Origin of the sequence: Lactobacillus sp. W8172 (genome assembly GCF_016102055.1) — a bacterium.
In the GTDB taxonomy this organism is placed as follows: Bacteria; Bacillota; Bacilli; order Lactobacillales; family Lactobacillaceae; genus Lactobacillus; species Lactobacillus apis_A.
The window spans coordinates 57672-173014 of the sequence record NZ_JACFPG010000003.1 but is presented as its reverse complement, the minus strand read 5'-3'; the positions used below and the strand labels follow the sequence as shown (position 1 = coordinate 173014).

The window sequence follows — 115343 nt, the reverse complement described above, 5'->3', positions numbered from 1 at the left end:
AACTATTAGCACTAATTACCATGAACGTTGAATTTCAAATCAAAGCCCATGCTCGTGGAAGCCTAAAGGCCGGTAACAGCGAAAGTGAACTAATTTGGTCAGTAATTCAATTGCTACCATATATCGGCTTTCCATTTGTAATTAATAGTGTGCAAGTAATTCATCAAGAAGCACAGACATTAAAAGAATAATTGATAAAAAGCCATACAGCTCTTCAGTTGTATGGCTTTTTTATGCCAATATTTAGCTAAATTTGTTTTGACTGTCCATCGGCTAAACTGTAGTTTTTAGCAAAAGCTTAAAAATGCTGTAATCTGTTAACCGAATAGCAAAAGCAATAAAAATAGTTAGCAGCACTTTTGTACCGCTAACCATTTTGGCAATATATTTATAATAGTCTTCTCTAGCTGCCCGTACTCTGATATTTTTTTAGAAATACGCGCCAGAGTTGATAAATCAACACAAAGAACAGCATGCAGACAACTGGAATTATCAATAGCCATATCCATTCGTGCTTAACGGCAATTCTTTCCTGTGGAATTGATGCAACCCAACCAATTGGCAGTATAAAAGTCATAATTATTTTAAATCCCATCGAATAAATAGCCATGGGATATTTGCTCATATCAAAAAAGTCAAAGGTTGTTTCAGCCAAATTAGCTAAACCGTTAGATAAAAGTGAAACAATATTACCTAAGATTGCTAATGCCAAAAAAATTAAGGACGTAAACAGTGAAATAAAGATAAACATAATCGTGATATACCAAGGATTATGTAATTGCACATCAACCACAATTAGCAGAAGCAAGGCAACTAATAAATCGCCCCAAGAGTCTTCATCTACACGTTCATTAACTAGTTGAAATAGCGGATTGACGGGTTTAATCAAAATCGTATCCAATGAACCATTATGGATGTAATCCGAAATATTTAAGGCATTAATGAAAAAGCAGCGGAATATTGAAAAGGATAACGTTGCTAATGCATACGTTAGTAGCAACTGGCTGAAACTGTAGCCACTAATTCGCGGCACAATGTTAAAAATGAACCTTAATGCAACAATGTTTAGGACATTTTGGACTATCATGCCAATAATCGCAAAATAAAAATCGAGATCGTAAACGGCTAATGATTTTAAATTTACTTTGAAATACGTAAATAATAATTTTAAATATCGCATCATTAACCTCCTTGAATAACTGTAGCGTTAACTGAATGCTTAAAAAGAATTTTAAACAATAAGTTAAAGGCAACGATGTAAATTAACTGAATTACGACGATTTTAATAAATAAATTCCAGGTGGGATGCTGGGCCAATGTCCCTATTGCACCATATGAATATTGAAAGGGCAAATATTGAGCAATCTTTTTAAGCAAGCTGGGATAAAAATTAGCTGGAAAGGCATTTCCTGCTAGTACAAGCAAAATAGCTTCTTTAAAAGTAGTAATCCCCCAGATGCTGTAGGTATAAAAAGAAAAAGTTCCGAGTACCAGTTCAAGTTCAAAGTATAAAAAATAACCTAAAATAGCCGTGACGAGAACCATTAATATGGTGCTAAATGCAATTTTAAAATCCAAGAACCAGAAAAAGATTAACATATCAACGACACCAATTATGGCAAATTTGACTAGTGAATAACCTATTCCTTCCCATAGTAATTGCGTTGAAATAGATAGTGGCTTAAGAAGATCGATTGCAATATCTCCGGAACGTACTTTATCGTTAAGTTCATAGCTAGTCTTAGGAAACAAAACTGTTAAAATTTGCATTAACACTAAATAACTAATTGTTTCTTGAAATTCACGATTTGGTTTACCAACCAGAACTGCTTTCCATAAAAAATACTGGACAGTGGTGGATATTAGTACGGAAAAAAGCCAAAACAAGAGAGCATATTTCGATGCTAACCCTTTTTTGATACCAATTTTTACTAACATGAATCTGTGCTTCATTAGCGCACCTCCTGTTTGGTTAGATGTGCTAGCAAGTACTCTAGCTTGTTATTTTTAACCTCAATGCTATCGACTTCGACACTAGCCGTAATCATAGACAAAGTGGACTTAAGCTCTTCTTGCATTATGCCTGTAAGTTGATACGATCCGTTTCCTAATTGGTTAATCGTAGGCCATTTTGCAGTAATTGCTTCATTTAAAGAATTTTTGCTAGTAAATGTCACGGTTGAAGGCACGTCAAGTTTGGCCAACTCTTTGCTACTTTTATCTAATACCAGCTGGCCATGACTTAAAATTAGCGTTCTTGAACAAACCTTTTCGACCTCTTCAAGATCATGTGAAGTAAAAATAATTGTTTTATTGGTCAATTTTTGTAAAAACTGTGTGATACTATTTTTCGATAAAACATCAAGTCCAATTGTTGGCTCATCTAAAATAATTAAATCTGGATCATGAATAAGGGCCGCAATAAATTCAGCCTTCATCCGTTGTCCCAGACTAAGCGTGCGCACTGGTTGCAATAAAAAATCAGTCGCATCTAGCATTTCAGCTAGATTTTTCACTCGTTCAGCAAAAATATCTTCCGGCACTTGATAAATCTCACGATTTAACTTGAATGTGTCCATTGCCGGTAAATCCCAACGGAGCTGGCTTCTTTGGCCGAAAACAACTCCGATTTTTTGTGCATTTTTTTGTCTATTAGTTAGTGGATCCATGTCAAAAGTTCTGACACTTCCACTACTTGGCTGTAAAATGCCTAAAATCAGCTTAATTAGGGTCGATTTACCAGACCCATTCAAACCAACTAAGCCAAGGTGTTCGCCCTGCTTGAGTTGAAAATTAATATTTTGAAGTGCAACAAAATCACGATACTCTTTATGAAATAATTTTGTTGCTTTCACTTTTTTATATCGTTTTACCAAATTTTTGGTTTCTATTATCATTATGTCTCCGCTCTTAATATCAGCGATAGCATTTCCCCAAATAAACTATCAGTATCTATCTTTGAGCCAGTCATAAAAAGTCATAGTTAATTATATACTTTTTTAATAATTAAAGCATTTTTTAATCTGTTGTATAAAAATAGGTTTGGTGTCAGCCAATAGGTGCCCTTTTTACTTTGAAAATAATGCCAAAACAAAGATAAGGACTATCACCAAGATGTCTGCAAACTTCATCTTCTCTTTTAGGAAAATGTCGCCAAAAAACACGCTGTAAAGAGAAGTCATGTTTAAAAAGATCCAGGCAATGCTTGAGTTAGGTGAAGAGGTTGCCAAGGTGTAGGTTACTTGCGCAAGAAGGGTTAAGACGGCGCGACTACTATAAATAAGGAACACTCTACCTGTTAAGTTTTCACCATTAATTTTGAGGGAATGGTTTTTATAGATAAAAGTAATTAAGGAAATTACGCAGCGAACATAGATTGTCATAATCGTAAAAAAGACCAAATCAATTGGCTTAATTAATCCTTTAGTCAAAAAAGGCGAAAATGCTGCTTGCGCAAGCAGCAGTGGGGCAATAACTGCAAATGTCTTCGCCAAGTTTTTCAAATCCAAATTATCTTTGCGCTGCTCAAAGGCAATATAAATGACAACTATGATAGTTGAAATGATCGAGACTATGTAAGACGATTTACTGAAGTAGCCCATTGTCAGCAAAATTGCCAACGGAATAAACAAATCAGTAATTTTACTTAGGATAACCGATTGCATGATAGTTACTTTTTTAAGACAATTTGGTACATATTATGTACCAAGAGAACTGCTGTTATATCAGCGTTTTTAGCAGTTTGCTACTTTTAGTGGTACATTTCGCGTACCATGTGGTACACATTATGTACCACTAAAAAGGTTGATATAATAGGATTGTTCTCAAAAAATATTTAAGTACAATGTGTACTTTTTTAAAAAACTGCATAGATAAGGAACTAAAATTTTTAGGTTTTAGGTTTTTATCTGGTAACAGTAAATGATATTATTGACTAAATAGTGTCCCCTATTTAAAACTATTTTAGATTACTTATCAATAATAAAACTATCAATAAGATTATAGTATTATTCATCTTTAACACCTTCTTTTTAACTCATATATATTATTTATAGCAGATTAAAATGTAAAAATCAGAATAATTCTAGGTTTTAAAGAAATTAATTCAAAAAGATAGTTCTGCAGTAATTGGTCTAATTGTGAAATTAGATTAGAACAAAAAAAAGAAGCCCGCTGTTACGGGCTTCTTTTTTGCTATACGACTTTAATTTCACAAGTAATTATTTGCTGCAATTTTAAACCTTGTGGCTCTAAGCTTTGTAGCAACTTCGCTTAATCTACATTATGTAAAATAGCAGGCGGTATAGCTAGTTTTGCTTTAAATATTGCTCATATAAATAATTATCTTTGCTAATAAAGTCTAAAGTGAGAATTGATTTTATGGCTATAGGTTTATTGGTTTTTACTTCAAAATCAGCTCCCCAATCTTTATAGTATGAAACTTGATCTAATGTTACATATTCGCTATCTAAATCGATAACTTTTCCAGCCCTTGTTTTGTTATCGTATTCATCACTATTAATCATTACGATTTTATTATTTTTATAACAATACGTAAGAATAGTATTAATTGTAGTTTTGTCTATAGATTTATATCTTGCGCTCAAATTGAAAGGATCATATGCATTATTTCTCTTTTGTTGACTAACATATGAATTAGTTATTGCTTCATAGTTTGTATTTGTAACACCTTTAGCTATGTCTGATTTGGCATACAAAGTGTAACCGGCAAGAGAGCCATCTAATTCTATACCTTCAAAAATAAAATAATATTCTATATCACCTATTAGATATCCTTGTAAAAAAGTATCATTACTAGAAACTGATTTAGAATAAATTTCCAGTAACTTAGTAGAGCCTAGATATTTATGGAGTTTTTGAGGTAATATGTTTATTTTCTTGAATGCCATTTTTTACTTCCTTTTTTCTTTTCACTACTACGACCGGGTCTTGGCTTAGTGTGTTTGTCACGTGTACTATGTCTTGCATTGCTTCTATGTGGTGAAAATTTTTGTATACATTTATTGTATAACCATGAACCTGCAGCTATGGTTGCCCCACCAATAATGATGGCTCCACCAACTGTAAGTGCGGCTTCACCAATACCAGGTATAAAAGCAGTTGCTGCAATTGCTGGCGCAAACCTTGTAGAGATTGCTGAAGCGTCAGCTGGTTTCTTTTTTAAAATCTGGTTAACTTGTTTTTTGCTTACATGATAAACAACTTTAGCATGTTTAAGTTTTCGTGTAAATGCTGCCCTAGATATTTTTTTGCCATTAATTGTAATAGTTTTATTTTTACTGGTTTTGGCAGCGTAAATATTAGTAGGTGGTACTGTAGGAGCAGTTATAGATCCTAATAAACTGATAGATATTAAGCTAAGTCCTAATTTTTTAATAGTACTTTTCATAATAGTACACCTCTCTTATTTTAACATTTTTAATCAACAACAATATTAATATTAAATAATATTAATATTAAATAATAAAGTAATATTAGTATTTGTCAACAAAAAAATAAAAATAACCGCTAAAATTGTTAATTAATATTTCATAATATTAATTAACAATTTTAGTTATTAAGGAAATAACTACATGAGTACATATCCAAGAATTGCTTGGGCCACAGCAATAACACCAAGCAGTACAGAACACTACCAAAACCTTTTAAAGCATAAAGTAAAAGACGTAGTTATCTGTCTCCATTTAAGCGGCTTTAAAAGATATGAAACTGGTGAAGTACATACTAGAGTTGCATGAGAATACATGCAGGACTAATTACCAACTTAGCTAACCCGTTAGAAGACACAAAATGCTTCTATCGTGCATACAATTAAATTATACGACCGACGCTAAAGTTTCAATTTTCTGCTTAAAAACTTACGTGGTAACAAACAGAGAAAAAAGACTACAAGAGTTATTACGCTACCTATCCTGCTTTATTGACAGAGATAACATTGATGTAGCTTTCAGCAAAGCAGACCTTACTCACCACTTCAATCAAGATACAGTCAAAGACTTTAATCTGACCGTATTTAATCCTGGCGGCCTTAACGCTACAGCCGGCTACGCCGTCTTCCGTTTCGTTTTGAATAGTTAAGCTTTACAAACGGACACTTCTTTTAATTTTCATTTTCTAATAAAACATTACATTTAATCAAAATGTTTAGTTATTCTTTGCCACAACGAAGCTTGTGTAACCTTCTCAACCTTTTTCTCCAATTTTGAACTATTTTGAGTTGCCTCTACTAACTTCTCTTGGGAATTTTTGAGTTCTTTTGCCTGTTCTATAATTCGTGCTTGCAACTGCTGTTGCTGATTATTGAGTTGCAGCTGTTTATCATTAAGTTCTTTGAAGTCGTCTGCATATTTTTCTATTTTTGAATTTAATCTTCGATTTTCTTCATTCAGTCTTTCATTTTCTTTTTTAAACAAATCGGACTGGGCCCTCCATTTTTTACTAATTCATTCAAATTATCAAGTTCTTCACTTTTATTCGAATTATCTTCATTTTTCTTTTTCAAAACTTCAATGATTTTATTAGCGTCAATATCAGAAACAACAAACCTGTTCTTAACCTTCTTTGTCTCAATATGCTGCCTTTTTATTTCGTCACGTACTCTCTGTTTTTCTCTTACTAGTTCTTTTTTATCTTTATTTAAAGCTAAAGCAATCTCTTTAACTGTCTTACTCATAATGCACTATACGCTCCAAAAATATTCGAATGAATAAACTTCGAATTAAATCAAATATAATCGAATTTTCTTTACTTTAAATAATAAACTAAAAATCTATAACTTTATACACAAATTAACTTAAAAAAAGCACCAAATGGGAGCAAGCTTTTTTGAGCCAGAACGAGTTTAGAGGAGTTTACGCCCTTTGACAGAGCGTAAAAATTAAAAACAACTTTAGACAAGCTTTTCGTCGCCGTCACTTCGTCCGTCGTCGTTTCCTTCGTTGAGAAGGCACATATTACGCCTATACAGCCCTGCAACCTTATATAAGTCTATACATAAGGAATGTGATGCCCCGCATATAGCTGTTCCTACTGGCTGTCAGCTACATACGGGTGTATGACCACCCCTACCTTTTACGCTTTATCTATTGATCGGTTACGTTGGTTGTAATACGAGGGCTGGGGTAATTATGCAATATAACCAGCAACATAAAAGTTACCAAAACTGAACTGCAAATATTATTTAAAAAGTTAACATCAATTGAGCTTTGTTTGCGATAACCCATTTGGTAACGGTCAATCACGGAAATTATCCCGCGTGAAAAAGATGAAATAGTAGCAAAAATAATTAACCATAGATTGCTGACAAGCATAAGTACCTCCATGTCACCATGTAAGAAATACAGTTTTTATTTATATTATAGTCCACTATTAAAAACAGAAAATATTTATAATTTAAAAAACTAATAAACCATGTTTTGCTTACACTGATTTATTAGTTTTTTAGCCTGAATTATATTACTTATGCTTTACTATATGCCAGCCCTCGTTTTAACCTCTTCCAAAAGCTGGTATCTTCGGTTTGTAAAATTACGCCTTGATAGATTTTACTAATGTATACTGTTAAACCAACAATACTTACTATTAAAATTACCAGCGACAAAATAACTTCTATATTACCAACATGACCATTAATTATACGAATTGGCATCATGAATGAGGAAAAGAATGGCACGTAAGATAATACTTGCGGCAGAATTTGCTCTGGGTTAGAAATAAATGCAAACGACAGGAAAAATGCAATCAAAGAAAGCATCGCAGTACTTTGCGCGGCCTTTGAAGAATCTTCAGGTTTAGCTACTAAAGCTCCTGAAAAAGCTGCTAATATCGTATAAATAATTACACCAAGAATCAGGAAAATGAGATTGACATTTACCAAATTCCCCAAAATTTTATTTATTACTACCTGATTGTTATGCATGAAAGAAGCCGTAATTTTTGCATGCAATGCCCAGCGGTAAGTTGCCCAGCCGCCAACAATATAGATTAAGAGTTGAGTAATAATTACGGCGAAAATACCCAAAATTTTGCCTAAAAAGTATTTTGCAGCAGTTGTACTGGAAAAAATGATTTCCATAATCTTCGTGCCCTTTTCAGAAGCTATTTCTTGAGCTGTAATGCTACTGTAGGAAGCCAAAATCATGTAAACGACCATAATCACAATGATTAAAGACAACATTTTTACCGATTTATCTCCCTGATGATTTTTCTGGAGTACTTCGCGATATTTTGGCTGCTGCTGTAAGGCTTTAAATTGACGGGGCGCCAATTGCGCTTGCTGCAAATTAAGCTGACTCTGCAAGACTTGTAAATAGCTTTTTACTTTGGGTTTCAATTCATCATCAATAGGTGACGCTCCGTGATAAACTGCCTTAACCTGATTTTTTTGCATTTCAAATATCAAGTAGCCATCAACCTTTTCTTTTTTGACGGCCTCTTTAGCAGATTCAACGGTTTTAATTTTAGCATCAACGTATTTATCATTATTTTTAATAAAGTTTTGGCGAACTTGCTCATTGGAACTGATAACTGCAATCTGACTGTCTGGATCAGAATTAGCACCGATAGCTCCTCCTAAAGCACCACATCCAATTATGAAAAATGGGCCCAGAATCAAAAGCAGAAAAGACCAAGACTTAACTTGATGCCAATAAGTTTGCAGCGTTATAGTCCACAATTTATTCATGTTGTTCACCAGCTTCCATTCTGAATATTTCGTCAAGTGTTGGCGGCTGCTGCCGGAACTCTTCAACATATTCACCATTTGTCAATGCGTCAAAGACTTCCGGGCCACTATTTTCATGGTCAATCCGTAAAAGATATTGACCATGTGCTTTCTTTTCCACTTTTTCAACATGAGGGAGCTGCTGCAATTCTGCCAGCGACTTGGTAGTTTTGCAATAAATCTCCGTTTTACCAAATGAATCACGAACGGCATCAACTGTACCACTTAAAACAACTTGCCCTTTTTTCAACATAATTAAACTATCGCAAATTTCTTCAACATTTGACATATCGTGACTAGAGAAGATAATTGCTGCATTTTTCTTTTTTGCTTCTAAGATTGCGTTTTTGAGCAAATCTGCATTTACCGGATCCAAACCACTAAAAGGCTCATCTAAAATAATTAATTGGGGCTGATGAATCAAAGTACAAATTAACTGCACCTTCTGCTGATTACCTTTCGAAAGTGTTTTTATTTTGTCGCTTTTCTTGCCCTGAACATCAAAGCGTTTCAACCAATCATCGATTTGCGGTTTTATCTCTTTTGCCGGGCGGCTTTTTAGCTCCGCCAAATAAACAATTTGTTGCTCAATAGTCATTTTAGGTAGTAAACTGCGTTCTTCCGGCAAGTAGCCTACCATATCAAAAGTTTTTTCAGTAATGGGCTGATCTTCCCAGGAAATTTTTCCGTCGTAATGAAGAAAATTTAAAATGCTGTGAAAAGTGGTGGTTTTCCCTGCACCATTTTGACCAATCAAACCCATAATTTCACCAGGCTGAATGGTAAAGTTAACATCTTGAAGCGCTGGAAAAGTATCAAAGCTTTTTACTTAAATGTTCTACTTTTAACATAGCTCCCTCCTTTGTTTTAATAATAATATAATCAAACTTTACTATATTGATTCGTGTAAAAGCAATAATTTTCTAATTTAATCAGACTAAAAGTAACAATGTTGGTTATAATCTGTCATTTAACTAAGTTTTAACTCAAAATAAAAGGCTAATAAATCATGTTAGCTAGACATTAATTTATTAGCCTATTAAAATCTGTAATCAAAATATTTTTATTGGAAGTTTGAAATTGCCTGTGCAATAGGTACTGCTCCGTTGGCCAAGTCAAAGTCTTTTCGATGCAGCTTATCTTTCTCGATAATTTCTGCAATTACTTCTGCTACATCTGCTCGGGTAATTGTTATTGCAGAAGTGGGCGCTGTTATGTGTTGTGCTATTTTGACTTTTCCAGTTGCTGCAGTGTTGAGTAACCTAGCTGGCCGCAAAACTGTATAATCTAATGAACTGTGGTAAAGCCATTGGTCGGCATAGTATTTAGCAGCATAATAATAGCTTTGTGGCTCTACTGCTGGAGCATGATCTGACCAAAAGCTACGGTCATCTGACTTAATCGAACTAACCATAATAAAGCGCTGAATGTTTGTTTTTTCAGCTGCATTAATTGCCTTAACTGCTCCATCAAGGTCAATCATCATAGTTGCATCAGCACCAGTTTTGCCACCTGATCCGGCAGAAAAAACCACAATGTCAACCGTTTGCATCACTTGTTCTAGTTGCTTTTGCGGTTTTGTTAAATCAACAAAAGCAGTTGCAATTCCTTGTTCTTGGTAAGCTTTCTCCTGTTCAACTGACCGCAAGCCTGCAATAACTTCACAGCTTTGGCTCTTTTGTAAAATATGAACTAATTGTTGCCCAATTTGTCCGTGTGCACCTATTACTAGTACTTTCATCCTCAATCACTCCAATTTTGCTAGTTTTACAATTAATTATCGCAATTTTTAGTCTAAACAACTAGCTGAAATTTAAAAAGCTTCTAACTAATATAGTTAGAAACTTTTTTATCCTTAAAATAGCAAAATTCAGCGATTATAAATCTGCCAAAGTCTTCTTTTTTGGAGCATTCTTAGGGCTATTAGCATCGTTTTCCTTATAACCAAAGAAGTAAGTTAAAGCAAAGGCAGCAATAATAGTCACAATTGATGCAATCCAGAAGTTTAACAAGTTATTAGGATTGCCCTGTCCAGCCTTAGGAACAAATGATGGGAAACCGATTAAACTACCGGTAAAACCGTACATATCAACTTTGAGCAAACCATTAACTAAACCACCAATAGCTGCACCGATACTTGAGGTCATAAATACACGACCGTATTTCAAGTTAACACCATACATTGCAGGTTCAGTGATACCAACTGCTGCAGAGATAGCCGCACTCATCGATAATCCCTTTAGCTCAGGATTATGCTTAGTCTTAAACCAAACTGCAAGTGCACCAGCACCTTGAGCAACCATTGTAATTGAGATAATTCCGTTTAAAACACTGTGCCCTGTTGCAGCAATGTCGTTAGCAATTAACGGAATTACTGCCCAGTGCAGGCCGAAAATAACCAGTATTTGATATAGTCCACCAATAATCAAACCAGATAATGCAGTGTTAACTGTGAGCAGCCATTGCAGTACTCCAGCAATTCCTTCTGAAATAAAGGAAATAACTGGACCAACGATAATTAAGACAGTCATTCCGACTAAAAAGATTTCTACTAATGGTGTAAAAATTTGTCTCAATGTAACTGGCATCCATTTTTTAATCCAAGGTTCAATTTTCGCTGCCATCCAAGCTGCAAAAATCATTGGAAAAATAGAATAAGTATATTGTGGAATGTGAATTGGAATACCAAAGAAATTAGCGTTGATACCAACACCTGCTAGGAAATAGCTAAACTTCCCGCTGGCATATATTTTTACCAAGTCAGGATAAATCAAAAAGCCACCGATTAATGAAACAATGACAGGATTTGATCCCAGCTTTTGAGCTGCAGTAAAACCAACAATTATTGGTAAGAAATAAAAGGCTGCATCCCCCATTGAATTAATAATCGTGTAAGTTGGTGACGCCGTTGACATATGGCAAAAGTTAGTCAAGATATTGAGAATACCCTTTAACATTCCGCTCGCTGCCAAGAGTCCAATTACGGGCATCATTGAGCCTGTGATAACACCAATTAATTGGAAAAAGGCATTTTTAATTTTGCCACCAAAACTTAAATCTTGGTTATCATGTTCGCTATTGTTGCTATCAGCTGCTTCTTGGCCTTGTCCTGCATATTGCGGGCCTAAAATCTTAATGACCTCATCATAAACATCATCAACAGTTTGTCCGATTACTACCTGATATTGATTATTGGCACGAGCAACGTCCAGAACTCCGCTAATTTGGTTAACCTGATCATCATTAGGAATGCTGTCATCTTTCAAAGAAAAACGTAATCGCGTAAAGCAGTGAATTACGCTTTTTATATTATCGCTTCCACCAATAGCTTCAACTACCTCTCGCGCAGTTACCTGATACTTATTTTCTTTAGCGTTAGCAGTTGGTTTGGTCTTAGTGTCCTCTTTTAAAGTGACTTCTGCTGCCACTTGACCAGCATCAATTTTGCCTAGTTGGACGTCAATACTACTCAGAATTTCTGCAGTATTAGTTACTGCAACTACTACTACATCATCTTTTCCAGCGGTTTTGATTGCAGCAAGGTCCATTATTCCAATTTTTTGACCTGCTTCAACCTCATCTCCAGCTGCTACCTCAATTGAAAATGGTTTGCCTTCTAACTCAACCGTATCAATTCCCAAGTGAATTAGTACTTCCATACCAGTAGCTGTTTTAAAGCCAATCGCATGCTTTGTCTCAGCAACCATCATAATTTTGCCCGTTACCGGTGAAACAAGCTGTGTTTTCTCTGGCTTAACTGCAAATCCTTCACCCAATGTTTTTTGAGCAAAAACTGGATCATCAACTCCGCTGAGATTAATGACTTCACCACTTGTGGGAGCCAATAAGTTCTCTTTTTTCATAATTTAAACTCCTTCAATAACTTTGTATCCTTTTGAAATCGCTTTCCAAGGAATTATATTACTTGTATAGACAAGTGTCAAATTTTTGTTTATTATTTGTTTAATTATTAGTCTTACTTTGAACTAATAATTTGTCTAGATAGGTTAAAATAGTAAAGAAGGTGCTATGATTAAGTATAAAAAAACGAGGATTACTGATAATGACAGCCAAATATTTGCAAATTGCTGCGGACTTAACTAATAAAATTAAACATGGTCAATACAAGGCTGGCGAACTCTTACCAAGTGAACCAGTTCTCTCAGAATTATATGGAGTTTCACGTGAAACTACTAGAAAGGCACTTGCCGAGTTAATGTCTGCGGGCCTAATTCAAAAGCTTAGAGGTAAGGGATCGGTTGTACTTGACCGTGCAAGATTTGCATTCCCAGTTTCAAACATTGAAACTTTTGACGAACTCAATAAGCAAGAACAAATGCATGCAACTACAGAAATTTTGCAATTTAGCGACACTAAAATGCCATCATCTATTACCAATCAGCTAGATATAACTGAGCCTGCAGCAACTTTTGTTGAGCGGTTGCGTTCAATAAATCATGAACCAATTGTTATTGATCAGGACTATATTTTAAAAAAGTATGTTCCGCACCTTACAATTGAGCAAGCGCAAAAATCTCTCTACTCCTATTTCGAGCGCGACTTAGGACTAGAAATTGATTACGCAACTAAGACAATTACAGTTGAACCAGCTGATAAAAAAGTAATCCAAAGTTTGCAGTTAGAAGACACCAATCTGGTTGTAGTTGTACGCAGTTTAACCTATCTAAAAGACACATCATTTTTTCAATACACAGTTTCTCTGCATCGTCCCGATAAATTTAAGTTTGTCGACTTTGCACGTAGAAAGGCACAACACGGGAGAATTATTTTATGAGTTTTGAGGACAAAGTTATTTATCAGATTTATCCAAAATCTTTTTATGATAGTAACGGCGACGGTTTAGGGGATTTAAGAGGTATCATCCAAAAGATTCCATACCTGAAAAGACTAAATATTGACATGATATGGTTTAGTCCTTTTTTTGTTTCCCCCCAAAACGATAATGGCTATGATATCGCCGACTATTATGCAATTGATCCTAGATTTGGAACAATGGATGACTTCGATGAATTGGTTAAAAAGCTAGCAGAAAACCATATCGATGTGATGCTTGATATGGTCCTAAACCACTGTTCAACAGAGCACCCTTGGTTTAAAAAAGCACTATCAGGCGACGAATACTATCAAAAGTTTTTCTATCTCCGCGATCCAAAGCCTGATGGTAGCTTACCTAATAACTGGACTTCAAAGTTCGGTGGCCCAGCTTGGGCACCATTCGGAAACACGGGCAAATACTACCTTCATTTATATGATCAAACACAAGCAGACCTAGACTGGCATAACCCTGAAGTCAGAAAAGAATTATTTAAGGTGGTTAACTTCTGGCGTGATAAGGGTGTCAAAGGCTTTCGCTTCGACGTAATTAACGTTATTGGCAAAGACAAAGACCTAAAAGACGCACCAGAAAATGTTGCAAGTAAGTTAATGTACACTGACAAGCCAATTGTTCACAAGTACCTGAAAGAATTAAATCAAAGTACCTTTGGACAAATGCCTGGTTCAATTACGGTTGGCGAAATGTCTTCTACTTCCATCCCTAATTCTGTAGCTTATACAAATAAGGATAATCACGAACTATCAATGGTCTTTACCTTCCATCACTTAAAGGTAGATTACAAGAATGGACAAAAGTGGACTAAGGCTCCTTTTGATTTTGCTGCTCTCAAGAAATTACTCAATGACTGGCAATTAGGAATGAGTCAAGGCGGCGGGTGGAATGCCCTCTTCTGGAATAATCATGATCAACCTTGGGCTTTGAGCCGCTTCGGTGATCCCATTCACTACCGCGAAAAATCTGCAGAAATGCTAGCAACCGTGATGCACTTATTACGCGGAACGCCATATATTTATCAAGGCGAAGAAATTGGAATGATTGATCCTAATTATGAGCAAATATCGGATTATGTTGATGTTGAAACACATAATGCATATCACGAATTGAAAAAGCATGGCGTAAGTGAACAAGATGCACTGGCAATTATTCAAGCCAAGTCGCGCGATAACAGTAGAACTCCAATGCATTGGGATAGCGGTCCTAATGCCGGGTTTACTACTGGTACACCTTGGCTAAAGCCTAAAGACCAGGAGCGAATAAATGTCGCAGCAGAACTAGACCACGGAGAAATTTTTTCCTATTATCAAAAATTGATTTACTTGCGTAAGCAGCTGCCAATTATTGCTAAAGGTAGCTACCAATCCGTTGATTTAGATCATCCGCAAGTTTTCTTTTATCGCCGCGATTATAATGGCCAAACATTATTAGTTATTAGCAATTTTTACGGTCAACCTGTTACCTATCAATTGCCTGAAGCTTTCCAAGGACAAAAGGCAGAAACACTGATTACTAATTATGAGCAAAATATTACCGAAGTACCTAATGCGCTCAATTTACAACCATATGAAGCAATGGCGTTGCTAATTTAGCTGTAGAACTTAAAAAGTGCCCATAGTCTTGTTATAATAGCGTTGGAGGCAACGGCCTATCTTATAAGGATAGGAGGTGGTTCCAATGGATCTAGCTAAATTATTTATACAATTTTTCCTTGATTTAACTAGAGAACTAATAGTTTTCTTAGCTAAAAAACGCTGGCTAAACGGAAAGAGGAAAAAGAAGTAAGTTGCCTTCCTTCTTTAATAATTAGCACGCAAAAAAGCTCTATTATCGGGATAGAGCTTTTTGTGTGATTCCATTGGAATCGCTAAATTATTTATACACACTTATTCTAGCATGGATTCGTACAAAAAGTTTCGAAATCGAAACAAAAAGTTTCGAAATCAAAACCAAAGTAGTGAAGCAATCACCCAGAAATTGCTCTGCCAAGGCTGCTATCATGGTCTTCATTTCACTTCTCAATTAACCCAAAAGACGTCATGCCTTGGGTTGCTTTTATGTATATTATTTAGTCACATTTTCATCTTCTAGCGACTTAACACCATTTTTATAAACACGCTTTTCATTGATCTTCATTTTAGCAACTATATCTGTCCCCAAGTCACTACCTAGCATCTCAGAAATACCTAATAAGAAAATTGCCACATCTGCCAGTTCTTCATCAATATTATCTTTATCATGCTTCAAATAAGCTTGAAAAAGTTCATTAACTTCACCATATAAACACAATAATTCAAATTTGATATCAGTCGTATTAAAACCATGATTTTCTTTATTTTCAATAACTTTTTTCTGCAGTTCTTTTGTATCAATAATCATCTTGGCACCTTTTCTTTTAACCTAGTTTTTACTGCTTGATGCATCGGTATTTAGCCAATACATTCTGCCATCATCGGTTCGATTTAAAAGATGATTTTCGACTAAATCTCGTCTCCTAGTGACGTAATCAGAAATATATTTCATCAAAATTAGGTTTACTTCTTGTTCAGAATACTTTTTGGTAGGTTCAAGTTTTGTCGCTAAATACTGCAGAATTAGGAAACGATTTTTAGCTTTGGCAGGCCACGCCTTAACAACTCCATTGTCGTCAAGATAACGTGCTATTATTTCTTTATTTTCCATCATTTGATTTCCCATTATTTAATTTAAACGGCAATTTTTATTAGTTTATTATCTCATACATCAGATATACATGAAAATAAAATTAAAAAAGACTCTATTTAGAAATAGAGTCTTTTCTTTGCTATTTTATTAAGTTCTAAACTATTTTATTGTCTTTATCACTAGGTATAATTGCTTGATTATTATTAATCGGAACTAAATTCAATTTATCCTTATACACTGCAAGTATTTCATCATCTGCTTCCGCAAATGGTTCCTCTTTATAGTGCGGTAAAGTATAGAACTTAGTCTGGCCTAGAGCGCTATAGTCAGTCAAGTCTTCTGCCAGAGTTGCATCGTCCATAATACCGCAGTATTCGATGTCCGGTGCCATAATGATTGCACCAGCAGACTCTCCTATATATGGAGTTCCAGAATCAATTTTTTCATTAATCAGTGGCAGCAATTCCTTTTTCTTTAGTTCTTGTAACAGATAAAATGTATTACCACCAGTTATAAAAAACATCTCGGCATCTTTTACTTTATTAGTGGCTATATCTACTGATTCGTTTGTAACATCGAATTTATCAATTATATAGCCTAACTCTTCCAGAAGCTGTTTTTCTTCGTCAACATATTCTGTATATTCTTCTACATCACTAGCAGTTGGAATAAAAAGGATTCTCTTAGTTTTGATTTCATTATGTTGAACAAATGTCTTAAATTGTTCGGCCACGTTTGCAAAGTAAGAGGCTAAAAATATTTTTTTCATGCTTTCTCCTAGTCAATATTCTAACTATCCCTATATTTAATCGCTTTTAATTATAAAGTTTATTAAATAGATCCTCAAGATTAATCCGTTCAGTCGAATACTAAATAGCTGTCCTCATTTTTCGCTGATGCTTAGTTTTTTATACAAGTGCGTTTCATTAGTAGTTACTATATTAACCGTGCTAGACTCAAGGTGTATAAACAGTACGTTATTTTTTACTAACTATATGAGGTTAAGAATAATGAATAAAAATAAGGAGAAATTATTATTAGGTGGTGTTTTGACCACCATTGGTCTATTAAGCGCTAGCCCACAGATTGCAAAAGCTGATCAGCTTGCAGCTTCTCACTTAGCGGCCAGCAATGTAACTAAGTCACCAAAAGCTGCTGAATCTGCAGCTAATCAACAACCAAGTACATCTGATGACAGCAGTTCATCGATGCCGTCACTTCCACCTGCTAGCAATTCATCAATTACTGATAACAATAAACCCACTAGTAATGCAAATCAGTCTAACGTACCTCCTGCAATTACTCATGGTGAAAATGAACAGCAAAAGATAGCTACAAAAGCCAACTTAATATCATCTGACATTAATGGCGCCCATCTTACATACGATCCTGATCAAGGAGTTGCTACTATTTCCGGTAGCGTATTGGATAATAGTAATGGTACAGGTTCATTTAACCTATTCTTAAAAAGTAATAACCCTAAAAAGATTGTTATAACTGGCCCTTTAGCTATCAAGGGATCTGCTACTGATCTCTTTGGGGGGTTGAATAATTTAGAAGAGTTTGAAGGTTTGTCTAACATTGACACAAGCCAAGTCACAAGCATGAAGGGTATGTTTTCTGGTGATACTAAGTTAAAAAGTTTGGATTTAAGTAGTTTTAACACAAGTAACGTAACTGATATGTCTAAGCTTTTTAAGTCTTGTTCTGCCTTAACAAATCTTGACGTTAGCTCGTTTAATACAGCAAAGGTTAAAGACATGAGCACCATGTTCAATCTTTGCACAAGTTTAACCAACTTAAATCTAAATAATTTTGATACTAAAAATGTTGAAAACATGAATTCTATGTTTTATGCCTGTCGAAACTTGTCGTCACTAAACGTTGGTAGCTTCAATACATCAAAAGTAATAGACTTTACTGTTATGTTTGGCGATTGTCGTAACTTATCAAACTTAAATGTTACAAACTTTGATACAAGTAATGCTAACATTACCTTGGGCATGTTCTTTAACTGCAAAAACTTAAACCGATTGGATGTAAGCCACTTCAACACTAGTAACAATACCAGCATGAACGGAATGTTCGCTGAATGCACCAATTTAACAAAAATAGACGTTAGTCACTTTAACACGGACAAGGTAACTGACATGATGGAAATGTTTTTAGGAGATAGCAGCTTAACCAGTCTTGATATCAGTAATTTCAATATGAACTCTGTTACCAGTAGCGATAATATGCTAAATGGACTGACAGGCTTAAATTACTTAAAACTAGGTGCTAAAAATTCTCTATCAAATACTGGCTTAGATACGCCTGGAATCTGGGTTAACGTTGGTAATGGAACGAATGGAACGGCAGAGCATCCTCAAGCACTTAAAGATAAGCGTTGGACATCTCCACAACTTTTAACTAACTATAATCCTGCTAAAGACGCCGATGCCTATGTTAGATACAATGCGGCTGTTATTACACATTATCAAGATCAAGACGGTAATCAACTAGCACCTAATGATGTGCAAACCGGTGGATTAAACACTCCATACACCACAAAGCCGAAAGATATTACTGGCTACACTTTAGCAGAAACTCCTGCTAATGCCAGCGGTAGCTTTGCAGATAACACTATAACTGATGTTGTTTATCTCTACAAAAAAGCTCCTACTCCTACCAAGCCACCAGTAAATCCTGTTGTCCCAAGTAAAGCTGCTAATGTAATTGTTCACTATCAAGATGAAAGTGGTAATTCTCTTACTTCCGACATTGTTTTAAGTGGTAACGTTGGTGATGGGTATACTACCGATACAAAAGAATTTAATGGGTATCACCTAAAAAGTCGACCTACTAATGCCACCGGCTTCTTTAGTACACAGGCTCAAGATGTCACCTATATTTACGCAAAAGATAGTAATACTCCAGCCGAAAATGTGCCTATCAACAATAACCATCAGGATAAAAACCCTACTAAACCGCAAACAACTAATCATCTACGGCCTCAAGCACCTCAAAGCCCTTCAAAACAGCATTTAACTAATAATCATGTTGCCATACCAAGGACAACTGCTGACAATATAGCAAGCAGCAAATTACCACAAACGGGCAAAAACCAAACGGAAAATCTGTTGATTGTTCTTGCTGGTCTTCTGTCCGCAACATTTGCAGCTGTATCTGGTTGGTTCATTCACAAACATAAAGAAAACTAATTAAACACTCTATGAAAAAGCTGAGAAACTTAGTTTCTCAGCTTTTTTGCGTTCAATATCAGTAAAAGCTGCTACCGCCTTCTATGTATGCCTTAGATTATTACCTGGGGAATAGTAACAGTCCATATCAGATAGAATCAGAATGGGAATGTAAAATAATATTGTGATGCTTCTCTTTGTTATCTCTATATATCTTGAAAAACTGGATCTTCACTATCGCGCATTGCTTGCACATTTTGCTGTTTAAAATAGATACGATTGGCATTGTTGTACATAACATCTTCAAGTTCTGATTCAGTAAAGATGTCCGTTTCTTCTAACCAAGTAGCTAAATTGTGGTACGAATTAAATGTTGATGACCATGGTGAATCAGTGCCCCAAAAGATACGCTTAGCACCAAGAACCTTTTTAGCTAATGCAACGTCCTTTTGGCAACGTGGAAATGGGAAAGTCGTTTCCTTTTCAATATCTTGAATTGCTGAAATTTCGGTGGCGATGTTTTCATATGGCTCCCACTGTTCCAAAGCATTTTCCAAACGATTCAAGTGGTCTGCATTAGGGAATGATAAATGGCAAACAACAAAGTCTAATTTAGGATAGCGACGAGCCAAGTTAATAATTGCTTCAGGTTCGTAGCTGAATTGAGTGTAATCACCGTAGTCAACTGTGATGACGAAGCCTGGATAGTCAGCAAAGAAATGGAAAAGCCTACCTAATTCTGGTGAAGTATCTAGACGGAATGGATGATGATATCCGTGTAAACCTCCACCTTGGCTAATTTCTAATTTAATTGCTCTAAAGCCTAAGTCTTCTACGTGACGTCTAACAATTTCCATCGCGTCATCAGCAAATGGGTCAACAGAAAAAGCTGCAATAAATTTATCAGGATATTTCTTTGCTGCTTGATAAGAGTAATAGTTCTGGAAGCCATATAGACTGCCCTGAAGCAAAACTGCTTTTTCAACTTCATTATCTTTCATAACCTTTAGAGCTGATTCTGCAGTGAAATCATGGTCGCCCCAGCCTTCAGGTATTAGATTAAGAAACATTCCGTTGTCCCAAATCGCTTTACCATTGCCTAAAGGTGTCATTCGGCCCTTAGCAGATAATCCTGCAAGTGAACGTACTAAATGTAAATGCCCGTCTATTTTTTTCATTCTATTTCCTCCTTGTAATTAGTATTCATATAAAAAGGAATTATACTTCATCTATATTTAGCAATCAAAAATACCTAGCAATGTTCAATTCACGCTAGGTATTTTAATATCCTATTTAAGATGTTCTGGAGTATGAAGCTACTAAAAGCAATTGGTTTATAGAGCTTGTAGCTACTCCCTCAAGTGTAATTACCAGACTTGTACCCGCTTATCCGGATCAAGCCACATACCGTCACCTTCTTTAACATTGAAAGCTTGATAAAACTCATCTTGACATTGGGCCTGCACATTTGCTCGAGCTTGGGAAAGAGCATGAACATCAGAAGCGGCGATTAATTTCCAAAATTCAGGCTTAGCGTTTGTTGCCCAAATTCGCGCATAGTTTTCAAACAAGGTTTTAGCGTCTCCACCTTCTTGCTTATTAGCCGCAACGGCCACTGTTAGACCACCCTGATCACCAATATTTTCTGAAACTGTTAATTTACCATTGATTTTGCTTGTACCAACTTCAACGCCATCAAACAGCTTAATTTCAGCTTTGATTCTTTTATTAAATTCAGCCTGGTCTTCGTCAGTCCACCAGTTTTTCATATTACCCAACTCATCAAACTGCGAGCCGTTGTTGTCAAACGCATGCGAAATTTCATGTCCTACAACTGTACCAAAACCACCATAATTAGCTGCACGATCCTGATGTAGGTCATAAAAAGGCTTTTGGAGTAAAAGTGCTGGGAAAGTAATGTCATTACTTTGCGGATTATAGCAAGCATTTGGTTCTACCGCCGACATCATCCAAAGTGATTGATCAACCGGTCTGTTGATATCCGCAAAGTTATCCTTAAGTTTAATTTGACTATTTGCTTTAACATTACTATATAAACTGCCGCCTTCTGTAGCTGGCATTACTTTGAACTCGTCATAAAATCTTTGAACATGCTCTGGATAACCGATTTTTAAGACTAAAGTGTCAAGCTTCTTTAGCGCCTTTTTCTTAGTAGTATCTGACAACCAAGAATTCTTTTTTAAATGATCTTGGTAAACCGCAATCATATTTTTAACGATTTTAGTAGCATCGGCTTTGGCTTCAGCACCTAAGTATTTTTCGCCATAGTATTGGCCAATGACATCACCAAATAATCTGACCGTCTCATCATAAGCAAAGCGCTCATCTGCATCTAAAGAATCTACTCCGTACATTGCTTTTCTTAGTGGTAATTGGGCCTTTCTAAATTCACGTGACAAATATCCAGCTGCTTGATTAATAAAATACCCGATTAGCCAGCCTTTTAATTCATCAAAATGTTCTTCATTAAACAATTCATCAAATTTATCTAAATAGCCTGGTTCAGTAACATTAACTTTCTTAGCGTCTTCAAGTCCGGTTTCTTTCAGCAAGGCAGCTAGATGAATATTTTTACTCTGGCTTTCAAATTCTGTCACACTCATTGGATGATATATGTTTTCAATCTCAGAATTATATTCTGCTGATTGATAGACCTGGGCCAAACGCTGATCCAGCGTAACTGCTCCTGCGGCGTATTGCTCAGCTTTATCCTGCTGAACACCACTCATTACCAGCAAATTAACGGTTTGCTTTTGCCAAACATCAAGCAAGTTAGCGGTTTTTTCATTACCATAATAGCTGGTATCGGACAAAATCAAATTTTGCCGGTAAAAAGTGACAATATTTAGTTGTGCATCCTTAAAATCTGGTTCCACTTCAAATTTAAATGGCAAGTTGTCGGCTAGCAACAAGTTCATCAAGTTCTTATTGATATCTGCTAAATTGTCGAGTCCGGTTAAAAAGGTCAAGTCTTCCTTAATTGGAGCGGCACCGTCAGCGGCTCTTTTTTCTTCATCCTCAGCTACACGGTAAAATTCAACTGCTTTGTTAAAGTTCTTAACTTGAGGAATTGGTTTTTTACCGGCAACAAAAGCAGAAAAGTCTCTTAAAAGGTGATTGCGTGTTTGCTGTTCTGCCATGTCAAAGCCATTAAGCCACGGCTGACCTGCAGGAACAGGGTTCTCTTGTAACCATTTTGAATTTACAGCCAAGTAAAGGTTATCTTGCTCACGGATATTTACATCAGGTTTAGTAGAATCACCAAAACCACCACGAATATTAAAGTTAATCATTTGTTCTTCTCCTATAATTTAATCTTTTTCTTATACAGATAATACCTTCAAGGAGTGAGACAAGTTAAAAAGTGTCACATTCGACTTTTTTATTTTTTCGTATGGTGTTTTTTTAAACTTTATAACGATTTACCGAAGACACTAAAAAGCGTATTTGAATTCTAAATATCAAATACACTTTTTTAATTTCTTCCATATTTATCAAAAAAACCTTTCACATCTTTACTATACTCCGGCATGCCCAACGAACTAATGTGATCAATTGCCCTTCGAGCCTTATTTAAATACTCATCCTTTCTTTCATAGTGATAATTCACTATATTTTTAAGTATAAAAATGCAGTTTTTATAAAAAAACAAGTTCGGCTTAGTACTAATTTGATCGGCTGCTTGAATAAAAAATTCTGTTTCTTTATATCTATTTTCCTCAATACACATAAATAAAATGTTAATCACTATTGCTAATATTGTTTCTTGAACATTCGAATTCCCCGAATAGCGAAATTGTGTAATTACTCGCCGACTTATTAACAAATTGTTATCAAGATCATAAAGTGTCATAAAGTTACAATATAGAGCCAATTTACTTTCGTCAAAATCAGAAATATTAAAAATCTTTTCTTTCAACTCAATTTTATCTTTTTCATCAAGATTTTCTACGTTATGATTACCAACTAAGGCTATAACTGCATTTATAAATAACAACTGATCTTCTTTATCAGCTATTTCACTATTTGCAATGACATTTTTAATATCCTTAAGCTGATCCTTATCATTATGATAAAACGCTTCATTCATTGCCTCGCCAATATCTCTGTTTTCGTCATATCTTACTTTATCTTCTTGACTAAGCTTGCCAAAAAATTCCCACAATTTAATGTTATTAGCACGCAATAATGCAATCAAATCCTCAGCTGTAATTCTATGCTGATCTTTTTCAACTTTTGAATAATATGATGTACTAATCGTATTACCAGCCCATTCTTTTTGTGTTTTCGAGCTCTCAATTCGATATTGCTTTAGCAATTGTCCTATTGTCATTAGTGCTCCTCCTTAATTTCATTCAAATTTGGCGTTTAACATTCAAATGTGACATTTTTGATAATCCTTATTATAACCAGGTTATAACTTAATATATATAAAATTTTATTTAGGAGTTATAAATTATGGACATTTTTATAAAGAATAAGGATTATAGAAAATTTACAATCGCCAGTTTTTTATCTGGTGCAGGCAATATTTTGTTTTACTTAGCACTTATTACTTATGCAAGTAAATTAAGAAATTACGCCTTGGCTATTTCATTGATTTCAATTTCAGAATCAGTACCTCAAATTTTTCAAGTTCTTAGTGGATATTTAGCTGACCGTACAAAAAACAAATTCAAGTTAATGGTTTGGTTAGCCGTTATACGCTTTGGACTCTATCTAATCGTCGGCTTACTTTTCGCTAGTGGTTTTGCTGGCTGGAACCTAGTTTTAGCTGTTATTGGCATTAACTTAGTATCAGATATTGCCGGTTCATACTCTGGTGGCCTTCAAATGCCTCTAATTGTTAACATTGTTGGAAATGATGAAGTTGCTGAAGCTGAAGGATTTGTTAGTGGGATCAACGGTATTATCAATATGATTGCACAATTCATTGGCTCTGGTTTATTACTTTTCATGTCTTATTCAAGCCTAGCAATCTTCAATGCCTTAACATTTCTAGCAGCAGGTGTCCTTTTTGCCAGCGTCGGTCGCAATTATTACAAGACTCGTCCTCAAGAAGAAGCTACTTCAGTTAATGAAGAGGGCTTCTTTAAAACAATTGCTTTATCATTCAAACAAGTAAAAAAAGCAAAGGGATTATTGTCGGTCGTTCTAGTAATTGCCTTACTAAATGGAGTCTTAGGAACAATTGAGCCTTTAATTTCAATCGTAATCGCTGGTAATAAGTCTTCTATGGTCATTGGAACTTACAGTTTCACGATTGCCCTAATAGGAGGTGTAATGACTGCTGGTATGGCACTTGGTAGTATTGTAGGCACAAAATTATTCAAGAAAATGTCATTATTCACTATCGCAATTATTTCAACAGTTTTAAGTATCGCAGTTATTGGTACAATGATTATTAAAAATATTTTTATTTGCCTACCTATCATGGCAAGCCTTGCAGTATTTATTGGTACAGCTAGCCCTAAATTAACACAGTGGCTTGTTGAAGCCGTTGATCAAAATATTTTGTCATCAACTATGGGAATGCTTAACACTATTTTAGTTGTGACTGTACCAGTTGTGACAACTATTTTTACTACAATTACTGCTTCGCTCGGTATTACTATCGCATTAACACTATTATGTGTAACTTGTTTAATTGTTTTGGTAACAATAGTAAAGGTAGTTTATTCTACTAATAAAAAAGAAGCTGTTAATGCGGCATAACTAGAAATAACTTCATTTTACAATTTACCCATTATTATTTATTCTTAAAAAACAAAAATAGCCACAAAATTGAGAATATAAACTAAATAAATTTGTGGATCACCTAAAACTTCCCGATTTTGCAAACTGAAAATACAGCCTTCCTGGGAGTTTAAATTGTCATAAGTTTCTTTCTTGTTTGCGTAATAGACTGCTGTCAAAATAACTAATATTAATCTCAAGAAAATCATAGTATGATCGCCACTAGCGGTAGTTATCCCCCCAAATTTTGAGCTTCAACAACTAGCACAAAGGGAATCATGAATAGAACCAAGTGCCCATTAACAAAATGCTTTTCTTTGCTTTGCGTGTAATAGTAAAATTTGCTTTAAAACAAGCTCGACACAATGCATCAACGCTAACTGGGATTAAAAAAATAGATAAATTTTGCCTTTAATTTTTATCGTAAATAAAAAACCGATAAATTATCGTTTTGAAACGTAATTTATTGGTTTTTGTCTTTTTATAACTATTTATTTAAGTGTCAGCAAATAATTATATCCCTTAGCAAAAGCTATATTGTTTGCCAAGCGGTTTCCTGTATTACCATAGCCAGTAAACTTAAAAGCCAAATATTTTGCTTTTTTGACCAGCGCTTGTCTACTTGCCATTCAACTGGCAAAACTTGAAGCGACTGCAAATGTGCAACATCAGTTATTTCTTTGGTAGCCACTGCCTTTTTAGATGCATTCAGTAATACCAATTCTGCTTTATTAATTAAAACAGGAGCATCCATGCCATAATTAGTTAAATTAACTTGATAGTCAATACTCTTCTCATCTGCTTGATAGCTAATATCTTTAACTGCTAATCGGTAACCCAGATAATCCCTAATATATTCATACCGAGAACGGCTTATTTCATTATCACTAGTGTCTTTAAACCATGATTTTTGATACGGTAATTTATATTGGTCTAAAAGAGCTGGGGTTACTAATTGCCGTTTCCAAGAACTCAAAGAATAGTCCTTGCCATCTTCTTTGTAATTATGAGCTATACTCAATGAAGTAAAATGGTCAACTGCAAGGCGTTGAGCAATCAGTGGTGCAGAAATTAACTGACCGTTATTGTCTGATGCATTGGCAGAACCAGTTTTATATCGTTATAAATATTTAGGCCTTACTAATTTCTAAGTTCATTAGTAATACCTATAATCATTTCAATTAATAATAATAAGTTCCATAAGACACTTAAAGTAGCGGCAATGGTTATCAATATTATGACCAGTGTCGTAAACCCTTGAGCTTTATACATGAACGCCGCCCCAGTTAGAAAGACCAGGCTCAGAATATAAATTAACCAGTTAGCTATTTTATACATTTGGTGATTAGTTTTCACTGCAATAAATTCATCACGCTCATCTTCATCATCTTTATCTGTCCCCACAGTTTTGGCTTTATAATAAAGATAAGCAGCAAAACTAATAGCAAAAACTGCATAAATAATATTTTTCGGTATATCGATTTGCCTGCGGTGCTGCAGAATTTCTAAACCGATCAGCGCCAACTCAAGAAGTGCTGATAATGTAAAAAAGCATGCTGAGAAATAATATTTGAGCTTTCTTTTCTTATTCTTTTTCATTTTCTAAGTACTCCTCTAAACAAAACAAGGTTTCAATATCAGTTCTAAAAACTTGCGCCAGTTTATACGCCAAGACGAGTGAGGGCTTGTATTTACCGTTTTCTACCGAGATAATCGTTCTTTCAGTGACACCCACTTTAGCGGCAAGTTCACGCTGCGTTAAGTGCAGCTTTTTTCTATTTTCTTTAACCAAATTTGTGATAATCTCACCTTCTTAGTAATATGAAACACACTTCATGTAGTTAGCTTCATATTATATCACGATAAAGAAAAAAGCCAAGTTATTACTTGGCTTTTTTTCATGATCTTGTTTATTCATTAACTTGATTCAAAGCTTTGTGGTCACACAAATAAGAAATAAGATTTCTAGATGCTTCTTTAGCTGTTTCCGTTCTAGCCTCTAAAGTTCCAGTACCTGCATGAGGAGCTAAAATCACGTTGTCTAATTCACATAAAGCTTGCGGAACATGTGGTTCAGTTTCATAAACATCTAGTCCGGCTCCAGCTATCTCTCCATTTTTTAGCGCTGATATCAAATCATCTTGGTTAATTAATTGTCCACGCGCAGCATTAATAATATAAGCAGTCTTTTTCATTTGCTTAAACACTTTCGAATTAAAGACGCCAGTTGTTGAAGGTAAAGCTGGCGCATGGAGTGTAATAACATCTGATGTTTTAACTAGCGTATCAAAGTCGACGTAGCTAACATGCTCCGCTTTTTCAACCTCAGACGCTAATTGATGTCTGTTATGATAAATAACTTTCATCCCAAATACCTGAGCATATTTAGCAACTTCAGAACCAATTCGCCCCATACCATAAATACCAAGTGTTTTTCCTTGAAGTCCTGTTCCCATATTTTCTGGTTTAGAAACATTGACCCATTTTCCTTGACGAATATTTTTATCATAAAAATGCAATCGCCTTACAGTTGCTAATAATAGGGCAAACGTCATTTCAGCAGTTGGAACCAGAACACTCTTAGGGCAATTCGCAACAACAATTCCCTTTTGCTTAGCATAATCAATATCAATGTGGTCATATCCTACACCACTAGCTGTAATGATTTTTAGGTTAGTTCCCGCATCTATTAGCCCTCGGTCGCCTTTCATCCCAATGAGTATTAAGCCTTCGTATTCAGATAAGTGTGCTAAAACCCATTTTCTGGTCTCATGTTCAGGCGCATGAATCACTTCAAAATTTTCTTTTAATTCTGTTAATCCTGCTTCTGGAATAATGCCAGTCACTAAAATTTTTGCTTTATTCATCTTTATTATCCCTTTTAATAGCTAAAAATTATTAATAACTATTATTATAGCAATTGCTATGTTTTGTGAAGCAATAGATCTTGCTATAGCCGATTTTAGCCTTACCCAACTTGGCATATAACCTTTATGTATTGTGATGACACCTCTTGGCCAAAATATAGCTAAAAGTAGTTAAGAACTGGAAAAATGCAAAAGGACCAATTCCTGCAATAAGGCTGGAATTAGTCCTGCAATAAAATTTGTTACTTATCAACCCGCAGTGCACGCGACAATCGTTCAAGTAGATAAACAACTGGAACTTGTGATGTTAAGTTGATTGTTTCACCGATTATTTTGAATTCTAAGTGATACGCAAAGTTCAAATCCGATAAGCCTGCAATGGTATTATCTTCATTATTAGTGATGCTGACAATTGTTGCACCTTCTTGCTTAAAACTTTTTACTTGGTCAATTGTTGGTTGACCCTCACCGCTGACTGATAAAACTATTACAGTCTTGTTTTTAAAACGATCTCGGCTTAATTCAACCGGGTAGTATGGATCATCAATCGAAAATGCGTTACGCCCATTATTAACAAATTGACGCGCACCATAATCACATAAGTCACCAGAAGAACCAATTCCAAAAAAGACGAAATCTGTCGTTTTTCTAGCAATTTCTTGAAAAGTAACAATTTTTTTATCGTAATCTGCTAAAAAAGCTTGCGAAAAGTAATATTGTGCCTGGTAAGTGATATCATCAACCACTTTATTTCTGTTCAGCTCTTCTTTAATTTCGTTTTGCAAATCATAGTAATGCTGATAGCCCAGTGCTTCTAACGTACGGACAACAGAAGCCGGTGAAACACCTAATATACTTGCTAACTCACGCAGAGTTATCTCTGTTATTTGTTTTTTATTCGCAACAATATAATTATATATTTTTAGCTGCGTTGCTGTTAGCTTCTGCCTTGTCTGCACTTCTACTCCTACCTAATACTATTGCTTTGCTGTTTCTTGCTCTTCTTTTAATTTAGCACGATCCATGCTTCTGAAGAAACCATAGTAAATTAATGTATCCATAACAATATTAAATAATTGCATTATACCACCTGAGATGTGCCCCGTGGATAGAATACCGGATAAAATTGCTGGTGTTGTCCAAGGAGGATAGATTCCGATTGTTTTAGCAACCCAGCCTAGCTTCATTGCAGTGTATGTTGCAATAATGTTGGCAATTGGAGCTAGAATAAATGGAATAATAATCCGATAGTTTAATACAATAGGTGTTCCAAAGACAATTGGCTCATTGATATTAAAAATTGACGGACCAATAGCAAGTTTACCTAGTGCCTTCATTTCTTTGTCTTTAGCAAAGAAGGTCATCAAGATAACAAAGCCTAATGTAGCACCACAGCCTCCAATTCTAACAAAGTTATCAAAGAAAGTTTTGGTAACAATGTTTGGAATAGCCTGATGAGCTTTAAGTGCTGAAGCATTAGCAGCCAGCGCTGCATACATAATCGGATCGATAATACCAGAAATTGCATTGGCACCATGAATGCCGAAGAACCAAAGCGTACATACCACTAGCTCAATAACAATTGCACCACCTAAACTATTGGTTACCTTGCTCATTGGGTCCTGTAGGAAGAAAGTAATTACGTTTGGGATGCTCTTCATTGGCGTTGCTTCAACACCAATTCTAATTAGCCAAACTACAAATAAAGAAATTGCACCCGGAACCAGTGCCGCAAATGAATTGCTTACAGCTGGTGGAACTGTATCTGGCATCTTGAAAACCAAATTCTTGTGCATTAACCAAACATACAAATCAGTCACAAACAAACCAACCAGTAGGGCTGTGAAAAGACCAGATGAGTCAAACTGTTTTAACGGAATTAATAGTCCGCCGTCTTTTCCAATTTGCATTGGAATCGTTAAAATAAATGCACCTATTGCAACGATCATTGCTGAAAATGCATCAATGCTTTGGTAGCTTTTCGCTAAACTATAGGAAATACCAGCTACGGCTATTAAACCCATAATATTAAACGAGGCATTTGTCACATATTGCACAACAGTTGACCAATTAGGGCCAAAAATATGGGCCATAAAGTCTAAATAGCCCTTTACTGGAAACTGACCAATAATCATAAAGATTGAACCAATGATGATCATTGGTACAGCTGCAGTCATTCCGTCTCTTAATGCGACCATGTGCCTAGCACTTGATATTTTATTAAAAAGTGGAATTAGCTTCTCGTTGAGAAAGTTATTCTCTTTTTTCTCCGACATTTTATTCACTCCTACTATTTATTTATAATTGCACCAATCTGCAATCGCTTACAAATAAATATTAGCATTTTGTTTCAAAAAGTCAATATTTTTATGAAACGCGTTTCATTTTTAATATAAAAAACTGCCAGCTTACATCAAGGTACAAAACTGATAGACATAATAATATTATGTTTTGCAAAATGAAAAATTATTGGATTACTCATCTAAAAGCTAAATATCGCTGAGTTCATAGTTAACTTTATTTTACTTGTAAGAACCATAACTTATATCTTTGTGTTAAATTGACTAGCAGAGTACATTTAATATATCATTATATTAATGGCTTATGTTAAGTTTTTACATCGATTGAGGCGGTTTATATGCACCATATAGAAGACGTGATTTATAAATATTCTATCCAAAGTTACTTTATTTTAGACTCAAATGGTCCCGAATATGATCAAAAAGATGAAGACTATGTACGTTATACTTATAATGTAAAACGTAATAATAAACTTAAAGAAAATACTATATTCCTCTATAGAAAGCCCCAACGCATTTCAGATGATAAAAAATTCGAATTATATGGTGGTGGAATAATAGATCAGATTTCGGAAGCAGATGAACATGGAGATAAAGTTGCAGGTATTGTAAGTGGTTTTGAAATAGTTCAACCAATTAAACAAGGTGATTCTTCTATTGAAGAGATGACTTGGGAAAAGAAAGAAAGAAGAACAGACCGTACTGGCAAAAAAAGCTAGAAAAATTTTTGGAATCAATATGGTATAAACGAAATTACCCAAAACGATTTTTACCAATTAATTAAAGATAAGGAATGTAAATTCTTCAAAAATGAAAGCGAGACTGTTGCTTTAAATGACAATATATTTAATACACCGTTTAAGATAACCACAGTTGCGGATGGTAAGAAAGCAGCAAAGAGACCTAAATCAACAAGGGTAGTTAAAAATGTGGATTTTAAAAAAGCTCAAAGAAATAAAGCAAAATGTGGTCAACTTGGGGAATTAATAGTTTTAAGTCTTTTAACAGAAAAAGCTGGAAAAGATAAAACAAACTTACCCCAGCATGTGTCCAAAACAATTGGCGATGGCTTGGGATATGATATTATCGCTTACAATAAGCAGAATGAAAAAGAACTGATAGAGGTTAAAACCACAACGGGCCCGAATGTTGATGGTTTTTATATGTCTTATAACGAAAAATTAGTAGCAAAAAATAATCCTATTAACTACAAAATTTACCGTGTATTTGACTTAGATGTACATAATTTAACTGCAAAAATCAAAATTTTAGATGGGCCATTTGATGACACTAATTACGATTTTCTCCCAGAGACATATAAAGTTATTACAAAATCCTAGTTCTAGTCTGTTTATTTATTGACACCTAAATCTTACGCATGTCCATATCTTCTTAGTAATTCTTATTCTCAATTAACATGAAAAATAGCCAAATACAAACAAATTATAATTCAGAAGTAATCTGTTAACTGCTCTCTTTTTCTCATAGAATTATCTTTAAAAAATTATTCAAGCACACGAAAAAGTTGTTACAAATCCCATTATATCAACCCCAAGGTCTGCTTAAGAATTTTTGTACGAAACAGGGGCAAAAATGTATTTTCGTAGCGTGTACATTATCCTGTTTTACGCAAAAAAATTAACCTTAACTTATCTGCTTAAAATGCTGATAAATCAAGGCTAATTACTTTAAATGATTCTTCTGAATGCTGACTAGAGGATTCGAACCTCCGACCTCATCATTACTAGTGACGTGCTCTGCCAACTGAGCTAAGTCAGCATTGTCAACTCGACAACGATATTTATTAAAACATATTAGCTTGGTTTGCGCAAGTACTTTTTACGATTTTCTATACCTTACCACATTCTTTTTGCTCAGTAGTAACAGAATGTAAGATATCATGCAAAATTTTGGCAAGAAAAAAGCGCAAAAAGCAAAAAGCGCTTGTTGCAATAGTTGCTTCTGCACTAATTAATCTTAAGAATGAGTTTGGCGCTCAATGATTCGCCTAATACACCTTCATGACTAGTGCTATGCCAATCCCTATAAAAACTAAAGCTAAAACCACTCCGCTCCATAGAGCCAATGGTAGAAAGGTAGAAGTATTTTTATTTCCTCGCTGCTTAGTATCCTTAAAAGCCTTATAAACAGCATATATTTCCCAAATCCCAAGCAAGATTCCTACAACACCTGTAAGTTGTTCCATCATCTTATTTTCTCCGTTATGTTTATTAGTAACTGACAATCTCAATCCAACTATAGGATTAAATTCTTTATACTTTCAGTATTACTAAATGTTGCTAATAGTTATAGCACATAAAAAGTAAAAGTAAATATTTTTTAATAAATATCTCAAACTTAATTTTCTATACTTTACCAAAAAACACCTCTCATTTAACACTTTTTAAGTGTATAATATTAACTATTGTTTTTTTCAAAGGAGTGAGATGATGGTAGATATATCACCGATTAGCGCTCAACTGCCTTGGATATTACGCCTAGTAATAGCTTCCTTATGTGGTGCTTTAATCGGCTACGAACGAGCAATCCAAAGAAAAAGTGCAGGAGTCAGAACCCACATTGTAGTAGCTTTTTCTTCTGCGTTATTTATGATTCTTTCTAAATATGGGTTTGCTGACTTGATGAAAATTTCCGGGATGGAATATGATGCTTCTCGTATAGCTGCACAAATAGTTTCCGGTATTTCATTTATTGGGGCAGGAACTATTTTAGTTAAGAAAAGTCAGATTTCCGGTTTGACAACGGCTGCAGGTGTTTGGGCAACAGCCGCAATTGGCATGGCGATTGGCTCTGGGTTATACTTTTTGGGCATTATTGCTACCGCGATTCTCTTCATAGTTCAAATGATTTTCCATGATGACACTATAATTAATAAAATCATCATGCATATTCGCTTCAACATTCAAATCGAAGCGGTCAACAAACATGGCATTTTGAAGACAATCGAAAAAGAATTATCGGCCAATCATGTTGAAAATGTGTCAGTTAAAATTTTATACGTTAGCGACGAAAAAATAATTTTCTTCGTTGATGGCATTATCAACAATAATATTGATGAAAATAACATTATTATGGCATTACGCAAATATCCTGACATTAAACGTATTAGCTACACTAGCTTAGGCAAGTAATGTCTTAAAAAATAAGTAGTAGCGGCTTGCTGGCTGCTTATTTTTTTGTACTAAAAAACTAAATCAACTACAATAATACTTAATTACAAATTTCAAGTTCTAGAAAGGGGTATTTTCATGTCTGGATCTCTTGATTACTTACGCTGGCGTGGTGACCTCAGTTATAAAGAACGCCGCTTTAATAGTATCGATGCTGCACTGCTGGCATCCATAGTTTACCTTCCCGCAGACGCTTCTGCTGTCGGGCATACATTATCTGATGTGGCAACAAAACTGCGTGCGCTGCCCTCTTTTCAACATCAGATGCACTCCGAAACTGCAGCTGAAATTATTCTCCTGCCTGATAGTCCACGAATTGGTGGAATGAAAATTCTGGATTGGACAGATAGATTAGAAAAAGCACCTTATCCGTTACAATTTAATGCTGCCACATTTCTCATTGATGATACTTCAGTTGCTATTGCCTTTCGTGGAACCGACGGTTCAATGATTGGCTGGAACGAAGATATGCGCATGAACTACTTATCCGAGATTTACGGTCAAGGAGTTGCAGCCAAATATCTTGAAGAAATTGCCGAAAAGTTTCCAGATAAACAGATTTATCTTATTGGTCACTCAAAAGGAGGCAATTTTGCCCAGTATGCACTAAGTGCCGTTACTCCAGAAATTCAAGATCGTGTAATTTCGGCATTTAGCTTTGACGGTCCTGGCTTTTTCCGCAAGGTTTATACCACTCCAGGTTTTGTACGTGCAATGCCTAAGATGAAAACTTACATCCCCCAAGGATCGATTTTTGGGGCAATGCTAGATCATCCAGAGCGAACTCTCGTCGTAAAAAGTACTGCAGCAATGCGTAATCAACATGATCCAAGACGTTGGTCAGTCGGCCGCGATAGTTTTACTCTCGCTGATGGCTTAACAGCTAGCAGCCGCGTCATCCGCCATGCCTTAATTAACTTCAACAATTCAATTCCAGACGAAAAGCGCAACGAAACCTTTTCCGATCTGTTTGAAGCATTTGAGAACTCAGATATTGAGGAATTACACCAATTAACCAATAACAAATTGGTTGGAACTTATCGCCTTAGCCGCGTTTTCATGACTTTAGAACCAGAAGAGCGTAAACTAATTACCCAAATTTTTACTAATATTTGGAATTCATTTAAAGATAGTGTTAATCTGCCACTTTTAACTAGTAATTATGAACTTTATCCTAAAAGTAATGATTCAAGTAAAGCACCTGTATTCTACGAGTTTTATGACTCAGATGAGCCCAATTTAGAATTACCAGATGAAATAAAAAAGAAACTGCGTTAGCAAATTGTTTCATGTGTAACGCAAAAAGATGGCTGGAAGTTAATAACTTCCAGTCATCTTTTTTATTCAGTTATTTTTTCATATTTTCTTTAACGTCATCAACTTTATCCTTGACGTTGTCAGTTGCTTCTTGTGCCTTATCCTTAACGTCGCCTGCTGCTTGTTGCATCTTGCCCTTAAGTTCTTTAGCTTTACCAGCAACTTTATCTTTTAAACCTTTGTCAGCCATAATTATCGATCCTTTCACAAAAAATTATTGCTAATTAACTATTTACACCTTCATAGTACAAGCTTCGCTGTTTAAAGTCACACAATAAGCTTTATTTTTTGCTAACAAAAAAGCCATGAACTATTGATGAATAGTTCATGGCTTATATTATTCAATACTATCCCGGTTGATCATGACTATAATCCAAGTTGGAAAAGCGATTATAAGGCTTGGAGAACATCAATTTAATCGTGCCACGACTACCTGACCGGTTTTTCTCAATGATTACTTCAACTTCACCATTGTCATCCTCGGCTCCGACTTCTTCATGATCTTCACTACTGCCTTCCTCATTTTCTTCTCGGTAATAATCATCCCGGTATAAAAATGAAACAATATCGGCATCCTGCTCAATAGATCCAGATTCACGAATATCTGATAAAACAGGCCTTTTATCCTGACGCTGTTCAACAGAACGTGATAATTGCGATAGTGCAATTACAGGAACGTGCAATTCTTTAGCCAATTTTTTCAATTGACGTGAAATTGCAGAAACTTCTTGTTGACGCGATTCACTACGCGGTCCTTCAATTAACTGTAAGTAGTCAATTACAATTAAGCCAAGATTTCCTTTTTCTTTGGCAAGACGGCGTGCTTGTGCCCTAATTTCACTCATCTTAATTCCGGGTGTATCGTCAATGTAGATGCTGGCATTAGCCAGTGAACCAGAAGCAACAATTAACTTGCGCCATTCTTCTTCATCAAGCTGCCCCGTTCTCAGGTGCTGCGAATTAATCAATCCTTCTGAAGCAAGCATTCTCTGTACCAGCTGTTCGCCGCTCATTTCTAGTGAAAAGACGGCAACCGTTTTATCAGTATGAAGGCCGACGTATTGTGCCACGTTCATTGCAAAAGCAGTTTTACCAACACCCGGCCGAGCGGCAAGAATAATTAGCTCATCAGCGTGAAAACCTGTTGTCATTTTATCTAGCTCAATAAAGCCTGTGGGCAAGCCCGTAACCATCGACCCATCTTCAGGAATATTATTAATTTCCTCAATTGCAGCATTAACAATGTCCTTGATTTCCCGAAAACCATTTGCGTTGTTTTCGGAAGAGACATTCATAATCTCGCTTTCAGCGTCATCTAAAATATCAGTGACATCATCCGAATCCTGCATTGCGTTAGAAATAATCTTTTGACTGGCAGAAATCAAGCGCCGCAAGAGGGCCTTTCGATGCACAATTTTGGCATAGTAGCTAACGTGTGCTGCTGTTGGGGTTGCAATTGCTAGTTCTGAAACATAAGCAATCCCACCAATATCATCTAGTTGATTTTTCTTTGTTAATTCATCCTGCAAGGTTAACGGATCAATTGCATCACCGCGATCCGAAAGATCCAGCATTGCCTGAAAGATTAGCTGATTTGCTTTTTTATAAAAATCATTCGGCTGAACTTCAGAGCTTGCATCCGCAATTGCATCAGGATCAATAAAAATTGCACCTAAAACAGCTTTTTCAGCTTCATCATCATGCGGTATTTGTTGTGAGACAATATTATCCATTAATCATGACCACTTCTTTAATTAATTTAACGAGTGCTTTAGTCTTGTTCTGTGATGTGAACGCGAATTTTGCCTTCTACGCCTTTAAAAAGTTTAACGGGTACATTTGTGTAGCCTAAAGTTTTAATCGGCTCAGGAAGGACTAATTTGCGTTTGTCGACCTTAACACCAAATTGTTGTTCTAAGCCTTCAACAATTTTCTTGCTAGAAATTGAACCGAATAAACGTGAATCAGCACCAGCTTTTGACTTAAAATTAACGACAGTTTCGTCTTTATCAAGAACAGCCTTAACCTTTTCAGCTTCAGCCTTTTCACTTTCGTAAGCAGCTTTTTCATTGGCTTCAACGCGTTCTAAAGTATGCATATTGGCTTTATTAGCTGCCTTAGCTAAGCCGCGCTTTAATAAAAAGTTTTGAGCATAGCCATCTGGAACATCTTTAACTTCTCCGCGTTTTCCACGGCCTTTGACGTCTTTAGTAAAAATAACTTTCATTTTTCTGCTCTCCTTTATTCATTTTCTTTCTCATAAGTATCAACTGCACCGAGTAACTTTTCAAGTGCTTCTTGTACAGTGACATTTTTAATTTGTGTTGCCGCATTGGACAAGTGTCCCCCGCCACCTAATTTTTCCATGATTACTTGTACATTAATGTCGCCCATTGAACGTGCAGAAATACCAATCATGTCTTTGGCACGGCGAGTTATCGCAAAACTAGCTTCAACATTTTCTAAGTCTAATGCAGTATCAGCTGCTTGTGCCGTAATGATTGGATCAACAATTTTGTTATCATCCCCGCACAAAACAGCCATTTTTGGTCCAATCATTTTTAGACTGCTGACTAGCCGTGTCCGCTGCAAGAAACTATCAATGTCTTCTTTCAATAATTCACTTACACCAACTGAACTAGCTCCAATTGAGCGTAAATAACTCGCAGCATCAAAGGTTCTTGTACCTGTACGTAGCGAAAATTCACGTGAATCAACCGTAATTCCCGCAAGCATTGCAGTTGCTTCAATATCAGTCAATACTCGCTGGCCGGAATTAGGCTGTTGGTATTCTACCATTTCAGTGACCAGTTCACAGGCAGATGAAGCATACGGCTCAACATAAGTTAACATTGGATTTTCAGGAAATTCTTCGCCGCGACGGTGGTGATCAATAACAATAATCCGGTTCCTTAAGCGATCATATAGCTCTTTTGAATATGTAATTGAGTATTTTGAGTGATCAACCATAACTAGCATAGATTTGTCGGTCAGGCTTTCTAAGGCTGTTTCTGGTGAAATAAACATTTCTTGATCATCTTGGGTTTGTTGCATTTTGGCAACTAGCCGACCCACATCATAATTAGTTTTATTAACATCTAGAACAAAATTAGCTTTGACATCATGTAGACGCGCAATTTTAACAACGCCGATTCCACTACCAACAGAGTCCATATCTGGGTTAGCATGTCCCACAACGAAAACCCGATCAGCCTCCTTGAAAAGCTCACTAATTGCCTGGGAAACCATCCGTGCTCTGACCCTAGTCCGCTTCTCCATTGGATTTGACTTGCCACCATAGAATTTAGCGGCACTACCTGGCTGACTCAAAACTACCTGGTCACCACCACGGCCAAGAGCTAAATCAAGGTTTGACTGTGCCTGATCGGCTAGCTCGGTTATTAAGCTACTACCATAAGCAATCCCGATTGATAAGGTCAACGGGGTATTGTTACGACTAGTTTCTAAGCGCAATTTGTCAAGAACTGAAAACTTGTCTTGTTCCATTTGCGTCAAATCCTGCGTATGTAGTAAAAGCAAGAAATGATCTTCATCAATTCGCTTGAGGTAGGCATGATATTTTTTAGCATAATCACTTAGTGTATTTTGCACATAAGAGCTTGTGGTTGTCAGCTCTTGATCATGCATCGTTTCACTTAATTCATCGTAGTTATCAATAAAAATCTGTCCAACTGCCAGCAATTCGTTATTATATTTTTGCTCAATTTTGGCGTAGCGTGTTATGTCTAATAAATAAATAACCCCAAGATTGTCTTGAACAACCATTTCAAATTGGTGATTATCCCAATTAACAACTTGGTTTTCTGCAGTTTTGGCTTTTAAAGAATCATCGATTAATTTGTCTAAATCTGGATCAACCGACTTAATCGTATGTCCAATTAAGTCATCATCTTTTAAATAAAGCTGTAAATAGGGATTTACCCACTGAATCTGCCTGTCTTTGTCATAAAGCAAAATTCCAAGCGGCATTTTAATCATTGCCTCTTGTTCACTACGCTTAATTCGATAGGACAAACTGACAGCAAAGTTATTAGCATTACCAGCAAGGATATAAGCGCCATAAACGATGCAGACAACAGTTAGGATAAAAATCACTACCATCGCCAGTCCAAACAGCGGATTCATGATCATTGCCACGATACTGCCCAAAAAAGACAAGGCGAGGATAATCACAACCGCGGCCGTTAAGCGCGAATCTTTAATAAAAGCAGGAAATTCAAGCTTACGTAAAAAATCTTTCATGTAAGATCCTTCCTAAATTAATGTATAGTACATCAGTATTATTATACCTTGGTTTTACTTAATAAGAAACCTTTGCCTCATTCTTCTAGATGATTGCATATAGCAAAATATTAGGAAAGGTAGCTAATTTTTCACAAACATAAATAAAAAAGTCCCAAAAGCATCCATGCTCTTGGGACTTTTCACTTTTTAATTAAAACTCATCATCTGAAGAATTTTCATACTTTGCTTCAACAAACTTTATACCTTCTTTAGCATCTTGAGTAAGATTAGGTGTAGTTGAAACAAGCTCTCCATTAACATAACTAATTATCATTGGTAAATTCATTCCAGTGTAAAGTGCAAATTTATTTTTTGCAGAAAGCAGTGATTTATAAGCAACATTATATGGAGTTCCCCCAAGAATATCAGTAAATACAACAAAACTTTCTAGACTACTAACTAAATTTAAAAAACGTTTTTGAAAATGTTCGGGACTCTCACCCTCTTTTAGGTCAATTGTATGTATATTTTTTTGTGGGCCAAGAATCATCTCAGCACTTTCTTTAATACCCTTACAAAATGAACCATGACTAAGTAAAACTAAATCCGTCAAATACAACCTCCCAATTTCATTTATGCTGATAAAATATGTAACCATGTACCAAAGATACTGAAAGCAACTATAGCAACTAAAATCCAGGAAACCTTCCATTTCTTTCTAATCATCCATAAAACTATCAAAGTAGCCACTAAAGGCAGCATTGATGGCACAATTTGGTTTAACGTACTGACTAAAGAAACTGCTGATTTTCCTGTACCAATTTTTATTGGTGAATTAACAACCACATAGCTTGGAATCATTGCACCTACAACCATCATTCCCAAAATAGCTGCTTTATTAGAAATATTTTGAATTATATTTGAATCACTCACTCGTTGAATAAATTTGGTGCCTTGTTCATAACCAATTTTCAAACCAAACCATCTTACAGCAATAGTTACGATGTTATATGAGGCCATAAATAAAATAGGTCCCAAAATATTTCCTGCTTGACACAGAGCCAAAGCAATACCCATACAAATGACTCTCCATGTTGTTAAAAACATTGAGTCTCCAATTGCCGATAAAGGCCCCATGAGACTTACCTTAACGTTGTTAATAATATCAGGATCAAAATCAGGATTTGCTTTATTCTCTTCCTCCATAGCAATAGATGTTCCAAGAACTAACGGTAACAAGACATTAGTAATATTAAAAAATTGCATATGTCTTTGTAGAGCTTGTGCTTTACCATTTTTATCGTCTTTATAAATTACCCGTAGCGACGGAACCATACTAAAAGCATATCCAGTAGCTTCTTGACGTGTTAATTCCCAAGGAGCATTAGCTGCAAATGATCGCCAAAATGTTGACCATAGAGCCTTACGCATCTCTTTATTAGAAGTTTTCATCATCTTCCACTACTCCCTTCTTAACTAATTCCATTTGTTGGTTTATATTCTTTTCGTTATAGTACAAAACCATAACGATGACTAAGCCAAAAATTGCAATTCCGATAATCGGAATTTTCAAATAAGCAGTTAAAGCAAATCCAAGAATCATGTATGGAACAATATCTTTACGGAGCATCTGTTGAATTAGTAGGGCAAATCCAAAAGCAGGTAACAATCCACTAGCAACAACCAAACCTTCTTGAACAAATTCGGGAATAATACTAATTATCTCCTTAGAAAATCCTGTTCCAAAGTAATAGGCCAACATAATAAACAGAACTGATGGCAGAAAGTTAACAGCAGTACCACCCCAAAAGGCCATTAAACTTAATTTTCGATCTTCAGCTTTTTCAGCATATTCATCCATTTTGTTAACATACATCGGTGCTACAAAAATATACATAACATTTTGTACAATCAACACTAACATAGATAATGGTAATCCAAACGTTAGAGCTGCTGAGATTCCTTTTCCTGTAGATAATGCAAAAGTCGTCCCTAAAACAGAAGCAGACACCATATCTTGCGGGGTAGAAATACCAACTTCAACAACACCAATATATGCTAGTTCCATTGCTGCGCCAATTTTAATTGCCTCTGGCACATTACCTAAAACTACACCTACTAATGGTGCTAAAGCAATTGGCCGAAATATCATGGATGCTCCAGTTAGAAAGTATTCACTATAACCAATCAAAGCTACTAATCCAATTAAAAGTGTTTTTACAAGCATTTTTTCTCCCTCTATTCCGTAGAAAGATCATTTTCTTTAACTACTTTTATAGGCGAAGTCGACACTTGTTGCACTTCAACTTTAACGCCTTGCATAATAAGTTTATTTAATTGTTTTTCATCTTCTGCACTTACATTAATAGATGGAGCTAAAATCCTAGTTTTACTGGTTTCTTTTGTGCCTCCCAAATTAAGAGTTTCAGGTTTATGATTCATTTTACTTATGATTCTAAATGCATCATTAATGCTTTCAACTATAATCATTAATTTGTATTTATCTGTTATTCCACTATTCAAAGATTCAATACTACGCTCAATACTTTGCATTACCAACTTACTACCAGAAGGTTTTGCCATTTTAATCGATGCTTTTCTAATAGGGTCTTTGGGAACATCATCATTAGCAATTAAGATACAATCTGCACTCACTGCTCCATACCAAGAAACTGCAACCTGTCCATGAAGTAGTCGATGATCCACTCGAAAAAGTTTTATCATAATTTTCAGTTACTCCTTTCGTATCGGTAACTTCCATATTTACAGCGATCGCTAAATCTTATTCTTATTTGCTAATTTGACATTTCAAAATACTAGATACATAACACAAACCAATCATTAATTGCTCAATTTATAATGGTTCTAAAGCGATCGTTTTATTTTTTTAATATTCAACCTTACCCATATATCTTCTTACATCTAAGGAATGATTGCGGAGATCAGCAAGTTTTGCACGATACTCACACAAAACTGAATAGAATAAAATAGGGTTGAAGTATTCAGCAACACTACTATCAATAAGATCTAAACCTAATTCTTTTGCATCGACTATCTCTATCTTATTACCATACTTCTTCAAGAATTTGATTGCTCTTTCGTCTAATGGACGAGTTCTTCCTATACTTTCCATTACAATATAAGGCTTATCCTTATCTGTCACTTCAAAAGGTCCATGGAAGTATTCACCAGAATGAATTGGAGAAGCATCAAGCCATTGCATTTCCATTAAACTGCAAATGGCAAAGCCATATGTATGACCAAATGAAGCCCCACTGCCTAAAATGTAAAACATTGGTTCATTTTGATATTTCTTTGCAAATTCTTTTGTGCGATCTTGTACCTGAGCCAACGCATTTGTAACTATTGTATCTATTCTCTTAAATCCATCTGCAAATTCAGACAATTTACCATAGCCTTCTAATTCAGCTAGAGTTTGAGAAGTGATATCAAGCATTATAGCCATTGGATTATTTACAACTTCATCTTCATTTCCCCATTCATAAATTATCTTTTCATCTGAATACTTCAATAATTCGGCTTTTGGGTTAAAAGTTAATCCAATTGTAAATGCACCCTTTTCTTGCGCAATTTTAGCTGCTTCAACAGCTTCAGGAGTGTTCCCACTATGTGAACAAACAAAAACAATCGAGTGTGGGCCTATCTTTTTTGGTGTAACATGAACGAACTCATTTGCTGTATACCAGCCTGTAGATACCTTTTCTGCTTCAGATTGTAGGAAATAGTATGAAGGATACATATCTACCAACGAACCACCGCAAGCTGTAAAGTAAATGTTGCTAATTTTTCCATTGTTGTGCTTCATGATATTTTTTACAATTGCTTTATTTTCCATTTTTTCTCCAATCATCAACTTATAACATCATATGTTGTTATATTTTTTACATTTTGATTGTACACGCTTTCATAAATAAATGTCAACGCTTTTTTGTTATAACTTTATAGATTAATTATTTATATCTAGAAAAACCTATTAAAAAAGCAGATAGGAATTCTACTCCTATCTGCTTTTTTTATCCTAGACTAATCGACTAAATAATCTTAAACCATAAATTCATAACGATCAGTAGCTATGTACTCTGTACCCACTTGAACTACCTGTTTGTTTTTATCAAAAACTTGGTTTCGTAAATAGAATAATGGAAATCCTACGGATCGTTGTAGTAGCCTAGCTTGCTCTTTATTAGCCAACACAACACGTAAAATACTTTCTGAATCTTCTAGATTATCTATTTCATAATGATCTTTAAAAGTCTTATATAAAGATTCACTTAAATCATAATTTGTTAGCCCCTCAAATCGTGGAAGCGGGTAATAGTTACTTTCTATAACTGTTGGATCATTATCTAAATAACAAATCCGAACTGAATGAATAGCGTACTCGTTATCACATTTTAAGCTCTTACGTAGTTCTGCATCAGTTTTTACTTTTTCAAGTTTCAAAACTTTCATTTTAGGCTTGAAACCATTTTTTACTGCAGTTTTTGAAAAACTTTCAATGGAATTACTTTTTAGTAGACGTTTAACATGATGTAATTCTCTAACAAAGCTTCCTTTTCCTTGAACTTTTTCCACGATTCCATCAGCAACTAATCCATTGACTGCTTCTCTAATAGTAATTCTACTTACACCATATATCTCTTTTAGTTGCTCTTCACTAGGCAATTTTGTATCAACTGGATATATACCTGTAAGTATCTTTTCGCGTAAGTCTAGCATTACCTTTTGGTACTTAGTTCTTGCTTTATCTTTTGTCATAATACAAACTCTCAATCTAAAAACAGTAAACTTATAAATACTTAATAATTTACATGTTCATTAGTAAATTGGTAATAGTAAATAAAAGCTAAGAATAATCAAGTATTGTAGCTTCTCTATCACTTTTACCAATTATATCATTTATATTTTGCTGTTAAGTAACTAATAACTCTTACCTATGTATGTTCAGACCCTATGCGAATTTTCCTTATTAAGCACTGATTTTACTTTTAGAAACGATAGAAATATCGCACTAGTTTTCACATAATCATAAACTTAGCAATCCTAAACATAAAAAAACCTCTAGCCAAAACTTAATCCGGCTAAAGGGTTCAAAACTATTTGTTTTAGTCTTCAGTAACGAATGGCAACAAGCCCATAATGCGAGCTCTTTCGATTGCCTTAGCTACCTTACGTTGGTTCTTAGCGCTGGTGCCAGTGACACGACGTGGTAAGATTTTACCTCTTTCAGAGATAAAACGTTTCAACAGATCAACGTCCTTGTAGTCAACGTAATCAATGTGGTTGGCTGCGATAAAGTCAACCTTACGACGACGGTGGCCGCCACCTCTTCTTTGTTGAGCCATATCCTCGGTCCTTTCTTAGAAATTAGAATGGAAGATCATCATCAGAGATATCAATTGTATCACCCGAGCCAGCAAACGGATCCTGCATAGAATCTGGTTGATTACCTACTGGGTTGTTCTGATTAGATGTTCCCATATTTTGCGGATTATTGGTATTTGGATTACCAAAGTTTCCGTTGTCAGTTGGTGCAAATCCACCATTTTGACCACGGGCTTCACGATCTTTGCGTGATTCAAGCAATGCAAAGTTGTCTACGACAACTTCTGTTACATATACTCTTTGCCCATCTTTATTATCGTAACTTCTGGTTTGAATTCGGCCATCAATACCAACAAGTGAACCTTTAGATGTAAAATTACAGAAGTTTTCTGCTGATTTTCTCCAAATGACACAGCTGATAAAATCCGCACCTCTCTCACCTTGAGCGTTAGTATATTGACGATCAACGGCAAGAGTAAACGTAGCAACCGAGATTCCACTCCCAGTAGTACGTAATTCAGGATCACGTGTTAAACGGCCAACAAGTACAACTCGATTAATCATACTTCAGGTCCTTCCTTTCCTAAATCACGAAAACGATAAAGTTTTTGTTTTATTATCCAACTTTAACAGTCATTGAACGTAAAACAGCAGAGTCAATCTTAGACAAACGGTCAAACTCATTAACTGCGTCAGCGTTTTCTGCAGTGAAAGTCATAATGTGATAGATTCCCTCACGATATTTATTGATTTCATATGCGAAATGACGCTTTTCCCAGTCTTTTGACTCAACCATCGTACCACCGTTATCGGCAATAACCTTATCATAGTTTTCAACTAAAGCTTTCTTTGATTCTTCATCAATATCAGGCTTGATAATGTAAGTTATTTCATACTTAGTAGTTGTCATTACTAGTGCACCTCCTTTTGGACTAAATGGTTCTTGCTAAAAATCAAGAACAAGGAGTAATTCTTTTTTATTACTCGCAATCTCTAATTTTAGCACAAAAACAAAAAATTACCAAACTATCTTCACGTGATCCTCTGAGAATTTTCTATTCTCATAACAGTAAATACGTAAAACAGTCTGATAATTTTTATTTGTTTTTATTAATCATTTTCTTCAGTTGGTGTTTCAGTTTCTTCTGCATCGCCAACTTCTTGATCTGCTTCGGCTGGAACAACAGCAAGACTAGCTACTTTACTGTCATCGCCAACCTTAATTAAGCGAACACCAATTGTGCTACGACCAGTTTGAGAAACATTATCAACCTTGAAACGAATCATGATTCCATCATCCGTAATGACCATGATATCTTGTGTTCCATCGATTACAGTTACACCAGATAGTGGTCCATTCTTTTCCGTAACGTTAGCGGTCTTAATTCCTTTACCACCACGCCCTTTAGTTGGATATTCACTAGCTGAGGTGCGTTTACCATAACCTTTTTCAGAAATAACAAGAACTTCATCGCTATCCTTAACAACACCAGAACCAACAACATAATCATTTTCACGTAAGTTAATTCCGCGTACACCAGCAGCAGTTCGGCCCATTGAACGAACTGCTGACTCGTTGAAGCGAACAGCATAGCCTAGATGAGTTCCAATCAAGACATCTTGTTTGCCATCAGTTGTCAAAACATTGCTCAATTCATCCCCATCACGCAAGGTTAACGCAATTAAACCGCTATTTCTAATATTAGCAAATTCACTAACACTAGTGCGCTTTACTGTTCCCATCTTGGTAATGAAGAAGAGGTATTGATCATTGGCATCTTCTTCAACGTTGATAATGGTCTGAATCTTCTCACCCTTTTCAAGTTGAAGTAAGTTAACGATTGGTAAGCCCTTCGCTGTTCGACCAAATTCAGGAATTTCGTAGGCTTTCTTCGAGTAGACCTTTCCCTTATTGGTAAAGAATAAAAGCATATCGTGAGTACTTGAGTAGATCAGCTTTTCAATAAAGTCGCCGTCCTTAACACCCATTCCTTTAATGCCTTTACCACCACGGTTTTGTGTCTTAAATTCGTTAATTAACATCCGTTTGATGTAGCCGCTGTGTGTCAAAGTTAATAAAACGTCTTGTTTTTCAATTAGATCTTCATCTTCAATTGAAATAACTTCACCTTCACCAATCTTGGTCCGGCGCTCATCACCAAACCGCTTTTCAATATCAAGCAGTTCTTCATAGATGATTTCGTTAATTCGCTCTGGCTTAGCTAAGATATCCTTGTAATCGTCAATCTTAACCTTTAATTCGTTGTATTCAGCTTCAACTTTGTCACGTTCTAATCCAGTCAAACGAACCAGACGCATGTCCAAAATAGCTTGTGATTGCTTGTCATCTAAGCCGAAACGACTAATTAAGGCAGCCTTAGCAATATCACTTGATTCACTTTGACGAATAATATGAACAATTTCATCAATATGGTCAAGAGCAATCTTCAAACCTTCTAGAATATGTGCTCTTGCTTCAGCCTTAGCTAAGTCAAACTTAGTTCTGCGTGTAACAACGTCTTCTTGATGCTTCAAGTAGTATTGCAGCATCTCTTTAAGACTAAGGAAATGTGGCGCACCATCAACGATTGCTACCATGTTCATTCCGAAGTTAGCCTGCATTTGAGTCAGCTTAAATAAGTTATTCAAAATAACACTTGCACTAGCATCACGACGAACGTCGATTGTGATTCTCATCCCAGACTGGTCGGACTCATCACGAACACCGGTAATCCCGTCTATTGTCTTAGAGCGAGCTAGATCAGCAATTTTCTTAACCAATTCAGCCTTATTTACCAAGTAAGGAATTTCGGTTACAACAATTCGTTCACGACCACTTTTTTCAGTTTCAATTGTTGTATTTGCTCGAACAACAATGTTGCCGCGTCCTGTTTCATAGGCCCGGTAAATTCCACCACGGCCCATAATTGTCCCACCAGTTGGGAAATCCGGACCTGGAATTGCCTTCATCAGTTCCTTAGTTGACACATCTGGATTATCCATCAGCATATGAATGCCTTGAATAACTTCGGCAAGATTATGTGGCGGAATGTTTGTCGTCATTCCGACAGCAATTCCGCTAGTTCCGTTGACTAAAAGGTTAGGAATTCTGGCTGGTAAAACAACCGGCTCGTTTTCTTCATCATCATAGTTACGTTGCCAATCAATCGTATTTTTGTTGATATCGCGCAACATTTCAACGGCAATTTTACTCATCCGCGCCTCGGTATAACGCATTGCGGCTGGTTCATCACCGTCGACAGAACCAAAGTTGCCATGGCCATCAACCAACATATACCGGTAACTGAAGTCCTGTGCCATATGTGCCATAGCCAAGTAAATTGAGGAGTCTCCGTGCGGGTGGAACTTACCCATAACTTCTCCAACAATTCTGGCAGATTTCTTAAATGGTTTATCTGGTGTAACGCCCAGTTCGCTAATTCCATAAAGAATACGACGTTGAACTGGCTTCAAGCCATCGCGCACATCAGGCAAGGCCCGAGCCACAATAACTGACATCGCATAGTCCAAAAACGAACTGTTCATCACATTGGTCAAATCGACATTTCTAATTCTGTGATCTTGACTTTGATTGTCGTTATCCATTTAAACCTCCTAAGCATCCAAATTTTCAACATATTTAGCATTATTTTCAATAAAGCTTCGTCTTGGTGCAACTTCATTACCCATCAAAAGTTCAAAAACTTCATCAACGTTTTTGGCATATTCTGGGCTAACACGATCAAGGCGTCTATTTTCAGGATTCATTGTTGTATCCCACAACTGGTCAGCATCCATTTCGCCCAATCCTTTGTATCGTTGAACGTTCGGTTTTGGACTAGGTTGCAAACTACCTAAGTAATCGTGTAGCTCTTCATCGGTATCAAGGTACTTAATCACCTTACCCTGACGAACTTGATATAGAGGTGGACGTGCAATATAAACATAGCCTTTATCAATCATTGGACGCATGTAGTTGTAAATCAGCGTTAACAATAAAGTTCTAATATGCGCGCCATCAACATCGGCATCCGTCATGATGATTAATTTGTGATAACGAGACTTTGAAACGTCAAAATCAGCACCAAAACCTGTTCCCAAAGCAGTAAACAGTGAACGAATTTCTTCGTTAGCCAAAATCCGATCCATTGAAGCTTTTTCAACGTTTAATATTTTTCCACGAATTGGCAAGATAGCTTGCGTCAAACGAGAACGTCCCTGCTTTGCAGAACCACCAGCTGAATTACCCTCAACGATAAATAATTCTGAAATTGTTGGATCATTACTGGTGTTATCTGCTAACTTACCTGGTAAATTGGCAATTTCCAGTCCGGATTTTTTTCTTGTAACTTCACGTGCCCTTTTGGCAGCAGTTCTGGCTCTTTCAGCTAATTGCGCTTTTTCAACGATCTTGCGTCCTACCTGCGGATTTTCCATCAAAAACGAGGTGAATGTTTCTGAAAAAGCACGGTCTACAGCTGTTCTAGCATCAGAATTACCAAGCTTGGTCTTGGTTTGCCCCTCAAATTGCGGATTCGGGTGCTTAACTGAAACAATCGCTGTCATCCCTTCACGAATGTCCTCACCTGACAAGTTATCATCATTATCTTTTAACAACTTAGTCTTGTGCGCGTAGTCATTAACTACACGTGTTAAAGCGGTCTTAAAGCCCGCTTCATGCATCCCACCTTCATAGGTGTGAATATTGTTAGCAAAGGTCATTAAGGTTGTTTTATAGCCTTGTGTATATTGCAACGAAACTTCGACGTTAATGTCATTAAAGTCACCTTCAACATATATCGGTTTATCAAACAAAACCTCTGTGTCGCGATTCAAAAATGAAACATATTCTTGAATACCACCTTCATAGTGATAAACATCTGTTTCTGCACTGTCCTTACGTTTATCCGTAAAGGTTAATTTTAGACCCTTGTTTAAAAAGGCAAGTTCACGAATTCTATTCTTTAAGATTTGATCATCAAAAGACGTGGTTTCGGTGAAAATATCAGGATCTGGATAAAAATGAACAATTGTACCATGCTCTGAAAGTGGGACCGAACCAGTCATTTTCATTTCATGGTCTACGCGTCCATGATTAAAGTCGATATAGTACTTTTTGCCATCACGCATTGTTGTAACATCAAGCTTTGTAGATAAAGCGTTAACTACTGAAGCACCAACACCATGCAAACCACCAGAAACCTTATATCCGCCACCGCCGAATTTACCACCGGCATGAAGAACTGTAAAAACAGTTTCAAGCGCAGGACGACCAGTCTTCTTTTCAATATCGACTGGAATACCACGTCCATCATCTTGAACGGTAACACTACCATCTTCGTTGATGGTAACTTCGATTTTTGTCGCAAAACCTGCTAAACTTTCATCGATTCCGTTATCAATTATTTCCCAAACTAAGTGATGAAGGCCTTGAGAGCTAGTCGAGCCAATATACATACCGGGCCGTTTACGAACAGCTTCAAGTCCACCTAAGACTTGAATCTGACTGGCATCATACTTATCGGCTTCTTTTTCATATTTTTCTATTTGATTGAGGTCTTCGTTACTCTTGTCTGCCATTCATTTTCCCCTCTTCTAAATAAATCTTCCCAGATTTAATTCGGTATACCTTCGGCTTCTTGATTATTTCCCAGGAAATACCCTCAAGATCTGTTGTTGTAATAAAAGTTTGTGTCTTACCATGGATATAGTTAAGTAAGGCACTTTGGCGGCTATGATCGAGTTCGCTCATTACATCGTCAAGTAAAAGTAATGGATATTCACTAGTCAGATGGTGAACCAGTTGGATCTCAGCGAGTTTAACACTCAGAGCAATCGTACGCTGCTGCCCTTGAGACCCATATAAATGGGCATCCTTACCATCCAATTTAAATTCGATGTCATCCCGATGTGGCCCACTTAAAGTTGTCTTTTTAAGCAGTTCCATTTGCTTGTTTTTCTGAAAACTAGCAAGCAATTTTTGATAAACAGTTTCAACATCATCGTCTTCTGTTATGTCTTTAACTGAAGGTCGATAACTAATTTTAAGTTTTTCATTGCTAGAACTAATGCTCGTATAAGCGTTTTGAGCATAATTATCTAAGAAATGCAGAAATTTGAATCTGCGTACAATCACTTCTGCTGCAACACCTGCAAGTTGATCTGACAAAACATCCAAAAACAAGGTGTCATGTGCAGCCCCACTTGCTAACTGCTTCAAGTAATTGTTTTTTTGCTGTAAGACTTGCTTATATTTACCAGCAAAATACAAATATTCCGCATTAATCTGACCGAATTCTTGATCCATAAATCGGCGCCTTAACGAAGGCGCACCTTTGATTAAATCAAGATCTTCTGGTGAAAACAAAATGGCGTTTAGTTGTCCGACATATTTGGATAACTTAGCCTGTTCCACTCGATTAATCCAGACTTTTTTACCTTTTTTGCTTAGTAAAACACGCAACGAGACATCAACCTGGCTCTTGTATACATGACCAGAAATATTTGCAAAATCTTTGCCAAAAGCAATCAACTCTTTATCACTACTCGTCCTATGGGATCGTGTTAATGCTAAAAAATAGATTGCTTCAAGTAGATTAGTTTTTCCTTGTGCATTTTGCCCAATAAAAATATTGACATTAGGATCAAAATCAACATCGAGCTGTTCTAAATTGCGATAATTTTGCGCAATAAAATGCTTGAGATACATTAAAATTACCGAAACTGATATGTTTCGTGGTCAACCTCAATCTGATCGCCGGGTCTAATTTTTTTACCACGTCGATTTTCTTTTGCCCCGTTAAATAACACAGGATTATCTTGCAGATACCATTTGGCCTGACCACCAGAGGAAATAATGCTTTCCTCCTTCAAAAATTGACTAAGAGTTACATACTCACCCTTTACCTTAAATTCCTTGATAATATCCACCTTCATCACTTTAATTACTATAGTTAGTATAGGCTTTTGGGACCCAAAACACAACTTTAAACGCAATATAACGCCCTAGAAACGTTTTTTTTCAAATAAACACATCACGGCAGTTGACACCAAAAATAAAAGAACAGCCTTTTTGGCTTGTTTTTGAAAAAATGGGCAAAGAAAAAGCCATCGACCGATGACTTTTTCTTTTTATTTAGTCTAAATAATTTCTTAGAAAGTTCTAACTGGTGTAATCAGTTGGACAAAATCAATTTCGTCCTTATCTGGGTTAACAGTAAACGGACGTAATGGTTGGGTGAAGTCCATTACTACTGCATCAGTGACAGATGCACGCAAAGCGTCACGTAAATAGTCTGGGTTGAAGGAGATCTTTAAGTTATTACCTTCAAGCTTTTTGAAGCTAACATCTTCTTCAACGTTACCAATTTCAGCGGACTCACCTGACAATTTAGCAGTTTGGTTTTCAGTGTCTAGGGTTAAATCAACAACGTTATTCCGACCAGCATGTGTCAGCAAACTTGCTCGATCAAGCGCACTGGATAATTCAGACAAATCAAATTCAACTGTTGTTGTACTCTCGGTTGGAATTAAGCGTTCAGTGTCAGGGTAGCTGCCCTCAAGTAAGCGTGAATAGAATAAAATGTTGCCAATTTCAAACAGTACTTGATTTTCACCAGGACAAACTTTAATTTCTGGATCTGTTTCGCCAATAATACGAGCTAGTTCTAGCAAACTTTTTCCTGGGATAATCAAATCTGTCTTAACTTGCGGACCGTTTTCCAAAGTTAAGGCACGACTCGAGAGACGGTGCGAATCAGTTGCAACAGCATGAATTTTATCAGAACTAAAATTGAAATGAACTCCAGTTAAGACGAGGCGACTTTCTTGAGTAGCAACAGCAAACTGAGTTTCATTAATAATTTCGCGGAATGTTTTTCCAGAAATGACAAAAGAGGACTCGTCAGCAATTTCCGGTAATCTTGGATAGTTGTTTGCATCAAGACCGTTAATTATGAATTCACTATTTTCAGAAATAATTTGGGTTTGGAAACTCTCTTTTACTTCTAAAGAAAATTCCTTACCAGGTAAACGTCTAATAATTTCGCTGAAGAAACGGGCAGGTAAAACCACTGATCCAGTAGATTCGACTGTTAAGTCTTCACTGACAGGAATATGAATTTCAATTGAAATTTCAGTATCACTACCAGTTAGGATTAATTCATCTTCAGTTAGGTTAAGTTTAATTCCGCTTAATATTGGAATTGTTGCACGTGAAGAAATAGCATGCATTACATTGTTTAGATTGTCGACAAAGAGATTGCGATTTACGGTAAATTTCATTTGTTACCTCCTGAGTTTGTGTCTGTTTTATTTATATTAATTATATATATAATTAAGTAGTATTAGTAGGTCCTGTGTTTTCTGTTGAAAAACATTAACATCCCTAAAATAACGTAATCGTGACGGTTAAGAAAATGTGTACAAGAGCAAAAGTTTTCCACATTTCACTATTGAATTAGTGGTCAAGCATTTGCTTCAAATCGAACACTGCAGTCTTAATATCAGAATCAGTTTTAATTTCGCGACTGATCTTTTCGCAGGCATGCATCACAGTCGTATGATCTTTACCACCAAATTCTTGACCTATTTTAGGTAGACTTGAATCGGTTAGCTCTCGCGAAAGGTACATTGCAATTTGGCGCGGTACCACTATTTGGCGGACCCGCTTTTTTCCTTTCAACTCATAAGTTGAGGTTTGAAAATAATTGGCAACAACTTCCTGAATTTTAGAAATTTGCAATCCCTGATTCTTTTGAACTAACTTCAAATCGGCTAAAGCTTCTCGTGCTAAGTTTACATTGATGTCTTCATGTTCAATCGTTGCGTGTGCCTGGACTTTAACTAGAGATCCTTCGAGTTCTCTAATGTTGGTGTCAACCTGAGAGGCAATATAGTCAAGTGTACTGTCATCGATTGTCAGATTTTCGGCTTCAGCTTTTTTGCGTAAAATTGCAATTCGCGTCTCCAGATCAGGTGGCGTAATTTCAACTTGTAAGCCCCAGGTAAACCGTGAAACCAGCCTTTCTGATAAATCAGGAATTTCGGTTGGTAACCGGTCACTAGTCATGACAATTTGCTTTTGATCATTATATAAGGTTTCGAATGTATGGAAGAATTCTTCCTGAATACCTTCTTTTTTAGCAAAAAACTGAATATCATCAACTAGCAATAAGTCGCAGGTTCGATATTTCTCACGAAATTGATCTTGCGACTTATTTTTGATCGAATTAATGAAATCGTTGACGAAGGTTTCACTTTGAATATAAACGACTTTCGCATTTGGCCGCTCAGCTAACATTTGATGACCAATCGCTTGCATCAAGTGCGTTTTACCAAGACCAACGCCACCAAAGATAAATAACGGATTGTAAAAACTACCTGGACTATCGGCAACTGCTAAGGCAGCACCGGCAGCCAACTTGTTTCCTTCACCTTGAACAAAATTATCAAAAGTATATTTGTCGTTTAGCTTAAGGTTACGGACAAATGTATTATCGCTTGAGGGTTGAATTCTATCTTGCGTAATTTGTGCTTGAGGCTTAGGGGTTACTATCCGTTCACTACTAGTGTCGCCTTCAATTTGAAAAACAGGAATTACCTCAATATTAGCGTACCCGTATGCAGATTGAATTAACTCTGATGCTAGATTCTTTTCCCAATAACCCTTTGTTACCGGATTTTGGACGGCAATTTTTAATTCATGAGTATTTTTGTCATAAGAAATAGGCTTAGTATTTTTAAACCAAGCATTGTATGCGACCTCGTTAAAGCGTGCACGCATTTCTTCATTAAAATGTTGCCAAAATTTATTGATGTCAAACAAAATAAGTCCCTCCGATAACGTTAAGCAAAACCTATTTTACCATCTAATAAAAATGTTTTCCACAAGTGAATAATAATAATCCAAAAGTCACAAGCTGTGGATTATTTTTTAATTAAAATACACAAATTTTAGATGATGGATGCAAAAATTTTAGTAATATACAACAAATTATGTGGATATTTTTTATTGTAGTAGCAGATAATCAAGCGATTTTAGTGGCGAAATATCCACATGCTGTGAATAAGTTTTTAAACAGGTTGGGGACTGTGCATAAAGCTGTGTAAAGTTCTGTGATTGCCTTTCTGTGGATAAAAAACACAACAAAATTTTAAACAGGTAAAGTTCGTGTTATGAGAAAACTTTACCTCTGAGCAGTGAAACATTTTCGCTTTTGTCATGACATATTATTTGCAGCAAAAAGTGCGTATAAAAAGAGCATCCCAAATGAGAGTGAATTGACTTAGGATGCCGCGAAAATATAATTTTGGTCACGTGTACTGACACGAACATAACTCGAAACAAAACTATATGGTTTTAGAAAAAGTAGATTTTCACTTTTAGTGAGTTTTTCAAACTTTAATTGTTAGGTACCTTTTCAGAATTGAAATTAATATCCAAATTAAGTAGCAGACTACTTGATATTCCTAGAACCTCTTGTATTTTTACTGCAGTTTTCTCATCAACAAAAGCTTTACGATTTAAAATTTGAGAAACTTTTTCTGGATTAATGCCAAGTCGCTTTGCTAAATCATCTTCAGTAATCTTAAAGTCAGCCATAGTTTCTTTTAATAGGTCAGCGGCTGAAGATGTGTGATATGCCTGTATTTTATTATTACGATTTAACATACAATTTTCTCCTAATCTTTTGGAATTTTCTTTTATTTTACATATATTACTTAAAGGAGCTAAAGTATTATATAAAAATTTGCTAATTATTATAGGTAACTAGCATATATTGGAGTCTAGGTTATAGAAGAGGTACCAGATAAAGTTTAGGAAATGATTTAATCACGAAGCATCAATATCGTAATACCAATATTGTTCTTTCTATTCTTTTTATCTTGTTTGCGGCAATAATTTGGTTTCGAAAGACTGATGGATCAGGATTTGCTCAAACAACAAGCTTGCGTTGGGTAGCTTTAGCAGTTTTCGCAAGTTTCTTTGCATTCGTGTTAATTATCGAGATGATTATTTTTGCTATAGCGCGTAGATCAAGAAAATAAGATTTTTAATTTGAATAAATAAAAAACTTGAGCTATTTATAAGAGATTTGCCGCTAACAGCTGAAACTAAGTAGCAAATTATCCCTAAATTGGTAATTTACGACATCTTTTTTAGTTTTTCCTTGGTTTTTTACTTTAATCATGATATTCTAGATACTAAATTGTGCAGTTAGCATATTAAAAATGGAGGTGTAGTTTAATGACAACTAAAAGAACTTACCAACCTAAAAAGCGTCACCGTTCACGCGTTCATGGCTTTATGAAGCGTATGAGCACATCAAACGGCCGTAAGGTTTTGGCTAGACGCCGTGCAAAGGGTAGAAAAGTCTTATCTGCTTAAACCACTGAAATCCCAGTGGTTTTTTTAATATCAAAGAGTGGAATGAAGCGTTTTGAGAAAGTCTTATCGAGTTAAAACAGAAAATGATTTTCAACGAGTTTTTAAATCTGGTAATTCAGTAGCAAATCGGGCCTTTGTTATCTATAAAATAGAGAAGCCAGAAAATGCCCACTTTCGCGTAGGTATTTCTGTCGGTAAAAAGGTCGGTCATACGGCTGTAGTCCGGAATCGACTCAAGCGTTATATTCGCGCAGTGCTTACTGAAAACAAAGCAAGAATTGAACCGCAAATCGATTTTTTGGTGATTGCACGCCCGTATGTCCGTGATTTTAGTATGACTGAAATTCGGAAGAACCTGTTTCATGCACTCATTTTGGCTAATGTCATAGAAGAGATACCAGATAAAGTTGAGGAAGATTAGAGTGAAAGACATTTTAACTAAAAAGAATGTCAAGCGAATACTTATTGTACTTACAGTAATGATGGTCGCTGTCGTCTTAACAGGCTGTGCGACAAGTAGCAAGCCTGCACCTGTTTCGCATACTAGTGGCAATTGGTGGAATCGTTGGGTCATTTACTACATGTCAACGTTTTTACTATGGCTTGCTAAGATTATTGGCAATAATTATGGTTGGGCAATTATTATCTTTACTATTATTGTACGTATAATTGTGTACCCACTAAGTGCTATTTCAATTAAGAGTACAACTAAGATGCAAGGTATTCAGCCAGAAATTGATGCATTGCGCAAAAAATATCCTGGTAACGATACTGAATCGAGAACTTTGCTTTCACAAGAAACCAACAAGCTTTATAAAGAAGCAGGAATTAATCCTTATGCTGGTTGCTTGCCACTACTAATTCAAATGCCGGTTATGCTTGCATTGTATGGTGCGATTGCGCAAACGCCACAATTGATGACTGGTCACTTTATGTGGATGGACTTAGGTAAACCGGATCAGTACTTTATTATGCCGATTTTATCGATGGTTCTAACTTTCTTGTCGACATATATCAGTCAATTATCAACTCCGAAGGAGTCACAAAACTTCTCGTCGAAGATTATGACTTATGGTATGGCAATTATGGTTGGTGTGATGGGAATCTACTTCCAATCAGCAATTGTTTTATACTGGGTAGTTTCTAACCTCTTCCAAGTAGTACAAACGTTTATTTTACAAAACCCAATTAAATATCGTCGTGAGCAGGAAGCAAAAGCTGAAGCTGAACGCGAGCGTAAGCGTAAACTGCGTAAGACATATAAACGGTTAAAGCGTAATAAAAAGTAAATATTCAATCTAAAGTGATTTAGATAAAGTAGTCAAAGTGCTTTATACATCATGGTTTATTCATGGTGTTATAATGCGCTTTTTTTATTGAAAAGGGGAAAATATCATGGCGCAAACTTTAACAGAATTTGATACGATTGCAGCGATTTCAACTCCAATTGGTGAGGGTGGAATTTCGATTGTTAGAATGTCTGGTGAAGATGCTGTAAAAATTGCCAATCAAGTATTTAAGGGCGGCAATTTGACTAAGGCGGCAAGTCATACCATTCATTATGGACACATCATTGATCCCACAAATAAAGAAGTTATTGATGAAGTAATGGTTTCAGTTATGCTCGCACCTAAAACTTTTACACGTGAAAACATAGTTGAGATCAACTGTCATGGAGGTATTGTCGTTACCAATCGGATTTTGCAGTTACTATTAAAAACTGGTGCACGAATGGCTGATCCTGGTGAATTTACCAAGCGTGCATTTGTTAATGGACGAATTGATTTAACCCAAGCTGAAAGTGTCATGGATGTTGTCAGAGCTAAGACAGACCGAGCACGCCAAGTTGCGGAAAAACAGCTTGAAGGTGGATTGTTAGAAAAAATCCAGGGGATGCGCCAAGAAATTTTAAACGTCTTAGCAAACGTTGAGGTTAACATTGATTACCCTGAATATGATGCCGATACTGTAACGGCTAAGCAAATGATTGCGACGTCAAAGACTGTAATATCAGAAATAGATGACCTGCTTAAAACTGCTGCAGAAGGAACGGCGTTACGTAACGGCTTAGCAACTGCAATTATTGGTCAGCCTAATGTTGGTAAGTCTTCTTTGCTCAATTATCTAACTAAGAGCGATACAGCCATTGTAACGGATGTGGCGGGAACGACTCGTGATACTCTAGAAGAATATGTTTCAGTGGAAGGGGTACCACTGAAATTAATCGATACAGCTGGTATTCGCGATACCGATAATAAAGTTGAAAAAATTGGTGTTGAACGTTCCAGAAAAGCACTAACTAAGGCAGATGTGGTATTACTATTATTCGATTCAAGTAAGCCTCTAACTGCTGAAGATCATGCTTTGATTGCTGCAACTAATGATAAGAAGCGAATTGTCCTTTTGAATAAAACCGATTTAGGCCAAAAGGTAACGGTAGATGAAATCAAGCAATTGACTGGTAGTAAAGTAATTGCGATTTCAGTTCTACAGCAAGAGAATCTGGATCAATTGAAGCAAGCAATTAAAGAGCTCTTTTTCAATGGAATTGAAAATTCAAATGACCAAGTATTGGTTACTAATCAGCGTCAGTCAGGATTACTGGAAAAAGCCAAAACGCAACTCAATGAAGTAATTAAGGCACTAGAAATTGATGTTCCAATTGATATTGCACAAATAGATTTTAATGGTGCTTGGGATACTTTAGGTGAAATTACTGGAGAGAGCAGCCCTGATGAGCTGGTAAACCAGTTATTTAGTCAATTTTGTTTAGGAAAATAGGTGTAAAAATGATTAAAAGCTATGATTCGAATGCTTACGATGTAATTGTTGTTGGTGCAGGTCATGCCGGCTGCGAGGCTGCATTGGCAAGTGCTAGAATGGGCCAAAAAACATTACTATTAACAATCAGCTTAGATATGGTGGCTTTTATGCCATGTAATCCATCTGTTGGTGGCCCTGCAAAAGGAACCGTTGTGCGTGAAGTTGACGCACTTGGCGGCCAAATGGGGAAAAATATCGATGCTACTTATATTCAGATGAGAATGTTAAATACGGGTAAGGGACCTGCAGTTCAGGCTTTACGTGCACAAGCTGACAAGTGGCAATATCATGAACAAATGAAGCGTGTGATTGAAGAAACACCTAATTTAACTTTGCGTCAGACAACAGTTGATGAGTTATTGGTTGAAGATGGTGTCTGCCAAGGGGTAGTAACAAATACTGGTGCTAGATATCATGCTAAAAGTGTGGTTCTAACAACTGGAACATCAGCACGTGGACGAATTTATATTGGTGAATTAAATTATTCTTCTGGTCCTAACAACACCATTCCAGCGATTAAATTATCTGAAAATTTGGAAAAATTAGGCTTTAAGTTACGCCGTTTTAAGACTGGTACTCCTCCTAGAGTAAATAGTAATACAATTGATTATTCTAAGACCGAAGAAGAGCCAGGAGATCAGGTTCCGCGTCATTTTTCATATGAAAGTAGGGATGAAGATTACCTCAAAGATCAGGTATCCTGCTGGATGACTTATACCAACCGCTACACGCACAAAATTATTAATGATAATCTGACTCGATCGCCAATGTTTACAGGCGAAATCAAGGGTGTGGGACCACGTTACTGTCCTTCGATTGAAACTAAAGTGGTTCGCTTTGCGGATAAGCAGCGTCATCAAATCTTTTTGGAGCCAGAGGGAAAGAACACCGAAGAAGTCTATGTTGGTGACTTTTCAACTTCAATGCCAGAAGAAGTTCAGCTTGAGATGTTACACACTGTAGCTGGACTTGAAGATGCTGAAATGATGCGCCCAGGCTATGCAATTGAATATGATGTAATTGACCCATGGCAACTGAAGCACACACTAGAAACTAAAAATATTAAAAATCTCTTTACAGCTGGACAAATGAACGGTACCTCTGGCTATGAAGAAGCAGCTGGTCAGGGACTTATTGCTGGAATCAATGCTGCTTTACGAGCATCTGGCCAGTCTGGCTTTACCTTAGGCAGGGATGAAGCATATATTGGTGTTTTAATCGATGATTTAGTTACAAAAGGGACCGAGGAGCCATACAGGCTATTAACTTCTCGAGCTGAATATCGCTTAATTTTGCGTCATGATAACGCCGATTTGCGCCTAACCGATTACGGTTACCAATTAGGACTAATTTCTGAAGAACGATACTCCAAGTTTTTAGCTAAAAAAGAGCAGATTATTCAAGCGGAGCACGCAGTTAAATCAATAACCGTTCATCCAAATGAAGAAGTGCAAAATTATCTTGCAAGTATTGGCGAGGAGAAGCTAAAGGCTGGGGTCAAAGCTGATGTCTTTTTGCGTAGACCAAAAGTCAAGATTGACGACATTGAAAAATTAACCCATGAGCACATTTCTAATGAGCGCTATGTCAAGGAACAAATTGAAATTAACGTTAAATACGAAGGCTACATTAAAAAGGAACAGCAACAAATTAATCGGTTACACCGGCAAGAAGCTAAGAAGATTCCGGTTGATATTGACTACCAAGCAATTGAAGGTTTAGCAACGGAAGCAAGAGAAAAATTTGAGAAAATTCGACCAGAGACTCTCGCACAAGCTGAGCGAATTTCAGGTGTAAACCCAGCTGATCTTGCCATTTTAAGCGTTTACGTGCAAAATGGTCGCTATTCAAAAATTAAAAATTAAATTTTGTAAAAAAATTCAAAAAGCAAAAATATTTTTTCGAAAGAGAATAAATCAAAAAAATTCACAAAAAATGGTCGAATGATCAAAGAATCACAAATTTAATTATTGCTGTTATCCAAAAATGACATTTTACAGTTGCATCTTTGTGAAATTGATATTTTTGCATAGCGCTTACATCTCAATTACCACGTTGGTTTTCCTCACTTGAAATTGTGAAATTATATGTTTTAATACAATATGTAAGTAAATGTATTTAAGGAGATGCACTTTAAAAATGGCAAAAATTAATGGCGCAAATGCTATGCTCCAAGTTTTATTGGACTGGCATATTGATCATATCTATGGTTTCCCGGGTGGTTCATTCGACTCAACTATGAATGCTATTCACGACTTTAAGGGAAAATTAAAGTATATTGAAGTACGGCACGAAGAAGCTGGCGCTTTAGCTGCTGCAGCTGAATATAAATTCACTGGTCAAGCTGGTGTATGTTTTGGTTCAGCTGGCCCAGGTGCCGTTCACTTAATGAACGGTTTATACGACGCTAAGTACGACAAGGTTCCAATGGTAGCCATCATTGCTAACGTTCCCACCAGTCGTCAAGACATGGATTTCTTCCAAGCTTTCGATGAAAAGCCTTGGTTTGATCCCGTTGCAGTTTGGAATCACCAAATAAAGCGCGCAGATCAAATTCCATCAATGATGGATGAAGCTCTTCGTCAAGCTTATGCTAAGAAGGGTCCAGCTGTATTAATCCTTCCTAAAGACTTTGGTTGGGAAAAGATTAACGATAACTTCCGTGTAACTTACAATTCATTGCAAGCTATTCCTAACTACGCAGCTCCTAAGAAAGAAGAAATTGACGCAGCTGTTAAGATTCTTGAAGAAGCTAAGAACCCAGTTGTTTACTTCGGTTTAGGTATGAAGGGTCACGGTGATGTTTTAGAGAAGTTCGCTGAAAAATTCAAGACTCCTTTGATGTCTTCAGTTATGGCTAAGGGTGTTGTTGAAGACAGATGTCCAGCATACATGGGTTCAATTGGTCGTGTTGCTCCTAAGCCAAGTGACGATATTCAAACGCACGCAGATGCGGTTATTTGGGTAGGTAACGACTCGCCATTCTCAGTATTTTTCTTTGATCCAAAGGCTAAGGTTGTTCAAATTGATGTTGACCCAGAAAAATTGGGTAAGCGTCATGCAGTAGATGTTCCAGTTTTGGCTGACGGTGCTAAGACTTTGCAAGCTATGATTGATGCTGGTGAAGCTCGTGAAGAATCACCACTTTACAAGGCTGCAATTGCTGACCGCAAGAACTGGGAAGACTGGGAGCACAGCTTTGATGACTCAGACGAAATGCCAATTCGTCGTGAGCCAATCTTTGACATCATCAACAAATATGCTGACGACAACGCACAATTTGCTATTGATGTTGGTAACATCAACATTGACTTCCAACGTTTGGTAAACTTGCACGATGAACAAACTTGGGCAACCTCAGGTTTGTACGCAACTATGGGCTTTGGCTCTCCAGCTGCAATCGCTGCTGCAACTGTTCACCCAGAACGTGAAGTTTGGAACTTAGGCGGTGACGGTGGTTTTGCAATGATGAGTCAAGAGTTATTGACTGAAGCTCGTTACAACATGCATATCTTAAACGTTGTCTTCACTAATGACACTTTAGGATACATCGAAGCTGAACAAGTTGATGAATCACACCAACCATTATCAGGTGTTATCTTACCAAACAACGAATGGGCACAAGTTGCTGAAGGTATGAACGTTAAGGGTGTAACTGTACGTACTAAGAAGGAATTCGAAGACGCAGTTAAGGAATTCAAGCAAATGGATGGACCAATGTTAATTGACATTAAGTTCACTCATGACATGCCTTACTCAACTGAATTGAACACACTTGACGATCCTGAATTCGTTAAGAAGTATCAAGCAGAAGCATTGAAACCATTTAGTTACTTTGCTGATAAGTATGGTTTGGTTGAAGATGCTGCTTCAGGCGCTTCCGAAGCTGAAGAGGAAGAACCTGAACCAGAAGAAGAACCTGATACAACTTCAGGTGCTTCAGCACACTAATATTTAATATTAGAACTCAAAAAAGCGAGACTCTTGAAAGTTTCGCTTTTTTGCTTTCATACAAGTATAATAATAGAGTATGAACTTGAACGATGGAGGAATATATATGCAACAGTTCGGGATTATTGGTTTATCCGTCATGGGTAAAAACCTAGCTTTAAATGTTAGAAATAGTGGCTTCTCCGTTTCAGGCTTTAGTATCGATAAAAAAGAAGTTGATGCTTTTGCAGAATATCAGGATGATAAGCTAAAACCAACTTATTCTTGGGAAGAATTTGTTAATTCACTTGAAAAACCACGCAAAATTTTGATTCAAATTATGGCTGGTAAGCCAGTAGATGAAACCTTGCACAAGCTGTTACCTTTGCTTGATAAAGGTGACATTTTACTTGATGGTGGTAATTCAAACTTCCACGATACTAATCGTCGTTTCCATGAAATGGAAGAACATGGGATTCACTTTATTGGAATGGGTGTTTCCGGTGGTGAAGAAGGTGCTCTAAATGGCCCTGCTTTAATGCCTGGTGGCGATGAAAAAGCATACAAGGAAGTTGCACCAATCTTAGAAGCAATCGCTGCTAAGAACGATGATGGTCATCCTTGTGTTAGTTTTATTGGACCTGAGGGTAGTGGACACTATGTCAAAATGGTTCATAACGGTATCGAATATGGAATTATGCAAGAATTTTCCGAAGTCTATGATATCTTGCGTAAGGTTGCCGGAAAAACTAACGATGAAATGTCAGAAATTTTTGCCGATTGGAATCAGGGTCTGGTTCAAGCCTATCTGAGTGAAATCACCTCAGAAGTTTTGAAGCAAGAAGACGATTTGACTCCAGATCATGTCATTGATCATATCTTGAACGTAGCTTCCTACAAGGGTACAGGTAACTGGATGCTTGAAGACGGTGTACACTTGGGTGTACCAATTAGTGTGATTGCAGAAGCTGTTATCAGTAGATTTATGTCTAAGGCAACAACGCGTGAAGGCAAGGAAATTAAGTGGGAAGGCGAAGTTCCTGAAGACTTAATTGATAATCTTGGAAAAGCTTTGCAACTAAGTCAGGCCGTTGCCTATGCTCAAGGTTTCCAGCAATTAAAGATGGCAGCTGATGCGTATAATTGGGAGTTGCGTTATCCAGCTATTGCCCAATCTTGGGAAGCTGGCTGTATCATTCGTTCATCTATGCTAAAGGATATTGAAAAAGCTTTTGCCGAAGGTAGACAACTTGATAATATGTTCCAAGATCCTTACTTTAAAGATTTAATGGAGAAAAATTTACCTGCATTGCGTAAGGTACTTGAATTAGCAACTAAGGCTGGTATTCCTACTCCAACGTTAAGTGCATCTCTTAATTATTTGGAATCCATTTTTAACCCAAGTCTTCCAGCTAACCTGATTCAAGGACAGCGAGATTACTTTGGTGCTCACACTTACTTCAGAAATGACCGCGACGGTGTATATCACACTGAATGGTATGAAGAAAAATAAGCTGTGTTACACGTGTAACAAAAAAGACCAGTTAAGTTTCGACTTTGACTGGTCTTTTTGCTAGGAAAAATATATAATAATCATCTTTTATAAATTCTAGAATACCGTAAAGAAAAAAGCCACTTCATTATGAAGTGGCTTTTTGGCTAGTCTAATTGAGCTACATGTTTGTAATCAAGAAAAAGATGACAAATACTACTAACAGCACGTACATCATCGGTGAGACCTTTTTAGCTTGCTTAGAGGCAATCATGGTGATTGGGTATGCAATCATTCCAAGTGCTAAACCGTCTGAAATGCTGTAGGTAAGTGGCATGCCAATAACTGTTAAAAATGCAGGAAAAGCAATTTCAAACTTATCCCAGTTAATTTTCTTAAGGTTACCAGCCATTAAAACACCTACGATTATTAAGGCGGGTGCAGTAACAGTAGTTGGAATAACTGCTAATAAAGGACTAAAAATCATTGAGATTAAGAAGAAAATACCAACAAAAACTGCGGTTAATCCTGTTCGTCCACCCATTGCAATACCGGCACTGGATTCGACTGATGTACCAAGAGGGGCAGTTCCCAAAACAGCCCCTTCAACCATTGCTAGGGAGTCAGAAACGAAGGCTTTACCAATACGTGGAATTTTGCCATCTTGATCGACCATTCCAGCTTGTTCAGTCATACCGATCAAGGTACCTGCAGTATCAAAGAAAGTAACTAGTAAAAATGTTAGGACGACCATGAACAGCTGAGGTGTATTAATATCTTTTAGATGAAAAACAGCTTGGCCAAAGGTTGGGGCAATGCTTGGAGCAGTTGAAATGATTGCTTTTGGCACTTCGACTTGACCAATAAGAATACCAAAGATAGCCGTCACAACCATCCCGATAAAAATTGAACCTGGAACATTCATTGTCATTAAAATGACAGTTAAGGTTAACCCAAAAAGTGTAATCCAAACAGCTGGTGAGTTAAACTTACCCAAAGTTACTAAGCTAGAATCGCTGTTAACGATGAGTTTGCCGTTTTGCAAGCCAATAAAAGCAATGAATAAACCGATTCCGGCGGAAATAGCATACTTTAAGTCTTGCGGAATTGCATCGACTACTTTCTCACGTAGTTTTAAAACTGTGATTAAGATGAACAAGACAGATGCAACTAAGACAGCTGCTAATGCGGTTTGCCAGTTGATTTTCATTTCGCCACAAACATTGTAAGCGAAGAACGCAGCACTACCTAGTGTTGGCGCAAGAGCTATGGGGTAGTTAGCCACAAAGCCCATGATAAAACAACCAATTGCGATTGAGACTGCAGTAACTGTGAAAGCAGCACCTTTATCTATCCCAGCTGCGTGTAAAATATTAGGGTTAACAAAAAGGATGTAGGAGAGACTAACAAAAGTGGTTAAAGCAGCAATTAACTCACGTTTGATAGTGGTATGAGCATCGTTTAAATGAAAGACGTTATCTAGTGTCGTCATTTTTTCCTCCAAAAAATTATCTTATAAAAGAACCAATAAAACTAGTTTAGCATAAGCAAACGGGCTTGGAATAATATTTCCTGGGAAATAAAAAAGCAAGCCCTTTCAAGCTCGCTTTTAAAATTACCACATGCCGATAACTTTCATCCATCCTAGTCCGATTACACCATAAACTAAGATGTAGAAAATCCCGAAAATAAAACTCATCTTCCACCATTCACTTTGTTTAACATAACCAGTTGAAGAAAGCACCGAAGATGCGGTACTAGAATAATGAGTAGTTGAACCCATGATTGCAGAAAACAGTGCTAAGAATTGTGCAGCCATAACTTTAGGTGCTCCAGCAGCAATTGCTACAGTTAAAAGTGGCAAGAACATTGCAGAGTTATGTGCTGTTGCACTGGCAAATAAGTAGTGGGTGTAGAACAATACAAGGGCTAAGATAATCAAAGTGATTAACCAGTTGCCGCCTTTCATGCTACTTGAAATAGTAGTTGAAAGCCAGCCGATGAAGCCAAACTGAGTTAATTTTTCAGCCATAAAAACTAGAATTGAAAGCCAGATTAGAATGTTCCAGGCACCAGTTTCACCTAAAATATCTTTAGGAGTAAGAACACCTGTAAGCAGAAGCAGCACAACAGAGATGAATGCAATCAAAGTTGCATCTATTCCAAGTGTGCTTGAAAGCATCCAGAGTGCTAAGGTAATCACAAAAATAATCGCCATCATTTTTTCAGGTAGTGTTGCTTTACCTAGTTCCTCAAGTTGCTTATTTGCCCATTCCTTAGCATTAGGAGTTTCCTTTACTTCTGGTGGGTAGATCTTGTAAACAAAATATGGAATTACAAGCAGACAGATTGCGGCAGGCACAAGTGCAGCCATAAACCACTGCATCCATGTGAGTGTAACGCCTGCTTTACCAGCAAGTGCTACAGCAATTAAGTTAGGTGCACAAGCTGTCATAAAGAGAGACGAAGTAATAATGTTAACCTGAAATTCCGTGAAGATTAGATAGGCTCCCATTTTCTTTCTTGAGGGATCATTTGGCTTAGAGTCGTAAGTTTCAGCTAATGATTCAATTAAAGGATAAACCACACCACCTGCTCTGGCACCATTAGAAGGCGTTGCGGGCGAAACAATTAAATCAATTGCACCGATTGCATAGCCAAGACCCAATGATTTTTGCCCAAACCATTTAATAAAATATAATGAAATCCTGCGTCCTAAACCAGTTTTTACGATTCCACGTGAAATCATAAATGCCATTACAATTAACCAGGCCGAACTGTTGGCAAAAGCGTTAATGGCACCTTTTTCAATTAATTTACCATTAACTACTTTATCGGCCAATGGTACGAGGCCAAGGCAGATTGTTAATGTAAAACCGATTAGTGTAACGCCACTAATTGCAATTGGTAATGTAATACAACCAACAATGGTGGCGATAAAGATTGCGAGCATGTGCCAGGCCTGGACGGTAACCCCAGCAGGTCTGATAGGTGCAGTAAACCAGAAAACTAATCCAAGTAAAACTGGAAAAATAAATTTTTTATAGTCTATTTTTTCTAGTGTCTTCATGACTCCTCTTTTCAAAAAGTTAAAAAAATAAGATGATTGTTTAACACATTCATCTTATCATAATTTATTTTAGAAGTTCAGCACCCATAGGAAAATGATGAATACTACAAAGAGCACCCACATCATAGGAGTAACTTCCTTACCACGTTTTGCTGCAAGCATACAGATTGGGTAAGTAATAAGGCCAAGAGCCAAGCCATCTGAAATTGAGTAGGTAAGTGGCATACCAGTTAAAATCAAGAATGCTGGCACAGCAATTTCCATTTTATCCCAATGAATGTGCGCTGTGTTTTGTGCCATTAGCACCCCAACGATTATTAAAGCAGGTGCCGTAACATGTGTAGTGAACAGGCCAAGCAATGGACTGAAAATCATTGAAATTAAGAAGAAAATAGCAACGAAAACTGCAGTTAAACCAGTCCGTCCACCAACAGCAATACCTGCACTTGATTCAACAAAGGCGCCAACAGGAGATGTACCCAAGACTGATCCGACCATCATAGCGGTTGAGTCAGATGCTAAGGCCTTACCTACGCGAGGCATCTTATTATCCTTCATAAAGCCGGCTTGTTGGGCCAAGCCAATTAATGTTCCCGCTGTGTCAAAGAAAGTAACAAGTAAAAAGGTTAAAACAACAACCCACATTTGCAGAGTATTGATATCTTTAACATGGAAAATTGCTTGACCAAAGGTTGGCGCGATACTAGGTGCAACTGAAACAATTTTGGTTGGTAGAGCAATTTGACCAGTAACAACACCAAAAAGTGCGGCCAAAATCATACCAATGAAAATAGCACCAGGGACATTCAAGATCATTAGAACAACAGTTACTAAAAGCCCAAAAATTGTGATCCAAACAGCTGGATCATGAAGTGAGCCAAGGCCAACCAATGTAGATTTATTAGCAACAATAAGGCCACCGTCTTGCATTCCTAAGAATGCAATGAAAAGACCGATACCAGATGAAATGGCAAATTTCAAATCAGCTGGGATTGCGTTAATGATCTTTTCACGCAACTTGAACATAGTAATTAAAATAAAAATGATTGAGGCAACGAAAACGGCAGCTAATGCTGTTTCCCATGAAACATGCATACCTACACAAACTGTATAGGCAAAGAAAGCATTGATACCAAGTGCTGGTGCTTCACCAATGGGATAGTTAGCAACAATCCCCATTAAAGCTGTACCTAATGCACTTGCCAGTGCTGTTGCAGTAAAGACAGCACCTTTGTCCATTCCACTGGCACCCAAAACGCTTGGATTAACGAATAGGATGTAAGACATACTAATAAAAGTAGTCAGTCCAGCGAGAAACTCAACTTTAATACTGGTTTTATTTTTATCGAGCTGAAAGTAGCTCTTAATAAAATTCATTTAATCTCTCCCACTATAATAATGTTCGTGTTTTATTTACATCTAACGACTATTTTAGTGTAGCATGCTGATATATAAAATCAAATACGAATTATGCAATGAAAAGCCTTACATCTGAGTGGGATTTAAGAATGAACAAGTTCTCTAACAGATTGACCGCAAGATGAAATAGTTTTTAAAATAAACTATCTTAGTAAGCTAATGAGCATAAGAAGGTTGGAGAAAAAATGGCTAAATTGTTGTTTTCAGATATTGATGGAACATTAATAAATACAGATTTAGAAGTAACACCTAAAACAAGAGAGGCGATTAGACGGCAAATCATTAATGGCAATGTTTTTATCCCAGTTTCTGCAAGAATGCCGCAAGCAGTGATGACTGCGGCTGGCCAGATAACTAAGAACTGTCCAATGATTGCATACAATGGCGCTTTAGTCTTAGATGAAATGGGAAGGCCAGTATCTTCGCGCTTCATGAAAGCAGCCGAAGCAGCTGAGATTTGTTCATATATCGAAAAGAAAAATAATCAGACTACTTGGAATGTTTATAGTGGCTATGACTGGTTTTATTTCCCAGGAAATAATGTTGAATTGGTAAAAAAAGAGGAGCAGATTGTTCAAGTTAAAGCGACACCAAGCTCAATTGCTGAAGTTAAAAAACTTAAAGGTGTTCACAAGGTCCTTATTATGGGCAATCCAGAACAACTTGATCAAGAGCAAAAAGATCTGACTGCCGAATATCCAGACTTGGTCTTAGTCAAATCGGCTTCCAATTTATTAGAAATAGTTGTTAATGGTGTATCTAAAGGCGAGGGAATTAAAGAACTGGCAGAAGAATTTAATGTGAAGCTGACTGATTGTTGGGCATTTGGTGACAACTACAATGATGTTTCAATGCTAGAAATAGTTGGGCATCCATTTTTGATGGGTAACGCTCCAGCAGAATTGAAAAAGCAATTTGTAAATGTGACAGCTGATAACAACCATGATGGCATTGCGCAAGTTCTTGAGAAGCTTAGCTAATTATTTTTTAAGAAGTGGGGACTGTGCTTTATCTCCAAACCACTTAAGATTAATTCGATTTAATGTCCCATTTTTAGCAAGAATGTCTAATCCATGGTCGATTTTCCGCTGTAAAGTTATATCACTCTTGCGCATGCCAACGCCAAATTGTTCCTTTGGAAAAGAACTATCGATTTCAGTGAATCGTTCAGGATGCTTTTGACGAGAAATATAGTAATTAGCATACGAACTATCAATCAACAAGCCATCAATTCGACCTGCGTTTAAGTCGATAAAGGCGTTAGTAAAGGAATCGTAGAGAATTGGATAGTGGTCTTTAATTCGGTTAGCAAGTACCTTTGGATAATCTATGATGTCATTGTAACCTGATGAACCAGATTGGGTGCCTAGTGCTTTATTTTGCATGTCTTTAACGCTGTTAATGTGATTTTTCTTCAATGCAACTATGACCTGTGTTGTATCCAAATAGGTTTTACTAAAATTGACTTTTGCCTCTCTAGCGGGAGTTTTACTGAAACCATTCCAAATTACATCAATTGTTCCATTTCTTAATTCAGTTGTATTCATTGACCAATCAATTGTTTGGAAGCTGACCTTGATGCCGTATAATTTGAAAACTGCATTTGCTAAGTCAACGTCATAGCCGACTAGTTTTCCATCTTTTTGTTGAAAATCCATTGGGACAAATGTGTCGTCAACACCGACAACCACGTAGCCTCGATCCTTAATATGAGTCCAATTGTCAACTTTGTTAGCTTGTCTGTTAACGGAAATACCGCTACAAGCGGACAGAGTAAGAGTAAAAAAGATGGTGGCAAATAGTGCCGTTAGACGTTTGCATTTCACTTAATCCACCTTCTTAAAATCTAACGCTTTAACCGTGAAAATTTGATCAGCTACTTGATGAGCAAAATCCATATCGTGTGTAACAATAATTTGTGTCATCTTATTATTGTTTTTCAGTTGTAAAATAATTTCACCGACTTTGGTACGTAATGCAGGATCGAGTGCAGAGGTTGGCTCATCATAGCATAGAATTTGTGGCTTCATTGCTAATGCTCGCGCAATCGCAACTCTTTGCTTTTGTCCACCAGACAGCTGATATGGATACAGTTCTTCTTTGCCCGTTAAGTCTAGGTCGTGAAGCAATTGCTTGGCTGTCTGTAGAGCCTGGCTATTATCCTCTTTTAAAACCAATTTTGGTGCGAGTGTGATATTGTCAATGATGGTCAAATTGGGAAACAATTCGTAGCTTTGAAAAACAACTCCAGTAATTTGATTATCTTTACTTGGCTGAGTTGGGTCAAATTCTTGATTGTTCCAGAGAAATTGACCAGAATCGACTTTTTCTAAGCCACTAAGGCAACGTAGAAGAGTGGTTTTGCCGGCACCCGAAGGCCCGACTATTGCTAATATCTCTTGATCGGGAATTGTTAAGTTTAGTTTATTTAAAATTGTTCGAGAGCCAAATTTTTTAGTGATATTCTTTAATTCAAGCATGAATCATTCCCCTTATTATTTCCACTTAGAATAACTGTGTTCGATTTTCTTTAAAATAAATGATGCAATACCGGTCATTAGTAGATAAATAATACCAACTAGAACTAATGGCACAAGCGTAACGTCTCGCGCAGTTGCAACGTTTCCTGCACGTAGGAGTTCACCTAAGCCAATAACATAAACAAGGGAAGTGTCCTTGACTAAGTTGATCACTTCATTGCCAATTGACGGTATAACAATTTTGCTTACTTGGGGGATAATAATATGTCGCAAAGTTTGCCATTTTGTAAGCTGCAGAACGTGCGCACTTTCATATTGGCCGACTGGCACAGACTGAAAACCACCACGGAAAATTTCTGCAAAATAAGCAGTATAATTTAGAATAAAAGCAAATAAGGCAGCATTGTATCGTTGAAAAATGATGCCAATGATTGGCAGTCCATAAAAAATAAAGATTAGTTGTAGTAACAATGGCGTACCACGCATAATCCAGATATAAAATTTTAAAATAGCACGTATAATTTTAAAATGTGAGATTAAACCCAAACTAACAATGATTCCAAGTGGGATAGAAATGATCAAGGTCCATAAGAATAGAATCAGGGTCATTTTAGCTCCAGAAAGTAGAGAAGGCATGATTGAGATAATATAATTCATCTTATTCTCCTTTAAAGCGTAAACTAAAATAATGAGCAAAAAATTACATTTATGACAGAATAGCACATATTTTTTTAATAATAAAATGGGAATAGTGTAAAAAGTTATTTTAGACTGCTCAGCAAGAAATTTAACAAAACAAAAAGCCGTTTTTTAGACTAAATATCTAAAAGCGGCTTTTCACTACTATATGCAAGTTGATTGCTTTACTGATTATGCATCAAGTTCGACCTTAGGTGGTTTATCCCATGATTCAGGTAATTTACCAATCTCTTTTAATTTATCGACAATTTGATTTAAAACAATCTCACGATCATGTTCATTGGTCATAAAATCAAGCTCATCACCATTAATTTCCATTTTAGGTGAATAATCATATTTTTCATACCAAGGCTTATAATAACGTAATAGTCGTTTGTAATAATCTTCAAGCGTTGAATCATAACTAAGCTGTTCGTACGGGCGACCACGCTTTTGAATACGTTTAAGCATCGTCTCGTATGAAACATTGATATGGACGAGCAAATCAGGGTTCTTTTTTGGCATATTTTTGAGCTCATTCATCATATTGTTTAAAAGCTCATAGTAAGTGTCAACTTCTTCTTTAGTTGCACGTCCAATATCGGCATTCATTTGGAAGAAGAGTGCATCTTCATAGATAGAACGATCAAGCACGTTATTATCGTCGGTTAATGCGTCCTTAATGCTGCGAAAACGTGTATTAAGGAAAAACACCTGAAGCAGAAACGCATACTTTTTAGGATCAGCGTAAAAAAGTGGTAAGACTGGATTATCGTCAACACTTTCGTAAAATGGCTTAGTTCCTAAATATTTGGCTAAAATACTGGTTAAACTGGATTTACCGGCTCCAATAGGGCCACTTAAAACAATAACTGTCATCACGTTCCTTCTTATTCTAGACTGCCAATTTCACGCAGCTTGCTATCTATCTGGCTTAAAACTTCCTTTTTAGCGTCTTCATCACCGATAAAGTCATACTTGTCACCGTCAATTACAATCTTAGGTGAGGCATCATACTTTTCGTACCAAGGCTCATAATAGCGAATTAAGCGCGCATAGTAATCTTTTAAACTGGGATCAGTCGAGATTTGCTCATAAGACCGACCACGCTTCTCGATTCGTTTTAGCATGGTATCTAGTGACACACGGATATAAATCAAGAGATCAGGTTTTTTACTAGGATTTCCTGGGGTATCTTCCATCATGTTTTCAAGTAAACTGTCGTAAATCTTAAATTCAGTAGGATCAGCGACGTTGCTTTCCGCATTCATTTGGAAAAAGAGGGCATCTTCGTAAATAGAACGGTCAGAAACACTGTTTTTCTCTTTAACTGCTTGATTGATTTGCGCTAACCGGTGGTTAAGTAGATAGATGTTAAGTAAAAAAGTGTACCGTTTCATGTCCTGGTAATATAAAGGAAGAACCGGATTACTATCAACGCCTTCATAAAAGGCTTGAGTTCCTAAATGTTCAGCTAAAATACTGGTTAAACTGGATTTACCGGCTCCAATAGGCCCGCTTAAAACAATAACTTGAATCACGCTCTTTCTTAAATACAATATATAGATTAATATCTAGTTTAATACGAGATATAGTGGTAAACAAGAAGAAATTTAATTTGCATTGGGGCAAAAATGTCAAGTGATTTTGCATAGTGCAGAATAAAAAATTTGCTTATAGTTTGATAAAGATATGTAAATATATATTTTCAAGATAAAAAGATTTAAGGAGTGTTACACGTGAAACTAAAGTAAAACAAAAAGTGAAGTGCATAGTTTGAAACACTTCACTTTTTGAATAGGTTGGTTAAGATGCGCTACTTAACGCGATCTTCTTTCTTTTCTTCTTTTTTATCTTCAGCCTTATCTTTTTGTTCGTCAATCTTTTCTTTGGCGTCTTGAGTGGCACCGGTTAGACGATCTTGCAAGCTGACAGAGTCCTTTTCATGTTCTTCCTTAGTCTTGATATCGACTACTGTAACGTTAACTTCAACAGTATCCAAGCCTGTCATTTCTTTAACCTTGTCATAAATCTTTTGTCTAATTTCGTCATAAAGTTTAGGAATGTTAGTGCCATATTCTGCAACGATTTCAATGTCGACGGCAACTTGCTTTTTACCGACTTCGACGTTAACACCATTAGTTACGTCATCACTGTTAACAATCTTATCAGCTAAGTTAGAGAAGAAGCCGCCATTAACAGTTAATAGTCCTTTAACGTCTGCCAAAGCAATGCCGACAATCTTTTGGATTACTTTAGAGTCATATGTTAAGTCGCCTTTAACTTCTTGTTTTGAGTTGTTGTTATTTTGTACCATAATGATTAAATTCCTTTCATTTAATGTTGCTGTTTATTTACCAAGCTTTTTAACAGGGGCCAATAATGCCCAGCTAGAAAGCCTAATGCTAGTAATATAATGACAAAAATAGTTTTAAAAAAGCCTAATCCCAAAAAACAAAATGCTAGTAACAAGCCGATTACTGCACCGCATATTTCTGGGAGGTGTTCCTGCAAAAATTTATTCATTTTTGCCTCCTTTATTGAACGCGTGTCTCGGGCTTATCAGAGTTTTGATAGTTAACAAACTTAATTTTGATTTTTGGTTTCTGCTCGATTCCCAAAAGTTGACTAAGATTACCTTTAAGCTCTTCAAGGTATTGCTCAAGAACAGCGTTAACGTTGTCGCCATGTCCTAAATTGCCACTAATCCTGATTTTGATTTTATGATTAGTAAGCTTAGAATCAACTTTTGCCTTATTGATAAAAGGTAATTCAGATAAAGAATTCATGACGTAACCGTTAATCGCCTTACTATTAACTCTGACTTGTCCATCGCGCTTATGAATTAAGGTGAAGTAGCGCTGAATTGGCCAGAATAGAATGATTAATAAACTAATGATTAAAGCCAAAAGAACAATGGCACTAGCACCGATTAGATACCATTCGAAAATGGGATTTAATGTACCCATTTTGGGGATGCTAAGCCTTAAATACTTTTGCCAAAAACCGCTAGTTTCCCATAAGAGATAAATTGGCAGAGGCAGTAGTAAAAGCAGAAAAACTACCAGTAACCATTTTTTACTTCGTTTCAATTTATCACATCCTCTCATGCTCTAACCTAATCATAATACGGATTATTTTGTTAGCGTTAGTGATATGCACCTGTTTATATACAGCGCTAACACGAAATGTTAGTGGCACAAAAAAGCGATGCAAGTTTGCATCGCTTTTTAATCTGTTAGTTAAGTTGTCTAATTAGTTCTTTGATTCTTCACTGAGCTTACTTGCAGCAGCATCGTCAATAATTAATGTGACATTAGAGTGATTTTGTAAAACGGAAGCAGGAACGTCTTCAGTTACAGGACCTTCGACCATTTTCTTAACGGCATCAGCTTTATTTTCGCCAAAAGCCATAATAACGATTTCTTTTGCACTCATGATGTTAGCAACTCCCATACAAATTGCTGATTTTGGCACATCATCAATATTGCGGAAAAAGCGTGAATTAGCTTGAATAGTACTCTCAGTTAACTTGACTTCGTGAGTGACAGAATCAAAAGAAGTGCCTGGTTCATTAAAAGCAATATGACCATTTTGACCAAGACCTAATAATTGAATATCAATTGGGTTTTCTTCAATAATTTTGTTGTAGTCATCAGAAGCACCTTGAGGGTCGTTAATGGCTTTAATACCGTCTGGAATATATGATTTCTTGAATGGCTTCTTGTCAAAAAGATTTTTTTGCATAAAGTAGTGGTAACTTTGATCATTATCAGGAGTTAAACCAGTATATTCATCAAGGTTGATACTAATAAGATTGCTATTATCAAGATCACTTTGAGTCCATTCGTTGTATAGAGCTACAGGGGTAGAGCCGGTTGCTAAGCCGATTACCTTAGCACCATTTTCAATGCTTTTTTTAAATAGCTTAAAGCCTTCAGTACTACCTTTTTCTTTGTTGTTTGTAATGATAATTTTCATAGTTGAGCCTCCAATTAAGTTAAATTCATTATAAATTGGTATATGCCAATTTGTCAATTAGCTTTGTTAAATATTTTCCAACTAAAATAGGTTTCACTCTGGACGCATTTTTAACTAAGGCTAATTTTGATAACAAAAAAGTCCCAAATAATGTTTGTTTCACATGTAACATTATTTGAGACTAATTAAAGGGAATCAGCGATTATTCACTTCTTAGTGCAATTGCAGCATCTTTCTTAGCTGCCATTCTTGCAGGAAGGTGTCCGCCTAGCATCGTTAAAATAGTAGAAATGACAATTAAAATCAAGGCGTGTACAGGATTTAATTGAGCAACATTTGCCAAGTCAGTCATTGAATATAAAATGCTGTTGATAGGGAAGACGAGTAATTGAGCAATCACTACACCCAAGACACCTGAGAATATACCAAGGATAAATGTTTCTGCATCAAAGACGCGCGTGATGTCTTTTTTACGTGCACCTAAAGCCTTTAAAATACCAATTTCTTTTGTTCGCTCCAAAACTGAAGTGTAAGTTAAAATACCAATCATAATCATTGAAGTGACAAGTGAAATGGCTGCAAAGGCAATTAACACAGCTGTGATACCACTTAACAAACCACCTGTCATAGAGGTAACGGCACTTGACATGTCAGTGTAGATGATTTTATCTTGTTTCTTTTTACCCTTATTCCATTGATCAAGGTAATCTAAGACTTTATCTTTTGAATCAAAATCATTTGGATAAATCATAATACCGGCAGGAAGAGAAGAACCACCAATCGATTGCATCATCAGCTTTTTAGCATTGCCATTCATGTTTTGACCAGTCATTACATTACGGTCAGATTTCTTTTGTGCCTTTACAATAGCAGAATTTTGGTTCTGCTTGATAACCTTAACAGCCAAACGATCACTATATGCAATTCCGCTTGATAATAGAGCCATTGAATCCTTATTCTTTGGTCTTATTACACTAACGATGCGTAACTTAATTTTGCTGTTGTTGTACATTGCCTGGTCAGGCTTTTGTGGGACAAACATACCAGTAGGTAGTTCTTGGTAGTAGTCATTATTGTCGACCACTTTGAATTCTTTACCAATTAACTTATTAAAATTAAGTTTCTCATCTGCCTTAGCTTTAATGCCCAGATTTTTCAGAATATTAATGTTAAGGGAGTTCTTGTTATCAACGACCATAACTAAATCAGTTGGTTTGGACGGCCAAGCTCCAGATAGTAATTGGTAGTTATCCTTTAAGAAGTTACCTTTTTTCTTATCTAATGAGGTTGGAAAGACGGTTGAACCCATAAAGGACATGCTTGCTGCTTGAGACTGCATTTGCTCGTACGCTTGAGAAGCAGCCGTACCAGCAGGTAGTGGTGAAAATTGAACAGGCTTAACTTTACCATTTTCCTTACCAATCAGATTGAGGTTAACACCAACTTGATAAGAAATATTGTTAGCATATTCAGGATTAATCTTCTTTACGTAATCAACGTATTTTTGCGTAATTTTATTTTTATGTGCCGATTGCTGTAACTTGTCCTTTTTAGCAGTTAAATAGCCACGATTTTTAACGTTCTTTTCTGAATCATCACGGTCACTGATACTATTAACGTCCGTGGCCGTTTGCGAGATTGTAACAGGATATTTGGCAAGTGCCTTACTCATCGTAGTATCAATTTGCTTCTGAAAGCCATTGGATAGCGATAAAACGATGGCAATGGAAATGATACCGATACTTGAAGCAAAAGCTGTTAAAGTTGTACGACCTTTTTTGGTCATAATATTGGTAAAACTTAACTTGATAGCATTCCAATAAGACATCTTTGTACGCTTCAAGTTGAAAGTATCTTTTTCATCTTCTGGTGTGAATGGATTTGAATCATCTAAAATTTTACCGTCTTGGAAGTTAACAATTCTAGTTGCGTACTCCTTTGCTAGTTCTGGGTTGTGTGTGACCATGACTACTAACCGATCTTTTGACAAGTTCTGAATTAGCTTCATGATTTGTTCAGAAGTCTCAGTATCGAGAGCACCAGTTGGCTCGTCACAAAGTAAAATATCAGGATCATTTGCTAAGGCACGAGCAATTGCTACACGCTGCATTTGCCCACCAGATAGTTGGTTAGGATTCTTCGAAATGTGATCTTTTAAGCCGACTTGTGTTAAAGCATCAACTGCACGTTGGTGTCTTTCTGAAGCAGGAACACCAGATAAGTTCATTCCTAATTCAACGTTGGCAATGATTGATAGATGTGAGATTAGATTGTAATTTTGAAAAACAAAACCAACCGAGTTATTACGATATGCGTCCCAATCAGTTTCTTTGAAATTCTTAGTGGATTTACCATTAATAATCAAATCGCCGCTATCGTAACGATCGAGTCCACCAATAACGTTTAACATTGTCGTTTTACCAGAACCGCTGGGACCTAGAATTGCGACAAATTCTTGATTGCGAAACGAAATTGAGACATCGTCCAACGCCTTAGTCGTAGTATCACCAACGTGGTAAGACTTACGCAAGTTTTTTAATTGAAGCATGAGTTATTTCTCTTTTCCTTTTTATTAATTCATAAAAATAAATTGGCACTTATAAATAAGTAACACTAAAATTCTTATTATATTAAGCCAATTAGTTAAAAAAAGCCATCCTCATTTTGAAAATTTTTAATTTAGCAATTAAAAAAGTCTCTTAAACAAATTAGAGACTTTTTATCTGAGTTATTGTGCGATTTTAGTATATTGCAATAGTGCATATACTAGGAAGAAAAGAATTATTAAGCTAATCACTATGATATGACGCTTTTTATTGGTAACCAAAATAGCTGCAAATTCGCGAACGATTGCATTGGGCAAGAAATAAAATCTTGTGTATGAACCAACTCCGTTTGCATTCAGCCCAGCCGCTTTAGCAAATAAAGCGGCACGAAAAATATGGTAGTTATTACTGAAAAATTTGGCACGATATTTTTCGCCGCCAAAGTCTTTTGCTGCTACTTTGGCTGAAAATTGCATATTTTGGTAAGTATTTTTTGATTTATCTTCTAATAAGATAGATTCAGGACTAATACCACGACCGATTGCGTATTCGGCCATTGCTTTGGCTTCCGGAATCTTTTCATCTCCTCCTTGACCACCAGACATAATTAATTTTGGCATTTTCCTTCCTTTGTCGACCTGTTTTTGCGCATATTGAATTGCTCGATTAATGCGACTAGCAAGAAGCGGGGTAACAGTCTCACCTTTTGCTAAGCCAGCCCCTAAAACAATGAGGTAGTCTTGATTATATTGACGTGGTACAAATTGGTAAAGTGCTAGGTTAATAAGAAAGTTATAAGCGACTAATAATAGGTAGTTTACTACTGCAGAAGGTGTATATATTAAAGTCTTTTGCCAGGAAGGCAGTTTGCTAAATGGTGCAATAAAAATAATTAACCAAGAAACAAGTAGTGCAATACCAATGAAGAGCGTCAATAAATTTGATAGCGTATGTGCTTCTCTTTTCCAGACAAAGTAAGCATTCCACAAAAAGAAAAGCCAGGAAAAGGTGGTTACTAACGTAATTATGGCAATTATCAACACGATAATGACTTCGTAGGTTAGAATCAACGGCCGCAAACTGGTTGAAAGAACGGCAACAGTTAACCAGACACCAAGCAAGAGAAGAAAAATTGTGAATAATATGCCATTAAGTAAACGGCGTGGTTCTTTAAGCCATGAAAGTAAAAAAAGGGCTAAAGAAGCCAAAACAATTAGCGACAAATAAATAAATGGCTTGTTTTGAGTAAAAAATTGAACAAAGTTAGACATATTTTCCTCCTACAAGAGATATTCTAACCTTATTATAGATTAGCTAGGTTAAAAGTCATAGTAATTGACTAGAGCAAAATACACGTTGTGTTCACTTTGAAAAAATATTCCCTAGGAAATATTCTGGTATACAAAAAAACTGCATGGAATCTATCTAAGGTGACCTAATGATAAGATATTAACGTCAGTATATGATAATATTATTAGTTAAAGTCTGAAAATCACCACCACTTAATGTATGAAAGAAGAAAATACTAATGAAGAGATTTTTTTATTTCCTGGGTAATATTGTGACAATTATTGTGTCATTTTTCATCTATTCACTCATTCAACTGCTTTATTTTTATCCATTTAAACTACAACGAAAATATCATTTAGATAGTAAGCTCTTTATTGTCCTAACTATCTTATTCACTATTATTGGCATATTAATTGTTTATAGAATGTATCGCAGACAATTAAAAAACGAAAACGATTGGCGGTTTAATAGGAAACCTCATTGGGATTGGCATCGCCTTTTGCTTTCTTTTATCGGTGCCATCTTGCTGGTATTGGTTAGCATAGTTGTTCAGGTTGCATTGGGACTTAGCACTAAGACAACATCAGCTAATCAGTCAGCGCTAGATGCATTGGCGCGACAGGCAGGTAATTTTTATAAGCCAATGATTGTTTTGATTGCACCAATTTTTGAAGAAATTATTTTTCGGGGTATGGTGTTCAACACTTTTTTTGCAAAAGAAACTCATTTAAATAGGTGGGTAGGAATAGTATTTAGTGGTTTTCTATTTGCCGTCCTTCACGATTCGGGCTTTACGAGGTATATTTTTGTTTATTGGGCGCTTGGGTGTGTACTTGCATGGGTTTATACCCAGACAAAGGATTTGCGTTACTCAATTATTGCCCATATGCTGTATAACTCCCTCGGTTTTCTCTAAATAATGGAAGAAATAAAAAAGAAAGGTTAAAAACCTTTCTTTTTTGCTTTAGTAGTAAGTACGTATTGGTTTTGGTGGAATTATTCTTTAGCAAGAAGACCTGTTTGTTTAGGGTTTTTAGGCTTAGTTTTGGCTAAAAGAGCTAAACTGATTGAAATCATGTCAACGACTTCTTGTAAGATGGCGCCCCAGAATGCTGGAATAACACCAGTGAATGCAATTAACTCGATAAGAATAACAATCGTGATAGCAGTCAAAACATCAACGTTTGCTACCTTCATTGTGTGTTTCGAAATTGCAACGGCGTCATTAATTTTGGATAAATCATTAACCATAATAATGGCGTCTGCACTTTCACTTGCTGCAGATGCACCTTTGGCACCCATCGCAATCCCAACATCAGCAGCTGTTAGACTAGGAGCGTCGTTAATTCCATCACCGGTCATAACTACGGGGCGATTATCCTTAGTTACATCTTTAATTGCTTCTATTTTTTGTGCTGGCAACAAATTAGAGCGAATATCTTTAATACCAACTGTTTGACCAATTTGATTGGCAACATCTTCATGGTCACCAGTTAGCATAATCATATGTGCATCACTTTGACGTCTTAAACGAGCAACTGTTTCAGCACTTTCTGGACGTACCTGATCTTTAAAAGTAATGTAGCCAGCGTATTGTTCATCAATTGAGATATAAATCGCAGTAGAGTTAACCGATTTTGCGTGCTTTTCAGAAGTGACAAAACCTAATTTACCAACTTTGACTTCATGACCATCAACTGTTCCGCTAACCCCTTGACTTGTTGTTTCTTTAATATTAGTAGCCGGTTTTAGCATCTTCTTGTCTGTTACACTAACAAGTGAATCAGCAATAATATGACTGGATTGCTGTTCAACACTTGTAGCGTAGCTTTGTAAAGTTTCAGCTGAAAAATCACTATTCTCTGCGGGCACAATTTGGTCGATTACAAGCCTGTTTTCTGTTAATGTACCAGTTTTGTCAAAAGCAAAAGTTTTTGCAGTTGCAAGCTTTTCGATTGTCGGACCAGATTTAACAATAATATGGTGCTTTGACATTGAACTCATTCCTGAAACGAGTGCAACGGGAGCGGAAATTAAAAGTGGGCAAGGGGAGGCAACAACCATTACTTCCGCAAAGTTAATTGGGTTACCAGAATGAATCCATGCAGCAATACCGATAGCTAAAGAAATAACTGTAAATGGAACAGCGTAACGGTCAGCCATTTTAACGAATTTAGCTGGCTTTGCTTGTGAAGACTCCACAAGTGAAACAATCGTTTGGTATTCTGAGTCACTCGCCTTTTTAGTAACAACCATTTTAACTGCAACATCACCGTTGATTGAGCCAGACATTAATTCATCCCCAATATTTTTTTGAACTGGGACTGACTCACCTGTAAGTGATGATTGATCAAAGCTTGATGCACCGTCAATCACTTTACCATCAACAGGAACCTGTTCACCGGGTTTGATTAAAACTTGATCATTGATTTCCAACTGATCAACGTCAACTGAAACCAATTCATTCCCGACAATTTTGTTGGCCGTGGTTGGAGAATTACTTAGTAATGAACGAAGCTCTTTGTCTGCTTGGCCGGTAGCGTAATTTTCAAGTGTTTCACCACCAGTCATCATTACTAGAATCATCCATTCTGCCCAGATATCACCAATTAAAATGGTTGAAACAACGGCAATAACAGCTAAAATATCGACACCATATCGTCCAGACCTAAAATCATTAATGATTTCAAGGAGTAAGGAAAGTGCCATTGCTATTCCAATCACATCTATCAGGATGGCTTCGAAGGGAAATTGTAAATTACCGATTTGAAAAAGGCTCTTAGTATGAATACCAAATTGACAAACAAGCCCAATTAAACCGATAAAAAGGACAAGGATAAATTTCCATTGTTGCTTAAAACTCATAGTTTCTTCCTCTCAATATAAGAATATAACTTTACGTCTTTAAATTTTAACACTAAATTATTTAAATTAGAATAAGTCTAAACAACTTTGCTTAAAAATTTTTATTTGGCAAAGAAAAAAGCTAAATCTATTTCGTAACTCATGGCAAATTGCAGAGCAATCTACTTAAGCCAATTCATTAAAGTGAAATAGTTTAGCTTTAAATTAATAGTCCTTTAAATTAATGATATTGTCATTAGGATCTTCCGTTTTATCATCTTGATCTGGTTTGTGAGCTTTCTTCTTTTTTGGCTTTTCGTCAAGCTTAAAAGATTCTGTACGCTCAATCGAATCGATTATATCTGCTGATGAGAGAGTAACGAAATTATCGTTATCGCCGTGATCAGTTGATTCCTCAAAGTATTGATTTATTTTCTTGATACTTTTTTCTGAAAAATGCTCTTCTTGTGCTAAATCAAGTAGTAATTTTTGTAAGCGGCTTGCAGAGACAAGCTCATGTTCCAAAATTTCTAAAAGCCAAGAGAAATTAGTGTCCATTGATTTAAAGTGTTTAACTACACGATCTTTATAGAAGGCATCGGTAATAACTCCAGCATCTTTTAAATCGTTTGAATTTCGCACCATTTTTTTCAATTGTTCGGCTAGGTCATGTCGTTGCTTTTCTGAGAGTTCTAAACCCCCTGGGTAAGTACCATTTTCGATAATAGCCTTGACTAAAAATGCTAATTGCTCAGAAATAGTTTTATTTGTCATTTTAGTATCTTCCATTCTGATTAATTAAAGAATAATTGTGCTGAGTTTGTCTATATAACAAATTAACTGTTATTAAATGAAATAACCAAAGAAAGCAACAACTATAGTTAATAAATATATATACAAATACACATATACGTATATATAAGTAACATAAACTGTACTATTTTTATAGCATATAGATAAGCAGTAATAACAATATATTTTCAATATATTAATTATATTACAGTTTAAATAAAAATGGTAAAAAAGCCTAAAATAATTTCAATAAACAAATTGGTATGAGTAACTTTATTTTGTCCTAAATTTGTTTGACTTGATATTTATTTTCAAAATTATGAGCAACGTAATTAAATGCCTTAATCCACTCACGGCGTGTCAATAAGCCTTGGAAAACGCCATAGTCGTCTACTACTGGCAAGAAGGCATTATCGACCAGTAGATGTAACTGAGTTTCAAGTGTCGTTTGAGCAAAATTGATTTTATCAAAATTTGTTTGCATGACGTCTTTTACCTTTAATTCTGTTAACGGATCAAGCGTAATTTTGTCAGTTACCATCATTTTATCGGTAATCATGGCGAGACTTAATAGACCGACAACCTGATTCTTACTGTCAAGCACCGGGATTTTGGAATATTTGACACGGGTCAAAACCATAAACGCGTGGTACAGAGGGTTATCATCTTCCACGAATGCAATACGCGATGCAGGAATAATAAATGAGCCGGACTTATCTTCTAATAAACGTTGAATAGATGGTGAAAACATGTAATATGCCTTTCGTTAGTGAATAATTGTCTCAATAAAACCATCCTACAGCAAAGGAAAAAGGCCCGCAAATTATGCGAGCCTGTTAGTTTTCATCTACTTTGAAGGAGTAAGAATGAATGAAATAAAAAAGTGGGAGTATGTAGTAAGCTGCTATTACTTACTACATTTAGAATACTAACCCATAAATATGAAGTAAAGTTACAAAATATCTTATGAAATAGTAAAGAATTCCTTTAGAAGTTTTAAAGGCATAGAAAAACTCACGTAATGCACGTGAGTCGAAAGGGATAGATATGAAAACGACCGTAAAGGTCATTTCAAGTTTTTTCATTATTTATACTTGGAGGAGTATGAATGAAAAACAAAAAGTTGAGTATGATATGAGATGGAATCTCTTCCATCTCATATCACAGCTTTAGTATAGCTAGTAAATGTGAAAAAAGTATGACGAAAGCAAAAAATAGCATAAAATCTCTGACTTGCTAAAAATTGTTTGTCAAAGGACGCATTGCTATAATTAGAAAAAGTTTTATTAATTAGTCAGATTTAAATAGAATTAAAGAGGAAATATGAAAGAACAATCAGCTCGTAAAAAAATCACTTTTTGGCTTCGTGTATCAGGCTGGCTTTGCCTATTACCAGCAGCTGCATGGCTTTATCTATTTAGAATAATGATCGGCCACCAGTATCTCTTTTTAATAGAAGTCTTTTTAATCGTCATCTTTGCAGTTTATATTTTAACTACTGCTGATAGCGAGCTCTGGCAGAATCCAGATAACATTTTCAAATTAATGATGTTTGCAATTATTTTTGTCAGTGTAATTGACTTTTTTACTTTATGGTTTGCATACAATGCTAGTCGAAAACTGAATAAGCACTAGCATCTGTAAAATTTATTTAAATTTTGTAAAAAACTTCTTAATGGTGTATTATCCTTTTAAAACAGTAGTACTATATTTGATATAGTATTGTAATGCTGAAATAATAACTGTTGAAAGAGAATGAAGATATATGGTTAAAAAAGAAAGAAAAACTTCGCGGGCGCAACAAATTGGCAAATTTGTTTTAACGACAATCATTTATTGTGCTATCTTAATGGTATTAATTTATTTATATCAATATAGCGGCCTAACTTCGGTTCACTTTATTTACAACGAATTTTAAGGTGGTAAACAATGATTAAAGATGTAATAAAAAAGATTGATGAAATTGCCTTAAACGAACCGAATCGTATTGCGTATGACTATCTTGGTCAAACCAATACTTACGGTGATCTAAAAAAACGCTCGGATGCATGGGCATATCAAATTAACCAACTAGGTCTTTCTCCGGGTAGTCCAATAATGATCTGGGGTGGCCAAACATTTGAGATGATTGCTAGCTTTTTAGGCTGCGTTAAAGCAGGGCATGCTTATATTCCAATTGCAAGCTATTCTAATGCAGATAGAATCTTAACAATCCAAGAAGTCTCTGAAGCTGAAGCAATTATTGCAATTGATCAGCTTCCTGATATCACTCTTCCGCCAATGCAAGTTATCAAGCCAGATGAAGTCGAAAACGGTGACTTTACCCTTGATGCTGAGCAATTTGTTGAGGGAGACGATAATTTTTATATCATCTTTACATCGGGAACCAGTGGGAAGCCAAAGGGTGTTCAAATTAGTCATAATAACTTACTCAGTTTTATCAACTGGGAAATGACTGACTTTGCTTTGCCGGACCATCCAAGTTTCTTATCACAGGCACCATATTCCTTTGATCTTTCTGTCATGAGCCTCTACCCAGCACTAGTTGGTGCTGGTAAGTTAGTGGTTCTGCCGCATGATGTTACAGAAAACTTTGCCCAACTATTTGCGACAATGCCTAAATTGCAATTTAACGTTTGGGTCTCAACGCCTTCATTTGCCCAGATGTGCTTTTTGGACAAAACATTTGATGGTGAACATCATCCAGATCTTACGCATTTTCTGTTCTGTGGGGAAGAATTGCCACATACAGAAGCCAAGATGCTAAAACAGAAGTTTCCAAATGCAAAAGTTTTCAACACCTACGGCCCAACTGAAACAACAGTTGCAGTAACGCAAGTGGAAATTACCGATGAAATTTTGGCTAAATATGATCGTTTGCCAATTGGTAAAGTCAAGGAAGATACTAGAATTACCATTGACAAATCAAAAGGCGATCAGCCTAACCAAGGCGAAATTGTCATCGAAGGGCCAAGCACATCAAAGGGGTATCTAAATAACCCTGAAAAAACGGCAAAGGCATTCTTTAAAGATCCTGCTGATCAATATGCAAGTCACCGTTCAGGTGATGAGGGTTTCTTTGACGGCGAAATGTTATTTTACCGTGGCAGAATTGATTTTCAAATCAAATTTAACGGTTACCGAATTGAGCTTGAGGAAATTAACTTTTATTTGGGTAAAAACAAGTTAGTAAGCCATGGTGTTGCCGCACCGAAATATAGCAAAGATCACACTGTTAAACAAATTGTGGCTGAAGTTGAACTAAAAGATGGCGTCAAAGAGCAGTATTCAGAAGAAGAAATCACCAAAATGATTCGCGCTGATTTAGCTGAGAACTTGATGCCTTACATGATTCCGCAGCGCTATGTTTATCGGGAAAAACTGCCGGTATCACAAAACGGTAAAGTTGATATTAAAGCTGTGATTGAGGAGGTTAATAAGTAGTGAATTTTAACTTCATTAATTTACAGCCTTACGGAAATCCCCACTATTTTATTTACCTAATGATTGGACTAATTCCAATTATTTTAGGCCTATATTATGGACACCGTTTTAAGATTTACGAATGCATCTTTTCACTCGTTTTCTTATTTCTTGTCTTTGACGCAGATAAATGGCAACAAGGTGTTAGTCTAATCATTTACCTGTTAATTGAGCTAGTAATTACATATTGTTATCTCTATTATCGTAAAAAGGGTAAAAATAAAACGTGGGCTTTTTACCTAGCTGTTTTCCTATCAATTGTTCCCTTAATAATGGTAAAAGTGCAAACGGCTTTTCCAAAAGCGAAAATACCGGGTGTATTAGCATTTTTAGGGATTTCGTACATTACGTTTAAAACCGTTCAGGTAATTATGGAAATACGTGACGGTGCCATCAAAGAAGTAAATTTAGGCACCTATCTACGTTTTCTACTATTCTTTCCAACGTTTTCATCAGGTCCGATTGACCGTTACCGGCGCTTTGCTAAAGAATGTGATGTTGCCCCTAAGCGTGACCAATATGTGAATGATTTGGGCTTGGCAACCCGGTACCTGTTCCAAGGATTCTTATATAAGTTTGTCTTAGGCTGGTTCTTTGGCACTTACTGGTTACCGCGCATTTCGCGGATGGCGTTAATTGCGGGTACCGCGAACGGCGGGCTGAAGCTGTCATGGTGGGTACTAGCTTACATGTACTGCTACAGCATGTACTTGTTCTTTGACTTTGCGGGCTATTCACTATTTGCTGTGTCAATTTCCTATTTTATGGGTATTCACACACCAATGAACTTTAATAAGCCATTTCTGTCACAGAACATTAAAGAGTTCTGGAACCGTTGGCACATGACGCTATCATTTTGGTTCCGTGACTACATTTACATGCGCTTCACTTTCTTTGCAATGAAGAAAAAACTGTTCAAAAATCCAGTTAGACTTTCGCAAGTAGCCTACTTACTTCTATTCTTAGTAATGGGCTTCTGGCATGGCCTGACGTGGTACTACATTGTTTATGGCTTGTTCCATGCGATTGCAATCATTATTAATGATTACTGGATTAGATATAAAAAGAAGCATAGAGATAAACTGCCATCAAACAAATTTACCAAGTGCTTGTCAATTTTTGTTACATTTAACGTTGTTTGTTTCAGCTTTTTGATCTTTTCCGGCTTCCTTAGCCAGTTATGGTTTGGCTGGATGTAGAAAAAAGTTATTTAAGGAGATTTAATTATGAATACCAAAGAAGAAGTTTTAGCAATTTTACAAGATTTAACTGGTGAAGACTTATCAGATAAAATGGACGAAAACATTTTTGCCAACGGCCTAATGGATTCAATGGCTAGCGTACAAATGCTGTTAAACTTACAGGAAAAATTTGAAATTGATGTACCTGTTTCTGAATTTGATCGTGAAGAATGGGATACACCAAGCAAAATTGTCGCAAAGGTGGAAAGTTTAGAAAATGAGTAACAAACGCCGACTGTGGCAGATTTTTGGCCCAGTTCTTTGCGCTTTTATCTTGTTACTGGTTATCTTCCTATTACCTTGGGAACGTACTTTTTCACGGGATTCGATCTATCAAGCCGCTAATTCACAAACAACGACGGTTTTTAAGGGCTCGTTGATGAAGCAGGACGCATTTGAAAATGGCTATGTACCATTTTATGGTTCTAGTGAATTATCGCGTCTTGATTCGCTTCACCCTAGTGTAATTGCCCAAAAATACCAGCGAAACTATCGCCCTTTCCTATTAGGGGGACCTGGTAGTCAGTCACTCGCCCAATTTTTAGGGATGCAAGGAACAGCTGACGAGCTCAAGGACAAAAAAGCGGTAGTGATTATTTCACCGCAATGGTTTACCAAAATGGGGCAAGACCCCGATGCCTTTGCGCTTTACTATTCGCCTTTACAAGCTTGCAATTTTTTACTAGGAATTAAGAAAGATAGTGTTTCGAACCGTTACGCTGCCAAGCGCTTTTTGGCAATGCCTGAAGTTAAAGGCACCGTTAAGCGGGGGATGAAGCGAATAGCAGCTGGTGAAGAATTGACTGATGCGCAACGTTTTATTCTTGAAAATCAGAGGCGTATGCTTAATAACGAAGATAAATTTTTCAGTACATTCCAGTTACGTGACCGGATTAAAAAGATTAATACGCGGGCCAAATTATTACCAGACACATATTCAGTTAAGGGCTTGAATGAGGTAGCAGAACAAGAGGCTGCTAAAAATACTAATTCAAATTCGTTTGGAATCAATAATCGTTTCTTTAAAACGCGCTTAAACAAGCGAAACTTAATGAAGTTGAAGGATAGTCAGCGTGACTTTGACTATACCAAGTCAGTTGAATACAGTGACTTTGAGTTGATGCTGCAGCAATTTGCCAAGCAGCATACTAATGTGCTATTTATCATTCCGCCAATTAATCAAAAGTGGTCAGAATATACTGGTTTATCAGAAGAGATGTACCAAAAATCTGTATCAAAAATTAAGTATCAATTGGCAAGCCAAGGCTTCAATAATGTAGAAGACCTCTCAAGACATGGTGGTGAAAAGTACTTCATGGAAGATACCATTCACCTTGGCTGGCGCGGTTGGGTTGCAGTTGATCAAGCAGTGAAGCCGTTCATGCAACGCCCTAATGGCCGTTATAACTACAACATTCATGATTATTTCTACACTAAAAAGTGGCAAAAGGAACCGCACAAGATTGGTTCAACGGATAAGAGTCCAGTAAACTACAGCTTAAAAGGAAAATAGTGCGCCAGCAAATTGATGCTTTAGGCATCAAGGGTTCAGTTTTGATCATCAGAAAGGGTAAGATTTTACTCAATTATGCTGATAGCAATACTACTGACACTAGTTACTTAATTAATTCAGCACAAAAGTCGCTAACTGCGGCCATGGTGATGAGATTGGTTCAAGATGGTAAGCTAAGCTTACAAGACCGATTGAGCAAGTTTTATCCGGAGATTCCAGGTGCGAAAAAAATCAAAATTGAGCACTTGTTGGCAATGCGAGCAGGTTTGAACCTCAAGCCGGGTGCCAAACTTGGTAGAAAACACTTTGTTTCAGACCAAGATAATATTGCCTGCGATGTGAAAAAGACTGTTTTTGACCCTAAGTTGTTAGGAAAATGGCATTATAGCTCACTTAATTATGTCTATCTATGCGGAATTATAACTAAGGTGACCAATAAGAGTTATGAACAGTTATTCCATGAAACTTACGTTGAGCCGCTAAAGCTGAAGCATACAGAATTCTTGTGGTCAAAGCCACATCGTATTTTGAAAAGCGGACTAGTGCCCGGGTTCTTTTATCGTAATGGGCATTATGATATTATCAAGCACGAAGCAGCTCTGCGGGATGCGCATAATGAACTTGGTGCAGGCTCAGTTGTAATGTCAAATCAGGATTTGGCAAAGGCAATTCGCTACGTCTTAACAGGTAATTTGTTAACTAAGAGGAGTCGTAAGCTTCTCTATGATGCACAACCGCCAAGTTACTATAATGGTGGCTTATATCACAATGACAAGCAGAAGACCAAACTGGCCAATGGTGCAGGTGAAGGCTATTATACTTTTATGCGTACCACAAATGATGCCAAAACAATGATCATTATTCAGTCGAATCGCACACGCAAAAACGAGTTCGATAAGTTGAAAAAGTCAGTCAATCAAGTCATGCGCCAACTGCTTGAAAGCCAGTAAGGCTGTGAAAATATAATCTGCCGTATCTTGTTTTTTAGTTAATTGCATGCTAAAATTTTGTTGTGTCGCCAGAGAAGAAGTACGAGTTTTCTCCGGTAGCGAAAATATAATATTTCTATATGTGGTCAGTAATGGCGGCACAAACACTGTGTGAGCTTAGTTCCGATGTTGGTGGAACTAGGCTTTTTTGATGCCCTTTGCTAACAGATGAAAAAAAGAGTAGAATATAATTAAATATGTCAATAACAGTAAATCATAAAGGGGATAAGATAATGACTAGAGCAGAACTAAAAACGGAGGCCAAAAATCAGCTTCGACACAATTGGGGTTGGGCTGTTTTAGTGACGCTTATTTTTACCGTCGTTTATACCATCTTTTTAGTGCCTAGTGTTAACCGGTCGCTTCAAACTACCAATGGCGTTAATGATGTTATGGGAGGCGCATCCATTGTTTCTATTCTTGCTCCTAATGGCTGGGCTCGTGCGCTTGGTGAAGATGTCCTAGACATTTTAAGTGGTTTCTTTTTTGTTAGTTTTCCACTTGTGTTTCTCCACTTCATTCATGGCGAAAAAATGGGCTATATTAAGGGACTTTTCGCTGTTTTCACTGATGGCCGCTTTATTCCTGAGTTTCTTAATTACTTTTTAAGCTACATTTTTCAATGGCTTTGGACGCTGTTGTTAATCATCCCTGGGATTGTTAAATCATACTCTTACGCATTAACACCATACATTGTTAATGATATGGTAGCCAGTGGGAAAGAAGTACACGCTACTACTGCCATTACTGCAAGTCGCCAGTTGATGAAAGGCCATAAGTGGGAACTGTTTGTCTTAGACTTAAGCTTCATTCCTTGGTACCTGCTCGGCATCATTACGCTTGGAATTGGCTATCTCTGGTTAGTTCCCTATATTTCAACGACTAAAGCCAATTTTTATCGTAATTTAGCAGGGGATCAATTCAGTAATTAAGGCTAAAAATTAGTAAATAAACAAAAGCAACAGGTATTATACCTGTCGTTTTCATTTTATAGATATTAATTAGAATCTGTTTAAATCGTCAAGATTAAACAATTTTCCCGCATATTCTGAACTGATATCATCAGAATCTTTTAGTGCTTCCTTGAATTTGATTGGAATTTAAATGATCAATGAGATAAGCCTTTAAAGCAGCGTTGGTCAGGTCATCTAAGTCAGTTCCGGTAATCTGAAGATACTTTTCTGCCAGTTTTTCTACTTTTCCATTTAATTCAATTTTTTCCTACTCATTTTTCCACCTTCTAGTAATCGTTTCTATTATAACATTTTCGCTAGGTTACAAGACGGCAAATTAATCATTTGCTGCCACACTTAAAAAATTGAAGCCCTTAGACAATTGGAGTAATATTTTAATTCAAAGAGATACAACAAAGTAGGACTTGCTCAATGATTAACTTATCTACTAAAACTATATTAAAAATCAGGCAATTGTCATTTTTCCGCGCCGCGCAAAGAACTCTAGTGATGTTAATGCCAATTGCTGTGATTGGAACATATTTTAATCTTTTTAATGATTTGATTTTCTCACCAGATGGCCTAATTTATAATATCTTTGGCCTAGATAAGATTATGACAGATCATTTTTGGTATGCAGGCTCGTTTGTTTGTCGTGGCATGATTGAAGTTACCTTTGGCGTTTTTGGTATTTACGCCAGCTTTTTTATGGCGCGATACACAGCGCGAATCTACCACAAAGATTCCACAATGTCGGGAATCGCTGCGGTTTTAATTATGCTTTTTTGCTCATATGCAACAAGCAATAGTCGGCCAAGACATGGCTCTTTTACAGGTGGTTTTTTACAAATAAATGCACTTTTTATTGCATTGCTTGTTGGATTTGGTGTAGGGCAAATTTTTCATTTATTCGGTAAAAATTATCAGCAAGTGGAAAATGAGGATACGAAGTGGTTGCGGCGCCGCGTTTGGAACGCTACCTTGCCATTTATGATATCTCTTGCTTTTGGAATTTTGCTCGGGATTGCTCGCTATGAGCTACAAATAAAGGTGCTTGATACGGCAAGCTTTAGTGAATTAGTTGGTCGAATGCAAACAACTAATAATTTGGCAGAAGTTTTGTTTTTGTCGGCAATAACGACACTCTTGAACTGGATGGGAATCGGCTATCCACTTCACGCACTTTCCGGTACGACGAGCAATGCATATACAGCCGAAAACTTGACCTATGCTTTTCAGAACGGTAGCTCTTGGAATGTGCCTTACAAATTTCTAGGTAGTTCTCTAATCAAAACATATGGCACGATGGGCGGTGCCAGTGTGATTTTAGCTATTATAGTTATTTTGCTTATGCGGCGCATGCAAGAAAACAACCAAACCAATGTTGCCATTGCAAAAATCAATTTGTTACCGGTAGCGTTTGGCTCAAGCTTGGGTTTTTCGGCAGGCTTACCGGTAATTCTTAATCCGCTCTTTGTTCTACCTAGTGTCATTATTCCGTTGGTTAATATGGCATTGGCCGGATTAGCGATTAGTTTACACATGATTCCAGTGTGTGTTTATCCAATATTGAAAGGAACACCTGGAGTGCTACTTTCCTTTTTTGGCACTAATGGCAATTGGGGGACTTTATGGTTTACTATTGCGCTTTTTGTACTTGATGTTTGTATCATGTGGTCGATTATGAAAATTAATGAACAGGTTGAGGAAATGTTAAAAGCTGGGAAAGGAAGACAGTTCTAATGCAGGTACGAAAGAACCCTAATTTTAAATGGCTGCTGATGCTAGTAGCGTTGTTAGTAGCGATTGCCATTCCCAGTTATTATTGGATGGAAAAGGAGAATAATGCGCACGCAGAGCGTAGTCGCTCGCTGCTTTCACCAGTCATCATGGTACCTGGCTCGAGTGCCACAACTGAGCGCTTTAATGAACTAATTGATCAGCTGAACAAAACGACAATGAATGAGCATAGCGTTCTTAAAGTTACTGTTTCACGTGAAGCAAATTTATCGTATAGTGGTTCGATTAATAAAAATGATCAGGAACCGATAATCATTATTGGCTTTGCCAATAATAAAGACGGTTATGCCAATATCAAAAAACAGGCTTTTTGGCTAGACGTTGCCTTTACGTCTTTGATGCAAAATTATAAATTTAATAACTTTAAGGCGTTTGGGCATTCAAATGGTGGTCTTATTTGGACATACTGGTTAGAACACTACTATGCGCAGTATTCTGATGATGTAAGGATTAAGCGGTTGATGACGTTGGGAACACCTTACAATTTTACCGAAAATAACATCAATAATCGTACACAGATGCTAGCCGATTTTATTAAAAACCGTACAGCACTTCCAGAAAACTTGAAAGTCTACTCGTTATCTGGTGGTAAAAGTTATGAATCAGATGGAATTGTGCCAGAAACTAGTGTTGCCGCAGGTAAGTTTATTTTTCAAAAACAGGTCAAATCTTACACGGCAATGACGGTCACTGGCGAAAAGGCAGACCACTCGGATTTACCACAAAATAAACAGGTAATACAAGCCATTCGGGAGTACTTGCTAAAAAAGCCTGATCGACCTGGGAGACCAGAAAAAGATTTAAAGCCAAGAAGAAGGAGAAGTAATCGATGAAATATCATGAACAGCCAACTAAGATTGAAGTTATCGGTGGCAAAGTTAATAACTTAAAGAATATTAATGTTGATATCCCACTACATAAATTCGTGGCAATCTCAGGCTTGAGCGGTTCAGGGAAATCGAGTCTCGCAATGGGGATTCTTTATTCAGAGGGGGCACGACGTTATCTCGATTCACTTGCAGCTTATACTAAAAGGCGGATTAGTCAGGTCGGTAGGGCACAGGTTGATGAAGTACGGCATATTCCTTCTGCCCTTGCTTTGCGCCAGCGTCCAACTGTTCCTGGTGTTCGGTCAACCGTGGGCACAGTAACAGAGGTTTTTAACGTCCTACGTTTGATTTTTTCACGCTTGGGCTCACCTGTATGTCCTAATGGGCATAGATTAGCGCCAACCATTAAAATTGCTGAAGCGATGGACTTAACTGGAGAGGCAATGGGACGTGTTACTTGTCCAACCTGCGGTGTTCAGTTTTATGCTTTTAGTGCTGAAGACTTTGCTTTTAACTCAGATGGTGCATGTCAAAAGTGTCAGGGGTTAGGAAACGTTGAACAAATTGACGATGATAAGATTATTGCAGATGAAAATCTATCATTGGAAAATGGCGCAGTTGCCACATGGCAAATCCCCGGAAGAAATTGGATGTGGCGCATTGCCCGTGAACTAGGTGTTCGGACAGATGTTCCATATAAAGAATTGTCCGAGGATGAAAAAGAAATTGTTTTACACGGTGAGGAACGGAAAATACCAGTTGATATTCCAACTTCGACCGGGCGAGTTTATCACCTTGACGCACTTTATGAAAATGCCTATAACGCTGTCGCAAATTCACGCAAAACGACTAAGTCTGAACGCGGTTTAGAAAGAATCAACTCTTTTTATCGTTTCAAACCTTGTCCACGCTGTCACGGCTATCGGATTGATCCAAGTCGCTGGAATCAGTTGGTGGCAGGGAAGAACATTATCGAGGCCGAACAACTTACGCTAGGTGAACTAGCAGACTATTTAAAGAAAATTATGGCATGGCTTCCAGCAGACATGCATGATTTAGCTGAAAACTTAACTGGTGAACTGATGCATCAGGTTAAACCATTACTAAAATTGGGTCTAGACTACTTAAGTTTAGATCGTCAAGCTAATAGCTTATCTACTGGTGAATTGCAACGGATTCAGCTTGGTCGGACCTTGAGGACAGAGACGACGGGAGTGCTCTATGTTTTGGACGAGCCATCTGTCGGACTGCATCCAGATAATGTTGCTGGCTTAATTGAGGTCTTCCATGAGCTCGTCAACCAAGGTAATTCGCTTGTTGTTGTTGACCATGAAACTTCTATTATTGAGGCAGCTGATTGGATAATTGAAATTGGTCCTGGTTCGGGTTCAGAAGGTGGTCAAATAATTGCGCAAGGAACCCCGAAAGAAATTGAGCAAACTAATGCTTCATTAATAGGGCAATATTTAACTGGGGATGCACCGTTATATGTAAGAAAAAGTGCTAAACCTGATGCTCTTTTTAAAGATGGCACAATTGCTTTAACTGTTAATAAGTGCTTCAACTTGAAAGATGTCCATGCTGAGATACCAGTTGGACGCCTTACTTCTGTTACAGGTTTTTCCGGTGCTGGAAAAACGACTTTGATTCTAGGCTCACTTTTACCAGCTCTAAAGGCTGAAAAAGAAGGTAGTGCTAAGCCTGAGTGGGTGACTAGTCTTACAAGCAATGGCATCAAAAATGTAATCAGTGTCGACTCGTCACCCGTTGGTAAAAATCAACGTTCCACGGTAGCAACATACACAGACATTATGGATAACTTACGTAAGTTATTTGCCCAGCAGCCGCTCGCTAAAAAGTTGAAATATCGTGCCTCCCATTTTTCATATAATAATAAAGAAGGAGCATGTCCGGCATGTGGTGGAACTGGGGTAATTTCGCTTGATATTCAGTATTTACCGGACATGGTGGAAACATGTTCTGTATGTGGTGGCCACCGTTTTAATCAGGATGTTTTAAGGGTTAAATGGCATGATTTAAGTATTGCGGACGTGCTGGATTATTCAGTTGATGATGCATTGAAGGAAAATCTTTTTGGGGATGAACTAAAAATTGCTAAGACGATTGAAACTCTGCATGATATGGGGTTAGGTTACCTTCACTTAGGAGAATCAACGCCAGCATTATCAGGTGGAGAAGCACAACGATTGAAATTAACCAGCCATATTCACCGCCAACAAAAGGGCAGCCTCTTTGTTTTCGATGAGCCAACCGTGGGCTTGCACCCAAGTGACGTTAGAACGTTGCTGCAGGTTTTTCAAAAATTGTTAGATCAGCATGCAACAATCATTACAATTACACATGACCTCGATATTATGGCCAATAGTGATTATATGATTGACATGGGTCCGCGTGGCGGATTGAACGGTGGAAAAATAATTGCCTGTGGGACACCTGTGGATATTTCACACCAGAAAGATAGTTTAACGGCAAAATATTTGCGTGAGCACATAAATTTATATCAAAAATAACCCAAAATCTAGGCCTTGTAGCAGTCGTAAACGCGATTACTGCAAGGTTTTTTGCTACAAAATAAATTTCACAAATAAAATGTGGAAAAGTTTTGTAAAAAGGTTGCATTCTGTGGATAACCTGCTAGAATATTATATGTAAGCGATTAGCAGTCGAAGGTGTCGAGTGCTAATTACAAATTTTATCCTATAAAGGGGTGCATATTTATGGCATATTTTGACAACGAATTTGATAATTTATTTAACGAACTTAACAACTCTTTCTTTAACGATGATAATAATGGCTCTATCCCAGTTCACTATTCAAGCATGAACATTTCTCCACAAGGAATTAATCAGAGCGAACAAATGCCTGGTCAACCAAAAAAGGAGAAACCAATTGGTGTTGACTTGGTTGAACAAGCTAAAAACAATAAATATGATCCGGTAATCGGTCGTGATGAGCAAATCCAAGAAGTAATAGAAATTTTGAGTAGACGTAAGAAGAACAATCCAGTTTTGGTAGGTCCTGCGGGAGTTGGTAAAACTGCAATTGTTGAAGGTCTAGCTCAAAAGATTGCTCAAGGTGATGTTCCTGACAAGATGAAGGACAAGCACATTATTGCAATAAATATTAATGACATGGTTGCAGGTTCAAGTCTACGTGGTAGTTTTGAAGAGCGCCTGAAGAAAGTCATTGACGAAGCAAAGAAGAATCCTAACATCATCTTGTTTATTGATGAAATTCATAACATTGTTGGTGCTGGTTCAACAGATTCTGAAACCAATAGTGGTGATGCCGCAAACATTTTGAAACCTGCTTTGGCAAGTGGCGACTTAAACTTAATCGGTGCAACTACAACAGGGGAATACCGTAGAATTGAAAATGATGCTGCTCTAGCACGTCGTTTCCAACCAGTCCAAGTTCCAGAACCTTCAACTGATGTAACTGTTAAAATTCTGGAAGGGTTAAAGAAGAAATACGAAGACTATCACCACGTTAAATATAGTGACAGTGCTTTGCGTTTAGCAGTTGAATTGTCACAACGGTATATTCAGGGACGCTATTTACCTGATAAAGCAATCGATTTAATGGATGAAGCTGGTGCTAAAAAAGGTCTCGACAGCGTTCCAAGTGATGAAGCCACTCTGAAAAAGAGAATTAGCAGCCTTGAAAGAGAAAAAGCAGAAGCAGCTAAAAATGAAGACTATGCAAAGGCAAGCGACTTGAAGAAGAGAATTGAAAAACTTCAAGAACAGGCCGAGCATATTGATGAAACTGCAACACCAAAGGTAACTGATCAAGATATCTACGCTTTAATTGAAGCTAAGACCAAGATTCCAATGAGCGAATTACATGCTAACGAAAGTCAAAAGAATCTCAACTTAGCAGAAAAATTGAAGAAAGCTGTTATTGATCAGGACAACGCTGTTGATGTTATTACTGATGCAATTGCTCGTAAGCAGGTTTTCAAAGATAATAATCGTCCTACTGGTTCGTTCTTGCTAACTGGACCAACTGGTGTGGGCAAGACAGAATTGGCTAAACAACTTGCTATTCAATTATTTGGTGGTGAAGATCATCTAATTCGGCTCGATATGTCAGAATATCAAGATCAAATGGCAGTTAACAAGTTAATTGGTTCTGCACCTGGCTACGTTGGTTACGGTGAAGGCGGTCAATTAACTGAAAAAGTTCGCCACCAGCCATACAGCTTAATTCTGTTCGATGAAATAGAGAAAGCTAACCCACAAGTCTTCAACGCATTATTGCAGATTATGGATGATGGACGTTTAACAGATGCTCAAGGCAGAACTGTTTCCTTCAAAGACACAATTCTCATCATGACCTCAAACGCTGGTTACTCTGACAACTTGTTAAAAGATGGTAAAGTGGACCACGATAAGATGATTAAGGCCCTAGAAGCATACTTCAGACCAGAATTTTTGAACAGATTAGACGCAATTGTGCCATTTAATTCATTGACTGAAGCCGACATGACTGAGATTATCGACATTTACCTAAAGAAGATGTCACATGTTTTGGCAAAGAAAGATGTCAAAGTTGAAGTTTCTGATGATGCTAAAGCTTACTTTGCTGAAAAAGGCTATGACAAGAAATTTGGTGCACGTCCTCTTCGTCGAGTAGTTGAACAGGACATGGAGACGCCAATTGCTAAATTATTGTTAAAAGAACCTGATACCAAAGAAGTTAAATTTACTGCTGATGATAAGCATGTTTATCTCAATGGTGAAGTAATTTTAGATATTGAGCTAAAAGCTGATTCAAATGATGAGCAAACTGAAGCTGAAGAAACAAAAGAATAATCGTTGCTTAAAAGGCATTCCGAAAGGAATGGCTTTTTTGCTTTATAAACTTTTTTACGAGTAAATAAGGTGGTGTTTCACGTGTGACATTTTTGACGGAGAGACTCTTAGAATTAATCTTTGGAAAGCTGTTGACAGTAGTAAAATTATGGTTTACATTAGTTAACAATTAAATAATAATTAAAAGTTAAAAAGAGATTTTTAACTGAAGTTTTTAAGGAAAAAGTAGGAGCATTGCTATGAAACAAAAAGTAGAAGACCTTGACTGGAAAAATTTAGGCTTTGTTTATCGCGATTTACCATATCGTTATGAAGCTAAATATAAAGACGGCGAGTGGCAAGAGGGAAAATTGATTGAAGATTCTACTCTTGTTCTTTCCGAGGGTGCAGAAATTTTGCACTACGGTCAAGAAATTTTTGAAGGACTAAAAGCTTATCGTAGAAAAGACGGTAAGATTAACTTGTTTCGTCCTGATCAAAATGCGCATCGATTTGCGTTATCTGCTGAGCGTTTGGCAATGCCACCATTTCCAGAAGATCGCTTTGTTGAAGCGGTTAAGCAAGTAGTTTTGGCAAACAAGGAGTATGTGCCACCTTATGATAGTGGCGCAACACTTTATTTACGTCCCTTTATGATTGGGACATCCAATGTTTTGGGTGTTCAGGCAGCCAATGAATATACCTTCCGCATTTTTGCTGTTCCGGTTGGCGCTTATATTAAGGGGCTTAACCCAGCAGATTATATTGTTAGTGAATATGACCGTGCTGCTTATGCTGGTACGGGTCAAGCAAAGACCTCTGGTAACTATGCCAGCAGTTTGCTGCCATCAGTTGAAGCTCATAAAAATGGCTTTGCGGATTGTTTATACCTTGACCCACGAGAGCACAAATATGTTGATGAATTTGGTGGCGCTAATTTTTACGGTATTACCCAAGAAGGTCAATTTGTTACACCAAAATCTAAATCAATCTTGATCTCAATTACCAAGAGGTCACTGCTGGAACTAGCTAAAAAGCAGGGCTTAAATCCAGTGGAAAGACAAATCACTTTAGAAGAAGCATTTAACATGAAAGAAGCTGGAGCTATGGGCACTGCGGCAGTTATTTCACCAGTGGGTTCGATCACTTATGAAGGTAAAAAACATGTCATTTACAGTGAAACAGAAACAGGTCCAGTGACAACTAAACTCTATAATGAGCTAGTTGACATTCAATATGGAAAGCAAGAAGGTCCAGAGGGCTGGGTCCAAACAATTGATTAATTAAAATAGAAAAGGTGCCGAGATATAAAATCTCGGCACCTTTTTAATTGGCAATGTTCTTTAGAACCTGTTCTAACATTTTTGGAAAACTCTTATCAGCAGGTAGTGATTTATCCGCAAACCAACCAGTTCCAACATTTACAATATCGCCGATAGTTAAATCACGAAGATAGCGACTAGCAAGCAACTGCTGCTTTGGTTCTGAATATTCAGTAGCCAATAGTTGATTTATCAAAGAGCGTAGTTGCTCAAAGGCTGCAGTTACTTCGGGATAAGCATTAGACCGAGGCATTTTTAGAGCTAGCTGAGTTAGTTTGAAATGCTTAAGTGCAAGTGAGCGGAACTCTGTAGCCAAAGCGATAATACCCTTGATTCCTGTTTGCCCAAAGATTTTTTGTTGAAGTTGCTGACTTACTTGGTTGATAGCCCAAGCAACGACACAATAGCTTAATTCTTGTTGATTAGAGAAATAACTATAAAGTGCTTGTGAGCGTGTACCTAATTGTTGGGCAATTAGCGAAAAACTTAGTTCACTACCTGATTCGATTAAAGAAACACTAGTTTCAATGATTTTTTGTTTGGATAAAATTTGACGTGGCATTATTAACCTCGAATAGACTTAACTGTTACAATATGTAAACTATAATTACATATTGTAAATATAGTTTAGTGTTTAATATTTAAGAAGGCAAATATAATGAAAATTTTTCTATTATTGCTAATCGGTTTGGTGATAGGCACTCTTGTTATCCTGTTTGGTGGCGGTGGTGCTGCAATCTATTTAGGAATATTAACAGGCTTATTTGGCTTAAAGGCTGCAAGTGCTTCTGCAACTTCATTAATGACCGCTTTACCTTCATTAATTATTGGCGCATGGAGCTATTATCGTCAAGGAAAAATTAATACTAAAATTGGTAATCAAATGTTATTGGCAGCAATTCCTGCCGTAATAGTTGGTGCACTCTTATCAAAGTATATTCCAGCTAATTTGTACAAATGGCTGATAGGTGTGGTTTTAATTTTACTAGGCATCAACATGCTTATTCAAAAGAAAAATAAGGCTTCGGATTCAATGCATAAGCAAAGCCATGCCAGATTGCAGGCAAGCTTATTCGGAATTTTTGGTGGACTAATGGTCGGTGTTGCAGGAATGAGCGGAGGAGCTGTAATTATTGCTGGACTGTTTTTGCTTGGCTTAAAGGACTTTCAGGCAACAGCTACTTCAACCTATGTTTTAGTATTTATGACCGCTACAGGTGCACTGTTCCACATTGCAGGAGGGCAAGTGGATTGGGCAGCCGGACTACCGTTAATGATTGGTGCATTAGTAGGAGCAATTATTGCCCCCAAATTGGCACAACTACTGGCAAAAACAAAGATCACAAAGTATATGAAGCCAACTACTGGAGTGTTATTAATATTGTTAGGTGCTAAGTCTTTACTATAAAAGCGCAAAATAAAAATTGCTAATGGTGGGGTTACTTAGCAAAAATATTTCCTGGGAAATAGCTAATTTTTGTTAGCACTTTTTTTAAAAGTAATATAATAGGGTTAGATTAATGAAACTAAGAATGATTTATTTTGAAAAGAGTGCAAAATGAAAAAATTAGTTAGAGATAAGATACCGGAATTTGCCACAGAGGCTACATATCGAGAGCTGCCTAAAGAAGAAATTGAACTAGCCCTTAAAAATAAGTTGATTGAAGAGACGCAGGAAGTTGTTGAAGCTAAGACAGAAGACAATCTGATTGAAGAATTAGGTGATGTCTATGAAGTCTTAACAGCATATTTGAAATTTAAAGGCGTCAGTCAGGAAGAATTTTTAAAACTAATTGCAACAAAGCGTGATTATAAAGGTGGCTTTACTAAGTTCTTAGAAATGACGACTGAGGATTAAGTATTGAAAAAGTGGACTTTAGAGATGACATAATTTCTGAGGCCCACTTTTTATATACGCGTATTAGCAAAATAACTAATAGTAATTAAGTAAGCTTAATAATAGGTATTTTTAATTTCATACTTTTTGTTAAATAATTGAGTGTATAAAAGATATAGATATTGTGATTTAGAGAAAGAAAATAAATGAAAAGTATTAAAAATCATTTTTTTGAAGGCGAACGGCCCCTTTTTGGACTTAATGATGCAGAATTAGACGGAGTCACTTTTGGTCAAGGGGAGTCTCCACTCAAAGAAGCAAACAATATTAAAGTGAAAGATTCAGTTTTTAAATGGAAGTATCCACTCTGGTACGATCAAAATGTTGAGGTGGAAGATTCTGTCTTTGAAACGATGGCTCGCAGTGGCATTTGGTACACAAAAAACATTTCTATTAAGAACTCTTCTTTACAAGCTCCTAAATTATTTAGACGTGCACAAAAAATTACGTTGGACAATGTTCATTTTGCTAATGCGGAAGAGACTATGTGGTCCTGTGAAGATCTTAAAATTACTAATAGTCAAATTAGCGGCGATTATTTTGGCAAAGACAGCAAAAACATTTACTTAGATCATGTCAGTATAATTGGCAATTACGCTTTTGATGGTGCAGAAAACATTGAAGTATATAATTCAACTTTTGTTGCTAAAGACGCTTTTTGGAACTGTAAAAATGTAAAAGTTTATGATTCAACTATTGATGGAGAGTACTTAGCATGGAACAGCGAGAATATTGAGTTTATTAACTGCAAAATCATTAGCAGTCAGGGTCTTAATTATATTAAAAATTTAAAGTTAAGAGATACTCAGCTACTACATACAGATTTAGCTTTTGAATATGTTTCAAATATAGATGCTGAAGTGACTTCGAAAATTGATAGTGTTAAAAACCCAATTTCTGGAAAAATTTCTGCTCCTGTAATCGGCGAATTAATTATGGATAAGTCAAAAATAGATCCCGATGATACAAAGATAGATTGTGATAAGATTGAATTGAACACAAATCAGTCAGATCGAAATCAGGAACCAAAGGATTAATAATGAAAGCTAATTACGATTTTGTTAATGTGCCAGATAGAAGAAAAACAGACTCTGTTAAGTGGGACGTTGCATCAAATGAACTACCAATGTCAATTGCTGACATGGATTTTAAAACAGCACCAGAAATTATTGATGCAATGAAGAAGAAAATTGAATTAGGTGTATTCGGTTATGAATGGCCTAAAGATGATTATTTTAATGCTGTGGCCAATTGGTATGCAGAAGAGCACGGACACCGTCCACAACAAGACTGGATGATTTTCACTACTGGTGTAGTGCCAGCAATTTCATCGATTGTTCGGCGAGTTTCACATATCGGTGATAACGTTTTAGTTCAAGCACCCGTTTATAATATTTTTTACAATTCAATTGAAAATAATGGGCGACATGTTTTGTCCAGTGACTTGGAATTTGATGATGAAAACTATGAAATTAACTGGGAAGACCTTGAACACAAATTAGCTTTACCACTTACCACTTTAATGATTTTTTGTAATCCTCATAATCCAGTTGGTAAAGTATGGAGCCAAAAAGAAGTTCAGAAGATTGCAGACTTATGTTTTAAACATCACGTAGTGCTCCTATCTGATGAAATTCATGGTGACTTGGTACGCAAGGGACCAGGGTATACGCCTGCTTTTTCGGTTGAGGGTGCTTCACGTGACGGTGTTATTTCGCTAGTCTCACCAAGTAAGCCCTTTAATGTTGCAGCTTTACATGCGGCAACTGTAGTGGTGCCAAATGACAACTTACGTGAGACTGTTAATCGTGGTCTGAACAGTGAAGAACTTGCAGAGCCTAATTTACTGGCTATTCCAGGGACAATTGCTGCATATGAGCATGGTCATGATTGGTTACAAGCATTACTGAAGCAAATAAACACTAATTTTGCTTATACTGAGAAATTTATTAGTGAAAATATTCCAGAAATTAAGGTGGTATCAGGTAATGCAACATATTTAATTTGGCTTGATGTGCGTCAAATTACTTCGAATTCGCAAAAGCTAGCAGAATACTTAGATAAGGAAACAGGACTAGTTTTATCGCCAGGAAGTATTTATCGTGGCAATGGTAATGATTTTCTACGCATGAATCTCGCTTATCCTTTAGCCATGGTTAAAGATGGTTTAGGGAGACTAAAAGAGGGAATAGTGAATTATTCTAACGAAGCATAAAAAGGCGACTATAGTGTTGGCTGTAGTCGTCTTTTTGGTAGGTCTTAATATATTCTCGGGAGTACAACAAGTCTTTTAGTGTGATTAAAAGCTTTTGAAAAACATGTTGTTTCATGTGAAACACGGAATCACTGTTAAATATCGAATTGCTAATAAGACTGAATAATCTAGTATTAGTTTTTTTACTTATTGTGTGAAAATGCTTGAGCAAGCTGAATGGCAGATGTAACGTAATCTAACACAGTAGTTACTGCTAACGCTATGCTCTTAAAGTTGACGGAATCTTCCAAAACTAGTGGCACCTTAACACCTAACGCAATAAACAAAACAATTATCAATAATTTGGTTGGGTCAATCTTACTGTTATTGCCAGCAAATCGATCTAATAAAGTATGAATTTTTTGAGTTGCTTGAGGTGAAAGCTGCATTTTACTAGCAAGTAGCTTTAAAAAAGTTGGATCTTTAAATATTGGAATTAATCTTTTACTGGATACTTGACCAAGCTTCTTTAGCTGGATTGCAATTTTTTCATTATGTTTAGCACAGAATTGTAAAAAGCTTTGAACCTGCTCAAGTCCAGAAAGGTTCCATGAATACTTAGTAGAACGCAAAGTATGCCAAAACTGCGAAAGTTGATCAGTCGATTGATCAAACAGTTTAAACAATTGCTGTGTTGTTTTTGTCTGCAATAAATTTTGTGACCAGTTTACTAGTTGAGTTTTTAGATGCATAAAAATCGCTTCCTTTTTCTAATTATAGCAAGGGAAGAAGGTGGAATGGATTTATATGCTTTGGTAAAAGTGCTTGAAGAATAACTAGTAAGCAAAGAAAAAGTGCAGTAATGTGTTAAAAGCAGTTCTGCACTTTTTATCTCGTCATTGCAAAATGAAATGCTAATTATTCATAGTTATTAGCTTTTGAAGGTAGAAGCATTAAGATGACAAACCATAGTTGACCGATGAAAGGAAGGATATTAATCAAAATCCACCAACCGGAGTGGTTAGAGTCGTGTAAACGTCTGAAGCGTAGTGAAAGTGTGGCTAGCCAGACAATAAATGAAATGATTAGAGAACCAGTTTTGGCACTCCAGTCACCCCAAGTATAGATATCTTCAATGGAGTGGCCCAAAATCTGTTGTACCACTGCCATCAAAATAAACCCTAAAATATAGTTAATAATAACTGGAATCCAATATTCGCCGCGACTAGCAACGCCAGAAAAGTTAAAAATGTTACTCCAGAATTTTTTGTAAGCTTTAATCATTAAGCTCAGCCTCCTTGATTACAGTACTTTACACCATCATTGTAAAACCAAACCAATCTCCGTAGCAAAGAATATGATTTGTTTATACTTTATAAGCATATGTTTTGTTTTAAAAAATGAATCGCTGTAAATTGAAGGTGGATTCTAAAGAAGGGAGATCTTTACAATGGACAATAGTTTATCTGATCCGCTAAAACGTTATCACACTGGTGATTTTTCTAAACAATCACAGGAATATCCAGGTGTACAAAGCAAAATGGATCCAGTACCTGCTGGTGACATGGCTGATTACGAAGGACATGGCCTACTTGAAGGACGCCACGCCATTGTCACTGGTGGTGACTCGGGAATTGGTCGTGCTGTTGCAATTGGCTTTGCTAAAGAAGGAGCCGATGTCGCAATCCAGTATTTGCCTGAAGAAGAAGCAGATGCCAAGGAAGTGGCAGAACTAATTGAAAAAGCGGGCCAAAAGGCAGTTCTTTTACCAGCTGACTTCCGTAAGCGAGGTGAAGCAGAGCAAGTAGTTCAAAAAGCTGTCGATGAATTCGGTAGCTTAGAGCTATTGGTGATGAATTCCGCAATTCAACAGCATGTCTCAAGTTTGGATGAATTGACGATGGATCAAGTCCATGACACTTTTGAAGTTAATATTATTTCAATGTTTGAAATGGCTAAAGCTGCAGTGCCTCATATGAAACCGGGCAGTGTAATCTTAACTTCTACCTCTGTACAGGGCTTTAGTCCAACACCTATTTTACTTGACTATGCCTCTACAAAGGCTGCGATTGCTAACTTTTCAATTAACTTGGCGCAAGAGTTAGCGCCAAAAGGAATTCGCGTTAATAGTGTAGCTCCTGGTCCAATTTGGACACCGTTACAAACATGTGGCGGTCAACCAACAGATGCGCTTTCAACTTTTGGTCAGGAAGAGCCTTTGAAGCGTGCAGGTCAACCCGATGAAGTAGCCCATGTTTACATTTTCCTAGCTTCTAATTTGGCTAGTTATGTTACAGGTCAAGTTTACGGCGTAACCGGTGGACAACCAATTAATTAAAAATATAGCTAAAAACGTTTCTACATAGCTTAGTGCTTATGTAGAAACGTTTTTGTGTTGTTTGCTTTTTGAATTACCTTTGGTATATTGGGTAATAATATAATGTAATAAGTTAATAAGGAAAACTCAAATGACAAACAATATTTTTAAAAAAATTGACCAATTATCGCAGGCTAATGCAGAAATAATTGCCAATGATTGGCATTACGATGGTGAATATTCTTTTTATGATATGGAAAATGATCAAGAAGATTATGACGAAATAATGTCTCAAGAATTAAGAAGCGATCACTATTATCAGGTTTTAGACGGTGACAATAAATTAGTTGCATTCTTTTGTTTGGAACCAGATGATCAAGATTCAATGAAAGCTGAGATAGGACTTGGTTTGGCGCCATCTTTAACAGGTCATGGTTTAGGAAAAGAGTTTATAAAGGTTATTGAGGACTATGTGAAGCAAAACTTTGCTTTTAAAACTTATATTTTGTCCGTTGCGGAATTTAATAAGCGTGCAATTAAGGTTTATCAAAAAGCTGGTTATCAAGAAACTGGTTCGGAAAACGTTCATAGCAACGGTGGTATTTACAAATTTATTATTATGACTAAAAGCGTTTAGCTTTTCTCAATTTATTTAGCTAAAAAGAGAGTATGATAATGGAGAAAAAAGTAGAACAATTTTGGCGTACCTTTTGCAAGAAGCATAACTTGGGAGAGGATACTAAAGTAGATGCGTGGGCATTTGGAGCAAGTAAGGAAGAAGCGAATGAATTAGCAGACTTAGTAAAAAGAGGTATTAAGACTGCAACAACTGCAGCATTTTTTCCAGAAAATGAGATGCCAAGTGTTGGCGACTGGAATATTATCCTTGATTGGAATGGTAATCCCGTTTGCGTGATTCAGGACAAGGTAGTTGAAGTTATTCCATACAATCAGATATCTGCAGAGCATGCATATCATGAAGGTGAAGGAGATCGTAGCTACCAGTATTGGCGTGAAGTTCATGATCAATTTTTTGAAGCGGAATTTGCAGAAAGTGGACAGAAGTTTTATCCTCAGGCACCAATGATCTGTGAGGTCTTTGAAAAAGTTGATTAAATTATAGCAAGCTTTAATTAATGTACTGCAATTCAGCTGTTTTTACACACCACTAGTCGATTAGACCAGTGGTTTTTGTTTTAAATAAAACTACATTATTTCCTAGGGAATAATATCCCCAAAGAAATCGTTACGAACTATTAAAGTAATATATCAATCAAATAACAACATAGTTCAGCCTTGTGCATGTATAATATATTAAAAGTAGGTTGATTTTTGATTGGGGGAAAAAGATGAGTAAACCAATTATCGGCATTGCTGGTTCAGAAATAAGAGATGCAGAAGGGCCATTTTATGGATATAGACGTAGTTACGTTAATGAGGACTATGTTGATTCTGTCGTTCAAAATGGTGGGATTCCTTACATTATCCCCTTTACTGCAAATGATGAGGTTGCTATAGGCCAAATAGAACATGTTCAAGGACTTATTTTATCTGGTGGACATGACATTGATCCACATTTATATGGTGAAGAACTGCAACCAAAGATAGGTGAAATTTGGCCAGCACGTGACCATTTTGACATGCTATTGTTAAAAATTGCGGAAGAAAAAGGTCTCCCAATTCTTGGGGTTTGCCGTGGTGCTCAACTAATTAACGTTGCTCATGGTGGAAACTTATATCAAGATATGGGTTATCGCAAAGAAAAAACTTTAAAGCATAATCAAGGCCATACACCTGATTTACCAACGCATGGCGTTAAGCTTAAAGAAGGCAGTTTACTTGCACGGACAATAGGTAAAACTGAGTTCTTAGTTAATTCGTTCCATCATCAGTTGATTAAAGATGTTGCACCAGATTTGCGCGAAGTTGCGACTGCAACTGATGGTGTCCCAGAGGGCTTAGAAAACGATCAGGGCAATATTTTGGCAGTTCAGTGGCACCCTGAGATGCTGCATAAAAATCCTAACACGCCTTATATGAATAATCTATTTAAATTTGTTGTTGAAAATGCTAAGTAAGAAAGGCTAACTATCGTGAATACAAGTAAGGATACAGAACGAGCAAATGACAAACTAGGCTTCTGGTCAATTGTTCTTTTAGCAATCAATTCTATTATTGGCTCAGGCATTTTCTTAACACCGGGAAGCGTAGTCAGCCAAGCTGGTAGTAAATCTCTAGTTGTTTATTTAATTGCTGCAATTTTTGCCGCAATTCTGGCGATTTCTTTTTCAGCAGCGGCTAAATATGTGACAAAATCAGGTGCTTCGTATGCCTATTCCAAGGCTGCTTTTGGTGATAACGTTGGCTTTTATGTCGGCATCTTGCGTTACTTTTCTGCCAGCGTGGCGTGGGGCGTAATGGCTGTTGGTGTAATTAAGTCAACCATTTCGATTTTTGGCGGCAATCCCGATAGCGTTATGAACGTTACAATTGGGTTTCTAGTTTTGATGCTGCTAATAACAATTATTAACTTGTTTGGACAAAAATTTGTTAAGTTTGTAATGAATATTGCTACTGCAGGTAAGTTATTCGCCTTGGTTTTAATTATTGTTGCTGGGGTTGTTCTATTACTTACAACAGGAGCTTCACATAATTTGGCGATGGTTGATCAAATTACGCAGAATGGCCATAAGATTGTTCCTACATTGACAACTACAGGTTTTGTAATGGCCATTGTGTCTGCTTTTTATGCTTTTACAGGCTTTGAATCTGTACCTTCAGGTTCAGATGATATGCAAGAGCCCGAAAAAAATCTACCAAGAGCAATACCATTAGCAATTTTTGTTATTGCTGCAATTTATATAGGGGTTGTTGCAGTTGGACTTGTTCTCAATCCAAAAGCTTTGATGACAACTAAGCAGGTTGTGGCAATTAGTGCAATTTTTGACAATGAGATCTTACGGGACGTGATTTTAGTTGGTGCTTTGGTATCGATGCTTGGCATTAATGTTGCCTCCAGCTTCAATGCGCCGCGAATTTTAGAGGCAATGGCACGTGAAAAGCAGCTGCCGTCATCATTAACTAAGAGAACGAAAAACAATTTTCCAATTAGGACATTCTTTATTTCTGAAGCGTTAGCGATTTTGGTACCACTGGCATTCCAATATAATATGGTTAACCTAATTACATTAAGTGCAATGGTTAGATTCTTAGGCTTTATTATTGTGCCACTAGCAGTCATTTGCTTCTATTTTGGCAAAAATAAAGAGCAGGTTTTACCAGCACCCAAAAATGTTTGGACTGATATCGTAATCCCAATATTATCAATTATTGTCGTTATCTTTTTATTAGTTAAATATAACTGGCAAGCACAATTTGGCATTATTAAAAATGGTCAAGTGGTTGGTGTTAACTGGTATGCGATTTTGATGATGGTCTTTGGCTTTATCATCTTGCCACTTTTGATGTTTTTATTCACAAAGAAAAAGAGAAAATAGTTTTATCAACAATTTTAAAGAACATAAAAAAAGCAGTTCTAGTAACGGAACTGCTTTTTATTTATTTAATTAATTATGCTTTTTCTTTAATTGGAAGTAATGAACAATGCTGTAGCAGAACAGAACTGCCATACCAATTCCAGCCATTGTCATGTCAGAACGAGGAGTTCCACCGCCAAAAGTTGTACCTAACCAGTTAACAATTGTTGGTGAAGCGGCACAACCAATATTAACTAGGATTAAGGTAATGGTTGTTGCGAAGTTAACGGAGTTCTTTGGAGCTGCTTCATCAAGCCAGTTAAAGATATAAGGTACGGACAAACCGAAGCCAGCACCTAAAACAATAACGGCTACAACTAACATTGGTAGGTTAACTGCGTAAGCAATTGCCAATAAACCAGCAACTTGTAAGAATAAACCAATTGGTAAAATTAAATCCTTTAATTTCTTCTTTAAAAGACCGTAGCACATTCCAACAGGAATACCGATTAAAGTAACTACACTTGAAACAAAGGCAATTTGACTAACACTAGCAAGTTTTTGGCTTGTAGCAAGTTGTGGTAACTTGAATGACATTGGCATAAAGAAGACATACATAAAGAACATGATAATTGCTATTTCAATTACAGCACCATTAATCTTGTTTTCTTCTTTAGTAGCAGGTTGTGCTTCTGTATCGACTGTTTGTGATTGACTAGGTAATTTAACTACGAAGCCAAATAGCAATAGAATTGGCAAAGCAGCCAAGTAAATTGCAAAAGTGGCATGCCAGCCGTTAACTGCTAATAAGCCAACACAGAATGAAAAGATTGCTGCACCGACACTACCCATTGAGTTTTGGAAACCAAGCATTGATGATAGTTCATCGCCTTGGTAAAACTTCGATAATAAACTAACGGCTAATGAGTTGAATAAACCAATACCAGCTCCCAATAAGAAACGAGAGATTAAAATTGTTGTGTATCCCGTTGCATACATTGGGTATGTTCCAGCTAACAGCGCAATTACTAACCCAGTGATAACAGTATTTTTAGTACCGATTAGCTTAATTAAAAATGGACTTATGATTAGTCCGATAACTATTCCGATGTTTGGAATTGTACTTAATGTTTCAACAGCAGCCCGTGAAACGCCAGGAAATGACGAGTACATTAGGGGCAATACTGAGGAAATTTGCGGCGCAATCATCAATAATAAGGATATTGATAATAAGGCGACTTTGAACAACCCAGATTTTGGATTAACTTTTTTCATGTTAAGTTCCTCTATTCTCTAACTTTTATTGTATTCGCTAATATTATACTTGCTTTTCGATTGCTAAATAGCGCTTTCAGTCACCTTAATCTGGCGCTGAGGAACCTTCGCGTATTTGTCTGCTGGTTTGACCGTAATTGTTAACCATTGCACGGTTAAGCGATCTAACACCACTGAAACCATTATTCATGGCAACTGCAGTAAAGGTATTTGTGGTCGTAGTAAGTTCTTGGTAAGCTTTTTGTGCACGATAATTTTTGATGTATTCGCCTAGAGTACACCCCATATTTTCGCGAAAAATTCGTTGGAGATATTGACGTGCCAAATGACAAGAATCCGCGATTTCTTGAAGAGAAAAGGGTTCTTGATAGTGCCCTTGGATATAGTCAAGCGCGTTACGCAAATGTCCAGTGATGACTAAATTGTGTGACAACTGGCTGTTATTTTTACGAGGTTTCAAAAAGTACTTAAGTAGTGTTTCAAGAACTTGATAGCTAAGGATAGTTAACTCAATATTTTTAAAATCACTCTCTTTACCTAGCTTAATATCAGTAATTTGCGTAAGAAGATCTTGTAAATAGTGATATTGAGCTACTTGCTGAAGTGATAACTTGCTTAGTGAACCAAGTTCAAAAAAATATTGATCAATTTTAGGAAACACTTGTAAGACCAGTGGATAGGGAAAGAGAAGCGTCAACATTAAATCGTCCTTAGTGTGGATACGATTACGTACACTATGCACAATCTGAGTATTAACAATTAAAATCTCTCCAGGATGTGTTTGATGATCGACACCGCCAATTATAAAATGGTCAATTTGTCCCCGAATGGTAAAACTCAATTCAATGCTTTGATGCCAGTGAGCCGGCACCTCGGAATCATTGCGATGGTGGTGGATTTTAATGTGTAACGGTAATTCATCTAGTTGAATTAGCTCGTGTTTGTCGCCTGCCATAAGTTCCTCCTAGAAAAAAAGGTTGAACTATTTAGTTCAACCTTTATTTTACAATGAACCGAGCACTAATTGATGTACTTACGGAAAAAGTTAAGTTCATCCAAATTACATTGCTTAGCTAAATCATCTTTTTGATTAACGTTAAAGACGTGTCCACGACGATTATCTGGATCACCATAAAAATGAATTTCGTGGTAAATGCCTTTGGCGTGTAAGTAACCAGAAAGCATGTATGCATTGTCACGTAAGAAATCATCTGTACAAGTCATTAAGAAAAGTGGTGGCAAATCTGTAGTTAAAAACTGTTCAGCGTTTAATTGATCATGCTCTGTTAAACGAATTTCTGGACGGAAATATGCTTCTGGTGCGCCCACAATTGAACTAATTTTTTCAGTTAAGAAATATGCACCGCAATTTAATGCTGCAGCCTTAATTGTTAGGTCAGGAACAGAGTAACCAAAGTATTTACGATAGTCAGCGTTAGTATAAGCAGCTAAAATTTGCTCACCCATTTGACCACCGGCACTGTCCCCAACGATAAAGACATTGTCTAAGTCTAATTGATATTTAGCTGCGTTAGTTGGATCTGCTACCCAATGGAAGACGCGGTTGACGTCATCTAATTCACCTGGATAAACAACATCTGGTGCTAGGCGATAATTTGCATTTACTACTGCAAAACCCTCTTTAGCAAGTGCCATGCAGTAAAATTGATAGGTTTCTTTTGTACCGTATACCCAGCCACCGCCGTGAATGTTAACAATTACTGGTAGTTTAGCGTCTGTGCGCTTGCTTGGTAAATAGACATCAAGTAATTGATATTTAGGATCTTTACCATAAGCAATGTCATCAAAGCGCTCTACTTCAGGGATGCTGGTAGGTAAGCCTTCATCACGCTTATCATCACCATCTTTAAAAGCTTTGCGCATCTCGTCGACTAATTTTTGATAATTTACTTCTGCCATTTTAATGACTCCTTTTTGTGAAATCGCTTTATTAAAAACATTGTACTTCATTGAAAGGAAAAAGAAAGACCAAAAAAGCACCTCAAACTGGCAAACAAGGCTTTTTGCTGAAGTGCTTTCAAACATAAATTTAGTTAGAACGTAATTTTTTATTAAAAAGTTTATATATCAACAGTAAATACAAAATAACTTGGAAGGTTAGTTAGCTTTTTTCGCAATAAAAGCTTGATAAGCTTCATCTTCTTTAGTTGGAGTAACTGAAAAATCAGAAAAACGAAGGAAAGGCTGATGTAATTCACCTTCGTCTACTTCAATTTCTGCCATTACAGTTGCATTACCAATTAATTCAACCCAATAGCTGTCATCTGTTTGATGAACCTTAGTTTGAACAAAGCCACCAGGATTAGTAACAGTAAGCAAGCGCTCAAAAGCGTGTTCTTGCGGTTGAGTTAGGGCAAATACGAGACTTGCCGCGGACATTCCAGTACCACAGGCATTAGTAAAACCGACGCCGCGCTCATAAGTACGGACAAAAAGATGCTCAGAGTCTATTACTTGTGCCAGACTAACATTAACACCGTCAGGAAAGTAGGGGTTAGGTCGGTTTAACGCTGCACCCAAAGTTTTTAGAAAATCACTGTGTAACACATCAGCTGAAACTAAGCTGATAAGGTGAGGATTAGGCACAGCGACCGCTGTAAAAGTCAAATCATCATCAAAGGCAGGAACATTTTGGTCGATTAATTCATCAGTACCTAAATTGTTAAATGGTAAGTCTTTTGCTTTAAAACTGATAGGACTAATTTCTACCCCGACTGCCTTAACATTTTCTGCCCAATCTGGCTGACATGTTACAGCAAGATCGGCTTGATCTGTTTCCACTTTAAAAGATGTTTTGTGGTATTTTTCCGCTAAATAACGACCAACAGTGCGCAAGCCATTACCACACATTGATGCAAACGAACCGTCTGCATTAATTACCTGCATCCTCCCTAGAACATCGGGATGGCTGGATTCGCTAATGACAAGTAAACCATCTGCTCCGTCCAAAAAGTTAGTTCGTCTATCCGTTAATTGACGTGCTAAGTTAACTAATTCGGGGTCGGTAAGTGGCTTTTCTAATTGAGTCTGGTCTAATAAGAAAAATTGATTTTGTGAACCATGCACTTTTTGCATTTGAATCATGATTTTGCTACTCCTTTAAAAAATTGTTGATAAATTTGGCTAACAGCATTTGCTGCGTCTTCTTTTTTGGTGCCTAACATAATAGAAATACGTGATGCACCCTGATTGATCATGTGAATGGCAATATGCTCTTTGGCTAAAGGGGTAGTGATGTTCTTCATTGCACCGATTTTATTCCGCATCCCTTCGCCAACTACCATAATGATAGCATAATCATCAATCCATTCTAATTGGTCGGGATGAATCACTTTTTGAATTTCACTGCACATTTGCGCGCGCAGTTCTTCAGTAAACTGCCGTTCGTCAAAGATAACCGTTAGATCATCTATACCTGAGGGCATGTGTTCGTATGAAATATTAAACTTGTAAAATATTTCTAGTAACTTAAGGGTAAAACCAGTTTCTTTATTAAGCAGATATTTATGTAAATATAAAGCGGAAAAATGATTCGAGCTGGCAACTCCTGTAATCGTACTTTTAGGATGAAAATCTTTTTCAGGTACAATCATCGTTCCTGGTAATTCAGGGTGATTAGTATTTTTAACATTGATGAAGACTTGGCCTTGAATTGCCGGAATCAGCGCTTCGTCATGGAAAACTGAAAAACCAGCATAAGATAGTTCCCGTAATTCCCTATAAGTCATAATTTTAATTGGATGAGGGTTAGCAACAATTCTAGGATCCGCGGCATAAATTGCATTTACGTCAGTAAAGTTTTCGTACAAGTCTGCTTTAATTCCTCTTGCCCAGATTGAACCGGTGATATCCGATCCACCACGTGAGAAAGTGGCAATTTTGCCCTGAGTTGTAACACCATAAAAACCGGGAACTACTAGTATTTCTGGCACTTCACGCCATCTAAGTAAATTTTGATAAGTTTCAGGTAAGACTTGAGCGTCGCTGGCAACACTGCTTACCAAAAAACCAGCGTCC

The 115343-nt window shown here is 36.7% G+C and carries 111 protein-coding genes, 1 tRNA gene and 1 pseudogene (2 of these 113 cut by a window edge); 41 read left to right on the top strand and 72 right to left on the bottom strand.

The features are described from left to right. A protein-coding gene (locus H3R21_RS05610) for a carboxymuconolactone decarboxylase family protein (RefSeq protein WP_198183658.1) crosses the window boundary here: on the top strand, window positions 1-191 show its end. It extends 496 nt beyond the left edge of the window; the window shows 191 of its 687 coding nt (coding positions 497-687); its start codon lies beyond the left edge, outside the window; it ends in the stop codon at window positions 189-191. A 212-nt stretch (window positions 192-403) separates the two neighbouring features. Here H3R21_RS05610 and H3R21_RS05605 read toward each other — a convergent pair whose 3' ends face one another. From H3R21_RS05605 to H3R21_RS05550, 13 genes and pseudogenes are all read right to left on the bottom strand, one after another. Continuing rightward, window positions 404-1180: an ABC transporter permease gene (locus tag H3R21_RS05605; protein ID WP_232349841.1), complete on the bottom strand. Its 777-nt coding sequence runs from the start codon at window positions 1178-1180 to the stop codon at window positions 404-406. A 2-nt stretch (window positions 1181-1182) separates the two neighbouring features. Next, window positions 1183-1953 (bottom strand): ABC-2 family transporter protein, encoded by a 771-nt coding sequence (locus H3R21_RS05600; protein WP_198183653.1) that lies wholly within the window; start codon window positions 1951-1953, stop codon window positions 1183-1185. Beyond that, entirely contained in the window at window positions 1953-2897 is a 945-nt protein-coding gene (locus tag H3R21_RS05595; protein ID WP_232352335.1) for an ATP-binding cassette domain-containing protein, read from the bottom strand. The genes H3R21_RS05600 and H3R21_RS05595 overlap by 1 nt, the downstream gene beginning before the upstream one ends. Before the next feature lie 171 nt (window positions 2898-3068). Beyond that, window positions 3069-3665 (bottom strand): EamA family transporter, encoded by a 597-nt coding sequence (locus H3R21_RS05590; RefSeq protein ID WP_198183651.1) that lies wholly within the window; start codon window positions 3663-3665, stop codon window positions 3069-3071. Window positions 3666-4307: 642 nt separating this feature from the next. Continuing rightward, the gene (locus H3R21_RS05585) at window positions 4308-4910 is read right to left on the bottom strand and encodes a hypothetical protein (RefSeq protein WP_198183649.1); all 603 of its coding nucleotides are present in this window, start codon (window positions 4908-4910) and stop codon (window positions 4308-4310) included. After that, a complete protein-coding gene (locus H3R21_RS05580) occupies window positions 4892-5410 on the bottom strand; it encodes a hypothetical protein (protein WP_198183647.1) in 519 nt (172 codons plus the stop codon). Before H3R21_RS05580 ends, H3R21_RS05585 begins: the two co-directional genes overlap by 19 nt. A 742-nt stretch (window positions 5411-6152) precedes the next feature. After that, entirely contained in the window at window positions 6153-6434 is a 282-nt protein-coding gene (locus H3R21_RS07475; protein WP_232352333.1) for a hypothetical protein, read from the bottom strand. Then, the gene (locus H3R21_RS07470; RefSeq protein ID WP_232352332.1) at window positions 6407-6694 is read right to left on the bottom strand and encodes a hypothetical protein; all 288 of its coding nucleotides are present in this window, start codon (window positions 6692-6694) and stop codon (window positions 6407-6409) included. Before H3R21_RS07470 ends, H3R21_RS07475 begins: the two co-directional genes overlap by 28 nt. A 409-nt stretch (window positions 6695-7103) precedes the next feature. Further along, a complete protein-coding gene (locus H3R21_RS05570; protein ID WP_198183645.1) occupies window positions 7104-7331 on the bottom strand; it encodes a hypothetical protein in 228 nt (75 codons plus the stop codon). 149 nt (window positions 7332-7480) lie between these two features. Continuing rightward, window positions 7481-8704, bottom strand: a complete 1224-nt coding sequence (locus tag H3R21_RS05565; protein WP_198183643.1) for an ABC transporter permease — start codon at window positions 8702-8704, stop codon at window positions 7481-7483. Beyond that, a pseudogene (locus H3R21_RS05560) lies at window positions 8697-9594 on the bottom strand (ABC transporter ATP-binding protein). Before H3R21_RS05560 ends, H3R21_RS05565 begins: the two are co-directional and overlap by 8 nt. Before the next feature lie 212 nt (window positions 9595-9806). Next, window positions 9807-10484 (bottom strand): SDR family oxidoreductase, encoded by a 678-nt coding sequence (locus H3R21_RS05555; RefSeq protein WP_198183641.1) that lies wholly within the window; start codon window positions 10482-10484, stop codon window positions 9807-9809. A 136-nt stretch (window positions 10485-10620) separates the two neighbouring features. After that, window positions 10621-12606 (bottom strand): PTS glucose transporter subunit IIABC, encoded by a 1986-nt coding sequence (locus H3R21_RS05550; protein ID WP_198183639.1) that lies wholly within the window; start codon window positions 12604-12606, stop codon window positions 10621-10623. 200 nt (window positions 12607-12806) lie between these two features. Here H3R21_RS05550 and treR point away from each other — a divergent pair, with 200 nt between their 5' ends. Both treR and treC read left to right on the top strand, forming a co-directional pair. Then, complete coding sequence (treR, locus tag H3R21_RS05545; protein WP_198183637.1) at window positions 12807-13538, top strand: trehalose operon repressor; 732 nt, start codon at window positions 12807-12809, stop codon at window positions 13536-13538. After that, window positions 13535-15187 carry an alpha,alpha-phosphotrehalase gene (treC, locus tag H3R21_RS05540; RefSeq protein ID WP_198183635.1) on the top strand — a complete coding sequence of 551 codons (1653 nt, stop codon included), beginning with the start codon at window positions 13535-13537 and terminating at the stop codon, window positions 15185-15187. Before treR ends, treC begins: the two co-directional genes overlap by 4 nt. A 472-nt stretch (window positions 15188-15659) precedes the next feature. Here the strand turns inward: treC and H3R21_RS05535 are convergent, their stop codons facing one another. The 3 genes from H3R21_RS05535 to H3R21_RS05525 all read right to left on the bottom strand — a co-directional run bounded on the left by H3R21_RS05535 (window position 15660) and on the right by H3R21_RS05525 (window position 17028). After that, a complete protein-coding gene (locus tag H3R21_RS05535; RefSeq protein ID WP_187158170.1) occupies window positions 15660-15974 on the bottom strand; it encodes a MazG-like family protein in 315 nt (104 codons plus the stop codon). 21 nt (window positions 15975-15995) lie between these two features. Continuing rightward, the gene (locus tag H3R21_RS05530; protein WP_165775978.1) at window positions 15996-16280 is read right to left on the bottom strand and encodes a DUF2087 domain-containing protein; all 285 of its coding nucleotides are present in this window, start codon (window positions 16278-16280) and stop codon (window positions 15996-15998) included. Between the two features lie 133 nt (window positions 16281-16413). After that, window positions 16414-17028: a Type 1 glutamine amidotransferase-like domain-containing protein gene (locus H3R21_RS05525; RefSeq protein ID WP_198183633.1), complete on the bottom strand. Its 615-nt coding sequence runs from the start codon at window positions 17026-17028 to the stop codon at window positions 16414-16416. 241 nt (window positions 17029-17269) lie between these two features. Here H3R21_RS05525 and H3R21_RS05520 point away from each other — a divergent pair, with 241 nt between their 5' ends. Continuing rightward, window positions 17270-19462: a BspA family leucine-rich repeat surface protein gene (locus tag H3R21_RS05520; protein WP_198183631.1), complete on the top strand. Its 2193-nt coding sequence runs from the start codon at window positions 17270-17272 to the stop codon at window positions 19460-19462. 185 nt (window positions 19463-19647) lie between these two features. Here the strand turns inward: H3R21_RS05520 and H3R21_RS05515 are convergent, their stop codons facing one another. From H3R21_RS05515 to H3R21_RS05505, 3 genes are all read right to left on the bottom strand, one after another. Further along, the gene (locus H3R21_RS05515) at window positions 19648-20619 is read right to left on the bottom strand and encodes an amidohydrolase family protein (RefSeq protein WP_198183629.1); all 972 of its coding nucleotides are present in this window, start codon (window positions 20617-20619) and stop codon (window positions 19648-19650) included. 189 nt (window positions 20620-20808) lie between these two features. After that, window positions 20809-22755, bottom strand: coding sequence for a M13-type metalloendopeptidase (locus tag H3R21_RS05510; RefSeq protein ID WP_198183628.1), 1947 nt, complete (start codon window positions 22753-22755; stop codon window positions 20809-20811). A 182-nt stretch (window positions 22756-22937) separates the two neighbouring features. Then, window positions 22938-23795, bottom strand: a complete 858-nt coding sequence (locus H3R21_RS05505; RefSeq protein WP_198183626.1) for a helix-turn-helix domain-containing protein — start codon at window positions 23793-23795, stop codon at window positions 22938-22940. Window positions 23796-23920: 125 nt separating this feature from the next. Between H3R21_RS05505 and H3R21_RS05500 the strand changes: the two genes are divergently transcribed. Continuing rightward, window positions 23921-25177: an MFS transporter gene (locus H3R21_RS05500; RefSeq protein ID WP_198183624.1), complete on the top strand. Its 1257-nt coding sequence runs from the start codon at window positions 23921-23923 to the stop codon at window positions 25175-25177. 553 nt (window positions 25178-25730) lie between these two features. Here H3R21_RS05500 and H3R21_RS05495 read toward each other — a convergent pair. From H3R21_RS05495 to celB, 6 genes are all read right to left on the bottom strand, one after another. Next, window positions 25731-26255, bottom strand: coding sequence for a DUF4832 domain-containing protein (locus tag H3R21_RS05495; protein ID WP_370628108.1), 525 nt, complete (start codon window positions 26253-26255; stop codon window positions 25731-25733). 83 nt (window positions 26256-26338) lie between these two features. Further along, window positions 26339-26797, bottom strand: a complete 459-nt coding sequence (locus H3R21_RS05490) for a hypothetical protein (protein WP_198183622.1) — start codon at window positions 26795-26797, stop codon at window positions 26339-26341. After that, a complete protein-coding gene (locus tag H3R21_RS05485) occupies window positions 26784-26990 on the bottom strand; it encodes a helix-turn-helix transcriptional regulator (RefSeq protein WP_222710189.1) in 207 nt (68 codons plus the stop codon). The genes H3R21_RS05490 and H3R21_RS05485 overlap by 14 nt, the downstream gene beginning before the upstream one ends. Window positions 26991-27108: 118 nt before the next feature. Beyond that, window positions 27109-28065, bottom strand: a complete 957-nt coding sequence (locus tag H3R21_RS05480; RefSeq protein WP_198183620.1) for an NAD(P)-dependent oxidoreductase — start codon at window positions 28063-28065, stop codon at window positions 27109-27111. A gap of 242 nt (window positions 28066-28307) precedes the next feature. Further along, a complete protein-coding gene (locus tag H3R21_RS05475) occupies window positions 28308-29024 on the bottom strand; it encodes a MurR/RpiR family transcriptional regulator (RefSeq protein ID WP_198183618.1) in 717 nt (238 codons plus the stop codon). Between the two features lie 18 nt (window positions 29025-29042). Further along, window positions 29043-30341, bottom strand: coding sequence for a PTS cellobiose transporter subunit IIC (gene celB, locus H3R21_RS05470; protein WP_198183616.1), 1299 nt, complete (start codon window positions 30339-30341; stop codon window positions 29043-29045). Between the two features lie 362 nt (window positions 30342-30703). On the opposite strand from celB, the gene H3R21_RS05465 reads away from it, so the two are divergent. Then, the gene (locus tag H3R21_RS05465; RefSeq protein ID WP_198183614.1) at window positions 30704-31084 is read left to right on the top strand and encodes a hypothetical protein; all 381 of its coding nucleotides are present in this window, start codon (window positions 30704-30706) and stop codon (window positions 31082-31084) included. Window positions 31085-31294: 210 nt separating this feature from the next. Further along, entirely contained in the window at window positions 31295-31705 is a 411-nt protein-coding gene (locus H3R21_RS05460; RefSeq protein ID WP_198183612.1) for a DUF3883 domain-containing protein, read from the top strand. 366 nt (window positions 31706-32071) lie between these two features. Here H3R21_RS05460 and H3R21_RS05455 read toward each other — a convergent pair. Further along, window positions 32072-32144: transfer RNA gene (locus tag H3R21_RS05455), tRNA-Thr, on the bottom strand. A gap of 229 nt (window positions 32145-32373) precedes the next feature. Then, the gene (locus tag H3R21_RS05450; RefSeq protein WP_198183610.1) at window positions 32374-32574 is read right to left on the bottom strand and encodes an immunity protein; all 201 of its coding nucleotides are present in this window, start codon (window positions 32572-32574) and stop codon (window positions 32374-32376) included. A gap of 241 nt (window positions 32575-32815) precedes the next feature. On the opposite strand from H3R21_RS05450, the gene H3R21_RS05445 reads away from it, so the two are divergent. After that, complete coding sequence (locus H3R21_RS05445) at window positions 32816-33517, top strand: MgtC/SapB family protein (RefSeq protein ID WP_046305725.1); 702 nt, start codon at window positions 32816-32818, stop codon at window positions 33515-33517. A 117-nt stretch (window positions 33518-33634) separates the two neighbouring features. Further along, a complete protein-coding gene (locus tag H3R21_RS05440) occupies window positions 33635-34834 on the top strand; it encodes a DUF2974 domain-containing protein (protein ID WP_198183608.1) in 1200 nt (399 codons plus the stop codon). A gap of 70 nt (window positions 34835-34904) precedes the next feature. On the opposite strand, the gene H3R21_RS05435 is transcribed toward H3R21_RS05440, so the two are convergent. From H3R21_RS05435 to H3R21_RS05340, 20 genes are all read right to left on the bottom strand, one after another. Continuing rightward, a complete protein-coding gene (locus H3R21_RS05435) occupies window positions 34905-35063 on the bottom strand; it encodes a YtxH domain-containing protein (protein ID WP_101138738.1) in 159 nt (52 codons plus the stop codon). 157 nt (window positions 35064-35220) lie between these two features. Continuing rightward, the gene (gene dnaB, locus H3R21_RS05430; protein WP_198183606.1) at window positions 35221-36606 is read right to left on the bottom strand and encodes a replicative DNA helicase; all 1386 of its coding nucleotides are present in this window, start codon (window positions 36604-36606) and stop codon (window positions 35221-35223) included. A 38-nt stretch (window positions 36607-36644) separates the two neighbouring features. Then, window positions 36645-37100 carry a 50S ribosomal protein L9 gene (rplI, locus tag H3R21_RS05425; protein ID WP_046305720.1) on the bottom strand — a complete coding sequence of 152 codons (456 nt, stop codon included), beginning with the start codon at window positions 37098-37100 and terminating at the stop codon, window positions 36645-36647. A gap of 14 nt (window positions 37101-37114) precedes the next feature. Continuing rightward, window positions 37115-39136 carry a DHH family phosphoesterase gene (locus H3R21_RS05420; protein WP_198183604.1) on the bottom strand — a complete coding sequence of 674 codons (2022 nt, stop codon included), beginning with the start codon at window positions 39134-39136 and terminating at the stop codon, window positions 37115-37117. A gap of 193 nt (window positions 39137-39329) precedes the next feature. Further along, window positions 39330-39731 carry a PTS sugar transporter subunit IIA gene (locus H3R21_RS05415; RefSeq protein ID WP_052726708.1) on the bottom strand — a complete coding sequence of 134 codons (402 nt, stop codon included), beginning with the start codon at window positions 39729-39731 and terminating at the stop codon, window positions 39330-39332. A 20-nt stretch (window positions 39732-39751) separates the two neighbouring features. Continuing rightward, window positions 39752-40573: a PTS system mannose/fructose/sorbose family transporter subunit IID gene (locus H3R21_RS05410; RefSeq protein WP_052726706.1), complete on the bottom strand. Its 822-nt coding sequence runs from the start codon at window positions 40571-40573 to the stop codon at window positions 39752-39754. Then, window positions 40557-41345 (bottom strand): PTS sugar transporter subunit IIC, encoded by a 789-nt coding sequence (locus H3R21_RS05405; RefSeq protein ID WP_198183602.1) that lies wholly within the window; start codon window positions 41343-41345, stop codon window positions 40557-40559. Before H3R21_RS05405 ends, H3R21_RS05410 begins: the two co-directional genes overlap by 17 nt. Before the next feature lie 11 nt (window positions 41346-41356). Further along, window positions 41357-41842 carry a PTS sugar transporter subunit IIB gene (locus H3R21_RS05400; RefSeq protein WP_046305704.1) on the bottom strand — a complete coding sequence of 162 codons (486 nt, stop codon included), beginning with the start codon at window positions 41840-41842 and terminating at the stop codon, window positions 41357-41359. A 163-nt stretch (window positions 41843-42005) separates the two neighbouring features. After that, window positions 42006-42974: an SIS domain-containing protein gene (locus H3R21_RS05395; protein ID WP_198183600.1), complete on the bottom strand. Its 969-nt coding sequence runs from the start codon at window positions 42972-42974 to the stop codon at window positions 42006-42008. A gap of 206 nt (window positions 42975-43180) precedes the next feature. Continuing rightward, the gene (locus H3R21_RS05390) at window positions 43181-43897 is read right to left on the bottom strand and encodes a GntR family transcriptional regulator (RefSeq protein WP_046305700.1); all 717 of its coding nucleotides are present in this window, start codon (window positions 43895-43897) and stop codon (window positions 43181-43183) included. Between the two features lie 347 nt (window positions 43898-44244). Further along, the gene (gene rpsR / locus H3R21_RS05385) at window positions 44245-44484 is read right to left on the bottom strand and encodes a 30S ribosomal protein S18 (protein WP_046305698.1); all 240 of its coding nucleotides are present in this window, start codon (window positions 44482-44484) and stop codon (window positions 44245-44247) included. Between the two features lie 22 nt (window positions 44485-44506). After that, window positions 44507-45028, bottom strand: a complete 522-nt coding sequence (gene ssb / locus H3R21_RS05380; RefSeq protein WP_046305696.1) for a single-stranded DNA-binding protein — start codon at window positions 45026-45028, stop codon at window positions 44507-44509. Between the two features lie 52 nt (window positions 45029-45080). Beyond that, window positions 45081-45374, bottom strand: coding sequence for a 30S ribosomal protein S6 (gene rpsF / locus H3R21_RS05375; RefSeq protein WP_046305694.1), 294 nt, complete (start codon window positions 45372-45374; stop codon window positions 45081-45083). Window positions 45375-45574: 200 nt separating this feature from the next. Beyond that, window positions 45575-48070, bottom strand: coding sequence for a DNA gyrase subunit A (gene gyrA / locus H3R21_RS05370; protein ID WP_198183598.1), 2496 nt, complete (start codon window positions 48068-48070; stop codon window positions 45575-45577). Window positions 48071-48079: 9 nt separating this feature from the next. Further along, complete coding sequence (gene gyrB, locus H3R21_RS05365; RefSeq protein WP_046305690.1) at window positions 48080-50044, bottom strand: DNA topoisomerase (ATP-hydrolyzing) subunit B; 1965 nt, start codon at window positions 50042-50044, stop codon at window positions 48080-48082. After that, complete coding sequence (gene recF, locus H3R21_RS05360) at window positions 50028-51173, bottom strand: DNA replication/repair protein RecF (protein WP_198183596.1); 1146 nt, start codon at window positions 51171-51173, stop codon at window positions 50028-50030. The genes gyrB and recF overlap by 17 nt, the downstream gene beginning before the upstream one ends. 5 nt (window positions 51174-51178) lie before the next feature. Next, on the bottom strand, window positions 51179-51400 hold the full coding sequence (yaaA, locus tag H3R21_RS05355) for a S4 domain-containing protein YaaA (RefSeq protein WP_074426251.1): 222 nt from the start codon (window positions 51398-51400) through the stop codon (window positions 51179-51181). A 216-nt stretch (window positions 51401-51616) separates the two neighbouring features. After that, entirely contained in the window at window positions 51617-52747 is a 1131-nt protein-coding gene (gene dnaN / locus H3R21_RS05350) for a DNA polymerase III subunit beta (protein ID WP_198183594.1), read from the bottom strand. A gap of 175 nt (window positions 52748-52922) precedes the next feature. Next, window positions 52923-54290, bottom strand: a complete 1368-nt coding sequence (gene dnaA / locus H3R21_RS05345) for a chromosomal replication initiator protein DnaA (RefSeq protein WP_198183592.1) — start codon at window positions 54288-54290, stop codon at window positions 52923-52925. 576 nt (window positions 54291-54866) lie between these two features. After that, complete coding sequence (locus tag H3R21_RS05340) at window positions 54867-55136, bottom strand: HTH domain-containing protein (protein WP_232352329.1); 270 nt, start codon at window positions 55134-55136, stop codon at window positions 54867-54869. A 161-nt stretch (window positions 55137-55297) separates the two neighbouring features. Between H3R21_RS05340 and H3R21_RS07570 the strand changes: the two genes are divergently transcribed. From H3R21_RS07570 to gndA, 8 genes are all read left to right on the top strand, one after another. Beyond that, window positions 55298-55513, top strand: a complete 216-nt coding sequence (locus H3R21_RS07570) for a DUF3923 family protein (protein WP_370628107.1) — start codon at window positions 55298-55300, stop codon at window positions 55511-55513. A gap of 199 nt (window positions 55514-55712) precedes the next feature. Then, window positions 55713-55853: a 50S ribosomal protein L34 gene (rpmH, locus tag H3R21_RS05330; protein WP_003549412.1), complete on the top strand. Its 141-nt coding sequence runs from the start codon at window positions 55713-55715 to the stop codon at window positions 55851-55853. 52 nt (window positions 55854-55905) lie between these two features. Next, complete coding sequence (rnpA, locus tag H3R21_RS05325) at window positions 55906-56274, top strand: ribonuclease P protein component (RefSeq protein ID WP_198183588.1); 369 nt, start codon at window positions 55906-55908, stop codon at window positions 56272-56274. A 1-nt stretch (window position 56275) separates the two neighbouring features. Next, a complete protein-coding gene (locus tag H3R21_RS05320; protein WP_198183586.1) occupies window positions 56276-57142 on the top strand; it encodes a membrane protein insertase YidC in 867 nt (288 codons plus the stop codon). 106 nt (window positions 57143-57248) lie between these two features. Further along, window positions 57249-58634 (top strand): tRNA uridine-5-carboxymethylaminomethyl(34) synthesis GTPase MnmE, encoded by a 1386-nt coding sequence (mnmE, locus tag H3R21_RS05315; RefSeq protein ID WP_198183584.1) that lies wholly within the window; start codon window positions 57249-57251, stop codon window positions 58632-58634. A gap of 8 nt (window positions 58635-58642) precedes the next feature. Continuing rightward, a complete protein-coding gene (gene mnmG, locus H3R21_RS05310; RefSeq protein ID WP_198183582.1) occupies window positions 58643-60541 on the top strand; it encodes a tRNA uridine-5-carboxymethylaminomethyl(34) synthesis enzyme MnmG in 1899 nt (632 codons plus the stop codon). Window positions 60542-60815: 274 nt separating this feature from the next. Then, a complete protein-coding gene (spxB, locus tag H3R21_RS05305) occupies window positions 60816-62627 on the top strand; it encodes a pyruvate oxidase (protein WP_198183580.1) in 1812 nt (603 codons plus the stop codon). Between the two features lie 106 nt (window positions 62628-62733). Continuing rightward, a complete protein-coding gene (gene gndA / locus H3R21_RS05300) occupies window positions 62734-64119 on the top strand; it encodes an NADP-dependent phosphogluconate dehydrogenase (protein WP_198183578.1) in 1386 nt (461 codons plus the stop codon). A 160-nt stretch (window positions 64120-64279) separates the two neighbouring features. Here gndA and H3R21_RS05295 read toward each other — a convergent pair whose 3' ends face one another. From H3R21_RS05295 to H3R21_RS05285, 3 genes are all read right to left on the bottom strand, one after another. Next, window positions 64280-65590, bottom strand: a complete 1311-nt coding sequence (locus H3R21_RS05295; RefSeq protein WP_198183576.1) for an NCS2 family permease — start codon at window positions 65588-65590, stop codon at window positions 64280-64282. Between the two features lie 123 nt (window positions 65591-65713). Next, complete coding sequence (locus tag H3R21_RS05290; RefSeq protein ID WP_046308060.1) at window positions 65714-67168, bottom strand: DASS family sodium-coupled anion symporter; 1455 nt, start codon at window positions 67166-67168, stop codon at window positions 65714-65716. Between the two features lie 69 nt (window positions 67169-67237). After that, entirely contained in the window at window positions 67238-68545 is a 1308-nt protein-coding gene (locus H3R21_RS05285) for an NCS2 family permease (protein ID WP_198183574.1), read from the bottom strand. Between the two features lie 227 nt (window positions 68546-68772). Between H3R21_RS05285 and H3R21_RS05280 the strand changes: the two genes are divergently transcribed. Further along, window positions 68773-69567, top strand: a complete 795-nt coding sequence (locus H3R21_RS05280) for a Cof-type HAD-IIB family hydrolase (RefSeq protein WP_198183572.1) — start codon at window positions 68773-68775, stop codon at window positions 69565-69567. On the opposite strand, the gene H3R21_RS05275 is transcribed toward H3R21_RS05280, so the two are convergent. The 11 genes from H3R21_RS05275 to H3R21_RS05225 form a co-directional block, all read right to left on the bottom strand. After that, on the bottom strand, window positions 69568-70413 hold the full coding sequence (locus tag H3R21_RS05275) for an amino acid ABC transporter substrate-binding protein (RefSeq protein WP_198183571.1): 846 nt from the start codon (window positions 70411-70413) through the stop codon (window positions 69568-69570). It lies immediately after the preceding gene. Then, window positions 70414-71067, bottom strand: a complete 654-nt coding sequence (locus H3R21_RS05270) for an amino acid ABC transporter ATP-binding protein (RefSeq protein ID WP_198183569.1) — start codon at window positions 71065-71067, stop codon at window positions 70414-70416. It abuts the gene before it with no gap. 15 nt (window positions 71068-71082) lie between these two features. Next, a complete protein-coding gene (locus H3R21_RS05265; protein ID WP_187158206.1) occupies window positions 71083-71724 on the bottom strand; it encodes an amino acid ABC transporter permease in 642 nt (213 codons plus the stop codon). 213 nt (window positions 71725-71937) lie between these two features. Then, complete coding sequence (locus H3R21_RS05260) at window positions 71938-72624, bottom strand: deoxynucleoside kinase (RefSeq protein ID WP_198183567.1); 687 nt, start codon at window positions 72622-72624, stop codon at window positions 71938-71940. A gap of 11 nt (window positions 72625-72635) precedes the next feature. After that, window positions 72636-73286 carry a deoxynucleoside kinase gene (locus tag H3R21_RS05255; RefSeq protein WP_046308048.1) on the bottom strand — a complete coding sequence of 217 codons (651 nt, stop codon included), beginning with the start codon at window positions 73284-73286 and terminating at the stop codon, window positions 72636-72638. A gap of 275 nt (window positions 73287-73561) precedes the next feature. Then, a complete protein-coding gene (locus H3R21_RS05250; protein ID WP_074426168.1) occupies window positions 73562-74062 on the bottom strand; it encodes an Asp23/Gls24 family envelope stress response protein in 501 nt (166 codons plus the stop codon). A gap of 20 nt (window positions 74063-74082) precedes the next feature. After that, window positions 74083-74271 (bottom strand): DUF2273 domain-containing protein, encoded by a 189-nt coding sequence (locus H3R21_RS05245; protein ID WP_198183565.1) that lies wholly within the window; start codon window positions 74269-74271, stop codon window positions 74083-74085. A gap of 11 nt (window positions 74272-74282) precedes the next feature. Continuing rightward, complete coding sequence (amaP, locus tag H3R21_RS05240) at window positions 74283-74837, bottom strand: alkaline shock response membrane anchor protein AmaP (RefSeq protein WP_198183563.1); 555 nt, start codon at window positions 74835-74837, stop codon at window positions 74283-74285. 163 nt (window positions 74838-75000) lie between these two features. Continuing rightward, window positions 75001-75726 (bottom strand): glucosamine-6-phosphate deaminase, encoded by a 726-nt coding sequence (locus H3R21_RS05235; protein ID WP_198183561.1) that lies wholly within the window; start codon window positions 75724-75726, stop codon window positions 75001-75003. Window positions 75727-75928: 202 nt separating this feature from the next. After that, window positions 75929-78274, bottom strand: a complete 2346-nt coding sequence (locus H3R21_RS05230) for an ATP-binding cassette domain-containing protein (protein ID WP_198183558.1) — start codon at window positions 78272-78274, stop codon at window positions 75929-75931. 180 nt (window positions 78275-78454) lie between these two features. Continuing rightward, window positions 78455-79543, bottom strand: coding sequence for a YdcF family protein (locus tag H3R21_RS05225; protein ID WP_187158210.1), 1089 nt, complete (start codon window positions 79541-79543; stop codon window positions 78455-78457). A gap of 257 nt (window positions 79544-79800) precedes the next feature. Between H3R21_RS05225 and H3R21_RS05220 the strand changes: the two genes are divergently transcribed. After that, on the top strand, window positions 79801-80478 hold the full coding sequence (locus H3R21_RS05220) for a CPBP family intramembrane glutamic endopeptidase (protein WP_198183556.1): 678 nt from the start codon (window positions 79801-79803) through the stop codon (window positions 80476-80478). Between the two features lie 80 nt (window positions 80479-80558). Here H3R21_RS05220 and H3R21_RS05215 read toward each other — a convergent pair whose 3' ends face one another. The 3 genes from H3R21_RS05215 to cbpB all read right to left on the bottom strand — a co-directional run bounded on the left by H3R21_RS05215 (window position 80559) and on the right by cbpB (window position 83949). Next, window positions 80559-82427: a heavy metal translocating P-type ATPase gene (locus tag H3R21_RS05215; RefSeq protein ID WP_198183554.1), complete on the bottom strand. Its 1869-nt coding sequence runs from the start codon at window positions 82425-82427 to the stop codon at window positions 80559-80561. A 204-nt stretch (window positions 82428-82631) separates the two neighbouring features. Then, window positions 82632-83180, bottom strand: a complete 549-nt coding sequence (locus H3R21_RS05210; protein WP_046308038.1) for a hypothetical protein — start codon at window positions 83178-83180, stop codon at window positions 82632-82634. A 301-nt stretch (window positions 83181-83481) separates the two neighbouring features. Continuing rightward, window positions 83482-83949, bottom strand: a complete 468-nt coding sequence (cbpB, locus tag H3R21_RS05205) for a cyclic-di-AMP-binding protein CbpB (protein ID WP_046308037.1) — start codon at window positions 83947-83949, stop codon at window positions 83482-83484. A 572-nt stretch (window positions 83950-84521) separates the two neighbouring features. Here cbpB and H3R21_RS05200 point away from each other — a divergent pair. The 13 genes from H3R21_RS05200 (at window position 84522) to H3R21_RS05140 (ending at window position 100107) form a co-directional block, all read left to right on the top strand. Next, on the top strand, window positions 84522-84833 hold the full coding sequence (locus H3R21_RS05200; protein WP_198183552.1) for a hypothetical protein: 312 nt from the start codon (window positions 84522-84524) through the stop codon (window positions 84831-84833). A gap of 130 nt (window positions 84834-84963) precedes the next feature. Continuing rightward, entirely contained in the window at window positions 84964-85116 is a 153-nt protein-coding gene (locus H3R21_RS05195) for a teichoic acid D-Ala incorporation-associated protein DltX (protein WP_046308033.1), read from the top strand. A gap of 11 nt (window positions 85117-85127) precedes the next feature. Continuing rightward, window positions 85128-86642, top strand: coding sequence for a D-alanine--poly(phosphoribitol) ligase subunit DltA (dltA, locus tag H3R21_RS05190; RefSeq protein ID WP_198183551.1), 1515 nt, complete (start codon window positions 85128-85130; stop codon window positions 86640-86642). Continuing rightward, complete coding sequence (gene dltB / locus H3R21_RS05185) at window positions 86642-87880, top strand: D-alanyl-lipoteichoic acid biosynthesis protein DltB (protein WP_198183549.1); 1239 nt, start codon at window positions 86642-86644, stop codon at window positions 87878-87880. The genes dltA and dltB overlap by 1 nt, the downstream gene beginning before the upstream one ends. Window positions 87881-87907: 27 nt before the next feature. Next, entirely contained in the window at window positions 87908-88147 is a 240-nt protein-coding gene (dltC, locus tag H3R21_RS05180; protein ID WP_046308026.1) for a D-alanine--poly(phosphoribitol) ligase subunit DltC, read from the top strand. After that, a complete protein-coding gene (gene dltD / locus H3R21_RS05175; protein ID WP_198183546.1) occupies window positions 88140-89435 on the top strand; it encodes a D-alanyl-lipoteichoic acid biosynthesis protein DltD in 1296 nt (431 codons plus the stop codon). Before dltC ends, dltD begins: the two co-directional genes overlap by 8 nt. Then, a complete protein-coding gene (locus H3R21_RS05170; RefSeq protein WP_198183544.1) occupies window positions 89435-90385 on the top strand; it encodes a serine hydrolase domain-containing protein in 951 nt (316 codons plus the stop codon). The genes dltD and H3R21_RS05170 overlap by 1 nt, the downstream gene beginning before the upstream one ends. Before the next feature lie 272 nt (window positions 90386-90657). Then, window positions 90658-91356 carry a DUF975 family protein gene (locus H3R21_RS05165; RefSeq protein ID WP_162542527.1) on the top strand — a complete coding sequence of 233 codons (699 nt, stop codon included), beginning with the start codon at window positions 90658-90660 and terminating at the stop codon, window positions 91354-91356. Window positions 91357-91809: 453 nt separating this feature from the next. Beyond that, window positions 91810-93120, top strand: a complete 1311-nt coding sequence (locus H3R21_RS05160) for a PTS sugar transporter subunit IIC (RefSeq protein ID WP_198183542.1) — start codon at window positions 91810-91812, stop codon at window positions 93118-93120. Further along, window positions 93120-94010, top strand: coding sequence for an alpha/beta hydrolase (locus tag H3R21_RS05155; RefSeq protein WP_198183540.1), 891 nt, complete (start codon window positions 93120-93122; stop codon window positions 94008-94010). Before H3R21_RS05160 ends, H3R21_RS05155 begins: the two co-directional genes overlap by 1 nt. After that, complete coding sequence (locus H3R21_RS05150; RefSeq protein ID WP_198183538.1) at window positions 94007-96538, top strand: excinuclease ABC subunit UvrA; 2532 nt, start codon at window positions 94007-94009, stop codon at window positions 96536-96538. Before H3R21_RS05155 ends, H3R21_RS05150 begins: the two co-directional genes overlap by 4 nt. Window positions 96539-96745: 207 nt before the next feature. Next, window positions 96746-98845 (top strand): ATP-dependent Clp protease ATP-binding subunit, encoded by a 2100-nt coding sequence (locus H3R21_RS05145; RefSeq protein WP_198183536.1) that lies wholly within the window; start codon window positions 96746-96748, stop codon window positions 98843-98845. Window positions 98846-99084: 239 nt separating this feature from the next. Then, on the top strand, window positions 99085-100107 hold the full coding sequence (locus H3R21_RS05140) for a branched-chain amino acid aminotransferase (protein ID WP_198183534.1): 1023 nt from the start codon (window positions 99085-99087) through the stop codon (window positions 100105-100107). Between the two features lie 43 nt (window positions 100108-100150). Here the strand turns inward: H3R21_RS05140 and H3R21_RS05135 are convergent, their stop codons facing one another. Further along, window positions 100151-100708, bottom strand: a complete 558-nt coding sequence (locus H3R21_RS05135) for a TetR/AcrR family transcriptional regulator (RefSeq protein ID WP_198183532.1) — start codon at window positions 100706-100708, stop codon at window positions 100151-100153. A gap of 96 nt (window positions 100709-100804) precedes the next feature. Here H3R21_RS05135 and H3R21_RS05130 point away from each other — a divergent pair, with 96 nt between their 5' ends. The 4 genes from H3R21_RS05130 to H3R21_RS05115 all read left to right on the top strand — a co-directional run bounded on the left by H3R21_RS05130 (window position 100805) and on the right by H3R21_RS05115 (window position 104258). Further along, the gene (locus H3R21_RS05130) at window positions 100805-101554 is read left to right on the top strand and encodes a sulfite exporter TauE/SafE family protein (protein WP_198183530.1); all 750 of its coding nucleotides are present in this window, start codon (window positions 100805-100807) and stop codon (window positions 101552-101554) included. A 150-nt stretch (window positions 101555-101704) separates the two neighbouring features. Beyond that, window positions 101705-102004 (top strand): nucleoside triphosphate pyrophosphohydrolase, encoded by a 300-nt coding sequence (locus H3R21_RS05125; protein WP_198183528.1) that lies wholly within the window; start codon window positions 101705-101707, stop codon window positions 102002-102004. Between the two features lie 185 nt (window positions 102005-102189). Further along, the gene (locus H3R21_RS05120; RefSeq protein WP_198183526.1) at window positions 102190-103080 is read left to right on the top strand and encodes a DUF3737 family protein; all 891 of its coding nucleotides are present in this window, start codon (window positions 102190-102192) and stop codon (window positions 103078-103080) included. Between the two features lie 2 nt (window positions 103081-103082). After that, the gene (locus H3R21_RS05115; protein ID WP_198183524.1) at window positions 103083-104258 is read left to right on the top strand and encodes a MalY/PatB family protein; all 1176 of its coding nucleotides are present in this window, start codon (window positions 103083-103085) and stop codon (window positions 104256-104258) included. A gap of 182 nt (window positions 104259-104440) precedes the next feature. Here the strand turns inward: H3R21_RS05115 and H3R21_RS05110 are convergent, their stop codons facing one another. Beyond that, complete coding sequence (locus H3R21_RS05110; protein ID WP_198183522.1) at window positions 104441-104989, bottom strand: hypothetical protein; 549 nt, start codon at window positions 104987-104989, stop codon at window positions 104441-104443. 166 nt (window positions 104990-105155) lie between these two features. Beyond that, entirely contained in the window at window positions 105156-105521 is a 366-nt protein-coding gene (locus H3R21_RS05105; RefSeq protein ID WP_198183519.1) for a DUF805 domain-containing protein, read from the bottom strand. A gap of 166 nt (window positions 105522-105687) precedes the next feature. Here H3R21_RS05105 and H3R21_RS05100 point away from each other — a divergent pair, with 166 nt between their 5' ends. The 5 genes from H3R21_RS05100 (at window position 105688) to H3R21_RS05080 (ending at window position 110051) form a co-directional block, all read left to right on the top strand. Further along, complete coding sequence (locus tag H3R21_RS05100) at window positions 105688-106575, top strand: SDR family oxidoreductase (RefSeq protein WP_074426203.1); 888 nt, start codon at window positions 105688-105690, stop codon at window positions 106573-106575. 130 nt (window positions 106576-106705) lie between these two features. Beyond that, complete coding sequence (locus tag H3R21_RS05095; protein ID WP_198183517.1) at window positions 106706-107191, top strand: GNAT family N-acetyltransferase; 486 nt, start codon at window positions 106706-106708, stop codon at window positions 107189-107191. Between the two features lie 38 nt (window positions 107192-107229). Next, on the top strand, window positions 107230-107670 hold the full coding sequence (locus tag H3R21_RS05090; RefSeq protein WP_046307988.1) for an ASCH domain-containing protein: 441 nt from the start codon (window positions 107230-107232) through the stop codon (window positions 107668-107670). Between the two features lie 233 nt (window positions 107671-107903). Then, the gene (locus H3R21_RS05085; protein ID WP_198183515.1) at window positions 107904-108632 is read left to right on the top strand and encodes a gamma-glutamyl-gamma-aminobutyrate hydrolase family protein; all 729 of its coding nucleotides are present in this window, start codon (window positions 107904-107906) and stop codon (window positions 108630-108632) included. A 15-nt stretch (window positions 108633-108647) separates the two neighbouring features. Further along, entirely contained in the window at window positions 108648-110051 is a 1404-nt protein-coding gene (locus tag H3R21_RS05080) for an APC family permease (RefSeq protein WP_198183513.1), read from the top strand. Window positions 110052-110120: 69 nt separating this feature from the next. On the opposite strand, the gene H3R21_RS05075 is transcribed toward H3R21_RS05080, so the two are convergent. From H3R21_RS05075 to H3R21_RS05055, 5 genes are all read right to left on the bottom strand, one after another. Then, window positions 110121-111305 (bottom strand): MFS transporter, encoded by a 1185-nt coding sequence (locus tag H3R21_RS05075; protein ID WP_046307980.1) that lies wholly within the window; start codon window positions 111303-111305, stop codon window positions 110121-110123. Window positions 111306-111390: 85 nt separating this feature from the next. After that, on the bottom strand, window positions 111391-112260 hold the full coding sequence (locus H3R21_RS05070) for a helix-turn-helix domain-containing protein (protein WP_198183511.1): 870 nt from the start codon (window positions 112258-112260) through the stop codon (window positions 111391-111393). 65 nt (window positions 112261-112325) lie between these two features. Next, window positions 112326-113225, bottom strand: a complete 900-nt coding sequence (locus H3R21_RS05065; protein ID WP_109716054.1) for an alpha/beta hydrolase — start codon at window positions 113223-113225, stop codon at window positions 112326-112328. Between the two features lie 198 nt (window positions 113226-113423). After that, window positions 113424-114410: a diaminopimelate epimerase gene (dapF, locus tag H3R21_RS05060; RefSeq protein WP_198183509.1), complete on the bottom strand. Its 987-nt coding sequence runs from the start codon at window positions 114408-114410 to the stop codon at window positions 113424-113426. Beyond that, window positions 114407-115343 carry the 3' portion of an aspartate kinase gene (locus tag H3R21_RS05055; protein WP_198183507.1) on the bottom strand. Its footprint extends 431 nt past the window's final position, so 937 of the gene's 1368 nt are visible here — the last part of the coding sequence; its start codon lies beyond the right edge, outside the window — the gene reads right to left on this strand; it ends in the stop codon at window positions 114407-114409. The genes dapF and H3R21_RS05055 overlap by 4 nt, the downstream gene beginning before the upstream one ends.

What these genes read in the sequence shown, in the direction of transcription:
- H3R21_RS05420 (WP_198183604.1), bottom strand. Translation starts at nt 39,136, where the DNA reads ATGAAAGATTTTTTACGTAAGCTTGAATTTCCTGCTTTTATTAAAGAT.
- H3R21_RS05155 (WP_198183540.1), top strand. Translation starts at nt 93,120, where the DNA reads ATGCAGGTACGAAAGAACCCTAATTTTAAATGGCTGCTGATGCTAGTA.
- H3R21_RS05235 (WP_198183561.1), bottom strand. Translation starts at nt 75,726, where the DNA reads ATGAAAATTATCATTACAAACAACAAAGAAAAAGGTAGTACTGAAGGC.
- H3R21_RS05145 (WP_198183536.1), top strand. Translation starts at nt 96,746, where the DNA reads ATGGCATATTTTGACAACGAATTTGATAATTTATTTAACGAACTTAAC.
- dltD (WP_198183546.1), top strand. Translation starts at nt 88,140, where the DNA reads ATGAGTAACAAACGCCGACTGTGGCAGATTTTTGGCCCAGTTCTTTGC.
- H3R21_RS05270 (WP_198183569.1), bottom strand. Translation starts at nt 71,067, where the DNA reads ATGCTTGAATTAAAGAATATCACTAAAAAATTTGGCTCTCGAACAATT.
- gndA (WP_198183578.1), top strand. Translation starts at nt 62,734, where the DNA reads ATGCAACAGTTCGGGATTATTGGTTTATCCGTCATGGGTAAAAACCTA.
- H3R21_RS05200 (WP_198183552.1), top strand. Translation starts at nt 84,522, where the DNA reads ATGAAAGAACAATCAGCTCGTAAAAAAATCACTTTTTGGCTTCGTGTA.
- H3R21_RS05195 (WP_046308033.1), top strand. Translation starts at nt 84,964, where the DNA reads ATGGTTAAAAAAGAAAGAAAAACTTCGCGGGCGCAACAAATTGGCAAA.
- H3R21_RS05140 (WP_198183534.1), top strand. Translation starts at nt 99,085, where the DNA reads ATGAAACAAAAAGTAGAAGACCTTGACTGGAAAAATTTAGGCTTTGTT.
- H3R21_RS05070 (WP_198183511.1), bottom strand. Translation starts at nt 112,260, where the DNA reads ATGGCAGGCGACAAACACGAGCTAATTCAACTAGATGAATTACCGTTA.
- H3R21_RS05095 (WP_198183517.1), top strand. Translation starts at nt 106,706, where the DNA reads ATGACAAACAATATTTTTAAAAAAATTGACCAATTATCGCAGGCTAAT.
- H3R21_RS05150 (WP_198183538.1), top strand. Translation starts at nt 94,007, where the DNA reads ATGAAATATCATGAACAGCCAACTAAGATTGAAGTTATCGGTGGCAAA.
- H3R21_RS05130 (WP_198183530.1), top strand. Translation starts at nt 100,805, where the DNA reads ATGAAAATTTTTCTATTATTGCTAATCGGTTTGGTGATAGGCACTCTT.
- H3R21_RS05595 (WP_232352335.1), bottom strand. Translation starts at nt 2,897, where the DNA reads ATGATAATAGAAACCAAAAATTTGGTAAAACGATATAAAAAAGTGAAA.
- rpsF (WP_046305694.1), bottom strand. Translation starts at nt 45,374, where the DNA reads ATGACAACTACTAAGTATGAAATAACTTACATTATCAAGCCTGATATT.
- rpsR (WP_046305698.1), bottom strand. Translation starts at nt 44,484, where the DNA reads ATGGCTCAACAAAGAAGAGGTGGCGGCCACCGTCGTCGTAAGGTTGAC.
- H3R21_RS05210 (WP_046308038.1), bottom strand. Translation starts at nt 83,180, where the DNA reads ATGACAAATAAAACTATTTCTGAGCAATTAGCATTTTTAGTCAAGGCT.
- H3R21_RS05500 (WP_198183624.1), top strand. Translation starts at nt 23,921, where the DNA reads ATGGACATTTTTATAAAGAATAAGGATTATAGAAAATTTACAATCGCC.
- H3R21_RS05450 (WP_198183610.1), bottom strand. Translation starts at nt 32,574, where the DNA reads ATGATGGAACAACTTACAGGTGTTGTAGGAATCTTGCTTGGGATTTGG.
- H3R21_RS05395 (WP_198183600.1), bottom strand. Translation starts at nt 42,974, where the DNA reads ATGGAAAATAAAGCAATTGTAAAAAATATCATGAAGCACAACAATGGA.
- ssb (WP_046305696.1), bottom strand. Translation starts at nt 45,028, where the DNA reads ATGATTAATCGAGTTGTACTTGTTGGCCGTTTAACACGTGATCCTGAA.
- H3R21_RS05285 (WP_198183574.1), bottom strand. Translation starts at nt 68,545, where the DNA reads ATGAATTTTATTAAGAGCTACTTTCAGCTCGATAAAAATAAAACCAGT.
- cbpB (WP_046308037.1), bottom strand. Translation starts at nt 83,949, where the DNA reads ATGTTTTCACCATCTATTCAACGTTTATTAGAAGATAAGTCCGGCTCA.
- H3R21_RS05580 (WP_198183647.1), bottom strand. Translation starts at nt 5,410, where the DNA reads ATGAAAAGTACTATTAAAAAATTAGGACTTAGCTTAATATCTATCAGT.
- dapF (WP_198183509.1), bottom strand. Translation starts at nt 114,410, where the DNA reads ATGATTCAAATGCAAAAAGTGCATGGTTCACAAAATCAATTTTTCTTA.
- H3R21_RS07470 (WP_232352332.1), bottom strand. Translation starts at nt 6,694, where the DNA reads ATGAGTAAGACAGTTAAAGAGATTGCTTTAGCTTTAAATAAAGATAAA.
- H3R21_RS05265 (WP_187158206.1), bottom strand. Translation starts at nt 71,724, where the DNA reads ATGAATTATATTATCTCAATCATGCCTTCTCTACTTTCTGGAGCTAAA.
- H3R21_RS05215 (WP_198183554.1), bottom strand. Translation starts at nt 82,427, where the DNA reads ATGAGTTTTAAGCAACAATGGAAATTTATCCTTGTCCTTTTTATCGGT.
- dnaB (WP_198183606.1), bottom strand. Translation starts at nt 36,606, where the DNA reads ATGGATAATATTGTCTCACAACAAATACCGCATGATGATGAAGCTGAA.
- rplI (WP_046305720.1), bottom strand. Translation starts at nt 37,100, where the DNA reads ATGAAAGTTATTTTTACTAAAGACGTCAAAGGCCGTGGAAAACGCGGA.
- H3R21_RS05555 (WP_198183641.1), bottom strand. Translation starts at nt 10,484, where the DNA reads ATGAAAGTACTAGTAATAGGTGCACACGGACAAATTGGGCAACAATTA.
- dnaN (WP_198183594.1), bottom strand. Translation starts at nt 52,747, where the DNA reads ATGAAATTTACCGTAAATCGCAATCTCTTTGTCGACAATCTAAACAAT.
- H3R21_RS05135 (WP_198183532.1), bottom strand. Translation starts at nt 100,708, where the DNA reads ATGCCACGTCAAATTTTATCCAAACAAAAAATCATTGAAACTAGTGTT.
- H3R21_RS05515 (WP_198183629.1), bottom strand. Translation starts at nt 20,619, where the DNA reads ATGAAAAAAATAGACGGGCATTTACATTTAGTACGTTCACTTGCAGGA.
- H3R21_RS05390 (WP_046305700.1), bottom strand. Translation starts at nt 43,897, where the DNA reads ATGACAAAAGATAAAGCAAGAACTAAGTACCAAAAGGTAATGCTAGAC.
- H3R21_RS05535 (WP_187158170.1), bottom strand. Translation starts at nt 15,974, where the DNA reads ATGATTATTGATACAAAAGAACTGCAGAAAAAAGTTATTGAAAATAAA.
- H3R21_RS05445 (WP_046305725.1), top strand. Translation starts at nt 32,816, where the DNA reads ATGGTAGATATATCACCGATTAGCGCTCAACTGCCTTGGATATTACGC.
- H3R21_RS05100 (WP_074426203.1), top strand. Translation starts at nt 105,688, where the DNA reads ATGGACAATAGTTTATCTGATCCGCTAAAACGTTATCACACTGGTGAT.
- treR (WP_198183637.1), top strand. Translation starts at nt 12,807, where the DNA reads ATGACAGCCAAATATTTGCAAATTGCTGCGGACTTAACTAATAAAATT.
- H3R21_RS05440 (WP_198183608.1), top strand. Translation starts at nt 33,635, where the DNA reads ATGTCTGGATCTCTTGATTACTTACGCTGGCGTGGTGACCTCAGTTAT.
- H3R21_RS05520 (WP_198183631.1), top strand. Translation starts at nt 17,270, where the DNA reads ATGAATAAAAATAAGGAGAAATTATTATTAGGTGGTGTTTTGACCACC.
- H3R21_RS05510 (WP_198183628.1), bottom strand. Translation starts at nt 22,755, where the DNA reads ATGATTAACTTTAATATTCGTGGTGGTTTTGGTGATTCTACTAAACCT.
- gyrA (WP_198183598.1), bottom strand. Translation starts at nt 48,070, where the DNA reads ATGGATAACGACAATCAAAGTCAAGATCACAGAATTAGAAATGTCGAT.
- celB (WP_198183616.1), bottom strand. Translation starts at nt 30,341, where the DNA reads ATGTCGGAGAAAAAAGAGAATAACTTTCTCAACGAGAAGCTAATTCCA.
- H3R21_RS05220 (WP_198183556.1), top strand. Translation starts at nt 79,801, where the DNA reads ATGAAGAGATTTTTTTATTTCCTGGGTAATATTGTGACAATTATTGTG.
- H3R21_RS05115 (WP_198183524.1), top strand. Translation starts at nt 103,083, where the DNA reads ATGAAAGCTAATTACGATTTTGTTAATGTGCCAGATAGAAGAAAAACA.
- H3R21_RS05590 (WP_198183651.1), bottom strand. Translation starts at nt 3,665, where the DNA reads ATGCAATCGGTTATCCTAAGTAAAATTACTGATTTGTTTATTCCGTTG.
- H3R21_RS05260 (WP_198183567.1), bottom strand. Translation starts at nt 72,624, where the DNA reads ATGACAGTTATTGTTTTAAGTGGCCCTATTGGAGCCGGTAAATCCAGT.
- yaaA (WP_074426251.1), bottom strand. Translation starts at nt 51,400, where the DNA reads ATGAAGGTGGATATTATCAAGGAATTTAAGGTAAAGGGTGAGTATGTA.
- dltC (WP_046308026.1), top strand. Translation starts at nt 87,908, where the DNA reads ATGAATACCAAAGAAGAAGTTTTAGCAATTTTACAAGATTTAACTGGT.
- H3R21_RS05435 (WP_101138738.1), bottom strand. Translation starts at nt 35,063, where the DNA reads ATGGCTGACAAAGGTTTAAAAGATAAAGTTGCTGGTAAAGCTAAAGAA.
- H3R21_RS05165 (WP_162542527.1), top strand. Translation starts at nt 90,658, where the DNA reads ATGACTAGAGCAGAACTAAAAACGGAGGCCAAAAATCAGCTTCGACAC.
- H3R21_RS05295 (WP_198183576.1), bottom strand. Translation starts at nt 65,590, where the DNA reads ATGACGACACTAGATAACGTCTTTCATTTAAACGATGCTCATACCACT.
- recF (WP_198183596.1), bottom strand. Translation starts at nt 51,173, where the DNA reads ATGTATCTCAAGCATTTTATTGCGCAAAATTATCGCAATTTAGAACAG.
- H3R21_RS05075 (WP_046307980.1), bottom strand. Translation starts at nt 111,305, where the DNA reads ATGAAAAAAGTTAATCCAAAATCTGGGTTGTTCAAAGTCGCCTTATTA.
- H3R21_RS05550 (WP_198183639.1), bottom strand. Translation starts at nt 12,606, where the DNA reads ATGAAAAAAGAGAACTTATTGGCTCCCACAAGTGGTGAAGTCATTAAT.
- mnmE (WP_198183584.1), top strand. Translation starts at nt 57,249, where the DNA reads ATGGCGCAAACTTTAACAGAATTTGATACGATTGCAGCGATTTCAACT.
- H3R21_RS05085 (WP_198183515.1), top strand. Translation starts at nt 107,904, where the DNA reads ATGAGTAAACCAATTATCGGCATTGCTGGTTCAGAAATAAGAGATGCA.
- spxB (WP_198183580.1), top strand. Translation starts at nt 60,816, where the DNA reads ATGGCAAAAATTAATGGCGCAAATGCTATGCTCCAAGTTTTATTGGAC.
- H3R21_RS05340 (WP_232352329.1), bottom strand. Translation starts at nt 55,136, where the DNA reads ATGTTAAATCGTAATAATAAAATACAGGCATATCACACATCTTCAGCC.
- treC (WP_198183635.1), top strand. Translation starts at nt 13,535, where the DNA reads ATGAGTTTTGAGGACAAAGTTATTTATCAGATTTATCCAAAATCTTTT.
- H3R21_RS05490 (WP_198183622.1), bottom strand. Translation starts at nt 26,797, where the DNA reads ATGAAAAAGAATAAGAAAAGAAAGCTCAAATATTATTTCTCAGCATGC.
- H3R21_RS05525 (WP_198183633.1), bottom strand. Translation starts at nt 17,028, where the DNA reads ATGAAAAAAATATTTTTAGCCTCTTACTTTGCAAACGTGGCCGAACAA.
- H3R21_RS05125 (WP_198183528.1), top strand. Translation starts at nt 101,705, where the DNA reads ATGAAAAAATTAGTTAGAGATAAGATACCGGAATTTGCCACAGAGGCT.
- H3R21_RS05405 (WP_198183602.1), bottom strand. Translation starts at nt 41,345, where the DNA reads ATGCTTGTAAAAACACTTTTAATTGGATTAGTAGCTTTGATTGGTTAT.
- H3R21_RS05600 (WP_198183653.1), bottom strand. Translation starts at nt 1,953, where the DNA reads ATGAAGCACAGATTCATGTTAGTAAAAATTGGTATCAAAAAAGGGTTA.
- H3R21_RS05530 (WP_165775978.1), bottom strand. Translation starts at nt 16,280, where the DNA reads ATGATGGAAAATAAAGAAATAATAGCACGTTATCTTGACGACAATGGA.
- rpmH (WP_003549412.1), top strand. Translation starts at nt 55,713, where the DNA reads ATGACAACTAAAAGAACTTACCAACCTAAAAAGCGTCACCGTTCACGC.
- H3R21_RS05225 (WP_187158210.1), bottom strand. Translation starts at nt 79,543, where the DNA reads ATGTCTAACTTTGTTCAATTTTTTACTCAAAACAAGCCATTTATTTAT.
- mnmG (WP_198183582.1), top strand. Translation starts at nt 58,643, where the DNA reads ATGATTAAAAGCTATGATTCGAATGCTTACGATGTAATTGTTGTTGGT.
- H3R21_RS05245 (WP_198183565.1), bottom strand. Translation starts at nt 74,271, where the DNA reads ATGAATAAATTTTTGCAGGAACACCTCCCAGAAATATGCGGTGCAGTA.
- H3R21_RS05585 (WP_198183649.1), bottom strand. Translation starts at nt 4,910, where the DNA reads ATGGCATTCAAGAAAATAAACATATTACCTCAAAAACTCCATAAATAT.
- dltA (WP_198183551.1), top strand. Translation starts at nt 85,128, where the DNA reads ATGATTAAAGATGTAATAAAAAAGATTGATGAAATTGCCTTAAACGAA.
- H3R21_RS05105 (WP_198183519.1), bottom strand. Translation starts at nt 105,521, where the DNA reads ATGATTAAAGCTTACAAAAAATTCTGGAGTAACATTTTTAACTTTTCT.
- H3R21_RS05065 (WP_109716054.1), bottom strand. Translation starts at nt 113,225, where the DNA reads ATGGCAGAAGTAAATTATCAAAAATTAGTCGACGAGATGCGCAAAGCT.
- H3R21_RS05090 (WP_046307988.1), top strand. Translation starts at nt 107,230, where the DNA reads ATGGAGAAAAAAGTAGAACAATTTTGGCGTACCTTTTGCAAGAAGCAT.
- H3R21_RS05565 (WP_198183643.1), bottom strand. Translation starts at nt 8,704, where the DNA reads ATGAATAAATTGTGGACTATAACGCTGCAAACTTATTGGCATCAAGTT.
- H3R21_RS05280 (WP_198183572.1), top strand. Translation starts at nt 68,773, where the DNA reads ATGGCTAAATTGTTGTTTTCAGATATTGATGGAACATTAATAAATACA.
- H3R21_RS05465 (WP_198183614.1), top strand. Translation starts at nt 30,704, where the DNA reads ATGCACCATATAGAAGACGTGATTTATAAATATTCTATCCAAAGTTAC.
- H3R21_RS05400 (WP_046305704.1), bottom strand. Translation starts at nt 41,842, where the DNA reads ATGATAAAACTTTTTCGAGTGGATCATCGACTACTTCATGGACAGGTT.
- H3R21_RS05290 (WP_046308060.1), bottom strand. Translation starts at nt 67,168, where the DNA reads ATGAAGACACTAGAAAAAATAGACTATAAAAAATTTATTTTTCCAGTT.
- H3R21_RS05410 (WP_052726706.1), bottom strand. Translation starts at nt 40,573, where the DNA reads ATGATGAAAACTTCTAATAAAGAGATGCGTAAGGCTCTATGGTCAACA.
- H3R21_RS05505 (WP_198183626.1), bottom strand. Translation starts at nt 23,795, where the DNA reads ATGACAATAGGACAATTGCTAAAGCAATATCGAATTGAGAGCTCGAAA.
- H3R21_RS05160 (WP_198183542.1), top strand. Translation starts at nt 91,810, where the DNA reads ATGATTAACTTATCTACTAAAACTATATTAAAAATCAGGCAATTGTCA.
- H3R21_RS05480 (WP_198183620.1), bottom strand. Translation starts at nt 28,065, where the DNA reads ATGAATAAAGCAAAAATTTTAGTGACTGGCATTATTCCAGAAGCAGGA.
- gyrB (WP_046305690.1), bottom strand. Translation starts at nt 50,044, where the DNA reads ATGGCAGACAAGAGTAACGAAGACCTCAATCAAATAGAAAAATATGAA.
- H3R21_RS05570 (WP_198183645.1), bottom strand. Translation starts at nt 7,331, where the DNA reads ATGCTTGTCAGCAATCTATGGTTAATTATTTTTGCTACTATTTCATCT.
- H3R21_RS05605 (WP_232349841.1), bottom strand. Translation starts at nt 1,180, where the DNA reads ATGCGATATTTAAAATTATTATTTACGTATTTCAAAGTAAATTTAAAA.
- H3R21_RS05250 (WP_074426168.1), bottom strand. Translation starts at nt 74,062, where the DNA reads ATGGTACAAAATAACAACAACTCAAAACAAGAAGTTAAAGGCGACTTA.
- H3R21_RS05230 (WP_198183558.1), bottom strand. Translation starts at nt 78,274, where the DNA reads ATGCTTCAATTAAAAAACTTGCGTAAGTCTTACCACGTTGGTGATACT.
- H3R21_RS05120 (WP_198183526.1), top strand. Translation starts at nt 102,190, where the DNA reads ATGAAAAGTATTAAAAATCATTTTTTTGAAGGCGAACGGCCCCTTTTT.
- H3R21_RS05110 (WP_198183522.1), bottom strand. Translation starts at nt 104,989, where the DNA reads ATGCATCTAAAAACTCAACTAGTAAACTGGTCACAAAATTTATTGCAG.